The sequence below is a fragment of the Tsukamurella paurometabola DSM 20162 genome (assembly GCF_000092225.1).
GTDB lineage: Bacteria > Actinomycetota > Actinomycetes > Mycobacteriales > Mycobacteriaceae > Tsukamurella > Tsukamurella paurometabola.
This window is the reverse complement of the sequence record NC_014158.1, coordinates 400,885-515,491: the sequence shown is the minus strand read 5'-3', so window position 1 is coordinate 515,491 and position 114,607 is coordinate 400,885. Positions and strand designations below refer to the sequence as shown.

Sequence of the window (114,607 nt, the reverse complement as noted above, 5' to 3'; positions counted from 1 at the left end):
ACGGCAGGTTGATCGACGTGCTCTGACCCGAGCTCAGCTCGATCTTCGCCTTCTCCGCGGCCTCACGCAGACGCTGCATGGCCATCTTGTCCTTGGTCAGGTCGATGCCGTGCTGCGCCTTGAACTTCTCGACGAGCCAGTCGACGATGCGCTGATCCCAGTCGTCACCACCGAGGTTGTTGTCGCCCGAGGTCGCGCGGACCTCGACGACACCGTCGCCGATCTCCAGCAGCGAGACGTCGAAGGTACCGCCACCGAGGTCGAAGACCAGGATGGTCTGCTCCTTCTCGCCCTTGTCGAGGCCGTACGCCAGAGCGGCGGCGGTCGGCTCGTTGACGATGCGGAGCACGTTGAGGCCGGCGATCTGGCCGGCTTCCTTGGTGGCCTGGCGCTGCGCGTCGTTGAAGTACGCGGGGACGGTGACGACGGCGTCGGTCACGTCCTCACCGAGGTAGGCCTCGGCGTCGCGCTTGAGCTTCATCAGCGTGCGAGCGCTGATCTCCTGGCTGGTGTAATCCTTGTCGTCGATCTTCTGCGACCAGTCGGTGCCGATGTGGCGCTTGACCGAGCGGATGGTGCGGTCGACGTTGGTGACGGCCTGGTTCTTGGCGGGCTGGCCCACCAGGACCTCGCCGTTGCGTGCGAAGGCGACCACCGACGGGGTGGTCCGCGAGCCCTCGGCATTAGCGATCACGACCGGGTCGCCGCCCTCGAGGACTGCGACGCACGAGTTGGTGGTGCCGAGGTCGATGCCTACTGCACGTCCCATTCTTGCCTCCTAATTTCCGGCCGGTTCGCGGCCGATGGGTTTCGATTGCCTGCTCGTTAGACTTCAGCGCCCCCGGCTCAAGGGGCGAACTCTTCCGTTCTACCCCATTGAGCGCAGGCCGCTCAAGTCCTACGTGATGTCCAACGAGTGGCATCCGGATGTTGTTCCCGATTCGGGAAAAAAGTTGAGTCGAGTTCGCGCAAGTCTGTGTCGGTGACGTTTCCCCAGGCCAGCCGTGACCGACACCACTGGCAGCCGAGGCCGGAAACGCCAGCCGCGGCCGATGATGCGATCCGCGGCCGGATAACGGCAGCGGGTGGAGGTTCCGGCAGGGAGAACGGCGTCGGTCAGGTGCACCGTCGTCCCCCGCGCCGCACCGTCTCCCCTACTTGCCGTTTCCTCCCTTACGGCACGCACGTCCCCCGATGGGGGACGGAACGCGGCGGCCGCGGAAGGGCGCGGCGCGGGGGACGGGTGTAGAAGTCGGCAGAGCGATGTACCTGCACGCGCAGCTCACCTGAGCCCGGACGAACGTGATCCCCGATGCCCACAGACACCGGGGATCACGCTCCCTCACCGGATCAGGCGGCTGCGGGCACCTTCTCCGGACGCGCCTCGTGCTCGACGCCGTCATGCTCCTTGCCCACGTCGAAGCGGAGCAGCCGCAGTGCGTTGGCGACAACGATCAGGGTCGACCCCTCGTGGATGAACACCACCGGGCCCATCGGCATCCCGAGGAAGGTCACGATGATCAGGAAGACCACGATGCCCAGCGAGGCGATCAGGTTCTGCCGGATGATCCGGCTGGTCTGCCGGCTCAGCCGCACCGCGAAGGGCAGCCGACCCAGGTCGTCACTCATCAGCGCGACATCCGCGGTCTCCAGAGCGACGGCGGAACCGGCTGCGCCCATGGCGATCCCGACATCGGCCTGGGCCATCGCGGGCGCGTCGTTGACGCCGTCGCCCACCATGGCGCACCGTCGACCGCTGGTACCGGCGGGCTCCTCCTTGCTCCCCGACATGTCGCGGATCTGGGTGACCTTGTCCTCGGGCAGCAGTCCGCCAAGAGCACGGTCGACGCCCACCTCCTTGCCGACGGCGTCGGCCACCTGCTGGTGATCGCCGGAGATCATCACGATGTCGGTCATGCCCGATTCGCGCAGCCGATCGAGCACCTCGCCGGCCTCACGGCGCGGAGTGTCCATCACGCCGATGACGCCGAGGAAGCGGCCGCCGCGGCGCACGATCATCAGTGTGCGACCCGCCGCCTGCAGGCGGTCGATATCGGCGGCGACCTCGTCGAGGGCGATATCGGCGTCGGTGAACAGTCGCGCGTTGCCGATCTCCACCGCGTCACCATCGATGGTGGCGCGCACGCCGCGTCCGGTCACGGACTGCAGATCGGTCGCGGTGAGCACGGTCGAGGTGCGGTTCGCGATGCCATCGGTGACGGCGGCGGCGAGGGGGTGGTCGGAGAGCTTCTCGACGGCCAGGGTGGTGGCGAGCAGATCGTCGAGGTCGACGCCGGGTGCCGCGACGGTGTCGGTGACCTGCGGCTCGCCCCAGGTGAGCGTGCCGGTCTTGTCGAAGGCGATCGACGAGACCCGGCCCAGCGTCTCGAGCGGTGCACCGCCCTTGATCAGCACGCCGGCGCGGGCCGCGCGGGCCACTCCGGCGAGCACCGCCGACGGGGTGGCGAGCGCCAGGGCGCACGGGCTCGCGGCGACGAGTACGGCCATCGCGAGGTAGAAGGCGTCGGTGAACGGGTTACCCAGGGCGAAGTAGCCCACCAGGAAGACGCCGATCACGAAGGCGATCACGGCCGGCACGTAGATGCGCTGGAACTTGTCGAGGAAGCGCTGCGTGGGCGATTTCGCCTGGTCGGTGGAGGCGACCAGCTCGACCACCTTGCTCAGCGTGGAGTCCTTGGCGAGTGCGGTGGCCTGCACCACCAGGGCGCCGGAGCCGTTGACGGTGCCCGCGAAGACGCGGTGCTCGGCAGGCACATTGGTAGGGCGAGCGGCCGCGGCGGCGGGGCTGCCCACGGGCTCCTTCTCGACCGGCATCGATTCGCCGGTCACCGCGCTCTGGTCGATGGCGGAACGGCCGTCGACGACGAAGCCGTCGGCGCTGACCCGCGCGTTGGGCCGGATCAGCACGAGATCGCCGACCTCCAGATCGTCGACCGACTTCTCGGCGAACTCCCCGGACAGGTTCGACGGTCCGCCCGTATGCACGAGCGCGGTGCGCGGCGCGAGCTCAGCGAGAGCTTCGATCGACTTCGAGGCGCGCGCGAGGGCGTACTCCTCCAGCGCGTGACCGAGGCTGAACAGGAACAGCAGGACCGCGCCCTCGGCGAAGCGGCCGATGGAAGCGGCGCCGATCGCCGCGACCAGCATGAGGAAATCGACCTCGAACTTGCCGTTGAGGGTCGACTGGATGGCGGAACGGATGGTGAAGTAGCCGCCGAAGAAGTAGGTGGCGAGGAAGAAGAAGGTGGCGACGGACGGCTGGTCCAGTGCGTATTCGGCGATCATGCCGCTGACATAGGTGACGCCCGAGGCGATGGCGAAGCCGATCTCCCAGCGCGCCGAATGGCCGGAGTCGTGGTCGTGTTCTGCGCTCATGGGGATGAGCGTATGTTACATATGCATGAATTGCAATATGTCGTTGGATCCGGTCCGCGAGGAGCGTGTTCCTCGTCCCCGACCGCACGCCGTCCGAACGGCGCGCACTACCTAGACTCACCTGGTGCACATCGGGATCATCGGGGCGGGACTTGCGGGGCTCTCGGCGGCGCTGCATCTGACCGGCGCCGGGCATCGGGTCACCGTCGTCGAGCGCGACGAGCAGCCGGGCGGCCGGGCCGGGACCACGACCGCGCGAAGCGCGGACGGTCGCGCCCACCTCGTCGACCCCGGGGCCAGTGTGCTGACGATGCCCGAGCTGGTCTTCGACGCCCTCACCGCCGGCGGGCTGACCCGGGCAGACGCGGAGTCGGAACTCGACCTGCTGCCCGTGCGCCCCGCCTACGCGGGCCGCTTCCCCGCACTGCCCGGGCACGACAGACCGAGCGTGCTGCACGTACCCGATGACATCGACACACCGGAGCACTTCGCCTGGCAGCGAGCGATGTTCGACGCAGCCTATCCCCGGTTCATCGCGGGCGATGCGGCGCTGCGCTCCTATGCCAATCCGCGCGATCTCGCGGCGCTAGGCCGGATCATTCGCCTCGGCGCACTGAATTCGATGCAGCGCGAGGTGGATCGGCGAGTCGGAGACGAACGGGCGCGCCGCATGCTCACTTTCCAGGCGCTGTACGCCGGAGTCTCGCCCACCGCCGCACGCGCGGTATACGCGGTGATCTCACACATGGATGTGGGCCTGGGCGTCTGGTACCCGCGTGCCGGCATGGGCCGGATCACGGAGGTGATGGCGGAACAGGTGCGACGGGCGGGCGGCACGGTACTTCTCGGCCATGAGGTGCTCGGTCTGGACGGCCGACGGGGCCGGGTCACCGGTTTGCGGGCCCGCTCGGGCTCAGCGGGCGGGCCGGAACGAACCGAGCGCCTTGCCTTCGACGCCGTGGTCGTCACCGCCGACGCGCCCGTCGCGGACCGGTTACTGGCCCCGCTGGGCGCCCGACCCCCGCGCCGCCGGGTGCGACTGTCACCCTCGGCGGTGGTGGCACATCTGGTGGTGGATCCGGATCTGCAGCAGCACTGGCCGACACAAGCCCATCACACCCTGGACTTCGGAGCGGCATGGGAGCGGACCTTCGCGGAGATCACGGCGACGCGCGGTCGAGGCCGATTGATGAGCGATCCGTCGTTCCTGATCACCCGTCCGGCGATCACCACCGGCGAGTCCGGCCCCGTCTCCGTGCTCGCACCGTGTCCGAATCTCGAATCAGCACCGCTGGATTGGGATTCGATCGGTGACGAGTACGTGCACGGTGTCCTCGGCGCGCTCGCGGCGCGCGGCTACCGCGGGATCGACCGCGCCGAGGTGCTGCGCATCGATACCCCCGCCGACTGGGCCCGGCAGGGTCTTTCGGCGGGCACGCCGTTCGCGGCGGCGCACACGCTCACCCAGACCGGGCCGCTGCGGCGGCCGCAGCGGGTCCCGGGGATCGGCAACGCCGTGCTCGCCGGATCACTCACACATCCCGGCGTCGGCGTGCCGCCCGCACTGATCTCCGGGCGGCTCGCCGCCGAGGCGGTCACCGGATAGCGGCGGATCAGAGCCGGGGATCGACCGGCTCGGAGTCCTGCGCGAGCACCGCGAACACGGACTGGTGCACCCGCCACAACGGCTCCCCCGCAACGAACGACGCCAGCGCATCCATCCCGAGGGCGTGCTCCGCAAGGGCCATCTTCCGCTTGCGGCCCAGGTTCCGGTCCCGCAGCACATCGAGCGAGTCGACGTAGTCCGGACCGTAGATGATCCGCAGGTAGTCGCGACCACGGACCTTCAAACCCGGCTGCACCTTTCGCCCGGTCGCACCGAGGGGCTTGACCACCATTCCCTCTCCGCCTGCGTCGGTGAGCCCTGTCCACCACCGCTCCGCGGCGGCACGGTCGGCCTCCGACGAGAGATCCACGATGCGGTGCCGGGTATGAGTGAGGAACGGATCCTCCAGTGCGCCCATGAGATCCAGGTGCCATTCGTGTGATTCGGTCGCCAGGACCCGGCCTTCGGCGGCGAGTACCTGGAAGGGCGCCACCGTGACACCGTCGAGGCCATCGATCGGACGGCAGTACGCGGCGTAGGCGTCGCGGAAGGCCACCGCGTTCACCTGCCGGCGGACCGTTCGTGCGCGCAGTCCCGCAACGTCGAGCCCACGCGCCGCGGCGGCGTCGAGCCCCGCGAGCGCAACCGGCAACGCTTCTCGCGCAGCCGCGCCCACCGACGCGTACTGATCCACGATCAGTCCCTCCGCTTTGGCGGACCAGGGCAGGATCTCGCAGTCCAGTGCGAGCCATTCGGTGTCCAGCCGATCGAAGAGCGGTGCCACGGCGCCGCGGATGCGGTCGACGAGCGACGCGGAGTCTTCGACGAAAGACCGCCCGGTGCGGGTGTACACCGCCCCACTGCTCCCATCGGCCACACCGAAACGCCAGGCCGCGACGTCGGCGTCGCGAGCGATCACGGCGATCGCGCGGGATCCCATGTGCTTCTCCTCGCAGATCACCCGCTCCACACCCCAGCCCGCGAAGTCGTCGAACGCGCACACCGGGTGCTCCAGATAGTCCTCGTGGCGCGATACCGACGCCGGAGACATCGTGGGCGGCAGATAGATCAGCCAGCGCGGGTCGACTGCGAACCGGCTCATCACCTCCAGCGCCGCCGCAGCACCCTCCGCGTCGACCTTGACGCGACCGCCCGTGCGGGTCGACAGCCACCGGGTTCCGGCGACGTCGTCGTACCGGAGTACTGAGCCGGCACGGTCGTCGCTCTGCTCCACCTGCTCCGGGCGGGCCGGCTCGTACCACTGGGATTGCGCCGGAACCGAGACGATCTCGCGTTCGGGGTAGCGGAGCCCGGTCAGCGCACCACCGAATACCGCACCGGTGTCGATGCACAGGGTGTTGTTGAGCCACTGTGGCTCGGTGACCGGGGTGTGCCCGTACACCACCGCTGCGGAACCGCGATAGTCCCGCGCCCACGGATACCGGACCGGCAGCCCGAACTCGTCCGTTTCCCCGGTGGTGTCGCCGTAGAGCGCGAACGCACGGACCCGCCGCGAGGCGCGGCCCTGGTACTCCTGCTTCAGACCCGCGTGTGCCACGACGAGCCGCCCACGGTCGAGGACGTAGTGGCTGAGCAGACCGTCCATGAAGCGGGTGGCGGCGGTGCGGAACTCCTCGGTCTCGGCGGCCAGCTGGTCGAGTGATTCCTGGAGGCCGTGCGCCACGGTGACCCGGTTGCCCTTGAGCGCACGCACCAGCTTGGCCTCGTGATTACCACTGACGCACAAGGCAGTTCCCGCGTCGACCATGCCCATGACCAGGCGCAGCACCGCCGGGGTGTCCGGTCCGCGGTCCACGAGATCCCCCACGAAGACGGCGGTGCGGCCGTCCGGGTGCTCGGCGCCGTCTGCCCGCACCGTCCATCCGAGCTCGGTGAGCAGCGTGCGCAGCTCCGCGGCGCAGCCGTGGACGTCGCCGATCACGTCGAACGGTCCGGTGAGTTCGGTACGGTCGTTCCACGGCCGCTCGCGGGTGATCTCGACGGCGGCGACCTCGTCGGGCGTGTGCAGCGTGTGCACCCGTCGGAAGCCCTCCTTCTTGATCCCCCTGAGCGACTTGCGCATCTCGCGGCCCTGCCGGGTCACGACCTGCGAGCCGAAGTTCCGGTCCGGGCGCTGCCGGTTGCGCTCCACTGCGATCTCGTCGGGCAGGTCGAACACGATCGCGTCGACGAGGACATCATGGTCACGGGCCAACTGGACCAGCGACGCCCGGGCGGGGCGCTGCACATTCGTGGCGTCGACGACGGTGAGCAATCCCCGGCGCAACCGGATGCCGACCAGGTGGTGCAGCAGGTCGAAGGCGTCCGGGGTTGCCGACTGGTCGTTCTCATCGTCGGCCACGAGGCCTCGGCAGACATCACTGGAGACCACCTCGGTCGCGCGGAAGTGCTCGCGCGCGAACGTGGACTTGCCGCTGCCGGAGGCGCCGACCAGCAGGATGAGGCCACGCGCGGGCACCGCGACGGTGGTATCAGGCATCGGCGGACTCCTTCCTCGTGAAGATCGCCATCTGGGTGGGGGTTCCCCGGTCGGGATCGGCTTCACCGATCCCCTCGTGCCGCACGGCGTAGCCGTACCGTTCGGCTATTGCGGTGGACCATCGGATGAACTCGGTGCGGTCCCACTCGAACCGATGATCGGTGTGCCGCATCCCCACGAGATCCGGGTAGAGCACGTTGTACTCACTGTTGGGCGTGGTGACGATGACGGTGCCGGGGCGAGCACCACCGAAGACCACGTGTTCGAGCGCGCCGAGCCGCGACGGGTCGACGTGCTCGATGACCTCCATCAGCACGGCGGCGTCGTATCCCGACAGTCGCTCGTCCTCGTACGTGAGCGCGGCCTGGAACAGGTCGATGCGCTCGCGCTGCCGCTCCGTCATGTCGTCGAGATGCAGGCGCTGGGCGGCGCGCTGCAACGATCGGGTGGAGACATCGCAGCCCGCGACCCGTTCGATGCCGCGGGTGGCGAGCAGCCGCTCGACGAACTGGCCGGGCCCGCAGCCGAGATCGATCACCGTGCTCGCCCCGCTCTCGACGATCACCCGGTGCACCGCATCGTGCCGAAGTGCGTTGAGCGGCTTAGCCGGAGCGATGTCAACGGCCTCGTCGACCTCGGCCGCGGCGGGGCCGGCGTCGTCGAGCGCGGCGAGCCGGTCGAGCGCCTCGGCGGCGAGTCCGGGCCCTCGGCCGAGGTACCGGCGGGTGATCAGCTCGCGGTCCGGATGGGATGCCAGCCAGCCCTCGCCGGAGCGGAGCAACTTGTCGACCTCGTCGGGTCCCTGCCAGTAGTGCTTGGACTCATCGAGCACCGGGAGCAGCACGTACAGGTGATTGATCGCCTCCGCCAGGCGCATCCTGCCGGTGAGGCGCAACCGCACGTACCGCGACTGGCCCCACTCGGGGAAGCCCCCGTCGAGCTCGATCGGTGTCGCGTCGACATCCCAGCCGAGCGGGGCGAATACCCGCTCAGCGACCTCGGCGCCACCGCGGCAGGGCAGCACCGGAATCTCGATCTGCAGCGGAATCGCTGTGTCCGCCAGCTCCTGTCGGCTTCCGGCCCGCCCGTGTCGCGCGCTGCGGAAGACATCGGCGAGAGCCGCGGCGAGCAGTGAGGATGCGGCGTACGGCCGGTCGTTGACGTACTGCCCGAGGGAGAAATCGGGACTGGCGCGGCGCCGCTTGGCCAGCTGGATCGGATCGACCTCGAGCAGCAGCGCGGCCGTGCACCGGTCCGGGCCGGCCTCCGGGTAGAACACGGTGGCCACGCCGAAGGGCTGGCGGAACTCCTGCACCCGGTCGGGATGCTTGTGCAGGAGATACCCCAGTTCGGTCGCGGGCGCATACGTGGTCGAGATGGTCAGGTACACCCGGTCAGTCTGCACGACAGCGGACGACACTCCAATCGAAATTCAGTGGAGCGAACGCAACGGGGTGTCGTACTTTCCTCGGCATGTCTGATCGGAAGAACGTCGAATACGGCGACCGCGATGTGGCGCTGCGGGACGAGATCCTGCGCTCCGTCGTGGGTTCCGGCGTACACGGCATCGCGATCGCGGGCACGGACGACCACGACGAGCTGGGCGTGTACCTGGAGCCGCCGGCGTCGTTGCTCGGTGTGCGGCAGCCGCGCGCCGACTACATCTGGCGCACCCGGCCCGAGGGCGTGCGCAGCGGGCCGGGCGACACCGACCTGGTGCTGTACAGCCTGCGCAAGTATCTGCGGCTGGCCGTCAAGGGCAATCCGACGGTCCTGTTGCCGCTGTACGCACCGGACGAGTCGCTGGTGAAGGTCACCGAGCTCGGCCGGTCACTGCGGGAGTTGCGGTCGGCGTTCCTCTCACGGCAGTCGGTGGAGCGGTTCCTGGGGTACATGCACTCACAGCACCAGCGGATGCTCGGCCGCGCCAGCGGCGTGCCGAACCGGCCGGAGCTGGTGGCGCGATACGGCTGGGACGTCAAGTACGGCAGCCACGCGCTGCGCCTGGCCTACCAGGGGCATGAGATCGCGTCGGCGGGCACGCTCACGCTGCCGCTGGTTCCGCAGCAGCGTGAACGGGTGCTCGCCGTGAAGCGCGGCGAGGTTGCGCGCGAGGAGGTCTCGGCCGAGATCGCCGAGCTGGAAGGCGCGGTGCGTGCCGTGCTCGACGGCGACTGCCCACTGCCCGAGCACGCCGACATCGCGCGGATCGATGCCTGGGCGATCGCCGCGCAGCGCTCGTTCTGGGGCTGGTGAACGTCAGACAGCGGCGAGCAGGGCGTCGATCTGGTTCATCGCCTCGGTCATCCCCATCTCCAACACGCGATCCAGCTGTTCGAGTGACCGGTGGGCCGCAGTGAGGTTCATCCGCGTGACATCGCCCGTCCGGGTGAGCACGACCGTGTTCGTGGAGTAGTCCTCGGGATCGACGGGCTCGCCGTCCTCCCCCGCGAAGCCGTCCCGGAATACGAAGGTCGACGGGGCGTCGGTCGCGACCGTCTCCCACCAGCCTCCGGCCTTCGTGCCGTCCGGGCCGGTCATGTAGTACCGAGACTGGCCGCCCGGTGTGAGTTCGTGGCGGACGAATGTGGCCGGCCAGGTGGGCGGGCCCCACCACTTCTCCAATAGGCGCGGGTCCTCCCACAGCTGCCACACCCGCTCCGGGGAGGTGGCGAACTCGGCGACCAGGTCGAAGGTCAGCGCCTCACGATCACTCGTGGTGGACAGAACGGGCATCTCTCACTCCTTCATCGAGGGCTCGTCGAGCAACGCGTCCATGCGCGCGACCCGTCCGCGCCACAGGTCCTCATAGGCGCGCAGCAGGCGCTGCGCGCGCTGAACGGCCGTGATGTCCGGGCGGACCAGGGCTTCGCGGCCGCGTCGCAGCTTCGTGACCAGACCCGCCTTCTCCAGCGCGGCCACATGCTTCTGTACGGCGGCGAAGCTCATCTCGTATCCCCGAGCCAGCTCGGAGACCGATCGCTCCCGGTCGATCACCTGCGCCAGGATGTCGCGGCGCGTGCGGTCGGCGAGCGCGTGGAAGAGGCGGTCGACCTCGTCCGGTGCCAGTTCATCTACAACCATCAGGTTGTAGATTAGCGGTGCGCAGGGGTGTGTTCAAGGAAACATCCGGCAATGTCGGAATTGATAGATTCGCGGCTGGACTCTCTCACTCGAACTGGTACCGTTTTCTCGACAGTTGGGTGTTGAATGTCAAGACACCCGCGGAAGGAAGGCAGCGATGAGCTCCCGAGCAACGGCGCACGAGCACGAGCCCGCCGAGGTCGAGATCCACGCCCGGAACGTCACCTTCGACTGGGAGAACACCCCGCTCGAATGGATCCCCGGCGAGCCCGTGGCCAGCGACATCATCAGCAGCATCCTGCACTCCGTGCTCCCCGAGGGCGAGCGGTGGTTCTGCGAGGTCTACAACGAGGCGCTCCCGTACGTGAAGGACGAGAACCTCGCCCGCACCATGCGCGGCTTCATCGGCCAGGAGGCCATGCACGCCGAGTCGCACGACCGCGCGCTCAGCGAATACCTCGCGCGCTGCGGCATCGACACCACGCCCGTGGCCCGGCAGTTCGAGTACATCTTCCGCAAGATCCTCGCGCCGCGCACTTACCGCTCGGACCGCGCCCAGTACAACGACATGGTGCAGCGCCTGTGGCTGATCGCGGCCGTCGAGCACTACACCGCCATCCTCGGAGTGTTCGCGCTCAACAACGACTGGGACAAGTACGGCGTCGATCCCACGATGGCCGACATCTGTCGCTGGCACGGCGCAGAGGAGGTCGAGCACCGCAGCGTCGCGCACGATGTGGCGAACTACTTCGACCCCAGCTACTTCCACCGCTGCCGCGCCATGATCGTGGGCGTGGTGTTCCTGGTACTCGCGCTGCACCGCACGTCGGGTTACATGCTCCGCAAGGATCCGAACTTCAGCTACTCGTACCCGCGACTGTGGTGGGAGTACCTCAGGGGCTCGCGCAAGAACATCCTTCCCAAGCTCCGCGACGTCATCAAGTTCACGCTGATCTACTTCAAGCCCAGCTTCGACCCCGCCTCGATCGGCTCGACGGCGCAGGCCGTGGCCTACCTCGCCACGTCGCCGGCGGCCCGGGCGGCGAACGGATGACCGGCGCCGGCATCGATCCGACGAAGGGCCGCAAGTCCCCGTCGGTCTTCCGACCCTGGGGTGAGCCCGTCACCGAAGTTCCTCCCCATCTCTACGGCCGATGGAAGCGGGATCCCCTCCTGCGCTTCGCCAATGCGTTCTTCAGCACCACCATCCCCGCGTTCGCGCACCTGATGAAGCCGCGCGATCTCGCCGAGCCCGACACCTCGCGCCAGTTGCGGGTGATCGGCCGCGAGATCGTCGCGCACGATAAGGACGTCGTCGCGCTCACGCTGGAATCGGCCGACGGTACGCCTCTGCCCCGCTGGACGCCGGGAGCACACCTCGACCTCCTGCTCCCTTCCGGCCGCATGCGCGAGTACTCGCTGTGCGGCGATCCCGCGGACGCCGACACGTACCGGATCGCGGTGCGCCGCATACCGACCGGTGGCGGCGGCTCGGTGGAGGTGCACGAGACGCTGCACCTCGGTTCCACGGTCACCGTCAAGGGGCCGCGCAACGGCATGCCGATGGCCGTGCCCGGTCACGGCTCCGCGGCGCAGCATCTGCGATTCGTGGCCGGCGGCATCGGCATCACGCCCATCCTTCCGATGATGATCGCCGCCGAGCGGCTCGGTCTCGACTGGTCGATGCTGTACACCGGCCGATCGACCGACACCATCCCGTTCATCAGCGAGGTGGCGAAGTTCGGCGACAAGGTGGAGATCCGCACCGACGATGTGCACGGGATCCCCACCGCCGATGTCCTGATCGGCGACACCCCTGGACCCACCGCGCTGTACTCGTGCGGCCCGATCCCCATGCTCGAGGCGCTGCGCATCGGGCTGATCGGCCGCACCGATGTGGAGCTGCATTACGAGCGCTTCTCGGCTCCGCCCGTGGTCGATGGGAAGCCTTTCACCGCAACACTGTCCGAGACCGGCACCACCGTCGATGTGGGAGCCGAGGAGACGCTGCTCGCAGCGGTGCTCAAGGCCCGGCCCGATGCCCCGTACTCGTGCCGTCAGGGGTTCTGTGGAACCTGCCGGGTGACGGTGACCGAAGGCACCGTCGACCACCGGGACCAGACCTTGACACCGTACGAGCGGGAACAGGGGCAGATGCTCACCTGCGTCTCCCGCGCCGCCGGCGATCACCTCACCATCGACCTCTAGAAGGCACCCATGACTGATCAGACCCGCTTCGACGTGCCCACCTCGGATGGGCTCACGCTCGCCGGATTCCGTTACGGGGAGCACGATCCCGCGTTGCCCACGGTGCTGGCGATCCACGGCTACCCCGACAATCACCACGTCTGGGACGGCGTTGCGGCGGCCTTGGCCGGGCGCGCCAACGTGTACACCTACGACGTCCGCGGCGCGGGCGACTCCGAGGCGCCCGCGGGCAAGGCGGGCTACCGCTTCGACCGGCTCATCTCCGACGTCTCCAAGGTGATCGACGCCGTGCGCGAGCAATCCGGCGACCGGTCGAAGGTGCACCTGCTGGGCCACGACTGGGGCTCGATCCAGGGCTGGCACGCGGTGGTCGACCCCGCCGTGGCCGATAAGACGGCGAGCTACACCTCGATCTCCGGCCCCAACCTGAACCATGCGGGCGAATATCTCAAAGGTGCACGGCGATTCGCGGACGTGCCCGCGCGGCTGCGCCAGGCGGCGGGCTCCACCTACATCCCGTTCTTCCTCGCCCCCGGACTGGCAGATGCGCTCTACCGCCGCGGCTGGGGCCAGAAATTGATCGAGACGCTGGAGAAGCGCGGCACCGGCGGGCGCACCGCGGAGGGCTACGAGCGCTCGGACCGCGATTTCACCAATGGGTTGAACCTGTACCGGGCCAACATGCCCGGGCCTTTCCTCAAGCCCGCCGCCGCGGACACCACCGTGCCAGTGCAGGTGGTCACGCCCGAGGGCGATCTCTTCGTCACCCGCCCGGTGCAGCTGGCCGGCCTCACACACTCCCCGAAGTCGCGCGATGTCTCGGTGCCCGGCGGACACTGGGTGGTGGCACAGAACCCTTCTCCCGTCGCCGATGTGACCTTCGAGTGGATCGAGGCGAACCGATGATCTCCACCATCGCCGTCAACGGACGCTGGGCGCGGGTACGCGCCGAGGGCGACGAGTCCAAGCCGACCGTCCTCCTGCTGCACGGCATCACCCGCAGCCTGGAGGACTGGGATCCCCAGTTCGAGTCCCTGTCCGGGGATTTCCGTCTCATCGCCACCGACCTCCCCGGCTACGGCTGGTCGGCACCGCACCCCGACGGTGCGGGATTGCCGGCGCTGGCGCGCGGCGTGGGTGAGACGCTGGACGCGTTGAAAGTGACGGGACCCGTTCACGTGGTGGGTAACTCGCTCGGTGGGGCGGTGACCATGACACTGCTGACGCAGCGCCCGGAGCAGGTCGCGACGATCACCCTGGTCGATTCCGCGGGCTTCGGCAAGGAGGTCACTCCGCTGTTGCGCCTGCTGGGCCTGCCGCTGATCGGCAAGTTGATGGCGACCACCCCGAGTCGGCTGTCCGCGATCATCCAGGAACGACTGATCTTCGCGGACAAGTCCTTCGCGACCCGTGCTCGCATCGATCATGCGATGAAGATCGCACGGGAGACCGATGCCGGCCTCACCACGTGGCGCACCGCCGATTCACTCGGCTCCGTGCTCGGGGGCGTCCAGCAGGAGTGGCGCGACGAGCTCCAGGCCACGATCGCGAAGACACCGCGGCCCACGATGGTGCTCTGGGGCGATCGGGACAAGATCCTGCCGCCGAAGCACCTGAGCGCCGCTCGCGCCTTGATCCCGCACGCGGAGGGGCACCTCATCCCCGGCGTCGGTCACATGCCGCAGCTGGAGTGCGCTCCCGAATTCGACGCCCTGCTCACTGATTTCCTCGAGCGGAACGCGACCCCCGAGCTCCACCCCGCCGCCTCGCAGTAACGCCCCCTCCCGACTTAACAGCGTTAGCCCACATCGCTTCCTGGGCCGACGCCTGCGTCGAGTGCTTGCTACCTACGGGTAGACGGGGTGGTGGCCGCCGCACCGAGCTGCGCCGCCGCCGTGGTGAACGTGCGCCAGTCCTCCCGGAGGGTCGCGAGCTGCGTGCGACCGGTCGCGGTCAGCTCGTAGACCTTGCGGGCGGGGCCGGATTCGCTCTGCTCCCAGGTCGCGACGATCGCACCCTCATTCTCGAGTTTCACCAGGGCGGGATACAGCTGCGCGCCCTTGATCGGGTGCAGGCCGACGTCGACGAGCGCCGCGGAGATCCCGTAGCCGTGCCGCGGCGCCGACTCGAGGACGCCGAGGATCAACAGCGGGAGGGTCGCTCGCTGCCAGGCGGCGACGCTCATGCCCCGGCCTTCCGCGGCCGCGATCGCCAGGACTTCAGCGCCGTCGGCGCGTACAGGAACACCACCGCGATCGGCGCGAGCACGCCCCAGGACGGGCCGTCGCCGATCAGTGAAGTGATCGCACCGAACAGGACGAGGAAGGCGAACACCGCAAACGCCGCCGCCTTCCACGTCCACCGGCGGCGATCCGCTGCCGAGTCGTCGTTCGCGAGCCGCCGGGCGAGCGCGACGGGATCGCCGTACTCCTCGGTCGCGGTGCTCACATCGGGAAGGTCGGCACGTAGCGACCGCACGTGCTCGTCGATCACGTCGGCGGATACCCACCTGCTGCGCAACACATCTCGGAATCGCATGAACCATTGATCATCGGTGTACTCCTCCGCCTGCCGCGGTTCGTTCGACACGAATCGCGCAACCACCAGCGCGACGATTCCCGGTGCGAGTATCGCCGGGACCGCGATCCACGATGGGAGGCCGGCGACGAGCACATCCGCCCGATTCGGCCACGAGACCTGCGATGCGGCGAAGAGGGCTGCCGCCACCGCCGTCAGCCCCAGTGCCATAGCCCGGCGCGGATAGCCCTCGGCCGCCGCCGACCAGGCGGCGCCGCCCGCGAACAGGGCGATGACGATCCCGGCCATCAGCGCCACGGTGCCCACGGTGACGTCGACCCGCGCGCCACCGACCATCGGCACCAGGATCGCCGCGGGGACACCCACGGTCAGATAGGCCACCCCCATCGCGTCGATGCCGTCCTGTCGGCCGCCGCCCAGCAGCGGCGCGGGCGGTGGCTCCGAGGAGCGAATATCGGCGCCGTCGGCGGCCGCCGCTTCATCCGGATCACCGAACAGTTCGGCGGCGGGCAGTCCGGCCGATTCGACGGCGGCGATCAGTTCGGCCTGCCGCGCCTCGCTCGCCTCGTACGAGACGTCCTGCTTCACGGCGAGGCACAGGATGTAGCGCGCCGCCCACCGCCGGTCGCGCTCGGGCCAATCGTCCAGCGCCATTCCACCACCCTATCTAGATACGATTTGTATCTAGATATAGCAGGCGCGAACCTCCGGGACAAGAGGGGACCGCGGGTCAGCGGACGCCGCGGACCACCGCGAGCAGCTTCGAGGCCGCGGGGACGCGGACACGACCGGCGCGGGCACCGTCGAGCCCGGCGGCCTCCAGCCGGTGCAGCAGAGCGGAATACAGGTCGGCGGCGGCGCGCACGCCGCGCCGCACATCACCTGGGAGTCGGGCGATGCCCCGTCGGGCCTGTTCCAGGTCCTCGCGAGCGTCCGCGAGCGCGGCCGCATAGGCGTCGGGCGTCAGCTCGGGGAGGTAGGCGCGGCCCAGGCGCAGTTCGTCATCGGTGAGGTCACGCAGGAAGTTGATCTTCTGGAACGCCGCGCCCAGGCGTTTCGCGTCGGATGCGAGCGCTTCGTAGTCCGACGGCGCCGCCCCGTGGAGGTAGGCGCGCAGGCACATCAACCCGACTACTTCCGCGGAACCGTAGATGTATTGCGCCAGCGATTCGGCCGTATGCGGCGCGGGGGTGAGGTCGGCGCGCATCGAAGCGAAGAACGGGCGCGTGAGCTCGGTGCCGAATCCGGTTGCGCGCGCGGTATTCGCGAAGGCGTGCACCACCAGGTCGGTGCTGAAACCAGTCTCGATCGCGCGCTCCGTGGCCACCTCCAGTGCATCGAGATGTGCGCGCGGATCGACCGGACAGGCACCGTCGACCACCTCATCCGCGACGCGCACGAGCCCGTAGATCGATGTGATGTGCGAGCGTACACGGCGCGGCATCATCCGGCTGGCCAGCGAGAACGATGTCGAGTACTGGCGGATCACGACCGCGGAGGCCGCAACGGCCGCGGCCGTGTACCGCTCGGTGGAATCCATGCCTCCATCCTCCCCGATGCGTCCTTGACGTTCACGCCACGCCAACGATAGATTTGGCGAGATATCTATCAGATCAGGGGACTCGCACGTGCCGCACACGCTCTCCACCCTCGCTGCCACACTCGGCACCGCCCTGTTCTCAGCCACCGATTCCGGACGTCTCGCCGCCTCGCGAACGCCTTTCGCTCACCACGACGTGATGGTTCCGCACACCGATTCCCGGCTGTGGGGCACGACGCATTTCGGCGTTTTCGTTCCGGATCTGCCTGCGCCGCATCGGTACGTGAACACGATGACGCTGATCGGCGCCCCGGGAGCGGAGGTCTTCGATCAGGACTATCTCGCAGCGCCGGATGCCCGTAACACCACCACGGTGTTGTCGTCGACCGCCAAGGACGACCAGCACTTCTACCGGGCCTACGACGCGAGCACGGACTGCGACTTCGCGCCCGACGGCTCGTCGCTGCACTGGGGCGACGAGCTGACGATCACCGTCGACCTACCGACTGTAACGGTGCGCGGACGCTACCCGGGCTTCGACGTCGACCTCACCCTGCAGGTCACCGATCAGGTCTCCTACTTCGTGAAAACCCCTCTGTACGATCACTTCAGCCTCGCTGCGCCGTACACCGGCACCGTCGACGGGGTGCAGGTCTCCGGTCTCGGCACCTTCGAGTACGCCCGCATCCGCGGTATGGCGCAGGCACTCACACCGCGCCCCGTGCCCGCACCGCTGAAGCTGCCGATCGACTTCTTCACATACCAGATCATCGACGTCGACCCGTCGACGCAGCTGCTGCTCACCGACGTGCGCGCCCGCGAGAACGTGGCGTGCCGGCTGCTGCACGTGCGGCGCCTGGGCGAGCCGGCGCAGGTGTACGACGATGTGGCACTGCACGTGACCGAGTGGGAGTCCCGCGTCGACGAGCAAGGCCGCTCGATGCGGGTGCCGAACCGGTTCACCTGGGCCGTCTGCGAGGGCCGCGACCGGGTCCTGGAGATCGATTGCGTGGTCGACTCGCCGTGGCGCTACGGGCACGGCCCCGGTTACGTGGCGGCCTACAGCTACGCGGGCACGTTCGAGTCGAAGCCGGTGCGCGGCAGCGCCTACATCGAGTGGATCGACGTCCGCCCCTGACCTGTCGGCGGCGCCCGATACGGTGGAGTCATGCGCGTCGCCACCTGGAATGTGAACTCGGTCAAACAGCGGCACGGCCGCCTGCTGGAATGGCTCGATTCGCGGCAGCCCGATGTGGTGTGCCTGCAGGAACTCAAGCTCACCGATGACGCCTTCGCCACGCTGATCGGCCCCGACCTGACCGAGCGCGGGTACGAGTTCGCCACCGCGGGCCAGCCGCAGTGGAACGGCTCGGCGGTGTTGTCGCGGGTGGGGCTCGACGACGTGGTGGTCGGCATCCCGGGTGCACCCGCGTTCGACGGCACCGTCGAGGGACGGGCGATCTCGGCGGTCTGCGCCGGTATCCGCGTGCACTCGCTGTACACACCGAACGGTCGTGAGGTGGGCTCCGACCATTACGCGTACAAGTTGGAATGGTTGGCGGCACTGCGGGATCAGGTCAGCGCCGATTCGGTGCCGCAACTGGTGTGCGGCGATATGAACATCGCGCCCACCGATGAGGACGTCTTCGATCCGGCCGCCTTCGCCGGCCACACCCACGTCACCGAACCGGAGCGCGACGCGCTGCGCGCGCTCGAAGACCTCGGCCTGCGCGATGTGGTGCGCGAGCACTGGCCCACCGACCAAGTCTTCTCGTACTGGGACTACCGGGCCGGCATGTTCAACAAGAACCTCGGTATGCGGATCGACCTGATCCTCGCGAGTGGGCCGGTCGCAGACCGGACCGCGGCGGCATGGATCGATCGGCAGGCCCGCAAGGGTAAGGGCCCGAGTGACCACGCCCCTGTGATGCTCGATCTGGACACGGCGCCCGACGGTGACATCGGGCCGATGGTGCCGCCACCGTCGGCCGGCCGGGTCGCTCCCCGCGGTGCGAAACTGCCCCAGAGCAAGGACTGACGACCCGGCCGCTGCGGGTCACTCCTCGGTGCTGAGCACCTCGGCGACGAAACCGGTAACCCTGCGCCGCAACTCGGCGAGGTTCTGCTCGCGGATGGCATCGAGGTCGGTGGCCTTATGAAAGGCCGGCGGAAGCTTGCGTGCGTTCGCGGCGCAGCTGAAATCCTCGCAGACGAGAACGGCCATGGTATCGCCCTTACGCCCGGCCGGCCCGCCCCGGCGGACCGAGAAGAGGACCGCCTGGCTGGTGATGTTCACATCGCGGCACCACGTGCACATGGCCTTGGCCTTGGGCTTCGCCTCCGCCTGCGTGAACAACAGCGTCACCGGTCCCTCCTCCATCGGGACGCAGACGTAGGCCCGGCGCGCGATCTTGCGGTCGTGCCAGCCGAGGAATTCGAGGCGGTCGAAGCGGATCTCGTCGACATCCTGCGGGAACGTGACCCGCTTGACCTCGCTCTTGGTGGCGCCGCGGAAGGAGTCGAGGATCTGCTGCTGAGTCAGTGCATGCATAATTGAACCTTTGTTTCTAAAAGCCCCGGTCAGATTCGGGGCGGGAGAGTGTAGGCAGAACTGCGCAGCCGGTCCGGTGGATCGGCTGCGGGGCGGGGTCATCTGCCGTGGCGCAGGGCGCCGGACACTCCTCCTCGGTTCATGTCGGCCACTGTACCCGCGCAGCGCTTCGAGCTTCGACATGTTTTCCGGCGCGGCGACCGGTCGGGCTCAGCAGGATCGCACGCCTACCCGAATCGGCGGGCGAGGTCGTTCCAGGTCGCGTCGGGAGCGGTGCCGGTGGGAAACCTGCCGTCGATCTCCAAGATGGCCAGGCCGTGCGCGGCCGCCCACAGCGCCTGGGCGGCATGCGGATCACCTGTCACCTCCACGAACGGAGCACCCGACCAATCCTCGAGTCCCTCGGGAAGCGACGTCCGGTCGAGCGGCCCGACGGTGGCGAGGCGGTACAGGTTCGGATTGGCGCGGGCGACGGCGCGGTAGCGCCCGAGGAGTTCCGCAACGCCGGTCGTAGGCCGCAGTGCCGCACCGGATTCCGCCAGCGCAACCGCGACGAGCGCCGACTTGACCGCGTCCTTGTTGGCGAAGTGCTTGTACAGCGACGGTGCTCGGATGCCGATCTCGTCGGCGAGCACCCGCATCGTCACGGCGTCCCAGCCTTCGCGTTCGAGGAGGTCGCGGGCAGCCCCGGCGATCTGCCGCGCCCGCGGGGTGAGCGCGCTCAGTGGATCGAACTCGTCGGGGATCACCCGGCGATCGTAGCCAGCACCCGGTCGCGGAGCGCACGGTTGGACGCGCCGAAGGCCTCGCCCACATCGATCGACGCGCCGGCCACCGGGACCAGCACGCCACCGGAAGCGCTCCCCCTGCGTGAAGCGGGTACCCGTCGCGGTGGGTTCGAGCCGGAAGTAGTGCTCGCCGTCCAGCAGGCCCGGCACCATGACGCGGCCCACCCAGCGGAACTCGCGGTCCGGGTCGACCCCGAGCACCGTCGGGGAGAAGCGAATGGCGCTGCCGTTGTTGTTCACCTCGACGTCGAGGCGTTCGCCGACCCGGGGCGTGCCGGCGATGGTGCGGACCATCGGATTCCACTCGGGATAGGCGGAGAAGTCCATGAGCACCCGCCACACCGCTTCGGGCGGAGCCGCGATCTCGATGGAGCGCTCGTCCCCTCGCTCCCGGTACATCAGCACGCCGACCAGCGCGACGGTGGCGACGACCCCGATCATCCATTTCATGACAGCCTCCTGGCTAACGTTGTTAGCCATACGGTAGGCGAACACTGTTAGCCGCGCAAGGTCACGTCGCGAAACTGTCGCTCAGGGAGCGAACGCGGACATAGTGCACACGAAAGGCCTCACAGCGACAGTTTCGCGACGCACCAGAGCAGCAACCCCGTGCACGCGAGGATCAACGCCATCACGCCGATCCCAACCAGGCGCGCCCGCCGCGATTCGCCGTAGACGAGCAGATCCCCGGCGACACCCGCTGCCACCAGGCAGACCCCCGACCAGATGAGGCCGAGGAAACCGAGGGCGAGCCCGGCGCCCGGGTCGACCCCCATGCCGCGGGCGTCGGCCTGTACGAACATCAGAGCCCAGGAGCCGAACCCCACGACGCCGCCCGCCACGATGACCGCCAGAACCGCGATCGCACGCCCGACCTCACCCAGTACCCGTCGATTCACACCAGCAGTTTACTGTCGCGGATCAACGGTTGCGGGCGATGTCCAGGGCGGCTTTGGGGCGGGACAGCAGGTACTCCCGGGCCAGATTGCGCACCCAGGCCCGGCGACTGCAGCCGGCCTCGGCGCGCACGGCATCGGCATCGAGGCCGAGATGGCGGGCGAGCACGACAGCCCGCCGCGCATGGAAGAACTGCGAGACCAGCAGCACCCGGTCGATCCCGAATCGATCCCTCGCATGGACGCAGGAAAGGTACGTGTCGAGGGCGGCACCGTCGGTGAGGAGCGCCTCGTCGGGCACGCCGCGCTCGCGCAGCCAGCGAGTCATGACCTCGATCTCGTCGCCGGACAAACCGTTCGCGTTCCCCGAGACCAGGATCCGCTGAACCTTCCCGATCCGGTACAGCCGCAGCGCGGCCTCCAATCGCCCCTCGACGAACGACCCAGGACGGCCGCCTCGTACGGAGGCGCCGAACGCGATGGCGACGGGGGCGGGCGGCGCATCGTCGGGCGAATACAGCGGGCCGGAGCCCGCCAGGCCCGCCACCGCGCCACGCAGTCGGGTGACGTATGCCATATCCCCAGCCTACCGAGGGGCGAGTTAGGTGAACCTTCTAGCGGCACCCCGTATATCGCAATCTACCGTTGAGTCAGATGCTGGCTTGGTCCGGCGGTACTGACGAGTACCCGCAGGACAGAAAGGTGCACGAACGTGGACACCGACACATTGGCCGCCGGTGCGGCTGAGACCAACGCGTTGACCCTGACTCTGGGCACCATCGGCGCGATCGCTTTCGCTCTCGGGTGGGTGGTGTTCTTCCGCGGGGCACTGCGCATGGTGCGGATCATCGCCAAGGGGCAGCCCGCGCCCGACCGCTGGACGCCGTTCATCCCGCGCGCCGCGGAGGTGGTGGTCGAGTTCCTCGCCCACACCAAGATGATCAAGAACCGCACCGTGGGCATCGCCCACTGGCTGGTGATGATCGGCTTCCTCGCGGGCGCCATCCTGTGGTTCGAGGCCCTCCCGCAGACCTTCGACCCGTCGTTCCACTGGCCCGTCATCGGCTCGTGGCCGGTGTACCGCCTGATGGACGAGCTGCTCGGTATCGGCACCGTCGTCGGCATCGTCGTGCTGATCGTCATCCGCCAGATCAAGCACCCCCGCAACCCCGAGCTGTTCTCCCGGTTCGCCGGCAGCAAGTTCCTGCCCGCGTACACGATCGAGGCCATCGTCTTCGTCGAGGGCTTGGGCATGATCCTGGTGAAGTCGAGCAAGATCGCCACCTACGGCGATGCCGACCCGATCACCGACTTCTTCACCCGCCAGGTGGCCACGCTGCTGCCCGCCAGCCCGAACCTGATCACAGTCTTCGCCTTCATCAAGCTGATGTCCGGCGTGATGTTCCTGCTTCTGGTGGGGAGCAACCTCACCTGGGGCGTCGCATGGCACCGGTTCTCCGCGTTCTTCAACATCTACTTCAAGCGCGAGCTGGGCAGCCGCCGCGCGCTCGGTGCCGCGAAGCCGATGATGTCGGACGGCAAGGTGCTCGAGATGGAGACCGCCGACCCCGACACCGATGCCTTCGGCGCCGGCAAGATCGAGGACTTCTCCTGGAAGGGCTGGCTCGACTTCACGACCTGTACCGAGTGCGGTCGCTGCCAGAGTCAGTGCCCCGCCTGGAACACCGGAAAGCCGCTGAGCCCGAAGCTGCTCATCATGGGTCTGCGCGACCACGGCTTCGCCAAGGCTCCCTACCTCCTGGCCGGTGGCAGCACCGATATGGGAGGCGACGAGACCGGCCTCGTGGACGCCGACGGCAACCCGGACGAGACCAAGCTGGGCAAGATCCCCGCGGAGGCGCGCGCCGAGGCGGCCCGTCCGCTGGTCGGACCGGCCGGTGAGGGCGACGACCTCGGCGGCGTCATCGACCCCGAGGTGCTGTGGAGCTGCACCACCTGCGGCGCCTGCGTCGAGCAGTGCCCCGTGGACATCGAGCACGTGGACCACATCGTCGATATGCGCCGCTACCAGGTGCTCATCGAATCGGAGTTCCCGCACGAGCTGGCCGGCCTGTTCAAGAACCTCGAGAACAAGGGCAACCCCTGGGGCCAGAACTCCAGCCAGCGCACCGCGTGGATCGACGAGATGGACATCGACATCCCGGTCTACGGCGAGCACACCGATTCCTTCGACGGATACGAATACCTGTTCTGGGTCGGCTGCGCCGGTGCCTACGAAGACCGCGCCAAGAAGACCACCAAGGCCGTGGCCGAGCTGCTCGACGTGGCCGCGGTGAACTTCCTGGTCCTGGGCCAGGGCGAGACCTGCACCGGCGACTCGGCCCGCCGCGCGGGCAATGAGTTCCTGTTCCAGATGCTGGCGCAGCAGAACATCGAGCAGCTCAACGAGGTGTTCGACGGCCTGCCGGTGAACCAGCGCAAGATCGTGGTCACCTGCGCGCACTGCTTCAACGCCCTCGGAAACGAGTACCCACAGGTGGGCGGCCAGTACGAAGTGGTCCACCACACCCAGTTGTTGAACAAGCTGGTCCGCGAGAAGCGCCTCGTTCCGGTGGCGCCCCCGAGCGAGGACGTGACCTATCACGACCCGTGCTACCTGGGCCGCCACAACCAGGTCTACGAGGCTCCGCGCGAGCTGATCGGCGCCTCCGGCGCGACGCTGAAGGAGATGCCGCGGCACCTCGAACGGTCCATGTGCTGTGGCGCCGGCGGCGCGCGCATGTGGATGGAGGAGCAGCTCGGCAAGCGCATCAACATCGACCGGGTGGACGAGGCGCTCGAGACACTGTCCTCGACGCCCGAGGCGTCGCCGAAGAAGATCGCGACCGGCTGCCCCTTCTGCCGCGTGATGCTCTCCGACGGTGTGACCGCGCAGACCGCGGATTCGGACGCTCCGGCGCCCGAGGTGGTCGATGTGGCGCAGATGCTGCTCGAGTCGGTCAAGCGCGGTCTGCCGGACGGACTGGTGCGGGGGAACCCGAACCGCAAGACCGACGGTGCCGCCCCCGCGGAGGTGCCCACCGAGGCACCGGCCGAGGTCGAGGAGGCTCCGGCGGCGACCGCGGCGGCAACCACGGCCGAGCCTGCGGAGAAGAAGGACGCCAAGCCGACGGTGGGCCTGGGCCTGGCCGGGGGCGGCAAGCGCCCCGGAGCTCCGAAGAAGCCGGGCGGCGCCCCCAAGCCGGGCGGCGCGGCTCCCGCGGCGGAGGCGGCCGAACCCGCAGCGCCCGCCGCACCGGCCAAGCCGGCCGTCGGGCTCGGCCTCGCCGGTGGCGCCAAGCGCCCCGGTGCCCCGAAGCCGGGTGGCGCCAAGCCTGCGGCCGCGGCCCCCGCTGCGGAGACACCGGCCGAGACGGCCGCTGAGACCCCCGCGGCTCCCGCCGCACCGGCTAAGCCGGCCGTGGGCCTCGGGCTGGCCGGCGGCGCCAAGCGTCCGGGAGCGAAGAAGCCGGGAGCTCCTAAGTCCCCGGCAGCAGCGGCTCCGGCCGAGGCACCCGCAGCCGAGCCCACCGCGGCTCCGTCCGCCGCCCCCGCAGCGGATGCTCCCGCCGAGGACCGCACGCTGAGCACCGCCGGTGAGTCCAAGGCCGCGGGCTTCGGCATCGCCGCGGGCGCCAAGCGTCCGGGACCGAAGAAGCCGGGGGCGCCCAAGCCCGCGGCCGCGGCCCCGGCCGCACCGGAGACCGCAGCTCCTGAGGCAGCCGCACCCGAAGCTCCGGCTGCTCCCGCCGCCGAGGCTCCCGCTGCTCCCGCCGAGGACCGCACGGTGACCACCGCCGGTGAGTCCAAGGCCGCGGGCTTCGGCATCGCCGCGGGCGCCAAGCGCCCCGGAGTGAAGAAGCTGGGCGGCGAGATCAAGGAGAAGGTCGCCGAGGCACGTACCGAGGTGCGCGAGCACACCGAGCACAAGACCGAGCCCGAGGCACCGTCGGCCGCGGAGCCCGAGCAGCCTGAGGCACCGGAAACTCCCGCGGAGGCCCCGAAGGCCTCGTCGGGCGACGACCGGAGCCTGGCGGAAAAGGGTGAGTCGAAGGCGAAGGGCTTCGGCATCGCCGCGGGCGCCAAGCGCCCCGGCGGACGCAAGTGATCGAAGTTCCCCGATTCGCTATCGGTCGTACGGCAGGATGTACGCGTGCCTGAGTACGTGAGCTACGAGGAGTTCGGCCGGCGGTTCTTCGAGATCGCCGTCAACGAGGAGCGTGTGGGCTCCGCGTTCGCCGACATCGCCGGCGGCGACTTCACCGTGGGCCCGATCCCCTCGGGCCCCGGTGGTGTCGCCAAGGTGTGGGCGAAGGTCCAGATCGACGAACCGCAGCTCACCCGTCACGTGGGCGAGCTGATCACGTTCACCGTGAAGATCCCGCTGCGGATCGGCCTGCTGATCGACCTCAAGGTGGACCGCATCCGCTACGACGTGGCGGGCCTGATCACGCTGCCGCTCACCGTGCGCGCAGCCGCGCCGCTGGAACTGCGCATCGAGGTGGACGCACCCAAACCCAAGGACGTCTGGGTGGACGTGGAATCGCATTCGATCCGCGGGTCGATCGTGCGCGTCGTCGCGAGCGTGGACTCCGAGATCCGCCGCTTCATCGCGCAGTACGTCGCCGAAGAGATCGACAAGCCGGAGGTCAAGAAGGCGCGGATCATCGACGTCTCCGAGGAGTTGGGGCGCGCGTTCCACAATCTGGGCGACGAGGACGCGGCGGACTCGGCCTAACCCGGCGACGGGCTCCCGAATCCGGGCGACTTCCGGCGCACGAAGGCGCCTCTCGCTCGTAGGCCGGAAATCGGCCGGGTCCACGACGCGTCAGCCGGCGTCAGCGTCGATGATCCGCTGGACCGCCGCACCGTAGGTCGCGATCAATTCCTCGGTCGACGGCGCGACGAACAGCGGTGCCGCGATCAGGTACCGCAGGAAGGCCAGCCCGAACAGGTTGCTGGCGACCACGCGGGCCGTCTCGATACCTACGCCCGCGTGCGTGGTGAGCGTCGGGATCATCACCGACGACAGGAATTCGCCGAAGGTCCGCGCCGCGCCCTCGTCCGCGTCGGCGGCGGCACGGAGCAGCGCCCGGAAGGCCTCCGAGGTCTCCGGCCCTTCCCAGATGGTGAGCGCGGCCCGCAGTAGCCGCTCGCCCACCCCGTCGCGCGGACCGTCGAGCGCGGCGGTGAAGATCGCCTCCGGATCGACCGGCATGCTCATCACACCCCGGAACAGGCCCTTCTTGTTGCCGTAGTAGTACGAGACGAGCGCCACGTCGACGCCCGCACGGGCCGCGATGGCGCGGATGGTGGCTCGGTCGTATCCCACTTCGGCGAACAGCTCGCGCGCCGCCTCGAGGATGTCCGCCTTCGCGGTGCTGGCTCCCGCCCGCCTGCCTGTACCCATGCGTCGATCCTAGCAGTATTTCAACATGTGTTGACTTCTGTTCGCGCGCGGTCGTACCCTCTGATTCATCAAACGTTGAATTCTTTGGAGGGCTCCCATGAGCAAGAACCACGCCACGCTGGCCGCGGTCTTCGCCGGGCTGGCGATCGCTATCCCGCTGATCGTGCTGCTGTTCACCGCACCCGCCGCGAAGGGCGCACCGCACGACCTGCCGATCGGCGTCGTCGGACCGGAGGCCGCCGTCACGCAGGTCTCCGACCGGCTCGACGAACAGCAGCCGGGCGGATTCGACGTGAAGGCCTACGCCTCGGCCGACGAATTGATCGCCGCGGCCGAGAACCGTGAGGTGTACGGCGGCATCGTCCTCGGCGCGCAGCCCCGCGCGATCACCGCCACCGGAGCGTCCCCCGTGGTGGCTCCGCTCATCACCCAACTCGCCAACGCCGCCGCGCAGGGCCGCACCGTGCAGGTGACCGATGTCGCACCACCCTCGGTCGACGATCCGCGGGGAGCCGGTTTCGGTTCGATGGTGATGCCGGTGTTCCTCAGCGGCATGGTCCTGGCACTGTCCACCGTGATGATCGGAGGCCATCCGAAGATCGTCGCCGCCGCGTTGCCGATCGGTGCCGCAGTCGTGGGTGCCGCCGCGGTGGGCGCAGCGATGTGGATCGGTGTCCTGCCAGGCGGTTTCGGGGCGCAGTGGCTCGCGATGAGCGCCGGAATGCTGGCCATCGGTGCAACGGTGGCGGGACTGGTGCAACTGCTGGGAACCAAGGGAATCGCCCCTGCCGCTCTGCTTTTCATGCTCGTCGGAATGCCCCTCGCGGGTATCGCCGCGCCGCCGGAATTCCTGCCGCACGTGTGGGGTGTACTCGGCCAGAGCCTGCCGATCGGTGCCACCGGCACCGCGCTGCGCGGCGCCGCGTTCTTCGCACCCGACGCCCTGATCGGCGCGGGAGCCGGGGCCGCTTTCGCCGTCCTCGGCGCCTGGATCGTCGTGGGCTACGGCCTGTTGACGATCGGCGTGGCCCGGCACCGGGCTCAGCCGTCCGGCGCACCGTCGGGCGAGCGCACGCCGGACGCGGCGGTGGCCACCCCGGCCTGACGGTCCGCGGGAAAAGCGTTTGCCGCAACCTGCGACGATAGAGCCCATGAGCCGACCGCATGTGCCCCACATCCGCACCGAACTCAAGCCGCTCGAGCAGTCCGCCAAGCTGCAGAACGTGCTGTACGAGATCCGTGGACCCGTGGTGGCACAGGCGGCTCGGCTCGAGGCGCAGGGGCACCGCATCCTCAAGCTGAACATCGGCAACCCGGCGACCTTCGGCTTCGAAGCGCCCGACTCGATCGTCCGCGACATGATCCACGCGCTGCCCACCTCGCAGGGCTACAGCGAGTCGCAGGGCATCGCCTCCGCGCGGCGGGCCGTGGTGACCCGCTACGAGGAGGTCCCCGACTTCCCCTACTTCGACATCGGCGACGTCTACCTCGGTAACGGGGTCTCCGAGCTCATCACCATGACGCTGCAGGCGCTGCTCAACAACGGCGACGAGGTGCTCATCCCCGCGCCCGACTACCCCCTGTGGACCGCCATGACGTCGCTCTCCGGCGGCACCCCCGTGCACTACCTCTGCGACGAGGACAACGGCTGGAACCCGTCGGTCGAGGATATCGAGGCGAAGATCACTCCGCGCACCAAGGCGATCGTGGTGATCAACCCGAATAACCCGACGGGCGCGGTGTACTCGCGCGAGACGCTGCAGCAGATCGTCGAGGTGGCGCGCAAGCACTCGCTGCTCGTGCTCGCCGACGAGATCTACGACCGCATCCTCTACGACGACGCGCAGCACATCTCCATCGCCGAACTCGCGCCCGACCTGCTGGTCTGCACGTTCAACGGCCTGTCCAAGGCGTACCGCGTGTGCGGCTACCGCGCCGGCTGGATGGTGCTCACCGGGCCCAAGGACCACGCCTCCGGCTTCATCGAGGGCCTGACCCTCCTGGCGTCGACCCGCCTGTGCCCCAACGTCCCCGCGCAGCACGCGATCCAGGTGGCGCTCGGCGGTTACCAGTCGATCAACGACCTGATCCTCCCCGGCGGACGGCTGCTGGAGCAGCGCGACGTCGCGTTCGAGAAGTTGAACGCCATCGACGGGGTGAGCTGCGTCAAGCCCCAGGGCGCGCTGTACGCCTTCCCGAAGCTGGACCCGAACGTGCACGAGATCCGCGACGATGAGCAGCTGGTGCTCGATCTGCTCAACCAGGAGAAGATCCTGCTGGTCCAGGGCACCGGTTTCAATTGGCCCACGCCCGACCATCTGCGCGTGGTGACCCTCCCCTGGGCCCGTGACCTGTCCGAGGCGCTCGACCGCTTCGGCAACTTCCTGAGTTCTTATAAGCAGAAGTAGGGTTGCGGGCGTGACAGACACCGACGAGCACGCCGACCACGACCACGCCGCAGGGGTGCACAGCCACTCGCTGAGCACCATCTCGCTCGGCAAATGGGCATCACGCGTGGTCGTCGGCCTGCTCGCGGTGATCGGGGTGGCCGTGGTGATCGGCGTGATCGCACTGTGGCCTTCGCAGCTCCGGGTGAGCGTGCCGAACGCACCCGAATCGCCCACCCTGTACAAGGGCACCGTGTCCGAACAGGTGCTGGGCGAGTGCGATTTCAGCCCGCGCGGCAACGGTCAGGTCTCCGACACCGAGCCGCACCCGGTCTCCAATCCCGACGGTGGCTGCTTGAACAGTTCCGTGAAGATCACCAGCGGCCCCGACACGAACAGGTGGACCCAGTTCTCCATCGGGACGATGCGGGTCAATTTCAGCTCGCTTCCGGGACAGGGGCCCTCGAGCGGATCCAACGGCATCGACACTTCGCGCCCGGCCACGCCCGGCACGGGCCAGCCCGATCTGACCCCCGGCACCAAGATCATGATCGCCGAGAACGGCGGCGGGGTGGCCGGCGCCCCCAGCAATTATTCGTTCTACGACTACTCACGCGGCGTCTCGCTGTGGGTGTGGGGACTGATCTTCGCGGCCGTGATCGTCGCAGTGGCGCATTGGCGGGGTTTCCGGGCACTGGTCGGGTTGGCGCTCTCGGGTGTGGTGATCGTGCTGTTCGCGCTGCCCTCGATCCTGGATGGACATTCCGCCGTGTGGGTGGCTCTGGTCGCCTCGGCGGTGATCCTCTACGTGGTGCTGTACCTGGCGCACGGTGTCTCCCTGCGCACGTCCGCGGCGCTACTGGGGACCTTGTGCGCCTTGGCGGTGTGCGCCGCGCTGGCCTGGGCGGCCACGGTGACCACCCGGGTCACCGGCCTGAGCAGTGACGATGCCACGAATCTCCAGGCGCACGCCTCGCAACTGTCGATCTCGGGCGTGCTGCTCGCGGGCTTCGTGATCGGTGCGCTCGGTGTGCTCAACGATGTGACCATCACCCAGTCCTCGACCACGTTCGAGCTGGCCAAGCTCTCGCCGAAGGCCTCGCGCCGCCGCACGTTCCTCTCGTCCATGCGCGTGGGCCGCGACCACATCGCGTCGACCGTGTACACGCTGGTGTTCGCCTATGTGGGGTCGGCGCTGCCGCTGCTGCTGTTGTTCTCGATCGCCGGGCGGCCGCTGGGCCAGGTTCTCACCTCGGACTCCGTATCGGTGGAGCTGGTGCGGTCGTTCGTCGGCGGCATCGGCCTCGCGCTGTCTGTTCCGCTGACCACCGCGATCGCGACCCTGCTCGCCAAGCCCACCCGAGCATCCGTGAGCCCCGAGGCGGCGCAGCGGTACACGCACAGCCACCCCGATGCCGATCCTTCGGAGATCAAGGTCCGTCAGCGGCGTGCCGCGGCCCCGGCGGTGGCCGAGCCCGCGCTGTCCGCACCGGCACAGGCACCGGCACAGCAGGCACCGGCACCACCGGCGACGGAGAGCCCGGTCACCGGCCAGATGCCGGTGCAACGTCCCGTTCGGCCCGCACCGCCCCGTCCATCGGAACCGATTCCCGCGCCGCCGCGCCCACAGCCGAAACCCCCGGTCGTACCACCGGCCCCGCCCACGCAGGCGCCGTCCGAGCCCGAGCCGCGTCGGCGCGGCCGCCATGCGGCCCCGGACTGACCGTCAGTCCTGCTGGAAGTTCAGGTACGCCTTCGACGGGGTCGGGCCGCGCTGCCCCTGGTACTTCGAGCCGGTGGACGCGCTGCCGTAGGGGTTGTCGGCGGGGCTGGACAGCCGGAACAGGCACAACTGGCCGATCTTCATGCCAGGCCACAGCGTGATCGGCAGATTGGCGACGTTCGACAGCTCCAGCGTGATGTGCCCCGAGAATCCGGGATCGATGAAGCCCGCGGTCGAGTGCGTGAGCAGGCCGAGGCGGCCGAGTGAGGACTTGCCCTCCAGGCGGCCGGCCAGATCGTCGGGCAGGCTGCACACCTCCAGGGTGGAGCCGAGCACGAATTCACCGGGGTGCAGCACGAAGGGCTCACCCGGGTCGGGTTCGACGAGGCTGGTCAGCTCGTCCTGCCGCTGTGCCGGGTCGATGTGGGTGTAGCGGGTGTTGTTGAACACCCGGAACAGCCCATCGAGGCGCACGTCCACGCTGGACGGCTGCACCAGCTGCGTATCGAAGGGCTCGATGCCGAGGCGGCCGGAGTCCAGCTGGGCACGGATGTCGCGGTCGGAGAGCAGCACGGGTTCAGCCTAGGGCAGAGCCCGGCGCCGCGGGACGCACGGGTTTCTCGAAGGGGCGATCGGTGGTGGATACTGCTGATTCGTGACTGACGCACCCCTCCGTCGCGGACTCACCGCCCGGCACATCCGGTTCATCGCGCTGGGCTCGGCCATCGGCACCGGCCTGTTCTACGGGTCGGCGAAGGCCATCCAGGCGGCCGGGCCATCGGTACTGCTGGCCTATGTGATCGGCGGCCTGGTGATCTACCTGGTGCTGCGGGCGCTGGGCGAGATGGCGGTGCGCAATCCGCAGGGCTCGTTCGGCGACTACGCCTCGTCGAGCCTGGGGCCGCGGGCCGGGTTCATGACGGGGTGGATGTACGTCTTCGAGATGGTCTTCGTGTGCATCGCCGACGTCACCGCGTTCGGCACGTACATGGGGCTGTGGTTCCCGCACGTGCCGAAGTGGATCTGGGTACTCGCCGTGATCCTGTTCATCGGCGCACTGAACATGATGCGCGTCAAGGTGTTCGGCGAGGTCGAGTTCTGGCTGACGATGGTGAAGATCACCGCGATCGTCGCCATGATCTTCGGCGGCATCGCGGTGCTGATCTTCGGCTTCGGCATGCACGACACCAGCCGGGGCGTGAGCAATCTGTGGGGCGACGGCGGCTTCTTCGCCACCGGCTTCCTCGGCTTCCTGTCCTGCTTCGTGCTGGTGGTGTTCGCCTTCGGCGGCTCGGAGATCATCGGGCTCACCGCCGCGGAGGCAGAAGATCCCGAGCGCACGATCCCCAAGGCGATCAACACGGTGCCGGTGCGTATCGGCCTGTTCTACGTGCTGGCGCTGGCCGTCATCATGGCGGTGATCCCGTGGAACCAGATCAGCAGCGAGTCGAGCCCGTTCGTCCAGATCTTCCAGGCACTCGGCGTGGAGCCCGCCGCTCACGTGCTCAACGTCGTGGTGATCACCGCGGCGATCTCGGCCATCAACAGCGATATCTACGGCGCCGGCCGGATGATGTTCGGCATGGCTCAGCGCGGGCAGGCGCCCACAATCATGCAGAAGGTCTCCCGTAACGGCGTTCCCTGGATGACGGTGGTGATCATGGCCGCCGCGCTGCTGGTGGGCGTGGTGCTCAACGCCGCCATCCCGGAGAACGTGTTCGTGGTGATCGCGTCGATCGCCACCTTCGCGACGGTCTTCGTGTGGCTGATGATCCTGTTCTCGCAATACCGCCAGCGCACGGCGATGTCCGCCGATGAGCAGTCGGCGCTGACGTTCCCCGTGCCGCTGTGGCCCTACGGCCAGCTGATCGCCATCGCGTTCCTACTGTTCGTCACGGTGCTGATGGCGTTCCAGCCGGACACCCGGGTGGCGCTGATCGTCGGGTTCGTGTGGCTCGCCTTCCTCGCCGCCGCATACGCCGTGTGGGTGGCGCCGAAGGCCGCAGTGCGGTCCGGTTCGGAGCGTTAGGCACGCCCCGCGCTCGACGGTGCGCGTGCTAGTCTGGCCCGTACGCACGACATCGCTGGCCGATGCCGTCGTTGCCGATGTAGTTCAATGGCAGAACTCCTGCTTCCCAAGCAGGTAGCGCGGGTTCGATTCCCGTCATCGGCTCCACCTCACCGCGGTCCGGCGATCCGGTAGAACCGCTCCGCATTGGTCCGCAGCACCGCTTCGGCGTCGTCCTCCCCCACCTCGTCGATCAACAGATCGATGTCGGCGTCCTCGAACGGACGCCGGGCGCGGGTCGACGGCAGATCCGAGCCGAACATCAGCGCCGTCGGGTCGATGTCCATGATGCGCCGAACGGCCGCGCGCACGTCGAGCTCCACCCGGCCGAAACCGGTGGCCTTCACCCGGACTCCGCGCTCGACCAGGTCGAGCAGTACTGGGAGGCCGGCCTCCGACAGGCCCAAGTGGTCGACACTCACGGCCGGGAGTGCACCGATCACGTCGGTGAGTTCGCCGAGGTGAGCGGCATCGACGTACAACTCCGTATGCCAACCGGCCACATCGTGCACCCGGCGCGCGAAGGTCTCGAGGTTGCCGATGCTCTCCGATCCGCCGCGTTTGACGTTGAACCGCACGGCCCGGACCCCGACGCGGTCGAGGTCGATGATCTCCTCGTCGGTCACGGACGCGGGGAGCTGTGTCACTCCGACGAATCCCGGGCCGAGTCGCTGCAGAGCGTCGCGCAGGTAGCTCTGGTCGAACTCCTGGAAGGATCCCGAGACGATCGCACCACCGACCACCCTCAGCCGCTCGGCGTGCCCGCGGTAGGCGTCGACGTCGAAATGATCGGGCAGGAAGCGGTTGTTCTCCACCACGGGAAAGGTGTGATCGATGATGTGGAAGTGCGCGTCGAAGACGGTGTACTCATGCATTTGCATTCTCCCCCTGACGATTCCGCGCCCGGGTCGTGATCGCCACCGTCACGGCCAGGCAGAACAGGGGCAGCGCGATCGCGAGCGAGACGCTCAGCGAACCACGCAGGCGCAACCCCTCGACGATCACCGAGTACACCGCACCCGACGCCATTTGCAGGAAGAAGAACAGTCCCGCGCCCACGCCCTGCGCCGCGAGATCCAGCTCCAGCAAACCGGCCTGCGAGAACGGAATCGCTGCGCCCACACCGACGAACCCCACCGCCAGCGGCACCACGACCGCGGCCGGGTTGTGTACACCGACGGCCGCAAGGATGACCAACGCCGCCGCACCGAGAAGCGACGCCACCGCACCGAACCGCACGGCCCGCACTACAGCCGGAGCACGGCGAACCAGAACGCTGCCGGCGATGTACCCGATCGCGGGCACGACGAGGAGCAGACCGTACTGCAATTCCGTTGCGCCGTGGAGCTCTTGGAGCACGAACGAGGACTGCTCGATGAACAGGAAGTAGCCCATCCAGGCGAGCGAGATCACGAGCGCGTGGCGGCGGAAACCGCGCTCGCGCACCGCCTCGGCGATCCCCCGACCCACCATTCGCGGGGTCGGAGACACCGGAACCTCGGGCGGCGCCGCGGGGACCAGGAGGAGGAAGGCCACAGCGAGCATCACACCGACGACCGCGAGACCCAGGAACAACGCGCGCCAGGCCAGCACCTGCACGAGAGCGGAGCCCAGGAAGGGCGAGATCGCCGGTGTCGCCGCGATCACGATCGACAGCGAGGTCAGGAGCTGCATTCTGGTATCGGCCGGGTAGCGTCGCTGGATCACCAAGCGGCACAGCACCGTCGCTGACGTGCCGCCGATCGCCTGCACGAACCGGGCCGCGCCCAGCACCGCCACACTCGGTGCCGCGGCCGCGGCCACGCCACCCACGGCGAACAACAGCAGCCCCAGTGCCTGCACGGTGCGTGCGTCGAAACGGTCGGCCAGGATTCCCGCGGCGAACATCGATACCGCGTATCCGGCCATGTATCCCGACAGGGTGAGCTGCACCGCCGAGACCGTGGTGTGCAGATCCACCGCCATCTGCGGGATCGACGGGTTGAGCAGACTCAATCCGAGCTGCGGCGCCGTCACGGCTACGAGCAGCATGACAGTGGTCCATCGCCGCGGCGTCTCTGCCGCCGCCTTCGTATCGACGATCCCGATCGACACCACAGATCACGCCCCCTCATATCGACTATCCGACCCCCGCCGAACCGATCCGTTTTTCATACTGCCTGAAAGTAAACAAAGGGTGCTGCGGCTGTACGACGGCCACCGTGCTGCGCTCGACGGTCCGGCCGGCCCCGTCGGGACGTGATCAGGCTCCGGGCACCGGAGAGCGGGGGACCGCACCGTCGTCGGAAGCCCGGAACTCGGTCGCACTACGCAGTGCGGGAAGCAGAGCCCACAGCTCGTCACCGGGGCATTCGGTGGGTCCGGCGATCTTCGCCCAGTCTCGGTGACCGCTAATCGCCCATGAGGTCGCGCGCACGGCGTTGTTCGGATTCACGTACCGGACCGCGGCTTGCGGATTCAGTCCCAGCTGGCGACACAGGGCCGCGAGCACCTGGACCAGCGACGCCCGCGCTGCGGGCGTGGGCTGAGAGCCGGTGAAGTCCCCGATGACGCAGACACCGATGTTGCCACTGTTGGCCTGGTAGACGTGCCCGGCGGTTACGACCGGCGCACCCGGACGCAGCGTCGACGTTCCGGGCGCGAAGACCGGGGCGTCGGCACCGGTGTCGCGGCCCGCGTAGATCACGCCATTGGGATCGATGATCAGGTGGTAGCCGATGTCGCCCCATCCCCGGCCGCCATCGGAAGCCGGAGAGGCGTGGAAGCGGTAGATCGAGCGGACCGCATCGCGGTAGTCGAGGTATTCGTCGCCCCGCGGCTGCGCCGTATGGTGCACGGTGATCACCTGGGCAGGGGTGTACTCCGGATCGCCCCAGGTCTGGAGCGCCGGGTCCGCGCCCCAGCCGGTCCGCGTCACCACGGGAAAGCCCCAGCCGTAATGCGTGGCGACGGGCGTCTGGAAGTTCGGCGCGGTCGCGATCCGGTAGCGCGTCGGTGTCAGCGCGATGCCGGCGTCGGTGATCACCTCCAGATCGAGCGTGTCCGGAGGGAGGGCGATCAGCTCCGAGGTGTTCGGCAGCGGCCGGTCGTCACGGCCGTGCGTCGTTCGGCGGACGGCGATCTCGACGCTGCGTCCCCCGGGAAGAGTGACTCTGATGGCGACCCGCTGACCTCGGGTTCTGGTGAGGTCGATCGAGACGTACTCTGCCCCACCCGCGGCCTGTGCCGGTGCCGCTGCGGCTCTGCGCCCCGTTCCCGCCGTGATCGCCGCCGCCGTGGCACCCGCCAGCATCACCGAACGTCGGGAAATCCGCATACCGTCACGTCTCCACTTCGTGATCGCATCCAGCATCGAACGACACCGCGGATCTAACGGACAACTGCCCGAGCAGGTTTCGATCACCGCGGCATGCGCATGAAATCCCAGTCTGCGGGCGTTCGCGCTTCTCGTCACCCCCCGGTTTCACGAAGCCTCGCCGGCCGGTGGTGACCCCGCATCACACTGGTGAGCGGCGCATGCCCGGATCCGACTCGAAACACAAAGCGGCACTGCATAGTCGGCGGGCTGCGTCCGCCACCGTACGGACGCCAGACGCGACGACGGCCCAGCCAACGCTGTGACCAACAACATAATGTGCAGAGTCGGCCCGTCGGGCGTCAGCGCCGCTTATCCCGCGGGCTCGGACGTTCCGCGATCACCGGGAAGGTCCCGGTGTATCCGTCGCGCGCAGCCGCCGCCTCGGCGACCCTGCCGCGCACGGCGTACCAGCCGACGATGAGCATCGGGATCAGCACCAGCAGGCTGGCTACCGTCCAGGTGCCGATCGGGGTGTCGAATGCCATCAGTACCAGCACGATCGCCAAGAAGGCGAGGGTCACATAGCCGGTGTAGGGCGCGCCGAACAGCCGATACGCAGGCCGATCGATGCGACCGGCCTTGGCCTCGTAGTACAACTTGAGCTGGCACAACACGATCGTGGCCCAGGCGCCCAGGATGCCGAGCGCGGAGATATTGAGCACGATCTCGAATGCTTGACCCGGGTTGAACGCGTTGAGCAGGACGCCCCCCAATGTGAACACGCAGGTCAGCAGAATGCCGCCGTAGGGCACTCCGTTGCGCGACATCCGTGAGGTGAACTTCGGCGCGCTGCCGTTGACCGACATCGATCGCAGGATCCGCCCGGTCGAGTACAGACCCGCGTTGAGTGAGGACAGTGCGGCGGTGATCACGACCAGGTTCATGATCGATCCGGCCTCGCTGAAGCCGAGCTTGGAGAAGAAGGTGACGAACGGGCTCTCGCCGTCTTTGTACGACGACCACGGCAGCAGCAGCGCGAGCAACAACAGCGAACCGCAGTAGAAGATCGCGATGCGGAAGATCACCGTGTTGATGGCCTTGGGCATCACCTTGCGGGGATTCTCGGTCTCCCCCGCCGCGGTGCCCACCAGTTCGACCGCCGCATATGCGAAGACCACACCGGAGGTGACCACCGCCAACGGCAGGATGCCGTGCGGGAACCAGCCACCGTTATCGGAGATCACCGACAACCCGGTGCGCTGGCCCTCGATCGTGAACCGGCCGCTCAGGAAGATCGTGCCGACCACCAGGAACGCCGTCAGCGCGACCACCTTCACCAGCGCGGCCCAGAACTCGAGCTCACCGAAGAGCTTGACCGAGATGAGGTTCATGGTGAGCACCACGGCCAGCGCCAGCAAGGCGAAGGCCCACTGAGGGATCACCCGCATCGGCCCCCAGAAGTGGAGGTACAGGGCGATCGCGGTGGAGTCGACGATCGACGTCATCGCCCAGTTCAGGAAGTACATCCAGCCCGCGACATAGGCGGCCTTCTCGCCGTAGAACTCCCGCGCGTACGAGACGAACGATCCCGACGAGGGCCGGTGCAGTACCAACTCGCCCATCGCGCGCAGGATGAAGAAGACGAAGACTCCGCAGATCCCGTACACCAGGAACAGTCCCGGTCCAGCGGAATTGAGACGTCCGCCGGCCCCGAGGAACAGGCCGGTGCCGATGGCTCCACCAATGGCGATCATTTGCAGCTGTCGAGGGGTGAGCGACTTCTGATAACCCTCGTCCTCGGCGCCGAGTGCGTGATCGGCGCTCACATTCTGGTCGGTAGACACCGAGCTATTGTGCGTTACTGAGATTCACTACGCGTTCCGGGTGCCACATCGGCACCGGGGCGTGTGACCTGCCACACCATGGCGACGTCGGGGCTCGGCGCCTCATCGGCCACCCGCTGCAGCTCGGCTGCGACCTCTTCGAGACGAATCCTCTGGTCGGTGTACAGCAGCGTGTTCATCGCAGCCAGGAAGGGCAGGGTGACGGTCTGGCCGATCGCTGCGCCGACGACCAGGAACAAGGACGGCACCAGGCCGCGGTCCGCGTGAGAGAGCGCGCGCCCGAGCAGGATGAACGGGATCCAGATCAGCAGTCCCACCGCGTAGCTGGTCGCGGATACCAGGAGCAGCCGCCACAGCAGCCGCAGGTATCCGGGCCGGATCAGGTCGACCGCGCGGCTGAGAGCCGCGACGGGTCCGCACCGTTCGAGCACGACGGCGGGCGCCGCCATCGCGAACAGCGGCCACATCGCGAACACCGCGACCACGGTCAGCAGCCCGATGAGCATCACGTACCCCGCCACACCGGACGGACCGACTGCGATCGCGACCAGGATCGCGGCGGCGACGGCCGCCGTCAGCGGGGCCAGGATCATGCCGATCTCGATCACCCCGAGCAGGGCGAGCGCGGGCAGCCGGCGGCCCGCCACCGACCACGCCATCGCCGTGCGGGTGCGGTGCCGCAGCACGGACCGCGCCACGACCACCGTGACCATGCCGGTCACCAGGAGCGTGCCCACCATGCTCAACGCGGAGTTGGCGACCTGCACCCCCGACCCGACGCCGAGCGCGGCCAACACCTGCCGGGCATCCTCATCGGCCCGGGCCACGCCTGTCGCGCGCGCCCCCGGAACCAGCGAGAGCTGCGCGATCAGCGCGACCAGCCCCATCACACCGACCACCACGGCGGTGAGGCCGAACATGATCCTGGGGTTGGTGCGCAGCGCGCGAGCCGCACCCACGACGAGATCACGGAAGCCGAGTGGAGCGATCGGTATCAACTCCAACGGCACCGCTTGCTCATCGATCCGGCGGCGCAAGGCCTCCGCTTCGTCGCCGGTCACAGTGTCATAATGGTGGCGAACACAGCGCCGCACAAGCGTTCGGCCGCAGTCTCAGTCCTTGGGGTCCGGTTCCTCGCCCAGATTGCGGGCATCGAGCCCCTTGGCCTTCCGACGCTGCTCCTCGGCGCGTTCCCGGCACTGCCGCAGGAAGTCGTCGTCGTCATCGGGGTACTGGGCGATGTGCCGATGACGGCGCTCGTACTCCGGAAATCCGGTAGTCCTGGTCGGCGCGCTGTTCACCGCCCCGACAGGGCGCCCCAGCAGGAACCAGATCAGCGAGCCGGCGAGCGGGATCAGGATCACGACGATCAGCCAGCCGAACTTCGGGAGATGACGCACGCGGTATTCGTCCGCGACGATCACGTCGATGAGTGCGGCCACCCACAGCAACAGAATGATGGGCCCCAAGTACACCATCTCAACCCCCAAGATCACACGAACGGATAGCCGATGCTACCGCGCCGCTCCCTGTTCGATCCACCTATCCTGGCAGGATGAGCGACCTGAGCTGGCCCGCCGCCCGGATCGTGGGCCGCACGGCCATCCGCGGATACCTCGAACTGGGCGACAGTCACCTCAGGTTCCGGCCCGCGGGTCTCGCCGCGAAGATGCAGGGAGCGCCTTTCGCCGTGCAACTGCGCCATCTCGCCGGCGCGGGAGTCGTCGAGACCACGGGCCTATTGCGTCGCGGCAAGCACCGGCTATGCGTCACCCTGGGCGATGCGTCCGAGCAGGTATTCGACGTATCGCGGCCCGACGAGGTGGCCGCGGCCATCCGCGAGCGGATCCCGGGCGGAGCGGCGTGAGCGCGCCGATCGCCGTGATCGGCGGCACCGGACTCTACCGGTTCCTGGGCGGCGAGACGACCACGCGCACCGTCGACACCCCGTACGGGCCGACCAGCGCACCGATTACCCTGGGTGAGGCCGGGGGCCGCGAGGTCGCCTTCCTTCCGCGTCACGGTGCGCACCATGAGTACTCGCCACACACGGTGCCCTACCGCGCGAACCTGTGGGCCCTGCACAGTCTCGGCGTGCGGAAGGTCCTGGCACCGTGCGCCGTCGGAAGCCTCGATCCCGCGCTCGGACCGGGCACCATCGTCGTCCCGGACCAAGTGGTGGACCGAACGACCAGCCGCGCCTCCAGCTATTTCGACGGGGGCGGTGTGCACGTGAGTTTCGCCGACCCGTACTGCCCGGAGCTGCGCGCCGCGGCTCGCCCGCATGCGGACCACGACGGCGCGACGATGGTGGTGATCGAGGGGCCCAGGTTCTCCACCCGCGCCGAGAGCCGCTGGTACGCAGCGCAGGGCTGGGAGCTGGTGAACATGACCGGGCTGCCCGAGGCGGCCCTGGCCCGCGAGCTCAAGCTCTGTTACGCCTCGCTCGCCCTGGTCACCGACCTCGACGCCGGCATCGAGGCGGGCGACGGCGTGCACGCCGAAGACGTTCTGGAGCAATTCAAGGTCAATCTCCCGCGATTGACCACCGCGCTCACACACACGCTCACAGCGATCGAACCTGACGCCGAATGCTCATGCGCGGCCGGAGATCACGACCTTTCGCCACTGCGCTAACCGCGATCAGTCCGTGCCCGCCTCCGCGACCGCGCGCTCGATCCGGCCGCCGATCTCGGGATCGATGTTCGTCCAGTACTCGAAGGCGCGCTGGAGCACCGGAGGGCTCACACCGTCGAGCAGGTGACCGGCCACGTTATCGACGAGGCGCTCGCGGGCGGCCTCATCCATCACCTCGCGGATCAGGGTGCGGGGTTGGGAGACGTCATCGTCCTCGGCGTGGTCCACGTATGCCGTGCGCACGATCTCTCCGTCCGCGGCCCACTGCGGCTCCGCCTGGCCCGGGTAGTCGGCGCTGGGTCCGCCCTTCGAATTGGGGGCGTAGACCGGATCTCGCACCGGATCGATCCGCATGGCGCCGTCCTTGGAGTAGCTGCGCACCTCGTTACGGGGAGCATTCACCGGTATCTGCTTGTAGTTCGCCCCCAGGCGCGCACGGTGCGCATCGGCGTACGCGAAAACCCGCCCCAGCAGCATCCGGTCGGGACTGAGCCCGATACCCGGAACCAGGTTGTTCGGCTCGAACGCCGCCTGCTCGATCTGGGCGTGGTTGTCGGTCGGGTTGGTGTGCAACGTCATCGTCCCGACTTCGACCAACGGATAGTCGCTGTGCGGCCACACCTTGGTCAGATCGAACGGGTTGTAGCGGTAGGTGGCGGCGTCCTCGAAGGGCATGATCTGCACCTTGAGCGTCCAGCTCGGGTGCTCGCCGTCGCGGATCGCCTCGAACAGATCACGCACGTGATAGTCGCCGTCGGCGCCGGCCAGGCGGTCCGCCTCGTCCTGCGTGAGGTAGTCGATGCCCTGGTCCGAAATGAAGTGGTACTTCACCCAGTGCTTGACACCCGCATCGTTCACCCACAGGTACGTGTGCGAACCGTAGCCGTTCATGTGCCGCCAGCTCTTCGGGATGCCGCGGTCGCCCATGAGCCATGTGACCTGGTGGGACGACTCCGGAGACAGGGTCCAGAAGTCCCATTGCATATCGTGATCGCGCAGGTTGTTGTCAGCGCGCCGCTTCTGCGAGCGGATGAAGTGCTGAAACTTCAACGGGTCCTTGATGAAGAACACCGGCGTGTTGTTGCCCACCAGATCGTAGACACCCTCGTCGGTGTAGAACTTCAGCGCGAAGCCACGAGGATCTCGCCAGGTATCCGCGCTGCCGCGTTCACCGGCAACGGTCGAGAACCGAGCCACCATGTCAGTGGTGACGCCCGGTTGAAACAGCGCGGCGCACGTGTAATCCGAGACATCCGCGGTGGTTTCGAACGTTCCGAAGGCGCCGCTACCTTTCGCGTGCGGCTGCCGCTCGGGAATGCGCTCGCGGTTGAACTGCGCCATCTGCTCGATCAGATAGTGATCGTGCAGGACGATCGGCCCGCCGGCGCCGACGGTGAGCGAATGCTGGTCGCTGCCCGCCGGTGCCCCGGAGTCGGTGGTGGTGTAGTTGCGGTGATCCGTCATGGCTTCTCCTCCACTGATGAGCGGAACGGCCGATGGGCCGGAGGAAGCGCTGCAGTCCGGGCTGTCGGAGAGCTCAGCAGTGCGTCGAACGCCGGTCGGGCTGTGCCGTTCTCACAACGTGTTGTACTCCGACACTACCTGATCGAATGAATGCGCGCTTCCCGCAATGTGTTGCACACGTTGCGCGCTCACAACTTTCGAGCGGAACCGCGTTCCGGGACTACGCCGAACCCAGGTACTTCTCGGTGTCGCGCTGGAGCCACTTCACGATCAGCCCTACCGGCAGGCCGCTGAGGCCGATCACCTTGGCGCCGCCGACCGGCTCGATGAGCAGGGTCCAGGTGAACAGTGAGCCGCCCTCGGGGAGCGCCTCGACCCGGTACTTCTCGGCGAGCCGGGAGAGACCGGGTGCAGTGGCGGACTGAACGTAGAATGCCTTCTCGCACAGCTGTTCCGACTCTTCCCAGGAGTAGAAGATCTCGTCGGCGCTGATTCCGGGGCCCAGTGTCACGGTGCGGGTGGACCCGGCGGCGAAGGGCCGCGGGCTGGTCCACTCGATTTTCCGGATCCCGTTACACCAGTGCAGCGGGGTATCGGAGGTCAGCTCGCCCCAGACCCACTCGACGGGGCGCGCGGAGCGTACGGAGAACTCGTAGACACCCGGATTTCCCGGGGTCAGGTCGGCGGGCAGAACGGGCTTGAGAGCGGGCATTGCGCCTCCTGGGGCGGTCAGACGGTGTGCGCGTCCGCCACGTTCAGCGCCTCGTCGATGATCGCCAGGCCCTCACGGGCCTCCTCGACGGAGACGTTGCACGGCGGCACCACATGGATGCGGTTGTAGTTGGCGAAGGGCAGCAGGCCGCCCTTCTTCAGGGCCGCGACGGTCTCGTTCATCGCGGGGCTGCTGCCACCGTACGGCGCCAGAGGCTCGCGCGTCGCCCGATCGCGGACGAGTTCGATGGCGAAGAAGACACCCTCGCCGCGCACATCGCCGACCGACGGGTGCTTAGCCTTGAACTCCTCGAGCGTCGGCCGGATCACCTCGTCGCCGATCGTGGCGGCGTTGTCGACCATGCCCTCCTCGGCCATCGCGTTGATGGTGGCTACCGCCGAGGCGGTGGCCAGCGGGTGGCCCGAGTAGGTGAGACCGCCCGGGTAGGGCTTGTCATCGAAGGTCGCGGCGATCTCGTCACCGATGGTGACTCCACCCAGCGGCACGTACCCGCTGTTCACGCCCTTGGCGAAGGTCAGCAGGTCGGGGACGACAGGCCCCGCCTCCGTGGCACCGTGCTCGATCGCGAACCACTTACCGCTGCGACCGAAGCCGGACATCACCTCATCGGCGATCATGACGATCCCGTACCTGGTGCACAGCTCGCGAACACCGGCCAGGTAGCCGGGCGGTGGCACCATGATGCCCGGGGTGCCCGGGATCGACTCGAGGATGATCGCGGCGATGGTGTTCGGGCCCTCCAGCACGATGGTGCGTTCCAGGTGTTCCAGCGCGCGCTGCGACTCCTGCTCCTCGGTCTCGGCGTAGAACGAGCTGCGGTAGAGGAAGGGGCCGTCGAAATGGGCCACGGCCTGGGCACCGTGATCGTTGGCGAAGCGGCGGGTATCGCCGGTGACGTTGATCGACAGCTCGGTGCCGCCGTGGTAGCTGCGGTATCGGCTGAGCACCTTCGGCCGGCCGGTGTGCACGCGGGCCATCCGGATCGCGTGTTCGTTGGCGTCGGCGCCGCCGTTGGTGAAGAACACCTTGTTCAGGTCGCCCGGCGTGCGCTCGGCGATGAGCCGGGCGGCCTCACTGCGCGCCTCGTTCACGTGCTGCGGAGCGATGGTGCAGATCTTCGCGGCCTGCTCGGCGATCGCGGCGACCACCTTCGGGTGCTGGTGGCCGATGTTGGTGTTCACCATCTGCGAGCTGAAGTCGAGCAGCTTGCGGCCCTCTCCGTCCCACACGTACGAGCCCTCGCTGGCAACGATGGTCATAGGATTGATCTGGGCCTGGGCCGACCAGGAATGGAACACGTGCGCGCGGTCCAGCTCGTGAGCGCGGGCGCCGGCCGCGGTCGCCTCGTCGATGGTCCTGCCGTCGGGTAGCAGTTCGGTCATAACAAATCTCCAGTGTGTCTGACGGCGATATCGGCTGGTCTGCGCTGCTCACCTGGGTCACGTCGCGGTAGTTAGAACGATACTCAACTTTGTCGCAGTGCTATCGACCGGTCGGCACCGGCGGCTCCCGTTCGCTAGCGTCGACGCCATGACGGAGCAAACGATCGGCGATTCCATCAGCACGGACAACCCCGTCAACGCCGCAATGGCGCGGGTGCTCGACGATGTCCGCCGGGAGGATCATCCCGGTCACGTCGCGGACTACATACCGCAGTTGGCCAAGGTCGACCCGGATCAGTTCGGGATCGCCTCGGTCTCCGTGCGCGGGCACAGCTACGCGGCAGGCGACTACCGCGTGCAGTTCACCATCCAGTCGATGTCGAAGCCCTTCGTGTACGCGCTGGCGTTGCAGGAGCTGGGTACCACCGCGGTGTGCGAGCGGATCGGTGTCGAACCCAGCGGTGAGGCGTTCAACGCGATCAGTTTCGATCCGTCGGGTCGGCCGGAGAATCCCTTGATCAACGCCGGGGCGATCGTCTCGACCTCGTTGATCTCGGCCGAGACCGGCGACGAGCGGTTCGCGAAGATCCGTGCCGGTCTCTCGCGGTTCGCCGGCCGGGAGCTCGAGCTCGACGAATCGGTGTACAAGTCCGAGTCGGAGACCGGCTTCCGCAATCTGGCACTCGCGGCGCTCGCGAAATCGACCAATGCACTGCGTGTTCCGGTCGAGGACGCCCTGGATCCGTACTTCCGGCAGTGTTCACTGCTGGTGGACGCGCACGATATCGCCGTGATGGGCGCGACCCTGGCCAACTCGGGGGTGAATCCGTGTACCGGCGAGCGCGTGGTGGATACGGTGGTCGCGCGACACACCCTCTCGGTGATGACAGGATGCGGCATGTACGACCGGTCGGGCGCGTGGATGTGCTCGGTCGGCATTCCGGCGAAATCCGGTGTGGGCGGCGGCATCGTGGCCGCCGCGCCGGGCGAGTACGGCGTGGGCGTTTTCAGCCCGCCGCTCGACGAGGCCGGCAACTCGGCGCGCGGCGTCGCAGTACTGCAGAAGATGAGCAGCGAGTTCGGGCTGCACCTACTCGACCGACCGATGACGCCGGTGAGCGCGCTGGAGTCCATCACCACCGACCCGGCGACCGGCCACGTGACACTGCGACTGCGCGGCGAGGTCGACTTCGTCGCGGTCGAGGAGGTGGTACACGAGGCACTGAAGGCGGGCAGGCTGCGGCAGGGCACCACGGTGGTCCTCGACCTGACCAATGCGACGCGGGTCAGCGTCGTCGCGACGTACCTGATCAATCAGCTGATCTCGGACGTCGGCTACGGAGCGCGGGTCATCGTGGTCGATCCGTCGGGACTGCTCACCAACTGACCAACCGATCGCCAGGGGGAACGACATGGGTTGGAACGTATCGATACTGCACATCGCGGCACCGGGTCCGGACGCCGGCGGATCACTCATCTTGGGTGCCGACCGGCGGACCGATCCCGCGGGCGACGACGACGCCTGGGCGCGCGCCGTCGACGGGGGGACGGTGGTCGCGAGCGGCGATATCCTCGACCCGCACGCGGTCGAACGATTCGCGGCGCACACCGGCGTGCCGGTGACCAGCGTGATGATCGGAAGCACCGGAGGTGCCTACGGCATCGAGGTCTACCGCGACGGGGCGTTGGTGCGCCGGGTCGGCGAGACGGACGATGGGTTCTCCGATCAGGTCGGCCCTCCGCTCGCGGAGGAGTCATTGCCCGCCGTGCTGGCCGAGAAGCATTCCGAGGACCGATATTTCGCCTTGTTCGCCGCGGTCGCGGGCATCACGGATCTGAGCTTCCTCGCCGATGCCGAGTTCGCCCGGGTGATCACGCCCGAGCTCACTTTCGGTCCCGAGGGTCTCGACTGACGTCAGGCGACGAGCGGCTCGCCGTCGGCCGGGCCCCCGGGTAACGATCCCACTCCTAATACAGAAGGGCCGCGACGGTCAGGCGACCGCCGCGGCCCTTTCGGGCACGCTCAGGCGCGCGCGTCGACCACCGGGTAGGTGCCGTCGGCGTATTCGGCGCGGATGACCTTCTTGTCGAACTTGCCGACCGAGGTTTTCGGCACCTCGGTCACGAATGCCCAGCGCTCCGGGATCTGCCACTTGGGCAACAGGTCCGTGAGGTACGCACGCTGCTTCTCGATGTCGGCGTCGGCCGGGTCTTTGACCACGGCGAGCACGAACGGACGCTCGTCCCACTTCTCGTCGGGCACGCCCACGACGGCGGCCTCGGCGATCGTCGGGTTGCTCATCACGGTGTTCTCCAGCTCGACGGAGCTGATCCACTCGCCACCGGTCTTGATCATGTCCTTGGTGCGATCACGGATGGTCATGAAGCCGTCGGGGCTGATGCTTGCGACGTCACCGGTCCGCAACCAACCGTCGTGGAACTTGGACTCGTCCACCACATTTCCCTCGGGGGAATAGTAGGCGCCGGTGATCCAGGGACCGCGCGCCTCGAGCTCGCCGGAGGACTCGCCGTCCCAGGGCTGCTCATTGCCCTCGTCGTCGATCAGCCGGGCCTGCACCGAGGCCGGGAAGCGGCCCTGCGTCACCCGGTAGGCGAACTCCCTGTCGTCATCCTCGATGCCGAACGGCGGACGCGAGACCGAGCCCAGCGGCGATGTCTCGGTCATACCCCAGGCATGCACGATCCGGGTGCCCAGCTTATCGAAGGCCCGGATCATCGACGGCGGCACGGCGGCACCGCCCACAACCACCTCGCGCAGGTGCGAGATGTCCTGGGGCGTCACGGCGAGCTGCGCGGCCACGCCCTGCCAGATGGTGGGCACGGCCGCGGCGAAGGTGGGCTTCGCGGCGGCCATGATCTGCAGCAGCGGCTCGGGCTGCAGGAAGCGGTCGGGCATCACCAGGGTGATGCCGCCCATCATCGCGGCGTACGGCAGGCCCCACGACATCACGTGGAACATCGGGACGATGGCGAGCACCGAGTCCGCGTTGCCCAGGGACATGCCCGAGCTGGAGTTGACCTGCATCGAATGCAGCCAGATGCTGCGGTGGCTGTAGACCACGCCCTTGGGGTCGCCCGTGGTGCCCGAGGTGTAACACATGACCGCGGGGTCGCGCTCATCGATCTCGGGCCAGTCGAACGTGGTCGGCTCGCCGTCCAGCAGCTCGTCCAGGCTGTGCACGGTGATGCCCTCGGGCGCCTCCAGCGCCTCCTTCGGGCCGTTCGTCACGATCACGTGCTGCACGTTCGGGGTGGCGGCGATGTACTTCGAGAGCAACGGAGCGACGGAGGCATCCACCAGGATCACCTTGTCGTCGGCCTGCTTGATGATGAAGACGGCCTGCTCGGGCGAGAGGCGCAGGTTCAGCGTGTGCAACACCGCGCCCATCGCGGGTACGCCCGCGTACGCGACCTGGTGCTCATTGTTGTTCCACATGAACGTGGCCACGCGGTCGCCGCGCTGCACGCCCAGCTTGGTGAGCGCGTGCGCCAGCTGGGCCGCCCTGTCACCGATCTCGGCGAACGAGGCGTCGCGAAGCTCGGTGCCGGTCCACGTGGTGATCCTGGCCTCGGGGAAGACGCGGCGGCTGTACTCGACGAGCCGAGCGATGCTCAGCTCACCGTCCTGCATCGTGGTCGCAATCACGGTGGGGTGGACTCCTTCTCGGAAGAACTCTGCGAAATCTAATGCGAACCGGCCGGTCGCTACTGGCTGGTGAACCGGTTGATCAGGCGCACCACGGACCGCGGTGCGAATTTACTCGAATTGGACAGCAGGGTGGTGAGAGTTCCGACGGAATAGTGCACGCGCGGCAGGAAGGGCACCTGCACACCAGGGTGTACAGAGTTCCACACCTGCTCGGCCACCTCCTCGGGCGTGATGTTCACGCCGAGGGTGCGAGTGCTCTTCGCATCGGTCTCGGCGAGCGCGGTCTTGGCCCAGAGCGGCCAGATCGCGACGACCCGGATGCCGTGCTTCTCCCATTCGAGTTCGAGCGCCTCGGTGAAACCGGAGACGTAGAACTTCGCGGCGCTGTAGGTGGCGATACCCGGCTGGCCGTAGATGGCCGAGGCGGAGCTGATGTTCACCAGATGCGCACCCTCGACCCCCGTGAGGTAGGGCAGCGCGGCCTTGGCGCCGTACGTGACGCCCAACGCGTCGATGTCGATCTGCAGCTTGATCTGCTCGGGTGTGACCTCATCGAGGTCTCCGCTGAACAGCACCCCCGCATTGTTGTCGAGCACTGTGAGGGTGCCGCCGGTGTGCGTGGCGAAATCGGCGAGCGCGGCCTCCCACTGCCCGAAGTCGCGCACATCGAGGATGCCGGTGACGATCTGCGGATGCTCTGCCGTGAGCTCGTCGAGCGCGGCCTGATTGACGTCGTACACGCCCACGGTCCATCCCTCGGACAGGAAACGCAGGGCAGTGGCACGGCCGATGCCGGAAGCACCGCCGGAGATGAAGATCGATGGCATGCCATCAAACTACCTGCCGGTCAGGGCACGGTAAAGACCGTACTGAACTTCACTCAATTAGCGCCGGCGGCGGTCAAGGCGCCCAGCAGGTCCCAGGTGCGGAGGCGACGGCGTCTCACCGCACGTGCGGCCGACCTCGCTTCGCGCTTCGGTTGGGCTGTAACAGCACTGGACCGGTTTCGGCGCGAACACTAGTCGTCCAGGTCTTCGTCCGTGTCTACGTCGACGCGGGTCACACGAACGTGGGTCTGCCCTTTGTGAAGCCCGAACTCCACGACACCCACGTGCCCGAGGTCGCACTGAATCTCGAACACGAGCGAGTTATGCCGTATGCCCTCAATGGGCGGCACCGACTCCCCCGCCTCCGATGGCCCGCTGCCCCAGCCTTCGACTGGCTCGGTCGCCACGAGCATGTAGTTGTCCCTCTCAACGGTGCGGACGCCCCAGACCGTGACGAACGAGAAACCGCATGTTGGACAACGAAGTAGAGGTGGCTGCTCTCTCCCAAGCGTCTCAGTATCGCTGTACAGCACGGGTACGAACAACCGAGAGGACTCAGTGGCCGCGCCGGGAATATCCGGCAGCTCACCAGGGCGCGGTTTGACTGATCGATACGGCAGCGCTCCGCGCTTCGGGTCGGTCGGTTCTGGGGCCATACCTGCGAGGTTAGCTGCCCCCACCACCTAGGTAGTGAGCTTCCAGAAGCGGACGGATATCGTCGATCATCTTCACGCCGCGGCGGGCGACGGAGCGCTCTCGGTGGAGCTAAAAGAGGGGCGGTAGGACGACCCAGAGGTCAATCGGTCACACGAGAACGACGATTCTCGCGACGTCGAGAATTCCCCAAGGGTGACATGCACCGTTCTCGATAAGCGTTGGCCGAGAGGACAGTTTCACGGCGACCCGAAGTCAGTGAAGGAGCGAAAGCTCACGCTAGATCGGGCCGCGCAGGCTTTCTCTCTCGTCGATATCTCGTCTCCGGTTCAGGCTGAAATTCGGTACTCTCCGAGTACCGGCTACGAGCTGATTCACTGCGACGACAAGTCCCTTCCGACCGACAACCCGCCGCCTCCTGCCGTACGCCTACTCAGCCCAACCCAGCTCGACATCTGGGGGCGCGGAGCGGACCAGTGGAGGATTGCGAGTGCTGCGGTGCAGGACGGCGAGCTGCTCGTTCGCGCCGTACATAAGACCAGCTCTCACGCCCGTACGGAGATAGCGATCGATCCCGGCATTAGAGTTCCGGTGCGATGGGCTACCGAGTTTGAGGCGAGCGGGATCAAGTCCAAGATCGAGTTGACGGACATCGAGCTCGACGGGCAATGGCCTTCCACGTGGAAGCTCGGCTCTCAGGAGCGCGAGGGGCAACTTGGGGCCGACTCTCTCCGCTCTCCCAGCTAGCAGAGGCCCGCGCGCGCTCCCCGCCGACGGAGCGGGAGCGGGCCTGCCAGCAGGCGTCCAGAACGTGTCTTTTCGGGACGGCGCTAGTCACGGCCTCGCTGTTGAGAGGTCTCTGTATCTCGCAGAAGGTCTAAGCCAAGACGTGCCCCTGAACCGTTCGTTTCTGGGACAATCAGGGGCCGAGGGAGGAATCACACGTGACGCAATGGCAGCCGATACAGCGATCCGAGCAAGAGCGGGTGACACCGGAACAAGGCGGCCCGGCGATTACCTCATCCAACGTGAAGGTGCTGGTGATGTTGAAGCCCTTGCCCGACGGCGGGTGGTCGAGCATCTTCTACGAAGAGAGCAAGCGGCATCAGCTTGCGATTAGGCGATTCGCTGAATGGGAGGACAAGGTCGGGTACCACCTCGATACCGACCGTGAGCACATGTCGCCCGACATCGCGCGGTTCGATCGTGTGGTAGAGGCAACGAACGAGCGCTACCAGGCGGAAGTGCTTCCCGGAGTGCGCAGGGAGGCGGCAGCAGAGCAGCGGGCGCAGGATCGGGTTGCAGCGATCGAGGCCGAGTTGGCGAGTATCCCGATCCCCGGAGCGAAGCAGCTGCGTGCCACCAGGCCAGAAGCGTCAGGAGCCAAGCAAGCGCCGCCGCGTCGCCGGCGACGGTTTGGGATCTTCTAGCTCCACTGCGGAGCGTGCAGGGCCGTCACGATCCCACCGTTTGAAGAGCATGCGCACGGGCGCGGTTGGTACGGGAGTCAGTCCGTCTCCTGCCCACCACGGTTGCTCCGCCTCAGATCGTTCGACGTGGCGCATGAGCTTCTCTAGGACTTGCGCACGGTCGGCAGGCCCGACGACGTACTGACCTTCGGGTGACGACGGTTCGCGTGGTCGGTGACCCGCCTGCGAGGAGTATCGCGTCGAGGTCGGGCAGGCCGAGGGGAGGGCATCGCATCCTCGATGCCGAGCCAGCGTTGCGACGTCCTCAGCGACCTTCTCCCAGTCCCGAACCCACGGCCACATATTCCCGCCGTCCAGTTCGAACGTCAACGTCGTTATCGGAACTAGGCGCGGGCCGGGGTGTCCCGACGTGGGTGGTTGTCATTATGTCGCTGTTCGTCGCTATCGCGCTCGCCGCAGTTGTCGCGAACTACCTGCCACGCCGACTATCCGCAGGTAATCAGGTACAGTCGACAGACTATGACCACCGTTGAAGCACGCGGCGTCGACCAGGCCCTGGCAGGCATGGAGGCCGGTCATCTCATGGCCGGCATGCCGCTGACCGACACTGCCGAAGCAATGGTGCGCCGGATCGCAACGGGGGAGAGCACCGTCGAGCAGGAAGTCGAAGCCGCGCGACGCCGCGCGCTCGCGAGGATGGACCCGCAGCAGCGCAAGCCCCCTCACTCGCCCTGAAGTGCGCCCGGCGAAGGCGGCTCGTGCACTCGAACAGAAGATTCAGCACGAGAGCGTCCTATCCAGGTCGGCGCGGTGCGGGCGACTCGAATCGCCGCTAGCGATTCAGATGCCGCCCATCACTACACAGCGCGGGAACCGAAGGAGTTACCGCGGGGCGTCGAGCATGTGCCGCACCAGCGCAAGCAGCTCCTCGATCTGTTCGTCGGTGGCCACATGCCGGCCGCCGCTGAGGGCGGCGTTGTAGTACAGCCCGTCGCCCATGAGGATTACCGCGCGCGCGGCGGCCTCGTCGGGCACCTGCTCGACGAGCGTCTCCAGCCAGCGCTGCTGCATGGCCTGGATCGCCTCCTGGGCACGAGTGTTGGCCACCTGGCTCAGCCGCAGCACGGCGACGATGGTCCGATCGAGCGGCGTATCGGCGTAGTTCGAGGTGCGGACGTAGTAGTCCACGGCGCCCTCGGGAGCTGCGCGCATCAGCTCGACGTCCTGTTCGACCAGCTCGTTCAGCCGGCCGATCAGTCCCTCGACCAGGGCGTCCTTAGAACCGAAGTGGTACAGCAGACCGCCCTTACTGACGCCGGCCTCGGCGGCCACGGCCTCGAGGGTCGCGGCACGTTCGCCCTGTTCGATCAGGATGCGCACATAGGCATCGAGCAGTTTGGCGCGGGCGGCGGGAGGGGGCGGCACAGCACGAATGGTAACCGTGGTCACCGCACCTGGTTTCTATACCGTCTGGTTGGTACAGTAACGGTGCTGACAAACCGACCCGAACGACGGAAGTGCGACATGACCACCCTCACCACCCCGACCTCCAGGGCTCAGCCGCGCGCCACCGCGCGCGACTGGTGCGCGCTGGCCGTGCTCATGCTGCCGGTCCTCCTGGTCTCCGTGGACGGCACGGTCCTGGGTTTCGCACTCCCCTCGATCGCGGCGACGCTCGGCCCCACCGCCGCGCAACAGCTGTGGATCATCGATGTCTACCCACTGGTGCTCGCCGGGCTGCTGGTGTCGATGGGCAGCCTGGGCGACCGCTTCGGCCGGCGCCGCCTGCTGCTGATCGGCGCCACCGGTTTCGCTGCGATGTCGGTGGTCGCGGCGTACTCACCCACCGCGGCGGCGCTCATCGCCGCGCGCGCCGGCCTCGGCTTCTTCGGCGCGATGCTGATGCCCTCCACCCTGTCACTGCTGCGCAATATCTTCGCGGACCCGAATCAGCGCCGCCTCGCGATCGCGGTGTGGGCCTCGTGTTTCGCGGCCGGTGCCGCACTCGGACCGATCGTGGGCGGCTTACTGCTGGAGTACTTCTGGTGGGGATCGGTGTTCCTGCTCGCCGTGCCGGTGCTGATCCCGCTGCTGGCGCTCGCCCCGGCGTTCATCCCGGAATCGCGCGACCCCGCGCCCGGCCGGATCGACCCGACGAGCATCGCGCTCTCGCTGCTGGCCCTCACCCCGATCGTGTACGCCGTCAAGAGCATGGCCAAGGGCGGTGACCTGATGCACACGGTGGTACCTGCACTGATCGGCGTGATCGCCACGGTCGCCTTCGTGCGGCGGCAGCTGCGCCGGCCCGACCCCATGCTGGACGTGCGCCTGTTCCGTCACCGCCAGTTCTCCGGTTCGGTGGCGGTGAACCTGCTCGCCGTCTTCTCACTGATCGGCTTCATGTTCTTCATCAGCCAGCACCTGCAGCTGGTGATCGGCCAGAGCCCGATGCAGGCCGCGATCGCGCTCCTACCGGGGATGCTCGCGACGATGGTCGCGGGCCTGCTCGTTGTGCGACTCGTGCGGCACGTCGCGCCCGCGGTGGTGGTCGCCGGCGGTCTTACCCTGGCAGCCGCGGCCTACGTGCTCATCGCTCTGTTCGCATCGCCGGATTCGGTGACCGTGATCCTCGGCGCCTTCGCACTACTCGGCATGGGTGTCGGTGCCACGGAGACTATTTCGAACGACCTGATCGTCTCGTCCGTGCCGGCGGAGAAGGCCGGTGCCGCCTCGGCCGTCTCCGAGACCGCGTACGAGATGGGCACGGTGCTCGGTACCGCCGTGCTGGGTTCGATCCTGGCCGGGGCGTACACCGCGAACCTGGTGCTGCCCGCCGGGATGGACACCGGGCAGGCGTCCGCCGCCTCCGAGACCCTGGCGGGTGCACATCACGTGGCGGGACAGCTACCCGCCGAGACCGGGGCAGCGTTGATCACCGCCGCGGATCAGGCCTTCGAGACCGGTGTCGTGATCACCTCCTCGATCGGCGCGGTGCTCATGCTGGTGGCCGCCGCGATCGCCTGGTACACACTGCGTGCGCCCTCGGAGTCGACCGCGCGCACCGTGGCGCAGTAGTCCCGTAACCGCTGCGCCGCAGCACTCGCCGCCTCCGCGTGGGCGGTGAGTGCCGCGGTGGCGCGGGGCCCGAAATCGGTGGCATCCCCTCGCCCCGACCAGGCCGCCGCGCGCGCCCGCAGCTCCGCGGCAGCCCGCTCCCAGCGGTGCGCGAGCCGCTCCACCGCCGCGGAATCGAGCGCATCACCGGGCATCGTCGCGCACCCCGGCGAGGATCCTGCCGAACTCGGCCAGCGCCGGGGATGCGGCGTCGAGGTAACCGGAATGCGCGCCGAGCCTCCCGGTGGGACCATCGGCGGCAATCGCTGTTGCGCCGAAGGATTCGGCCGCGGGGTCGACGCCCAGACCGAGCCCCATCAGCCCCGGCACCATACCCAGCGCGCGCCCCGCGAGACCGCCGAGGAACGCACCGGGTGGCACCGGATCGTCGCGGTCGCGGGCCACGTACACGCCGTCGGCGAGCCCGAGTTCGGCGGCGCTCCGCACCGGCCCGGCACCGGGTGCGCCGAACAGGACCATCGCGTCGACGGTTCCGGCCAGTGCGCCGTGGCGGCCCGCCGTCGCCGCCGTCGTCGCGCCGTAGCTGTGGCCGAACACCACCGTCCGGGCATCGTCCGGCGCCATCGCGCTCACTTCCGCCAGATCGGCGCGCAACCGCTCGGCACCGCGGCTCGCGGCGTGCCCGGTGACCACCTGGGCCGCCGCTCCCCTCCCCGACGGCGCGTCGTACCCGATCCAGGCGATCGCCGCCACGCTGCCGTCGGGGTCGGCGCGCCGGGCGGCCGCGTACAGCCGCGCCGCACCGCCGCCGACGGCACCGAGCGAGGCCGCCGTGGTGCCCATCCCCGGCACCAGCACGCCGACCCGGTCCGCGGCTGCGAGGTCACCGATCGAGACCACCACGGCACCGTCGCCTCCGAAGGCCTCCGGCTCGTACGTGAGCAGTTGCACCGGCACTCGGGCTCCGGTGATCGGGTCGACGGCGCCGTCCAGTTCGGCGAGCCGGGCGGCGACAGTCTCGGCCATGGCGAGCCGCCGTCGCTGGGCCGCCGTGGGCCGCGCGATCGCGCGCAGCTCCCGCAGCTGCGCGGCCAAGCGGACCCGGTTCGCGCGGTGACGGGTCCACGCCGCCGGTTCGGGAGCGGAGGCGGGCGCCTCCCGCACGGGTACCGCGGCGGGAAGCTCGATCGCCGCGAGCCGCTCCGCGAGGCCCGGGCCGCCGCGGGCGATCTCCGCCTCCGCGCGCCGCAGCGCGGCGTCGAGCTCCGCGGTCGCCCGCACCGCGTATCCCGCCCAGCGGTCGTACGCCTCGGCGGTTCCGCCGGTCCACGATTGCGGCGCCCGCAGCGCCTCCCCCACCACCATGCGGTCACGCTAGGCCCGCGGGCGTGGCGGGCACCGTCGGACGGAGCTCGCGCGACGCCGGTTCTCCACAGGACCGTGGTCCTCCACAGGCGGTGCGCTCGGACGCTCGCCAGCGACGGTCCCGGGGCAATAGGCTGGAACCATGCGAATCGGTGCCCACGTCCGCAGCGACACCCACCCCGTCGAGACGGCGGAGAGCCTCGGCGTGGACGTGATCCAAATGTTCGTCGCGGACCCACAGAGCTGGAAGAAGCCGGAGCCGCACCCGCAAACACAGGCACTCAGGGACTCGCCGCTCGAGATCGTCGTGCACTCGGCGTACGTGATCAACGTGGCGAGTCTGAACAACCGCCTGCGCATGCCGAGCCGCAAGGCGGTCGAACAGCAGGCGGCCGCGGCCGCCGACCTCGGTGCCTTCGGGCTCGTGGTGCACGGCGGCCACCTGCGCGACGGCGAAGACCTGCAGGGCGGAATCGACAACTGGCGCAAGCTCTTTACCCGCCAGGAGGAGAAGGGCGGCTTCGGCGTGCCGATCCTCATCGAGAACACCGCGGGCGGCGACGGCGCCATCGCGCGGCAGTTGGAGACCATTGACCGGCTCTGGGATGCGGTGGGCGATCAGGGCGCCGGTTTCTGCCTGGACACCTGCCACGCCTGGGCGGGCGGCGAAGAGTTGCTGGGCATCGTCGAGCGAGTGCTGGCGATCACCGGCCGGATCGACCTGGTGCACCTGAACAACTCGCGCGACGAGTTCGATTCAGCACGGGACCGGCACGCCAACCTGCAGGACGGCACCATCGACCCCGACCTGCTGGCGGATGTGGCGCGGGCCGCCGATGCCCCGGTCATTCTGGAGACGCCGGCCGACGGCCTGGCCGACGATGTGGCCTATCTCAAGGAGGCACTGCTGTGAGCACCCCCGACGGTGCCGGTCCGAAGCACGCCGCCCCCGATACCGTCTCCCCCGACGGCATCGACCGCGCCGACCAGGAGCGGGAGGAGGGCACCCTCGGTCCGCTGTCGCCGGACGCGCTGGCCCGCGAGGAGCGGCAGATCCGCGACGCCGAGGCCTGGGACGCCCGTTACCGCTCCACCGATCTGGTGTGGGGCGCTCCGCCCGATCCGTGGATCGTCGAGCAGGTGACGATCCTGCCGCCCGGCCGCGCGCTCGATGTGGGTGCCGGTGAGGGCAGACACGCGCTGTGGCTGGCCACCCGCGCCTGGGACGTGACCGCGGTGGACTTCTCCCGCGTGGGTCTCGACAAGGCCGCGACGGTCGCGGCGCGGCAGCCGCGCACCGTCCGAGCCCGCCTGCACTGGACCCCGCTCGATGTGACCGTCGACGAGATTCCGAACTCCCCTTACGACCTGGCGATCTGGGCGTACGTGCACCCCGATGCGGAGCAACGGGCGGGCGCCATCGCGCGGGCGGCGCACGCGCTCGCACCGGGAGGGCTACTGCTGCTCCTGGCGCACGAGCGACTGGAGGGCCACGACGGATTGCCCACTTTCGGCGCGGCAGAGGTGTCCGCCGCGCTCCCGGAGGACATGGTGGTCGAGCACGTCGAGTGGCGAGAAAGTGATCCGCACCACGGAACGGGGGTTGACCTCGCGGTACGCGCGCGCCGCCGCTGGCAGTGACCTGAATCGCGCGCGAGTGCTTGCACTTGTTCGCACGCGGCGAGAGCGTTAATATTCACGTTATTACCGACTGGTAACTTACTGGCTGGTAACGACAGCTTGCAACACATCAGCTCGAATCACGAAGGTGGAACAGCCCCATGGGCCATTACAAGAGCAACGTGCGCGACATCGAGTTCAACCTCTTCGAGGACCTCGGCGTCGGTGAGGTGCTGGAGTCGGGCGCGTACGGCGACCTCGACACCGACACCGCCAAGGAGATGCTGCGCGAGGCGGCCCGTCAGGCCGAGGGCCCCATCGCCGAGTCCTTCGCCGAGGCCGACCGCAACCCGCCGGTCTTCGATCCGGAGACCCACGAGGCCAAGATCAACGAGGCCTTCAAGAAGTCGCAGGCCATCTTCGCCGACGGTGGGTGGGCCTACCTCGGCCTGAACGACGAGCTGGGTGGCACCGATGTGCCCCGCTCGCTGTACTGGGGCATCGGTGAACTGTTCCTGGGCGCCAACCCCCCGATCTTCATGTTCGCCGCCGGTCCCGGCTTCGCGCAGATCCTCTTCGACGAGGGCACCGACGAGCAGAAGAAGTGGGCGAAGATCGCCGCCGAGCGCAACTGGAACGCCACCATGGTGCTCACCGAGCCGGATGCCGGCTCGGACGTGGGCGCAGGCCGTACCAAGGCCATCAAGCAGGAGGACGGCTCCTGGCACATCGAGGGCGTGAAGCGTTTCATCACCTCGGCCACCGTGGACGACATGTTCGAGTCCACCTTCCACCTCGTGCTGGCTCGCCCCGAGGGCGGCGCCCCGGGCACCAAGGGCCTGGGCCTGTACTTCGTTCCGAAGTACCACTTCGACGAGGACGGCAACCTGGGCGAGCACAACGGCGCCTTCGTGACCAACGTCGAGCACAAGATGGGCATCAAGACCTCCACCACCTGTGAACTGACCTTCGGCGGCCACGGCATCCCGGCCAAGGGCTGGCTCGTGGGCGAGGAGATCAAGGGCATCGCGCAGATGTTCAAGGTGATCGAGCACGCTCGTATGATGGTGGGCACCAAGGCCATCGGCACCCTGTCGACCGGCTACCTCAACGCGCTGGACTACGCCAAGCAGCGCGTGCAGGGCGCCGATCTGACCCAGATGGCCGACAAGACCGCGCCGCGCGTGACCATCACGCACCACCCGGACGTGCGTCGCTCGCTGCTCACCCAGAAGGCGTACGCCGAGGGTCTGCGCGCCGTGTACCTGTACACCGCTGCGCACCAGGACGTCCGCACCGCGACCCCGGTCTCCGGCGCCGACGAGGAGATGGCCTACAAGGTCAACGATCTGCTGCTCCCGATCGTCAAGGGCGTGGGCTCCGAGCGGGCGTTCACCCTGCTGGGCACCGAGTCGCTGCAGACCTTCGGCGGATCGGGCTTCCTGCAGGACTACCCGATCGAGCAGTACGTCCGGGATTCGAAGATCGACTCGCTGTACGAGGGCACCACCGCCATCCAGGCGCAGGACTTCTTCTTCCGCAAGATCCTCCGCGATCGCGGTGCCGCCCTGGGCCACGTGGCCGGTGAGATCACCAAGTTCATCGAGGCCAACGCCGGTGGCGCCTTCGCCGCGGACATCGCCCTGCTGAAGACCGCCACCGAGGACGTGCAGGCGATGGCCGCCACGCTCACCGGTTTCGCGCTCGCCTCGCAGCAGGAGCCCAAGGAGCTGTACAAGGTGGGCCTCGGCTCGGTGCGCTTCCTGATGGCCTTCGGCGACCTCATGGTGGGCTGGCGCCTGCTGCACCAGGCCGTGATCGCGCAGGCCAAGCTCGACGGCGGCGCCTCCGGTGCCGACAAGTCCTTCTACGAGGGCAAGGTCGGCGTCGCGAAGTTCTTCGCCGCCAACATGCTGCCGCTGCTGACCTCGGTCAAGGACGTCGTCGCCGCGGTCGACAACGAGCCGATGGAGCTCGACGAGGCTGCGTTCTGATCGTCGTCTAGCGACACGAACCTCGAGGGCGCTCCGACCACCGGTCGGGGCGCCCTCGCCCGTTCCCGGGCCCGACGGTCCGCCCGACGTGCGCGCCGCACCGTCGGGCAGCCACCGTAGGATTGCTACCGACTTGCGCCGACGACCTCCGGAGTGCCCCGCATGGACGATGACCAGCCGAACGACGTGCAACTCACGGCGGTGAACATCGGGGTCGACGGAGAGCACGGCCCGTTGTTCCAGGGCATCGATCTGGAGTTCGGCCCCGGCCTGCACGCGGTGCAGATGCCCGCGGGGCGCGACCAGGACGCGCTGCTGCTCACGCTCGCCGGCCGGCTCAAGCCCACGCACGGCACCGTCGACGCCCTGGGCGCGACCAGCCCGGGCGAGATCCGCAAGAAGTGCGCCATCGCCGCTTTCGCGGACATCGACGAACTGGACGAGTCGGTCTCCGTCGAGACCGTGCTGTCGGAGCAGCGGCGCTGGCTGGCGCCGTGGTATTCGATGGTGCCGCTGAGCGCCGGCCGGCTGGAGATGGACCAGGTGTTCGGCGAGCTGGACCGCCCCGAACCGAAGACGCCCATCGTCGAGCTCACCGATTTGCAGCTGTTCCTGTTGCGGATCACCCTGGCCCTGTTGGGGAACCGGCCGATTCTCATCGTCGGTGATCTGGAACAGGTCCGCGACAATCCCGGTCGCGCCGACGCCGTGCAGCGCCTCGGCGCCATCGCGACCCGCTACACCGTGATCGTCGGGGTCACCAACCCCCTCGGCGGCACCGCACCGCAGCACACCCTGCACGACCGCCGCGCGCTCACCCGGAAGGACTGATCTCCATGTCCGACAAGAAGTCCCCGAAGCGGAGCAACACCGTTCCGATCGCCGCCGGCCTCGCCTTCGGCTCCGAGATCAAGCGCTTCGGCCGCAGCCGGATGACGCGCGCCGCGATCGTGGTGCTCATGCTGCTGCCGCTGGTGTACGGCGCGCTGTACCTGTGGGCCTTCTGGGACCCGTTCGGCAACGTCAACAAGATGCCGGTGGCGCTGGTGAACGCCGACAAGGGCACTATCGTCAAGGATCAGAAGATCAACGCGGGCGCCGAGGTCGAGAAGTCGCTCAAGGACGACAAGAGCCTGGACTGGAACATCGTCTCGCCGGCGGAGGCGCGGCAGGGAGTCAAGGACGGCACGTACTACTTCATGCTGGAGCTGCCGGAGAACTTCTCCTCGGCGATCGCCTCGCCGATGACGGGGAAGCCCGAGAAGGCGCAGCTGCGGGCCGTCTACAACGATGCCAACAACTACATCAGCTCGACCATCGGACAGACCGCGATGGCGCAGGTGCTCAACGCGGTCTCGACCAGGGTGTCCGGGCAGGCCGTCAACCAGGTGCTGTCCATGATGATCACGGCCGGAGCGGGGATCGAGCAGGCCGCCGACGGGGCGGGGAAGCTGGCCGACGGGCTGGTGACCGCGAACGACGGTGCCGCCAAGCTCGCCGACGGCCTGGCGACTGCGAAAACGGGATCGGCCCAGTTGAAGACGGGGTCGCAGCAGCTCTCGGACGGCATCAACCAGGCCACCGATCCGATCCTCGCGGTGACTCGTGCGCTCTCCGGCCTGGGTGGGAACACCGCCGAGTTGCAGCAGAGCGCTACGGCATTGGTCGAGGCCGCCGATAAGGCCGGGGTGTTCGTCAAGACGCAGGACACGGCGCTCGCCGGTATCGATGCCGCGATCCGTCAGCTCGCCGCGAGCCCCGACCCAGCTGCCCGACAGGCCGCGGACGGCCTACGCGCGATACGCGGGCAGCTGGCCCAGGCGTCGGTGACCGAGCAGACGAAACAGCAGATCATCGCCGCCCAGAACGGGGCGATCGCGCTCACCGAACAGCTGCGCACCCCGGGCAGCCCGCTCCAGACCGTACTGTCGAAGGTGGGCGGCACGGGCGACGATCTGACCGCCAAGCTCACCCAGTTGCGCGACGGTGCCGCCCAGGTGGCCGCCGGTAACGCCCAGCTGGACAACGGCATCACGCAGCTCTCGTCGGGCGCCGGCCAGCTCGCAACGGGCACCGTGCAACTGAAGGACGGCAGCCGGGAGCTCGCGACGAAGCTCGGGGAAGGGGCGCAGTCCGTCCCGAAGTGGTCGCAGGAGCAGACCTCCCAGGTGGCTTCGACCATCGGCGGCCCGGTGCAGCTCGACTCGACGCACGAGAACCGGGCCCCGAACTTCGGTACCGGTATGGCGCCGTTCTTCCTCACGCTCGCATTGTTCTTCGGGGCGCTCGTGCTGTGGATGGTGTTCCGGCCCTTGCAGAACCGCGCCATCGCGGCGGAGGTGCTGGCGATCCGGGTGGTGATGGCGAGCTATCTCCCGGCGGCGGCGATCGCGCTGTGCCAGGCCGTGATCCTGTACTGCGTGGTGCGGTTCGCCCTCGGACTGGAGGTCGCCCACCCGGTGGGCATGTTCTTGTTCATGTTGGGCGTCTCCCTCGCCTTCGTGGCGTTCACCCAGGCGGTGAACGCCCTCGTGGGGCCGGCGGTGGGCCGCGTGCTGATCATGGCGCTGCTCATGCTGCAACTGGTGAGTTCCGGCGGCATGTATCCGGTGGAGACCACCGCCCGACCCTTCCAGGTGCTGCACAAGTACGACCCGATGACCTATGGCGTGAATGGATTGCGCCAGTTGGTCTCCGGCGGAATCGACCACCGGCTCTGGCAGGCGGTCGCCGTGTTGGTGTTCCTGTGGGTCGTCTCCGTGACCGTCTCGTGCCTCTCCGCGAGACGGAACCGGTTGTGGAACCTCGACCGGTTGATGCCCGCGATCAAGATCTGACCCATCGTCGCCCCCACCGCTCCCGCCGAGCGCATCCCCGCACTGACGGGGTTGCGCGCGTCGGCCGCGTTCGCGGTGTGCGTCACGCACGCCGCCTTCTGGGCGGGCGATTTCACGCCCGACGCCTGGGGCGCCGCGTACGCCCGGCTGGAGACGGCGGTACCGGTGTTCTTCGCACTCTCCGGCTACCTGCTGGTGCGCCCCTGGCTCACCGGGACCGCCGATGTCCGAAGGTACTTCGCACATCGCGCGTGGCGCATCCTGCCCGCGTACTGGGCGGTGGTCACCGCGGTCTACCTGATCTACATGTGGCGATCCGACCCCTCGGATTCCGGTCATGGCTGGGGCGGCTACCTGCGGAACATGCTGTTCGTGCAGGTGTACGGGGTGGGACACGTGCACACCGGACTGGCGCAGATGTGGAGCATGTGCGTCGAGGTGGCCTTCTACCTGGTGCTCCCGCTGATCGGCATCGCTCTGGTGCGGCGGGCGCCGCGATCCTGGGTAGTACCGGCTGCAATGACGGCGCTGACCGCCGGCTGGGTCGCGCTGGTCACGGCCACCGAGCTGTTCGGGAAAACGGCGCGCACCTGGCCGCCGAGCTACGCCGCCGCGTTCGCCGCGGGAATCACTGTGGCGCTCTTCGCCGATCGGGTGCACTGGACCCCACTTCGCCGGCGGGCGCTGCTCGCCGCCGCGATGCTCTCGTACGCGGTGTTGCTCACGCCGTTGGCCGGTCCCATCGACCTCGCCCTACCGAATCCCGGTCAGGGCGTGTTGAAGTACCTGCTGGAGGCGCTGATCGGCGGCGTGCTGGTGGCGTGGGCGGCGAGTGGGCCGTCGCGCGTACTGGCGTCTCGGCCGATGGTGTGGCTGGGCGGGATCAGCTACGAGTTCTTCCTGATCCACGTGATGGTGATGGACGTGGTGGTGCTGGACCTGTTCGGCTGGTCGCTGTTCCAGGGCTCGACGGGGCCGATCGCGGTGGTGACCACCGTGCTCACCGTCCCGCTGGCGTGGTTGCTGCACACCGCGGTGGAACGGCTGCGGCGCGCTACCCGCGCAACCGGGAGATGACGGCGTCGATCAGTTCGTGCCGCCTGTGCGACGGCGCCTCCCACAGTCTGCCGGTGAGCCCCTCCAGTGAGGCCACCGCGGGTTCGAGCTCGGCGAGGGCTTTCGTCCGCTCCGCCGCGGGCAGCTGCGCCGCGGCGATGATCCGGTCGTCGAGCGCGAACACGGCATCGTCGAGATCGTCGAGATCGCCCGGCTTCCCCGTGACGGCGGAATCCGCGGGCGGTGGCACCGCGACCGGGTTGCCGTTGCCGTGCACATCGGCGATGGCGTAGCGGACCCGTTGGTGCAGCAGCGCTTCCGGCGCGCTGGAGGTGGACCACTCCGCGGGCGCACGCCCGGGACGCCCCGGCACCAGGTCGCTGGACTTGGCGAATTTCTGGATCCGCTTGTTGGAGTCGCGCAGGAACCAGCCCACGCTGATCAGCAGCGAGATCGCGACGATCGCGACCACCACGACGATGACGATTCCGGTGGTACCCATGTCAGTTCGCCTCCCGGGTGATGCCGGTACGACGTTGCTCGATGATCAGGCAGCGGTCCTCGACGTAGAGCAGACCGGCGGCTTCGGCGATATCGCGGGCCTCGGCGGAGCGGATGCCCAGTTGCAGCCACAGTGCGGTGGCGCCCGCGGCCACCGCCTGCCGCGCGATCTCGGGGGTCTGGTCGGACGGGCGGAAGACGTCGACGAGTCCCACCTGCTCGGGGATGTCGGCCAGCGTGCGGTAGACCTTCTCACCGACGATCTCGTCGGCCTTCGGATTGACCGGGATGATCCGCCAGCCGTGCTCACGCATGTACGCGGGAACCTCGTTCGCCGCCTTGGCCGGATCAGCACTGGCCCCGACCACCGTAATGGTGTCGTAGTCGCGCAGTATCCGCTCGATCGTCTGGTCCGTGGCGGTCATGGTGCCAGTGTAGGCCCGAGGGCAACGATGTCGGGCCGTCCAGGTGCTGTGGATGGCACCGGGACGGCCCGACATTCGTGCGGGATCAGCCCTCGATGATGGCGGTGATGCCCTGGCCGCCGGCGGCGCAGATCGACACCAGCGCGCGACCGCCGCCGTTCTCCTTGATCTGCTTGGCCGTCGAGGCCACGATCCGGCCGCCGGTCGCGGCGAACGGGTGGCCCGCGGCCAGCGACGAACCGTTGACGTTGAGCTTGCTGCGGTCGATCGAGCCGAGCGGCTTGTCCAGACCCAGCTTCTCTTTGCAGTACTCCGGCGACTCCCATGCCTGCAGGGTGGCCAGCACCACGGAGGCGAAGGCCTCGTGGATCTCGTAGAAGTCGAAGTCCTGCAGCGTGAGCCCGTTGCGCTCCAGCAGCTTCGGCACCGCATACGTGGGCGCCATCAGCAGGCCGTCCTTGCCACCGACGTAGTCGACGGCCGCGTACTCGACGTCCTTGAGGTACGCGAGCACCGGCAGGCCCTTCTCCTTGGCCCACTCGTCGCTCGAGAGCAGCACCGTCGAGGCACCGTCGGTCAGCGGGGTCGAGTTGCCGGCCGTCATGGTGGCGTCGCCGAGCGAGACGCCGAAGACGGGCTTGAGGGTCGAGAGCTGCTCGACCGACGAGTCGGGACGCAGGTTGTCGTCGCGGGTCAGGCCCAGGTACGGGGTGATCAGGTCCTCGAAGAAGCCGCGATCGTAGGCCGCCGCCATGTTCTTGTGGCTCAGCGCGGCCAGCTCGTCCTGCTCCGAGCGCGCGACGCCCATCTCCTTGGCGGTGATGGCGGCGTGCTCACCCATCGACATGCCGGTGCGCGGCTCGCCGTTGCGGGGGATGTCGATGCCCAGGTTGCCGGGGAGCTTGCCGACCAGCTTGAGACGGTCGACGTTGCCCTTGGCCCGGTTCAGGTCGAGGAGCACCTTGCGCAGGCCCTCGGAGACACCGATGGGGGCGTCGGAGGTGGTGTCGGTTCCGCCGCCGATACCGGCTTCGAAGCGGCCGGCCGCGATGCCCTGGGCGACGGTGTTGATCGCCTGCAGGCCGGTGGCGCAGGCCTGCTGCACGTCGAAGGCCGGGGTGTACGGGCTGAGCGGGCTGCCCAGTACGGATTCGCGGATCAGGTTGAAGTCGCGGCTGTGCTTGAGCACGGCACCGCCGACGACGGCGCCGAGCTGCTCGCCCTGCAGGTTGAAGCGGGACACGAGGCCGTTGAGCGCCGCGGTGAACATGTCCTGATTGCTGGCCTTCGCGTACGCCCGGTCGGAACGGGCGAACGGGATCCGGTTGCCGCCGAGAATCGCGACCGGTCGAATTTCGGAGTTTGCCACGGGTTTCTCCCAGTGATCGAGGGTTGCTACTACCGAGTATTCTTACTCTGGAGTAAGTTGCTTGTCGATAGCCTATCGGAACCCCACACGGATGAGGAACCTCACATGCCTGATGCACCCAGCACAGACTTCTACGCAGCGTTCGTGAAGTCGGGCCCCGGCTCCTTCCTGGCCAGCCGTCTCGGCCTCCCGCAGCCCCCGTCGCTGCGCCGCTACCAGCCCGGTAAGCCCGCCCTCGCCGGCCCCGTCCTGCTCGGCGGCAGCGGCCGCCTGGTCGAGCCGGTGCGCGAGCTGCTCGCCGACTACGACCTGGTGGTCAACAACGGCGGCGCCCGCGGCGCCGAGAAGCTCGGTGGCGCCGTCTTCGATGCCACCGGCATCACCTCCATCGACGATCTCAAGGGCTTGTACGAGTTCTTCGGCCCGCAGATCCGCTCGCTGGGCAACAGCGCCCGCATCGTGGTGCTGGGCACCACGCCCGAGCTGATCGAGGATATCGACGAGCACATCGTCCAGCGCGCCCTCGAGGGCTTCACCCGCTCGGTGGCCAAGGAGCTGCGTGACGGTGCCACCGCCCAGCTGGTGTACGTGCACCCGAAGGCCTCGACCGGCGCCTCCGGCCTGGCCTCGACGCTGCGTTTCCTGCTCTCGGGTAAGTCGGCGTACGTCGACGCGCAGGTCATCCGGATCACCGACAAGGACGCCGAAGCGCCCGCCGACTGGGACAAGCCGCTCGCCGGCAAGGTCGCCCTCGTGACCGGTGCCGCCCGAGGCATCGGCGCCACGATCGCCGAGGTGCTCTCGCGCGACGGTGCGCATGTGATCGCCGCCGATATCCCCGCCGCCGGCGAGGCCCTGTCCGAGGTCGCCAACAAGGTGGGCGGCACCGCGCTGCCGCTCGACGTGACCGCCCCCGATGCGGGCGCGAAGATCGCCGAGCTGGTCAAGTCCCGCCACAGCGGCCTCGACATCGTGGTCAACAACGCCGGCATCACCCGCGACAAGCTGCTGGCCAACATGGACGAGGGCAAGTGGAACTCGGTCATGGCCGTCAATCTCAAGGCCCCGAAGCAGCTGGTGGACGACCTGCTCGCCGCCGGTGCGCTGAACGAGGGCGGCTCCGTGGTCGATGTCTCGTCGATCGCCGGTATCGCCGGTAACCGCGGACAGACCAACTACGGCGCTACCAAGGCCGGCGTGATCGGCATCGTCGATGCGTACACCTCGGTGCTCGCGGAGAAGAACATCACCATCAACGCCGTGGCCCCCGGTTTCATCGAGACCGCGATGACCGCCGCGATCCCCCTGGCAACCCGCCAGGCCGGCCGACTGATGAACTCGCTGCAGCAGGGCGGCCAGACCGTCGACGTCGCGGAGACCATCTCGTACTTCGCCGCGCCCGCGTCGGCAGCCGTGACCGGCAACGTCGTGCGCGTGTGCGGTCAGAGCCTGCTGGGAGCCTGATATGGCGCAGAACGTGACCGTGCTGCAGGCGCCCCCGTCGAGCCTGTCCGTGCTCACTCGCGGACTCAAGGGCATTCTGCCCGTGGTCGGCAAGCACGGGAAGCTGACGCCGGAGACGCCGCTACCCGACCGGACGGTGGAGCTGACCGTCGATGTGGATCCGGCTCGCGTGGCCGAGTACTGCGATGTGGTCGGGCTGCAGAACACCGGCGAGGTGCCGGTGAACTACCTGTACGTGCTGTCCTTCCCCTTGATCATGGACCTGTTCCTGGCCGATGATTTCCCTGCCGCCGCAGTGGGTTCGGTGCACGTGGAGAACACCATCACCCGTCGTCGCCGCGTGGTTCCGGGCGAGAAGCTGACCCTGCGTACGTCCGCCGAGAATCTGCGTGAGCACCGCAAGGGGATGCTGATCGACTTCGTCACCGAGTTCACCGACGCCGACGGTGCGTCCGTGGCCTCCGAGGTCTCGACGATGATGATCCAGCAGAAGACCTCGCTGTCGGGCGAACCCGCCGGCCCCGCGCCGAAGGAGGGACGCCCCGGCGCCCCCGACGCGCTGCTGTCCGCCGACGGTGGCCTGATCCGGCGCTACGCCGGGGTCAGCGGCGACCGGAACCCGATCCACATGTCACCGTTGGGCGGCAAGGCTTTCGGTTTCCCGTCGTCGATCGCGCACGGCGCCTGGACGGCTGCGGCCATTCTGCGCGTGCTCGAGGGACATATCCCCGACGCGGTGGTCTACCACGTACGTTTCGGCCGTCCCGTGGTGCTGCCGGCGAAGATCGGACTGTTCGTCACCCGCACCGACGAGAGCACCGAGATCGTCGCGCGTGATCTCAAGAAGGGCTTCCCGCACGTGACCGCCACCGTCACCCCGCTGTAGCCCCATCGACTGTGCCCCGCTCCCGGATCCGGATGCGGGGCACATTCATGTTCATCGTGAAACTGTTCGGCCACTATCTCCACACGTCCTCGCTGAGCGACAGTCTCGCGAAGGAGTCGGGCCACGTGGCACGAGCGTGATGCGTGAGCGCTACTTGCCGTCTTCCGGGCGCTCGCCGCGGATGCCGCCCCACAGGAAGGAGGTCATGATCTCCACGGCGCGGTCGAGTTCGACCTTCCCGGTAGCGAGACGATCGGCGATGGCCTCGCCGGAGCCGACCAGGGCGACGGCGTAGAGCTCGAAATCGGTGTCCTCGGGCGCGTACTTCGCGGCCTCCCGCAGGAGAACCGCGGTCATCTCGACCACCCGCTCGCGATTGGCTTCGACGAGCGTGGCGAAGGACGCCTGGCCGCTCGCCTCGCGGTACATCACACGCCAGGCGTCGCGGTTCTGGTCCACGTACTTGAGGAAGCCTTCGATCACCGACCGTAAGCGCTGCGAAGGCGGAAGGGCGGGGGTGGCATCGAACTCGATGCTCCGCATGAAATGGCCCACCTCACGGGTGACACACGCGGCGAACAGCTCATCCTTGGACCCGTAGTACAGGTACAGCATCGGCTTGCTGATCTCCGCCTCGCGGGCCACGGCGTCCATCGACGTCTCGTAGAACCCGTTGCGGGAGAACACCTTGATAGCGGCGTCGAGCATCTGCTGCTCGCGCACCGCGCGCGGCAAACGCTTCGTTCCACCAGCCACCGACACACTCCTTACTCTTCGGTCAGATACTACGGCACCTGGTTACCGGTTAGTAAGTTCCGGCCAGATCCGCTTGTTTCAGCAGCGCACCGCATGCTTCGCGCGCGCCACCCGCAGCACTGAGGCGTCGAGCCGCTGCATCGGCAGCGTGCCCGCCCGCACCGCCGCCTCGACCTGCGCGACGGCCGCACCGAGTTGGTCGGTGGAGATCCAGAGGGCCACGTCAGCACCTGCCACCAGGGCCTTCGTCACGGCCTGCGGCACCGTGAAGGTGTCGGTGACGGCCTTCATCCCGGACAGATCGTCGGTGAAGATCGGGCCGGCGAACGGGGCGGCACCGTATCCGGCACCGTCGCGCAGCAACCGCATCGTGTTCGGGCTGAGGCTGGTGGGTGTGCCCTTCTCGGTGAGACCGGGCACCGTGAGGTGCCCCACCATGATTCCGGCGTCGTCGGTCGCGGCGGCGCGGAAGGGCACCAGGTCCTTCTTCTTCAGCTCCGCCAGCGGCGGCACACTCACCCCGCCCTGATGCGAATCCCCGGAGGAGTGTCCGTGGCCCGGGAAGTGCTTGTACACCGGGTAGACGCCGCCATCACGCAGCCCGGCCGCGAAGGCCTTGGCGTATTTGGTCACCACGGCGGGGTCGTCGGAGTAGGAGCGGTCGCCGATCACCGAATCAGCTAGCTGCGCAGAGACATCCGCATCGGGCGCGAAGTCGACGGTGATCCCCATCGACGCCATCAGGGCGCCCACTCGCTTGCCTTCGGCCCGCGCCTGCTCGACCGTCTTGGTCTTCGCGAGTTGGCGTGCGGAGACCAGGTTCGCGCCGGGCACCCGGGATACTCGGCCGCCCTCCTCGTCGACCGACACCATGAGCGGCACCTTGCCCGCGGCCGAGACTTGTTTGAGCGCACCACCGGCGAAGATCGACTTGTCCGTCCAGCTGCCCACGAAAATGCCGCCGACGCCGTACTGCTGTACCGCACGGCGAGCGTCGGCGGCATCCTTGACCCCCACCATGAGCAGCTGGGCCACCTTCTCCCGCACGCTGAGCTTGCTCAGGTAGTCGATCTCGCAGCTCACTGGGCGAGCTGCGGCCGAGGACGATGCCGTGGAGCTGTTCGGTGCGGGTACCGCGGACGTTACCGACGTGGGGGCGTCCGGTCCGGAGGATGTGCCGCACGCGGCGACACCCGCCGCGGCGATCACCATGACCGTGAGGTTTCGAAACAATCGCATCATGGCCAGTCTCGCAGATCGCCGGCTACGGGGTGAGCCGCAGCAGCTTTCCGCCGAGCGTGGTCGCGTAGAGCGACCGTGGGTCCCACCCCGTGCCCCGCCCGAACCGCACCGAGGTCACACCACGATGACCGGCATCGATGGTGCAGAGCGCACCCGTTTCCGGATCCAGCCGCACCACCTTCCCGGGAAGGTCGAGCGTGGCGTAGACGGCACCGTCGGGCCCCACGGTGAGATCGTCGGCGAAGTTGGCCGGCCCGAGCCCCGGGACGGCGTAGCGCCGCGGCGCGGCGGGGCGTGCGGGGTCGATCGCGTACAGCCCGGTCTGGGCGGAGGTCGCCGTCGACGCCCAGAGGCGACCCGAGGCACCGTCGAACCAGAGTCCGTTCACCGACTCGCCGCGCAGGGCGAACGAGGTGGGTACGCCGCCGCGAGCGGAAACGACGGTGCCCTGCTTTGGCCCGAGAACCGTACTGGTGACGAATCTTCCGTCAGGGAGCGCAGCCAGGCCGTTCGGCATCGTCAGTCCCGCCGCCCAGGTGCGCACGCTCGCCGTGCCGGGGTCGAGCTCGGCGACGGTGCCGTCCGTCGCGCCGAACAGACCCGACGGTGCGCTGTTGGCGGTCGTGACGAACACCCGGCCGTCGCGGATCACCAGGCCGCCCGGATTGGGCAGATCGGCCAGGCTCGCCAGCGTCGCCGGCGAACGACCCCGCAGCACTTGCCCGCGGCCGGTGACCGCGTTCTGCTTCGAGACGTACACCGCCCCGGCACCGTCGAAGGCGAGATTCTCCAGGGTTCCCATACCGGAACGCAGCACGCTGGAGGTCCAGCCGCCGCACACGGGAACAGGCGTCGCAGACGCCGCGGCCGGGACCACCAGCGCGGCAGCGGCGGCCAGGACGGTGGCGGTCACCGTAGCCGGGCGAATTCGATTCAGTAGCACGGGGAGCAGTCTTGCAGGCCCCGAATGATCAACCCTTGGCGACCTTGGCGACGGATGCGGTGAACAGCTTGTCGAACAGGGCCTGATCCGGCTCACCCGTCATACCCATGACCGTGACCGAGACCGCGTATCCCCGCACCACCGCGATGCCCATGAGCGTCTTCTGCGTCGACCGCTCACCTCCGGACATGGTGGCATCGGTGTCCTGCCGCAGGACGACGGCGTCCGAAGCCTCGCTGGTGGGCGCGTCCTGCACGGTCGTGCGGGTCTCGGTCGTGACCTGTTGCCCCTGCACCTGCATCCGGGCCGACATCGCATTGCACTTCCCCGAGAAGTTGGCGCGGAACTTGGCGAGATCGGGCTTCTCGGTGACGACCGTCTCCGTGGCGGCACCGGTATCGGTGCTGCCGGCCACCATCCCCAGTTGCGTGACGTCGAGCTTCTTCGTGGCATCCACAAGCGCGGTGGCGGAACCGCATTCGGCCGGCGTGATGGTCGACGTGGACGCGACGCCGGACATCTGATCGATGCTCGCCCTGATCTGATCATCGGTGACCGGGACCGCCGTGATACCCGGGGGCAGCTCGGATGCGGTGAGCACCAGCTCCTTGACCGGCGTGGTGATCGGCGCGGCCGCCGGAGTCGACGGCGACGCACTCGACGGCGATGCACCCCCGCCCGACGAACCGTTGCACGCGGCCACGAACACCCCCACCGTGACCAGTCCTACCGCCGCCCCGAACCGTCGCTGCCGCATCTCCATCATCCCCCGATAATTCGTGTCGAATAGTGAAATCCGAATCTACAGGGCGCTCCACCGGCCGCACCCCGAAACACCTTCTTGCACTGTGCAACAACAGGGTTTAGGCGTAGGCTCGGGGTATCAGGAAGCCGAGAACATCGAGGTGATCCGTATGACTGCCCCCGTGAAGGTTCTGATCGCGTACGACGGCACCGAGTCCGCGCAGCGCGCTGTGAAGTACGCCAGCAAGGTCCTCGCGCAGGGCCGCGAGACAGAGGCCGTCGTGGTCACCGCGTGGGAATCCACCATCCATCAGGCGGCCCGCTTGTCCGCCATGTCGGGCGTCGCCGGGGCCGGCGCGGCGGAGACCGCGCTCACCCGCGAGACCGATGTGGTGCACACCGAGGCCAAGCAGACCAACGCGGAGGGTGTCGAACTGGCCCGCGCCGCGGGATTCACCGCGCGCGGCGAACTCGTCGAAGTGGCGACCACGGTCTGGACCGCGATCATCGGCGCCTCGGACGCCGAGAACGTCGATGTGATCGTGACCGGCAGCCGGGGCACCACCGGTCTCAAGGCGCTGTGGCATTCATCGGTGTCCGAGCACGTACTCCGCGGCTGCAAGCGGCCGGTGATGATCGTGCCCTCGGGCGTCCCGGAGCTGTAGATCCGGGCACAACGCTCGGACCTGTAGACTGCCCTGCATGGACCGCACCACGATCATTGCCAGCGCCACCGCTGCGCTTGCCGGCATCGTCGTCGCCGTCGCTCTCGCACTGGTGAGCGGCGCGGCCGCCGGCCAGTCCACCCCGTCGACGGACATCAACACCGTCTCCAAGGACAAGGGCTTCATCGAGGGCTCGTCGAACTACGGCGCGCGCGACGACTCGGGTGCCAACAAGTAGCGCCCAGCTCCGCACCGAACCGCTCCCCCGCCGTGCCGGCGTGTGGGCGTTCGTCGCCCTTCTGGCGCTGAGCTTCCTCAGCTCACCCGGCAAGATCGTCGCCGATACCAAGCTCGACCTCACCGCGAATCCCCTCGGCTTCCTGGCCCGCGCCGCCAACGTCTGGTCCAGTCAGTCCCCGCTCGGCCAGGTCCAGAACCAGGCCTACGGCTACTTCTTCCCGCACGGGAGCTTCTTCGCCCTCGGGCAGGTGCTGCACGTCCCACCCTGGATCACACAGCGGCTGTGGTGGGCACTGCTGCTGTTCGCCGGATTCTGGGGCATCGTCCGGCTCGCGGAGGCCCTGAACACCGGGTCGCGCGGCTCGCGGATCGTCGCCGCGGCGGCCTTCGTCATCGCGCCGCACGTGCTCACCACGCTCGGCGCGATCAGCTCCGAGACCGCTCCGGTGATGCTCGCACCGTGGGTGCTCCTGCCGCTGGTCCAGATGGTGCAGGGCCACGATGCGCCGCTGCGGAACCTGGCGGCTCGCTCCGCCGTCGCGGTCGCTCTCATGGGTGCGGTCAACGCCGTCGCCACCGGCCTGGCCTGCGCCGTCGCCGCGCTGTGGTGGTTGCTGCATGTGCGCTTCGGGGCGGGAACCCGCAGGTTCTGGACGTTCAGCGCCTGGTGGACGGTGTGCGTGGCGCTCGCCACCACGTGGTGGATCGTGCCGTTGCTCATCATGGGCCGGGTCAGCCCACCGTTCCTGGAGTTCATCGAATCCTCGCGCGCCACCACGCAGTGGGCATCGCTACCGGAGGTGCTGCGCGGCACCACGTCGTGGAGCCCGTTCATCTCCGACGAGCGCGCCGCCGGCGCCATGCTCACCACCACGCCCGCCGCGGTGGTGGTCACCGGCCTGCTCGCCGCAGCTGGTATCGCGGGCCTGACGATGCGGCACACCCCCAAGCGCGGCGTATGGATCACGGTGTTGTTGGTGGGGCTCGCGGGGATCGGCGCCGGCTATGCCAGCGGCCTCGGCTCCCCGGTCGCCGAACCCGTGCGGGTGTTCCTCGACAGCGTGGGAGCCCCGCTCCGCAACGTCTACAAACTCGAGCCGTTCCTGCGGCTGCCGCTGGTCTTCGGTATCGCGCACCTCCTGGCCCGGGCGCCGCTGCCCGGCACCGTCGATCTCACGCGGGTTCGTGCGGCGATCGCGCATCCCGAGCGCGACCGGGTCGCCGCCGGTGCGCTCGCGGTGGTCGTGGTACTGACCCTGGCCGGGGGTATGGCCTGGGCGGGCAAACTCGCGCCGCGCGGTCCGTACCAGAAGATCCCCGATTACTGGGGCCAGGCCGCGGGCTGGCTCGCCGATCACGCCTCGGGCACCGCCCCCGGGCAGGCGCGTGCCGAACGGGCACTGGTGGTGCCGGGCGCACCGTTCGGCGCCCAGTTGTGGGGCCTCACCCGCGATGAGCCGATCCAACCGCTGGCCGAGACCCCCTGGGCTGTACGCGATGCGATCCCGCTCAATCCACCCGGCGCCATTCGGGCTCTCGACTCGGTGCAACGCTTGTTCAGCGCCGGCACCCCGTCGGCCGGTCTCGCCCCCACATTGCGGCGGCAGGGCATCGGCTACCTCGTGCTGCGCGCCGACCTCGATCCGGATACCTCACGATCGGCGCGGCCAGCGCTGGCGCGTGCCGCGATCCTCGGCTCCCCAGGCATCACCGAGGTGGCCCGCTTCGGCCCGGATACCGCGCCACCGACGGTGAAGAACGTGACCGTGGATTCCGGTCTGCGCCCACCACTTCCAGCGATCACCATCTACCAGGTCGACGACCGGGACGTACCGGCGGGGCCGTACTTGGCCGACCTTCCAGACATACCGCGCGTGGCCGGCGGCCCCGAATCTCTGCTCACGCTGCAGACCGATGCGGCTGCCGCGGGTCGCCGGGAGATCGGGCCCGCGTTGCTCTCCTCGGACGCCGCCGCGGCGGGACTGCCCGCCGGGCCGACCACCGTGACGGACACCCCCAAGAACCGCGAGACCGACTACGGCCGGGTCGATGACCACAGCTCGGCCATCCGCAGCGCGAGCGATCCGCGACGCACCCTCAACCGGCTACCCGACTATCCCGTGACCGGCGCCGGCCTGGTCGACGGAGAATGGGACGGCGCCACGGTGAGCGCATCGAGTTCGGCCAGCGACGCCACGCAGCTCGGCACCGTGCTTCCCGGCGCTTCGCCCGCCGCAGCGGTGGACGGCGACAAGGACACTTCGTGGGTGTCCTCCGGCCTGGATCATGCGGTGGGTCAATGGCTCCAGTTCGACCTGCCGCGCGCCCGCGAGGACCTCGCCGTCACGGTGACCGTGGGCCGCGCACTCGGCCCCGCGGTGACCCGGCTGATGATCTCCACCGAGGCCGGCACCGTGTACTCCGACCCGGTGACCGCCGGTACACCGATCACCCTGGTGGCACCCTCGGATTCCACCCGCTGGTTACGGATCACGGCCGCCGAGACCGCGAACCGCTCGTGGGGAAACCAGTTCGCGATCTCCGAGGCCCGCCTCACCGATGCCCGCACCGACACCACCATCCCGGCACGCCACGATGTCGTCGTGCCCGGCACCGGACTCCAGCCCACGCGTTGGGTGTTCGGTCAGGACACCATGGGGCGCTCGGGCTGCGTGGTGACGCCCGGCCCGGACGGCCGCGACGGCCCGGTGCAGTGCGCCGATATCGCGATCGGTCCCGAGGAGCCGGGCGCGCTGCGGCGCACCGTCAACGGTCCCGGCGCCCCGGCCGTGACGCCCACGATGACCCTGCGGGCCCGGCCCGGACAAGCACTGTCCACACTGCTCGGTGCGCCGTCGGCACCGTCGTCGTTCGCGGACGCCGCCGTGGGCGACGGCCGGGGCAATGGCGGCGCCGCCTCGGACGGCGACCCGAATACGGTGTGGACCGCCCCGCAATCGTCCACCGATGCGACCGCACCGAAACCCGTACTGCGACTGCGCCTGCCCGCACCACAGCTCGTCACCGGCCTGACGTTGGCGCTGCCTCGCGGCGAAGCGCCGGCACGACCGACGCAGGTGGGCGTCGATCTCGGCACCGGCCGACAGGTGCGAGACATCGAAACCGACGCCGATACCGCCACTATCGCGCTGGAACCCGCGATCACCGATTCGATCGCGATCTCCCTGCTCGATTGGGACGAGCGGATCAACGTGAACACGCTCGGCTTCCCGGAGAAGATGGCGGCCGGGCTGGCCGATGTCTCTGCCCTCGGTCCCGACGGTGCGCCCGTTCCCGGCTCGACGCCCGCCTCCCCGGACCGTCCGGTGACGGTGTCCTGCGAGAGCGGACCGTCGCTCCGGATCGGCGACCGCACAGTGCGTTTCCGGATCGAGAGCACCGCCCGGTCGCTCCGCGACGGTGCGCCGGTCCGCGCGGTGCCGTGCGAATCCGGACCGCTTCCACTGCCCGGTGGCCGGCAGCAAGTGGTGGCCACCCCCGGCGATGCCTTCAGCGTGGAGACGCTGACGCTGGACACCCCGGAGGCTGCGGCTGCGACCCCCGCCGCGACCACCTCACCGCGGATCCAGAGTTGGACCCCGGACCGGCGAATCATCGCGGTCACCCATTCCGAGGTGGAGCGGGTACTCGTGGTCCCGGAGAGCCGGAACTCCGGATGGGCCGCGACCGCACCCGACGGTACGCCGTTGCGCGCGGTCACCGTGAACGGATGGCAGCAGGGTTGGGTGGTGCCCCCGGGAGTCGACGGCAATGTGACACTGCGCTATTCACTCAACGCCACCTACCGGATCGGCCTGTTCGGCGGGCTGATGCTGCTCCTGATCCTGGCCTCGCTCGCGCTCACCCGCGGCGCCCCGGCCGGCCGCGCGGAGCCGGTACAGGCCTGGCAGCCGGCGTGGGCGATCGCCGGACTCGGGATCGGCGCAGTATCTTTCGTACTCAGCGGCTGGCCCGGTCTGGCGATCTGGGCCACCACGGGCGCGGCGACCGCCGTGATCTCGCGGCTACAGGTATCGGAGGACCGTCGCGCAGCGATCCGGGTGTTCTGCGCCGCCGGATTCACCGCGGCCGGGATGCTGTTGCTGGCGACGGGGCCGTGGCACGCGGAGAGCGGCTACGTGGGGCACGGTCCGTGGCCGCAGGGGCTGGCGCTGGCCGGCATCCTGATCATGGCGTGGTCCGCGGTGCCGCCGCGGATCAGGGAGCCGCTTCCTCCTCAGCCTCCTCGATGACGGCATCCTGCGGAGCGGGCGCGAACCGTCGATGCTCGTACCGGGCGAGGGCGCGCCGAGCGGGCTCCTCGATCCAGGCGTAGCTGAGTGCGGCAACGGCCGCGGAGAAGACGACCGTCAGCGCGGTGACCTGCATCATCTTCCCGTTGAAGGCGAGGATCCCGAACAGCGGGAAGACAGCGCTGAGCACCACCAGATGCCAGATGAAGATGCCGTACGACCAGCGCCCCAGCGCGAGCATCGGGCCCGACCCGAGCCGCCCGGGCGGCGTATCGGACGGCGCCAGGACGAGCGGGGCGAGCAGCAGCAGTGCCAGCACTCCGCCCAGGGCCATGCGGGTGGCGAACTGCCATGGCGCGGGGGTGTCGAGGGTGACCGGGCCGCCGAGCGGGGTGACCACGACGGCGAACACGGCGACGGCGGCGGGCCAGCAGATCCGCCGGGTCGCGATCCGGCGCAGCGCCCGGTACCGGTGCGCCGGGGCGTAGACCACCTCGGCGAGCACGATCCCGGCGGCGAACCAGGGCACGTACGCGGGTAGCCAGTTGTGATGGTTCACCCCACGCGGCAGCGGCAGCGTGTCCCCTACCCAGGCCCAGCTGAGCGACACGGCGGCGGCGGCGAGCACCGTCGGGATGCGCCAGCGCGCGCGGGCACCGCGCATCCGCAGCAGGACGAGCGCCGCGATCGGCATGAGCAGGTAGAAGGCCATCTCCACCGACAGACTCCACATCTGGGTGAGCCCGTCGGTGAGCGAGAACGGCACGAAGACCTGGGTGAGGGTGAGGTTGGCGAGCCAGGTGGAACCCGAGGGCGGATCCGAGCGCGGCAGCAGCGCCAAAGCGACCACGGCCACCACGAGATAGGCCGGCAGGATGCGCACGATCCGGGACCGGTAGTACCGGCCGGTGTCGGGCCGCGGGGTGTGCGTCCACGCCGCGCGGGCGTGCGCCCGCCACAACAGGAAACCGGACAAAGCGAAGAAGACGGCGACGGCCATATCGAAACGACCCCACACCCGGCCCATCACGGAACCATCCACCTGACCGGTCTGGAAGGCGGTGTGGGTGAGGAGCACGGTGACGGCGGCACAGGCCCGCATACCTTCGAGAGCAGGCACGAAACCGGCAGCACCGGCCGGTGCTGCGATCGTGAAGTCGCTGGTATCGGGTCTGGTCATCGCTCCCGCAATCTACCGGGGGCATGGCGTGAGAGACCGGTCACCGCCCTCACCCCTGTTACGCTCGGGTACTTGAAAGGGGCACGTCACCCTCGTGCCGCCGTGGGCGCATGCAACCCTGCCTGCTCCCGCGCAAAGACCGTGAGGAGACTTTTCGATGGCGGAAGGCCGCAGCCGGCTCGCACGCGTTATCGGTCCGATCCTGATCTTCCTGGGCGTGCTGCTGATCACCTCCGCGATCGCGGGACCGGCGTACGTGGCCGGCAAGCTGAAGACGATCCCGCTCGATCTGGACGTCACCACCGTTGCCCAGTCGGTCAAGCCCGCTGATTCGCAGGCCGACGCCGAGTTCCCGGCGAAGTCGCTGGACCTGTGCTCGATCGGCAAGCAGCGCGCCGTGGTCAACGAGGTCTCGGTGAAGACGCAGACTCGCACCCTGGTGCAGTCCCCGTCGGACAAGTCGACGATGACCGTGCAGTCGGGCAGCTCGATGGTGATTCCGTCGATCAAGACCAAGGGCGAGCCGCGTCATCCGGAGCTGACGAACGCGAACAAGGGCGAGCGCCCGTGCGACGACGGCCTGGTGCAGGCGTGGGTCGACCGCGTCTCGCTGGACCGCGAGACCGGCGCCCCCACCGGGAAGACCTCGGAGACCGTGTACAGCCCGGGTGAGAGCGCCCCGGCCGTCAAGGTGGCCGACCGCAAGGGCCTGCAGTACCGCTTCCCGGCGGACACCTCGAAGGAGAACGGCAAGTACTCCTTCTACGACCTGATCACCCGCAAGAACGTCGCGCTCGACTTCGTCGAGGAGAAGGAGGTCAGCGGGACCAACACGCTGCGCCTACGCGGCTCGCAGGACTGGGTGGACATGTCGACCGTCCGGGACGGCAACGATCCGACACTCGGCACCGTGCTCACCATGCCCGCCGGTTGGTGGGGTATCGGCGGCGTCGATCCCAAGGACGACATCACCCTCAATCGCTGGGCGAAGACCGACGTCGAGCTGTGGGTGGACCCGAAGACCGGCATCATCGTCGATCAGTCGCTGCACTACACGCAGCAGTTCCGGCTCCCGGCACAGGTGGTCCCGAACACCCCGAAGCCGGTCCGCGACTTCAAGATGGACGTCTTCGATGCGCAGCAGCGCTGGGTCGACGACACCGTGCGGTCGCAGGCCGAGGCCGCGAAGTCGGAGCAGAATAAGCTCGCCGTCGCGAAGACCGTGGTGCCGATCGCCGGTGGCGTACTGGGCCTGATCGCCCTGGGCCTGGGCGGCTTCGCGCTGTTCCAGGGCCGTACCGCACCGGGTGGCAACGGCGGCGGTCGCCGGTCCGACGACGGCGCAGCCCCCACGCTGCCGCTGGACGACGATGCGACGGCCGCGGCGCCGACCGACGACGAGCCGGTGACGGAGGCGTTCAACGCCCAGCCGAAGCCGGACGAGTCGCAGACCGAGGCGATCGATCTGAGGAATCGCGACCAGCACTGACGCCGGTCACCAGTCCGACCACCATCACCGCCGCGGCCGCACACAGCGCCGCGGCGGTGATCATTTCTCCGACGGTGTGCGGCACCGTCAGCAGTACCGCCGCCTCCACCGCGAGGATCACCCAGGCCAGCGCCGACATCCGCGTGCGCTCGGTGGCGATGCTGTAGAGCAGCAGGCCCTGCAGCAGCGCCAGCAGAGCGCCCTGCGCGGCGAACAGCCACAGCCAGCCCTGCACGGCGCGGTACTCCTCGCCAGCGAGAAGGGTGGCCAGCGGGGCGGCGATGGCGGCCGCGGCCACGCACAGCACGCCCAGGCCGGACAACAGCGCGATGACGATTCGCAGTGCCGATCGGGACCGCTCCGGTGTGGCGAGCTGCGGGAAGAAGACCACGCCCACGGCCTGCGGCAGCCAGAAGGCGATCTTCGCGGCGACCGCGCCGAGCGCGTACGTACCGGCCGCCGTAGCGCCGAGCACCGGGCGCGAGAGCAGCAGGTCGAGCGAGGCGAACACCACGAGCACCAATTGCACCGAACTGGCTCCCAGAACGGCGCGGACACCTGCGTCGGCCTCTGCGTCGTGTCCCGCCGGGTTGCCCGCCAGGGCGCGACCGAGTGCGGCGGCGACCAGCGCGCCGACCGTGGTGCCGAGTAGCGCCGGCCCCACTCCCCACAGCAGGCCGGGCACGGTGAAGACGAGTTTGCCGAGGCCGGCCACGCCGAGCAGCAGCGCGAGGCGGCGGAATCGTCGCTCACCCTGCAGTAGGCCCTGCTCGACGGCGAGCAGCACGAGCGCGGGAGCCGCCGCGAGCGCCGCCGCGGCGGTTCCCACCCTGGTGTGCAGCCCCGCGGCCGCGAGCGGGGCGGCCAGGGCGGCGAGAACCGCGCTCCCGATCGCGACCCGATACCCCAGGCGACGCATCTGCTCGGCCCCGGCGCCCCGGACCACCTGCCGTGCGACGACGGTTTGCAGCGCCAGGGCGGGCACGGCGAGGATGAGCGAGAGCTGCAGCAGTGAGGCGAACTCGCCGTAGGCGGCAGGGCCGAGCCAGCGGCTCGCGGGCAGGTGCACCAGATATGAGCACAGGTTGGCCAGCATCGAGCCCACAGTGACCAGTGCCAACCCACTCACCCGGCCATTGTGTCAGTAGGCTCTTCTCCGATGAGATCGCGCGACGCGGCGCTGGCCGCCTGGTCTGCGGTCCTGGCGTTCGTGATCCTGGGACCACTGGCGACAGCCGGCCGGTACCTGCTGCTGCGCGATGCCGTCTCTACGCCGCGGTCGTATGTCACCGATGCCGCACTCGGGCTCGGTGGGAACGCCGCTCGCGCCACCCCGCAGGACTGGCTGGTCGCGCTCGGCTCGCACGTGGTCGACGGTGGCGTGCTGGTCACCGTGTTGCTGTTCATGGCACTGGTGGCGGCGGGCTGGGGCTTCGGCCGCTGCGCCCTCGCCGTGCTGTCGGCGGTGGGCCGCCCCGCCGGCCTCGGCGGCGGGCTCGCGGCGGCGACGGTGGCGCTGTGGAATCCGTTCGTCGCCGAGCGGCTGTTGCAGGGGCACTGGAGCCTGTTGGCCGGTTACGCCGCGATCGGCTGGATGGTGGTGGCAGGCCTCCGGCTGACCGGATGGCGGCAGGCCGGAGGTTTCGCCGCGGCCCTCGCCGCCGGCGGCCTCACCCCCACGGGCGCGGTGTTCGCGGTGATCGCGGGACTGGTCGTGGCGCCGCGGCGATGGGCGGTTCTGTTGGGGCTGTTCGTGCTGGCGGCGGTGCCGTGGCTGTACCCGTCGCTGGTGTCGGGCACCGGGGTGCGGGCCGACCCCGCGAGCATCAGTGTGTTCGCGGCCCGGGCGGAGCCGGGACTCGGCACTTTCGGATCGCTGCTCGGGCTCGGGGGCATCTGGAACAGCCAGGCCGTGCCCGACGGTGCGCCGTGGCTCTGGACCGTGTTCTTCGTCGTCCTGCTGGCCGGTGGGGCGCTGGTGCTGCGGTCGGTACGCACACACCCGCCGCTCGGGCGCCTCGCGCTCCTCGCGCTGGCCGCGGTGGTGCTGCCGACGCTGGCGGCGACGGGTCCGGGAGTGGCGTTCCTCGAGCATCTGGTGCAGGCGATCCCCGGCAGCGGACTGCTGCGAGACGGGCAGAAGTGGGTGGCGCTGGCCGTGCCGCTGTACGCGACGTGCGCGGCGGCACTGGTCGGGGCGGTGCCCGCGGTGGCGCGGCCGGGTGCCACCGTCGCGGCTGTGGTGATCCCGGTGGCGGTGCTGCCCGGGCTGGTGTGGGGCGTGGGCGGCGCACTGACGCCCACGAGCTACCCGGCGTCGTGGCGCCAGATCGCCGCGGAGGTTCCCGCGGACCAGGGCGCCGTCGCGGTCCTACCGCCGGGGATGTTCCGCACCTTCGCCTACGGTCCGGCGGCGCCGGCTCTTGATCCGGCGCCGCGGATGCTGCGAGCACCGGTGTTGCAGACCGGCGAGCTGCGCGTCGGCGGGCGGGCGATCGATCGGGTGCCCGGGGCGGCGGCGGCGGCCGAGGATGCGCTGGCCGCGGGCGGACCGGAGTTGGCCGGGCGGCTGGCCGTTCTCGGTGTGGGGTGGGTCCTGGTGGAGGCGGTGGTCATCGATGGTGCACAGGCCTTCCCTGCGGTGCCGCTGCCCGGATTGTCGCCGGTTGCGCAGACGCCGGCATTGCGGTTGTACCGGGTACCGGGTCGGATCGCCACGGTGGATGCACCGTCGCGGCTCCAACGCGGTGGCGCCTGGACGGCGCACATCGTGTGGCTGGGGCTGATGGTCGGTGGCGCAGGCCTTCTCGTCGCCCGACGGGGTCGCGAGCTCACCTGAGCATCCCCCTTGCCCGATTCGTCCCACACCACACGCCGACTCCCCTGCTGCGCGTTTCCTCCCCCATCGGAGTTTGCGCCTGCCAAGGGGGACGAAGCGCATTGTGGGGGAATCGGTGCGGCGCGGGGGACGAGCGGTCACATCGCGCGGGGGCGGTACTTCGACAGCGGGTCAGGCTTCGCCAGCGGCAGGATATCGGCGGGGCAGCCACCCACCTGGTCGACGAGTTGCCGCTGGAGGTCATCGCGGTCGAGGTCCGCGGAGAGCCGATCCGGTTCGGTGACACCGAAGGTCATGATCCCCTCGCGATCGTCGACCACCACGCCGGTCACGATCAACGACGGTGACTGTAGGTCGATGTCCGCGGCGGGAACGGCGACCAGGGTCGGTTCCTCCAGGCCGTGCGGCGCACGATCATCGTCGAATCCGATGCGGCCCTTCGCCTCCGCCACCGTGAGGCCGACGAGGTCCTCAGAAGGGAAGGCGGATCGGTTCGCGCCACTCTGCCTGATCAACGCCAACCTCCCCCAGAGCAGGAGCGAGACAGCAGCGCCGAACACGAAGATTCGACTTCCGTTCGCCATCATGAGTGCGGCTCCCGCGATGCCCGACACAACCGCGGTCCATCGCAGCACGTGCCACCGCATCGCCGACCGAACGTCCGCCAGCAGGAGGGCCAAGGCAGCGCCCAAGGTCAGCAACATGAGGTCCCAGTTTCCGGCTGCCGCCTGCAGCGCGATCGCCGGAAGCATCATGAGCGCGGCCAGGCTCATCCCCCGCCCACTGGGTGTTCCGACCGTGCTCCGTCCCGGTGTCACGGCTGCAGCTCGGGACGGGAGCCGTCCGCCACACCGCCGACAGTCGACATCGATCGTGCGCCGGTTGATCCGGGCCAGCGGAGGGGACGGATATCGGCAGGAAAGCCGCCGACTCGCGCGCTGAGTTCGCGCTGGTACTCGCCGCGCGCGGCGCGCCCGAGCGCGAGGCCGGCACCGTCGGCGACCCCGAAGGTGAGCGCGGGCCCGGTCGGGTCGACCACCACGGAGGTCACGATCAGAGACGGTTCGGAGAGGTCCAATTCGGCTGCGGGGACGGCGACGAGCTCCGGATCGCGAAGCCCGTCGGGCTGCCGTCCGGCCGCGAATCCGAGAAGACCGCTCGCCTGCGTCACCGTGAGCCCGACGAGTTCCTCGGTGCGCACCCGGCAGTCCGCCGCCTTCCAGCGGCGATGCCAGCAGGTGAGCGATACGACCACCGCGAGCACGGAGCCGATGATCACGCTGAATGTCTGCCCGCGGGAGAAGCCGCTCGCGGCCATTGCTGCGAAGCCGATGACCATCGCGCAGGTCAGCGTGGTCTCCCACCGGCGCGACGGTGCGCCGAACGCGGCGATACCCGCCGACACGGCGAGGACGAAAGCGGCGAGGGTCCAGTTCCCGGCATAGGCCTGCACGGCGGCGCTCCCCGGGCCGTAAGCGATCGCGAGGACGGCGCCCCACCGATTCGGCGGCGGTCCCATCTCGATCCTGGTCACGGCACGAATTCTACAACGTGAATTGTGACTTTTCCGAGTCGAGTTGGTGTCAAGAACCTGGGAACCGTCGCGGCCTGATGTCCGCGGGCCCGCCGCCGACGATGCCGACCAGCCGATCCTGCGCCTCGCTCTTGGTGAGCGCGAGGCTCGTCGCGCTCCCCGCCGCGGGGATGGCGGGATCGTCCGAATCGGCGACGCCGAACGTGATGGTCGCGGCGTCGATCTGCGCCTGCGTCCCGGCATCGACCACGACCGTCACGGCAGTCACGATGAGCTCCGGGTCGCCCAGGTCCTGCTCGCCCGGCGGCATCGGAACCAACTCCGGGCCGGACAGCCCCGCCGGCTGGCGCCGGTCATCGAAGCCCAACAGATGGGTGGCGTCGGCGACGGTCCGCCCGACCAGTTCTTCGGTACGGACGCGACATGTGGGGACATCGTGACGGATCTTCGGCAGGAAGGCGACCAGGACGACGGCGATCATCGCGCCCAGTCCGACCGCGAGCCAATCGCGCTCGGCGTACCCGAGAAGGGCCGCCACAACGCCCAGAATCCCAGCGATTCCGAAGGCGAGATTCCGCTGACGCAGCGATCTGGCGATCTCCGATGTCGCGGCCGCCAGGATCGCGAGCCACAGCACGGCCGTGGCCCATCGACGATCCTGCACGCTGCTCACCATCATCACGGCCACTACCGCGAACCACGCGTACCACCAGCGACTGAAGGGCGCACCCAGCTTCGGCCTGCTCACGCCTTCATTCTAAGCATGCAAAATTCCGACATTCGGCAAACCACTGCGACAGATCGTTTCTTTTGCGAATTCAACGCCCGAACACTGCCGGTTCAAGATATTTTCGTTGACTAATGTGCATGATAGCCGCCGAACCTGAAAACACCACCCCGAGAATTGTCGAATTTCTCACTGCGCAAACGTCTTTTGCTGGGCTACGCTTTTAGGGATAGTGGTCTGCATGATTTCGGGATTCGCGGAACACTGGCAGTGCCCCACCGGCGAGTGGGTCGTCTGGGCCCCTGATGCGAACACGTGCGAGGCCATGCGCAACGCTCCCGACCTGGGCGTTGAGACCTCCTTCATCCAGGCCGATCACCTTCGCAGCGGCATCGAGGGTGAGTCCTGCGTACGACGCCTGGTATTCACTTCTTTTACCGTGCACGATAAATTCGATGCAGAAACAATTGCGAAGGTCTTCACTGATTTCGTGCGCGCACATGAAACTTTTCATACGGCGTTCCCGGTGTCGACCGATCTTCGACCACGCGGCCGGACGCTGCGGCCCGAGCAAATCTCGCTCGCCGTCACAGCGCGTTCGCAGGATCATCCGGAGCGCACCGTCAAGGACCATCTGATCGAGTCGGTGCCCACGCTGCACGAGTGGGCAGCCTTCGCGTTCGCCGTGAACGGCATCGAGAACGCGGGCCCGGATGCGGTCGATCCGCACTTCCAGGTGGTGGTCGGCTCCGACCACATGTTCACCGACGGGGTATCGCAGGCGATCAGCTTCTTCGAGATCCTCTCCCGCTACACGGCGGCCCGCACCGGCACGCCGTACGAGCCGGTGCCCGTGCGGCCGTATCCGCAGTTCTGCGCCGAGCAGCGGGCCCTCGCGGCGACGCTCACCCCCACCCACCCCGACGTGGAGCAGTGGCGCGACACGCTCGCCCGCGCTGGCGGTATGCCCAAGTTCCCGCTCCCGCTGGGCCTGGGGCCCGGTGAAGCCGCTCCCGGCAAGATCGCGGTGCACGCTTCGTTCGTGGATGCCGCCCAGGCAGCCCGCTTCGGTGCCGCCGCAAAACAGGCGGGCGGCAACACGAGCAGCGCGCTACTGGCCGTCTTGGGCCAGGTGCATCACGCCCTGACCGGGGAGCGCCTGTTCACCATGCTGATCCCGCGGGCGGACCGCTCCGCGACCGGTGATGCAATGGCGGTCGGCTGGTACGTGACGCTGGTGCCGGTGCAGTTCGACGCCAGCGGCACCTTCGCCGAGGCGACGCGCAACGCCCAGGAGGCGCTCGGCGTGGCCCGGCAGCTCGACCGCACACCGGTGTTCCCCGTGATCGACATGCTGGCCAACGATCCCGGTTTCCCGGTGCAGCACGGCTTCACCTCGCCGATGCTCTCCTACATCGACGTCACCCGGGTGCCGGGCGCCGAACTGGCCCGGCAGCACGACTTCTCGGTGTTCGCCAATGCCACTCCCTCGCGGGAGGTGTTCATGTGGATCAACCGCGACGAGTCGGGTCTCGACTTCAACGCACAGCATCCGGAGACGGTGGAGGCGACCCGCGCCGTGGACACCGTGTTCCGACTCCTGCGCGATCGGATCATCGAGGTGGCCGACGGAGTCCGCCCTCATCTGGTGGCCACCGCCAGCTGACCAGCGGGCGGTGACATGGCGCCGCGGTCAGTGCCCGCGGCGGATCCACTCCTCCAGGTGCGGGGACTCGGTGCCGAGCGTGGTGCCGTCACCGTGTCCGGTGTTCACCCGGGTCTGCGGAGGAAGGGCGAACAGCCGGTCCCGGATCGAGTCGATGATCACCGAGAAGTCGCTGTACGAACGACCGGTGGCGCCCGGACCGCCCGCGAACAGGGTGTCGCCGCTGAACAGTTCGTCCGCCTCGGGCAGGTACAGACATACCGATCCAGGCGAATGCCCGGGTGCGTGGATCACCTGGATGTCAGTGCCCGCCACCGCGATCCGCTGATCATCTGCGAGGTCTTCATGTGCTATGCCGGCATGCGTCATATCCCAGAGGACATCGTCTCCGGGATGCAGCAGGATCGGGGCGTCGAGGCGCTCGGACAGTTGCGGCGCTACCGTCACGTGATCGTTGTGTCCGTGCGTGCACACGATCGCGCGCACCGTACGCCCACCCACCGCCGCCACGATCGGGTCGGCGGAATGTGCGGCATCGACCACCACGACCTCCGCGTCGTCACCGATCAGCCAGACATTGTTGTCTACATCCCAGGTGCCGCCGTCGAGGCTGAACTGTCCACTGGTGATGACTCTTTCGGTCCGCAGGCTCACAGCACGACCACCGAGCGCAGCACCTCACCGCGGTGCATGGTCTCGAACGCCGCCTCCACCTCGTCGAGCGAGATCCGCTCGGTGACGAACTTGTCCAGCGGCAGCCGGCCCTGCTGGTACAGGTCGACGAGCTGCGGGAAGTCGCGCTCGGGCAGGCAGTCGCCGTACCAGGACGACTTGAGTGAGCCGCCGTGGGAGAAGAAGTCGATGAGCGGCATGTCCAGCGTCATATCCGGTGTCGGCACGCCCACCAGAACCACGGTGCCGGCCAGATCGCGCGCGTAGAAGGCCTGCTTCCAGGTCTCGGGGCGGCCCACGGCGTCGATCACCACATCGGCGCCGAACCCACCGGTCAACTCCTGGATCGCCTCCACCGCATCGGTTTCCGCGGCGTTGATCGCGTGAGTGGCGCCGAGGTCGCGGGCCCAATCGAGTTTCTTCGGGTCACGGTCGACCGCGATGATGGTGCGCGCCCCCACCAGACGAGCACCCGCGATGGCCGCGTCTCCCACACCGCCGCAACCGATCACCGCGACGGTATCGCCGCGGGAGACACCGCCGGTGTTGACCGCGGCGCCGAGTCCGGCCATCACACCGCAGCCGAGCAGACCCACCACCGCCGGATCCGCGGTGGCGTCGACGCGGGTGCACTGCCCCTGGTGCACCAGGGTCTTCTCGGCGAAAGCGCCGATTCCGAGGGCCGGCGAGAGCTCGGTACCGTCTTCGAGGGTCATCTTCTGGGTGGCGTTGAACGTGTCGAAGCAGTATTGCGGCTTACCCCGCTTGCAGGCGCGGCACTGACCGCACACGGCGCGCCAGTTGAGCACCACGAAGTCGCCGGGCGCCACGTGATCCACCCCCTCGCCGACGGACTCGACGACGCCGGCGGCCTCGTGCCCCAACAAGAACGGGAACTCGTCGTTGATGCCGCCCTCGCGGTAATGCAGATCGGTGTGGCACACACCGCAGGCCTGCACCGAGACGACCACCTCACCCGGTCCAGGATCGGGGATCACGATGGGCACCACCGAGGTGGGCTCGCCCTTCGCTCGCGCGACGACTCCTCGAACGACCTGTGGCATGACTGACCCCTTCAACCGACGGCAACGTATGCACCCCGGTTTATCACACCCCCGTGTCCAGCTCCTCGGCCTCATCGGGCTCGCGGGGCGGGCCCGCGATGGGGAGCTTGACCCGGAACCAGGTGGAGCCGGGTTCGGATTTCACCGACAGATCACCGTGATGCTTGTTGACCACGATGCGCCATGAAATGTCGAGGCCGAGACCGGTGCCTTCACCGACCGGCTTCGTGGTGAAGAAGGGCTCGAAGATCCGGTTGACGACACCGTCGGGTATGCCGGGTCCGGTGTCGCCCACCTCGACCAGCACGTGCTCGTCGTCGTGCGAGGTGCGCAGGGTGAGAGTGCCGGCTCCCTGCATCGCGCCGAGCGCATTGTCGATCAGGTTGGTCCACACCTGATTCAGCTCGGCACCGAATCCGCGGATCTCCGGCAGCGCACCGTCGTATTCCTTGCTGACCGTCACGTCGCCGAACTTCTGGCTCAGCATGACCAGGGTGCTGTCGATCAGCTCGTGCACGTCCAAGGTCTGGAACGGGGCACGGTCCATCTGCGAGTACTGCTTCGCCGCGGAGACGAGCGTGGAGATACGGGTGGTGGAGTCGGTGATCTCGTTGAGCAGCAGCTCCGTCTCTACCGTGTAATACAGCCACGCGACGGCCTTGGGCAGCATGTCGCCGCCGACCTGCTCCAGCACCGCCTCGAACCACTCCAGATCGAGGCCCGCCGCAACGAATCCCGGCGCCAGCTCGTAGCCGTTCTGCACACCGTGATCGTCGAGCCAATCAGCGATCTCATCCTCGCGGTCGGAGGCCTCCAGCGGGCCCAGAGTGGGGGCGGTCGCCACGCGGTCCACGGCGTCGGCCTGCAGGTCGACCAGCTGTACGAGCAGGTCGTGGTGCCATGCGCCATTGGCGATCACGGCCAGCTTGTGCCGCATACCGCTGACCCGGGTGCGCAGGGTGGACGCGGCGCGCACCGCCGCACCCGCGGGATTGTTGAGCTCGTGAGTGAGGCCGGCGGACAGTGAGCCCAGTGCCAGCAGCCGCTCCCGCTCGCCGATCATCCGCTGGGTGCGCTTGCTGCCGTAGAAGACGCCCTCCAGCAGGTGCACGGCCATGGGGAACCACTGCTGCATCAGCTCCCCGAAATCGCGCGACGGCAGGATGTAGAACCGGCAATCGGTGACCGCCCGCATCGACGAGTTGTAGGTGGTGCCCATGCCCTCGCCGAGGAAGCTGCGCCAGGCACCCGCGTAGACGCCGCGGTGATCGGTGCGGTTGGTCTCCACCTCGGAGTCGCCCACTCGCATCGACAGCGAGACGGTGCCGTCGAGCAGCACGAACAGCGATTCCGCGGGGTCGTCCTCGCGGTACACCGGCCCCGCGGGAAACTCCTCGATTCGCCCCCGCTCGCACAGCCACTCCAACTGTTCGTCGGTCAGCTTCTCGAACAGGAAGAGGGTACGCAGCTCATCCTTGAGGCATTCGTGCGGCGCGCTCATCAGTCCTGCCCCGCCAAGTACCTGTGTACGAACATCACTGCCATCGCTCCTTCTCCCACGGCCGAGGCCACGCGTTTCGCGGACTCGGACCGGACGTCGCCGGCCACGAACACTCCGGGCACGCTCGACTCCAAGTGGAACGGCGGACGGTCCAGTGGCCATTCCCGCCGCGTGCCCTCGATTCCGCCGATATCGGGTCCGGTGATCACGAACCCGTGCTCGTCCCGCACTACTACACCGTCGAGCCACTCCGTCCGCGGCGCGGCGCCGATGAAGACGAACAGGTAGTCGGCGGGCACGGTCTCCTGCTCGCCGGTGCTGCGGTTGCGCAGCGTGAGCTTGTCCAGGTGTTCCTCACCGTGCGCCTCGACCACCTCGGTACCGGTGCGGACGTGCACGTTGTCGATCGCAGCGAGCTGCTGGATGAGGTAGTACGACATCGACGCTTCGAGCGATTCGCCACGCACCAGCAAGGTGACCGACTTCGCGCCCTTCGCGAGGTAGACGGCGGCCTGGCCCGCGGAATTGGCGCCGCCCACGATGTAGACGTCGAGATCTTTGCAGTTCGGGGCCTCCGTGAGTGCGGAACCGTAGTACACGCCGGCACCGGTGAGCCGCTCGACGCCCGGAGAGTCGAGCTGCCGGTAGGCGACGCCGGTCGCGAGGATCACGGTGTGCGCGCCCACGGACGTGCCGTCGGCGAACTTCACGGTGCGCGACGATCCGGTGACATCGAGTTCGACCACGTCGGAGGTGGTGATCACCTCGGCGCCGAACTTCCCGGCCTGGCGGCGCGCGCGGTCGGTGAGCTGCGTGCCGGACACCCCGTCGGGAAAGCCGAGGTAGTTCTCGATCCGGGAGCTCTGCCCGGCCTGGCCGCCGGTGGAATGCCGCTCCACGAGCACGGTGCGCAGGCCCTCCGAGGCGCCGTAGACCGCCGCACCGAGGCCGGCGGGGCCACCGCCCACCACCACCAGGTCGTAGAACTCCTCCGACGGTGCGGTGGTCATGCCGATGTGGTTGGCCAGTTCCTGGTCCGACGGTGCGCACAGCGCCGCGCCGTCCTCGGCGACGACCAGCGGGAGTTCGAGGCCGTCACTGCCCGCCGCCGCCAGGAAGCGCTGGCCCTCCGGAGATTCCGAGGAGAACCAGCGGTACGGGATCTGATTGCGGGCCAAGAACTCCCGCACCTCCGACGAGCGGGCGGACCAGCGGTGGCCCACCACCTTCACCTCGGGGATGTGCCGGTGGTCGGTGCACTCCCACGCCTCGATCTGGGCGTCGATCACCGGATAGAGCTTCTCCTCCGGCGGATCCCACGGCTTGAGCAGGTAGTAGTCGAGATCAACCACGTTGATGGCATCGATCGCGGCCCCGGTGTCCGCGTACGCGGTCAGCAGCAGGCGGCGCGCGGTGGGGAACAGGTCCATGGCGGATTCGAGGAAGTCGAGGCCGCTCATCTCCGGCATACGGTAGTCGGCCAGCAGCACCGCGACGGTGTCACCGCGCAGCTTCAGTTCACGCAGCGCCTCCAGCGCCTGCTGGCCGCTTTCGGCACGAACGATACGGTGCGTCTCGCCGTACCGTCGCCGCAGGTCGCGGGCGACGGAGCGGGACACGCTCGGGTCATCATCGACGGTGAGGATCGCGGGGCGACTCTGGGTCTCTGCCACCCCTCCACATTACGACGGTGCGCCGCTCCCCGCCGTTGATGTCGCCGCGGTCTCCGCCGCGCTCAGTGCCCGTGCGAGGGCGGTCGCCGAATCGGGGCCGAACGCCGGGTGCACGAGGTACCCCGCGGGCAGTCCGGCGACCGACCACCATGCGACCCAGTAGCCGTCGTCCGCCGGCATCGGCAGCCCGACCTTGATCGTCCGCTCTCCCGACGCGGTGGCGACGGTGCGGTGGGCGATCGGCGCCTCGATCTCGGCGGGCTCGTTCTTCTTCCGCTTCCGCTCCCGGATCCACAGCCCGCCCGCCGCGGCGAGCAGCACTGCGCCCACGAGCAGCAGCGCCCGGCCCTCGCGCGGCCGATCCCACGGCAGTCCCGACCAGATCGCAGCGAGCAGGCAGAAGTTCGCGGCGAGGTACACGGTGAACATCAGCGTGTCCGTGCGAGACGGAAGCGGGCGAGCGCCCCGCGTGAACCGGAAGACCTGACCGGCGACCATCGCTGAGAGGAAGGCGATGGCAAAGAGGAGACCCCTCGCGATCTTCGTCGAGAATGGCGCTTCGACCGACCATCCCATCGCGCCGACCGCCACCAGCCCCAGGATCCACACCGCCATCACGATCGTCGCCGCCCACCGCAGCAGCCACACGGGGAGGGCGAACACGGTCGGGGCTTCGCGCTCCCGTTTCCCACTCCCGCTCCCGTCGTAACCGGAGCGGGATGATGAAACGGGAGCGGGAACCGCCCCGGGGTGCGGGTTACTCATCCGACTTCCTTTTCCATGGCGCTCGCACCAGGGCGAAGACACCGGTGCCCAGGATCGCGGCACCGAAGACCGCGATGACCGCGGCGAGCACCGTGCGGAAATCGGGCCACTGCGACCAGTCTCTGGCCAGCGCTACCGCCACGTTCACGATCCCGAGCACGACGAGAAGCCACGCTCGCCGCGCCGTCAGACCACTCTCCTCCACCATGATTTCACGATAACGAAGACTGAAGTGCGCGGCCAGCGCCTCGATCGGGGCACAGCCGGGACGTTCCCGTGACCCTCGCGGGGCTCCGGCGCGACAACCGCCGCCGAGGATCGAAGACATCGATCGCCCGTCCCGGAAAGGAACGAGTCATGACAACGCCACACACCCTCACCGCGAACGCCCCCTACCGGACCGGCGCGCTCCCCCTCCCAGGGGCCGATCCCACCCGGTGGCTCAAGGCCTCATTGCACCGAGCCCTCGATCGCCTCGCCCCGCGTGTCGAGGACGGCGAGGTGCTCGTACGGATGGGCTGCGGGCGGGCGAACATCATCGGCGTCCCCTCACAGGACAATCGCATCGTCGAAGTTGCCGGGCATACCCGGCGCTGACCGGCCATCCGTCGGGCGAGGCCGTCGGCTCAGACCAGGCCGCCCACGCGGTCACCCGTCACCGACGACGCCAGCACCCGGCCGACACCGTCGGCGGTGGCCTGCCAGGAGAACTCTCCGGCACGCTGGCGCGCCTTCTCCCCCAGCTCGGCACGCAGCAGCGGATCGGCGAGCACACCGGCCACGGCCTCGGTGAGCCCGGCGAGATCGCGCACCAACAGACCGGTCGCGCCGTCGACCACGGAATCGGTGAGGCCCTTGGACGAGACGTACCCGACCGTCGGCACACCGTGCTGCGCGGCCTCGATCACGGTGATACCCCAGCCCTCCTTGCGGGACGGCATCACGTGCACCCAGGCGCGGGAGAGCAGCCGGTGTTTGCGCTGTTCGGTCACGTGGCCGTGGAAGGTCACCCGGTCGAGCACGCCGAGGCGCAGCGCATGTCGGTACAGCTCGTCGTCCCACCAGCCGCTGCCGATCACGTCCAGATGCAGGTCGGGCACGCGGTGGCGCAGTCGCGCGAGTACGAAAAGGGCGTCCTCGATCTGCTTGTGTGGCACGAGGCGCGAGAGCACCACCATCCTCGGGGTCTCAGATCGCACATCCGCGACACCGGGCTCCAGCGCGTCGATGCCGTTGCGCACCACGGCCACCCGCTCCGGTCCCACACCGAGGAGGCCGAGTTCCTCGGCCGAGGGCAGCGAGACGGTGAGGTACTGCGAGCGGCGGTGCACCCACGGCGAGAGCTTCGATTCGATGAACCAGCCGATCCGCGCCACGAGGCGCCCCGCCACGGGCCACTGCTCACGGTGGCAGTGGTGCACCAGCACCGTGACGGGAACGCCCGCCACGAGCCGGGCGAAGAACGGGATGCCGTTCTGGGTGTCGATCACCGCATCGGGACGGATGCCGCGCAGCGGGCCGCGGCCGAACCGGGCCGCGACGATCGCGAGCAGGGCCAGCGGGTACACCGTGAAGCGGCCCCCGCCGCGGGAGACCCGCACCCCGTCGACGGTCTCGGAGCGCGCGGCACCGGGATACATCGCGGTGCGCAGGGTCACCGCCACACCGCGGCGGGCCAGTTCCTCGCCGACCCGTTCCAGGTACAGCTCGCTACCGCCGCCCTGCGGGTGGCGGGTGTCTCGCCAACACAGCAGAAGGACTTCACGCACGCGTACTAGGGTACCGTCCGGTGGTGTGGACCCCGTGAGCTGGAAAGACGCGACCTCGAAGCACGCCACCTCGAGGTTGCGCCGCAGGGCGACCCTGCGCCGTTCGGTGCGGTTGCTCTCGGACTTCCGGTTCGAGCAGTCCGAGCCGGCGCGCTTCTACGGCTCGCTCGCTCGCGACACCGTCGATCTGACGGCCGACCTGTTCTGGGAGCCGCTCGACGGCGCGCTGGTGCTGGATGTCGGTGGCGGGCCCGGCTACTTCGAGGACGCGTTCGCCGAGCACGGCGCCGTATACGTTCCCATCGAGCCCGATCCGTCCGAGGCGCATGCCGCTGGGATCACGGCCTCACGAGGCGTGCGGGGCTCGGGCCTCGCCCTGCCGATCGCCGACGGCGCCGTGGACGTCTGCCTGTCATCGAACGTCGCCGAGCATGTGCGGGACTGGCGGGCGATGGGTGCGGAGATGCTGCGCGTGACCCGCCCCGGAGGCCTGGTGATCCTGAGCTACACCTGTTGGTTCGGCCCGTTCGGTGGACATGAGATGGGCCTGAGTCACTACCTCGGCGGCGAACGCGCGGCCCGGAGGTACACCACCAAACACGGGCATCCGCCGAAGAACCTGTACGGGACGTCATTGTTCAAAGTGGGTGCGAACGACGGATTGGATTGGGCCGCAACCGTCGACGGTGCCGATCTGGTGGCCGCGTTCCCGCGGTATCACCCGTCGTGGGCGTGGTGGATCGTGCGCGTGCCGGGCGTGCGCGAGGTGTTCACCTCGAATCTCGTGCTGGCCTTCCGGAAGCACTGATACGGCGAACGCCCCTCCGCCACAGCGGAGGAGCGTTCACCGATTCGACTGACCGAACCGCGGATCAGATCACGCGGCGGCTCCGTCGGCGCCGGAGGCACCCGACTCCGTGGTGTCGGAGGACGTCGACGGTGTCTGTGCGGGCGCCTCGTTCGCCGTCGCCTTCTCCTCCGCCGCTTCGGTCTTCACCGGAGCCTCGGTCGGCGTGGAGGCCTGCTCCCGCACCGGCGACTCGGACGGCGAGTCCGAGGACGCGGTCGCGCCGGCGCCGGACGACGCCGCGGAGTCAGTGGGCGTCGCGGAGCCAGTGGGCGGAGTCGACGGGGTGGTGGTCGAAGCGTCGTCGTCCTTGGCGTGCCGACCACCGGACCGCGCGGTGTCCAGCGCTGCGAGCGCCGCCGCCTCGGTAGCCGGATCCTCGGCGCTGGACAGGGCGTGCCTACCGCCGGTCTCGACCGGCGCGGCCTGGGTGACGGCAACCGCACCGTCGTCCTGCTTCGCATGCTTGCCGCCCGAGACCACCGACGTCACAGCGTCGGTGAGCTGCGTACCGATCGCGTTGGAGGCGAACAGGTTACCGACTCCACCACCGTTCAGGAAGGGCCCGACGAGCTGAACCGGCAGTGCGATGATCGTGCCGATGAGCTCGGCGATCGGGCGGGCCAGCGCCGCCGCGGCGTTGATGCCGGTGCTCAGAGCGCCGGTCGCCAGTGAAACCGGCACGGAGAGCACGGGACCGACCACCGGGATTCCCTGCACGACCTGACCGGGGATACCCAAGATGCCCGTCGCGCTGTACTGCACGGCGTCGACCAGTAGCGGCGGCACGGTCCGCCAGCCCTGCGCGGTGAGCAGGCTGCCGGCGAGCGAGGTGACCACACGACCGATCAGCTTGCCGTCCATGATCGCCAGCAGCTTGTCGTCGGGCAGACCACCGACGACCTCCTTGAGCTTGTCGTTCGGGATGGCGGCGACGAGCTTGATCAGGGTCTCCGAGGGCAGGCCGGCCACCACGGGACCGAGCTTTTCGACCGGGATGCCGGCGACGATCTTGCCGAGTGTGTCGTCCGGGAGGTTCGAGACCACGGTGGTGAGCTTGTCGATCGGGATCGAACCGACGAGGGCGCTCAACTTGTCCGCGGGCAGGCTCGCGACCACCGGAGCCAGTTTCTCAACGGGGATCCCGCCGACCAGCTCCTTGAGGGTGTCGTCGGGAAGGTTCGAGACCACCTCGGTCAACTTGGCCACCGGGATCTTGCTGACCAGCTGGGTGAGCTTGTCGGCGGGCAGGCTGGCCACCACGGGACCCAGTTTCTCGACCGGGATGTCGCCGACGATCTGCTTGAGTGTCTCGTCGGGCAGACCCGAGACCAGCTGCGTGAGAGTCGAAGCCGGCAGGCTCGCGACCACGGGACCGAGCTTCTCGACCGGGATGCTGGCGACCAGGCCGGAGAGCGTCTCGGTGGGCAGACTCGCCACCACCGGCCCCAGCTTCTCGACGGGGATACCACCGACCACCTGGGTCAGGGTCTCGCTCGGCAGCGTGGCGACGACCTGCGCCAACTTGTCGGTGGGGATGGAACCGACGAGCTTGGAGAGGGTATCGGCGGGAAGGCTCGCCACCACCGGACCGAGTTTGTCGACGGGGATGCCGCCGACCAGCGCGGAGAGCTTGTCATTCGACAGCCCCGCCACCACCTCCGACAGCTTCGCGGTGGGCAGGCCGCCGACGATGTTGGTGAGCGCACCGGTGTCCATCTCGTTCATGATCGCGACCACCGACTCGGTGGGCATCTGCCCCATGATCGCGGCGACCTTCGACGGCGGGATCTGCGCCATGATGCGCGCGATGCGAGCCGGGTCGGCATTCGAGAGTTCCCGTACCAGAGTCGAATCCGGGAGCAGATCGATCAGACCCACCGGGACGAAGTCGGCCTTGAGCGCGGCGGGCGGCTGCGCGAGGACCTGTGCCGGCGTCGGTATCGCGGTGATACTCGTGGCCGGGAGGGCGGCGAGCGCCACCGACGAGACGAGGACGGTTGCGGCGGCGGCCTGGGTCACCACCCCGAGCCTGTCCCACTGCCCCTTGGCCGCACCGAATTGCACTGCTGCGCGCATGTCTTCTCCTGAATTGAGCTCTCCGACGGGATGACCGCGCGCAGGCCTGCGGCGCGGTCGGGTGACTGAAGATGCGCGATCCCTGAGAACACCGATTCATATTCAGTCCGCGACATAGTTAACGGTACAGATCCGATGTCTATCAGTGATATATAGATCAGTTATCTAAACGTTATGAAATTGTGATTCACAAACGAGGGATCGAGAGCCTCGGGAATGCGACTTCCAGCAGCGGAAACAAGACCCGTTGTCACCACTGTGACCTGTGAAGTTTGTCCGAGTTGGTTGTTTCATACATCTCGCTACTCACGCTAGAGACTTTTCCACTCTTTGCGATGCCACGGATTAATGCCTGCTCAGACAGCCGATCTTTATCGGATTCGATAGGGAATCTTCTTTCACTTCGTACGGCCTCGCCGTCGCTTCCGAGGCCGTCCGTCACCCCATCGATACGCTCCGGAGCTTCGCCGGGTTCCGCACGCAGTAGACACCTGTGACGATCGCACCGTCGACCTCGATACAGGTGACCTGATCGACGACCCCGTCGAAGGAGACGACCATCGCCGGCATGCCGTTGTACACCGCGAAACGCAATCCCATCTCGCCCATCGCGGCGCCCTTGCGGAACAACCCGATCAGCATGCGCGCCACCTTGTCCGCGCCGTGTACCGGACGCCGGGCCGCCGAGACCACGCCGCCACCGTCCCCCAGGTACACCGCGTCGGGCGCCAGCACATCCATGAGCGCCTGAACATCGCCGGTAGCCGCCGCGGTCAGGAACCGCTCCGCCGCGCCCTGCGCCACCGCGGGGTCGACGACGGTGCGCGGTCGTCGCGCCTGGACATGACCGCGGGCGCGGTGCGCGGTCTGGCGCACCGTCGCTTCACTCTTCCCCACCGCTTCGGCGATTTCCGGATAGCCGAAGCCGAACACCTCGCGGAGCACGAAAACCGCGCGTTCGGTAGGGGTCAGGGATTCCAACACCAACAGCATCGCGGTCGTCACCGCCTCACCCGTGAGCACGTGTTCGGTCGGCGCATCACCCGACGGCGTCTCCAGCGGTTCCGGTAGCCACGGTCCCACGTACTGCTCGCGCCGGCGCGCCGCACCGCGCAGCGCGTTCAGCGCCTGCCGGGTCACGATGCGCGCCAGGTACGCCCGCGGATTCTCGACCACGGCGAGATCCACATCGCTCCACCGCAGGTAGCTCTCCTGGAGCACATCCTCGGTATCGGCGACACTGCCCAGGATCTCGTATCCGATCGAGAACAACAGCGGTCGATACTCGGTGAACACTTCTGCTGCGGTGGTCATTTCGGTGCCGGAAGCCAGGCGTAGTTCGCGGTGCGGGCGGCGCCCCTGGCCATGGTGCACACCTGCTCCTTGACGAACGCAGCGGGCCGGCCACCGAACCAGATCCGCGTCGGGGTGTCATCGCGGCGAGCTGTCTGGATCACCGCGCTGCGCCGCCCGATCGAGACGTTCTGCCCGGTGTACCCCATCGAGAACCGCTTCGGCTCCGCGCCGGCGATGATCCGGGCCAGGTTGTCCGCGCCGTGCGCCCCCTGCGGCAACGCCGTCTGGCAACTCAGCCGCGCATCCGGCACGGCGGCACCGTCACCCACCGCCACGATCCGCGGATCGCTGACGCTGCGCAAGAATTCGTCCACCAGAACCCGGCCGGAGTCGTCGACGGCCAGCCCGCTGCGCGCCGCCAGATCGCTGACCTGCGTGGCGATCGCCCACAGCACCAGACCGGCACCGTCGGGTTCCTCGTACCGGCCGCGCCGCAACTGCACTCCGAGCCGCTCCAGCTCCCGGTGTACCCGACGCCGCGCACCGACACCGAGCGAGGCGCCGATCTCGCCCTCGCTGAGCAGCCGCACCCGCAGCGCGGGCCACGATTCCGCGATCTCCGCGGCGGTCTCGATACCGGTGAGACCGCCACCGACCACGGTGACCAGGGCACCGTCGGGCAGTGCGGCGAGCGCCGTGCGCGCCCGGCCGGCCGATTCGAATCCGCCCACCGCCACGGTGCCCGCCGGTGCCGTGATCGCCCCACCCGCCGCGTACACCAGGTGATCGAAGGGCAGCACAGTGCCGTCGGCCAGGGTCACCGAACCATCACCGATGGTCTCGACCGAGCCGACCACCAGCCGGATCGCCGGATTGAGCATGTCGGCCAGCGGCGTGGTCGCCGAGCCGCTGCCTGCGATGTACTCGTGCAGCCGCACCCGCTCGACGAACTCGCCGCGCGGGTTCACCACCGTGACGTCCGCGCCGCCGGCCTTCTTCATCAGCCGGTTCGCGGCGATCGTCCCCGCATATCCGGCACCGATCACGACGACCTTCATCTCTGCCTCCTTCAGGCGGAACCCAGTGTTCCGCACTCAGGACACCGACCGCCCGCGATCTGTGACAGCTAGCCCTCCGCGATCGCGGCGAGTGGCGGCGTGCGGGAGGCACGGATGGCCGGAAGGATCGCCGCACCCACGCCGACGAAGGCCGAGGCGACCAGCATCACCAACACCGTCGACCACGGGACGACCACGGAGCCGAGCCCCTCATCACGCAGCGCGTACACCAGCGACGTGCCCAGTAGCACGCCGAGCACCAGGCCGAGTACGGCGCCGAACAGCGCGATCAGCATCGATTCGAGATAGATCGACTTGCGCACCTGGGAGCGGATCATGCCGATCGCGCGGAGCATGCCGATCTCGCGGCGCCGCTCCACCACCGACAGCGCCAGTGTGTTGATGATGCCCAGGATCGCGATGATCACCGCCAAGCCGAGCAGCCCGTAGAGCACGCCCATCAGGGCGGTGATCGCCTGGCCTGCTTGGTCCTTGAGGTCTTGCTGATCGTCGACATTGACCACCAGCAACGGTTTGACCGCCTCGCGCAGCCGGTCCTTGAGGTCCTCGACGGAGGTGCCGTCGGCGGCGCCGATGAAGACCGATTGCGGCGTGACGATCGGGCTGGTCGCCCCCTGCGCGGGCGGATACAGCGTGTTCACCTCACCGACGGTGACCACCGGCCCGGACAGGCCACCGGCTTTGGCATAGATCCCGGTGACCGTCGTCTCGGCCTGCTCCCGGCCGGTGGCCGAGCCCAGGGCGACCTTCGAGCCGACCTCCCAGCCCTCTGCCCGCGCCTTGTCCTCGTCGATCAGGAGGCCACCGGATTTCAGGTCCAGCGTGCCGGCGACCCGGGTCAGATTGAACACCGCGTTCACATCGCCGTCGACGGCGAGCAGGTTCTGCCGGTCACCGTCGATCCGCGTGGGCACCGCGTACAGCGTTGTCTTGGTGCCGATGCCGGGGACGTCCTTGATCGCGGTGAGCGCCGCGGGCGGCATCCCGAACTGCGGCGCCTGCAGCACCAGATCGGACCTGATACCCGTGTCGACCTGCGAGTCGATCGACTTCTGCATGGACGCCCCCAGGGTGCCGATCACACCCACCAGCGCCACGCCGATCACCAGGGCGAACGCGGTCGCGGTGGTGCGCTGAGGATTACGCATCACGTTGGTACGGCCCAATCGGCCGGCCGGGCCGAAGGGTTTGGCGAGCACCGTGCCGACGCCGCCGAGCACGGGGCCGACGAGAGCCGGGCCGCCGATCACCACGGCGAGCACCAGTCCGAAGCCGGCGACGCCCACCATGATCGCTGCACCGGAACCGGACTCGGTGGTCGCCACGAACAGCAGCGCGAGCGCACTGAGGAAAAGGGCCGCACCGATCGCGCCGCGCACCAGGACCGATGCGGCGGATCCGCCGTCCTGCGCTCGCATCGCTGCCACGGGTGGGACTTTCGACGCCCGGACCGCGGGAATCAACGCGGAGATCACCGTGACCACGGTGCCCACGAGCATCACGGTGATCGCGACCGAGGGCGCGACCACGATGCCCGTATCGGGGAAGCCCGCACCCGCGGCCTTCACCACGGCCTGCAACAGCCAGGCCAGACCGATGCCGGTCGCGAGTCCGGCAGCACTGCCGAGCACGCCGACGACGAGCGCCTCGAGCACCACGGAGTTGCGTACCTGTGGACGGCTGGCGCCGATCGCGCGCAGCAGCGCGAGCTCCTTGAGGCGCTGTGCGACGAGCATCGAGAACGTGTTGTAGATGATGAAAACGCCTACCAGCAAACCGATCAGACCGAAGGCGACGAGGAAGTAATTGAGGAAGCTGAGCCCCTGGTTCACCTGGTCGGTGAACTCGGTGCGCACCTCGTCACCGGTCTTGACGTCGAGTTCGGGTAGCGCCTGCGCGAGACGGTCGCGCAGTTGCTCGGGGCTGGTTCCCGGCGCCGCGGCCACGTCGATGTTCGGTGTGGTCGCGCCGTCGCCGAACAGCTTCTGCGCCTCGTCCTTCGCGAACAGGGCGCCGATGTACCCGCCCGTGTCGACCGACGCGGTGTACGTGCCGACGATGGTCGCCTCGATCGGCCCCGGCGACCGCGGCGTCACCACGGTGGTCTTGGACCCCACCGGTAGATCGAGCCGGTCGGCCGCGGAGTCGTTGAGCACCATCTCGTTCGGGCCCGACGGTGCGCGGCCCTCGGTGATCTTCAGGCCATCGGACTCGAAGCTCTCCCCCGGCGGCAGGTAGGCACCGCCGGTCTGCGGCGCGCCGGTGGGCGAGACCACATCGCCCTTGCCGTCGCGGAGCGCGATGGAACCGGTGACGGCGGGCTGCGCGATCCGCACACCCGGCACGGCGCGGACCCGGTCGAGCGCGCTGAGCGGGACACCGGGTCCCTGTGGCCCGAAACCGCCCTGCCCCTGCGCATCCTTCGGCGCGACTCGCGCGTCGACCCCCACCGCGATCCGGTCCGAGATCCCGTCGAAAGCCTTCGACAGCGTTCCGGTGAAGACCATCGATCCGGCGATGAACGAGGTGCCGAGGAGCACCGAGAGGACCGTCAGGAACAGCCGGCCCTTGTGCGCCATCAGATTGCGCAAGGCCACCTTGCGCATGGGTGAGGCCATCTCAGCCGCCCACGAGCTCGTCGAGATGGATCATCTTGTCCATCACCGTTTCGGCGGTCGGTCCGCGCATCTCGTCGACGATCCGCCCGTCCGCCAGGAACACCACCCGGTCGGCATAGGACGCGGCGCGCGGATCGTGCGTCACGATCACCACGGTCTGCCGGAAGTCGTTCACCGCGGACCGCAGAATCGACAGCACCTCGGCGCCGGATCGCGAGTCCAGGTTGCCGGTGGGCTCATCGCCGAAGATGATGTCCGGCCTGCCGACCAGAGCGCGGGCACAGGCCACGCGCTGCTGCTGGCCTCCGGAGAGCTCGGTGGGCCGGTGGTCCAGGCGCGGGCGCAGGCCGAGTCGGTCGACGACGGTATCGAGCCACTGCTGGTCGGGTTTGCGGCCGGCGATGTCGAGCGGCAGGGTGATGTTCTCCAGCGCGGTGAGCGTGGGCACCAGGTTGAACGCCTGGAAGACGAAACCGATCCGGTCGCGCCGCAGCTCCGTGATCTGCTTATCGCTGAGTGAAGTGAGCTCGGTGCCGCCCACCTGCACTGATCCACTGCTGGCCGTGTCCAGGCCGGCCAGACAGTGCATCAACGTGGACTTGCCGGAGCCCGAGGGCCCCATGATCGCGGTGAACTCGCCCGTGAGGAAGTCGACGGAGACTCCGGCCAACGCGTGCACCACGTTGTCGCCCTCGCCGTAGACCTTGGTCAGATCGACGGCTCGGGCGGCCACCGCGAAAGTAGATTCGGACATGTCATCGAGCTTGCCAGACGCACCGGGTTGCGGCATCGGGGACAATACTGATCCATGCACCTCGAACCCCGCGTCCTCATGCAGCTCTCCGGTCTGCTGGACCTGCGCGAGGGCAAGTTCTTCGCGAGCTGTTTCGGCAACCGCGTCCCCGACGATCTGCTCGCGGCGGTCACCGTGCACGGCGCGGCCACCAACAAGGCGACCGCGGGATTCGCGTCACCGTCGCGGGCACAGTCGGCGATGCCGGTGGAGATCGAGCACTGGGACGACGTGCCACCGCACGATGGCGACTGGGACACCGTGTTGAGCACCACCCTGTGCGTGGACACATCCGGCACCGTCGAGTTGTTCTCGCCCGCCGACGGCGCGGTCGGAGAGATCGTGGAGTTCCCGATGGCCCGCGGCTACTACGTGGTCGAGGCCTGTGCCCGGCATGCCGGCGACGGCGCCGACGAGTGGCGTCTTCGGCTGTGGCACTCCGACGAGGTGGGCCCCGATCTCAAGGAGATCCGGGAGATCGCGCTCCTGGCGCGCTAGACGCCGCTAGGCTCGGGGGCGAATCGGGGTCTGGGGGGACACCATGACTGCTTCTGCATCAGCGCTGTCGGCGTTCCGGGCGGGCGTCGCCGCTCTCGGTATCCAGGTGGGTGAGTTCGAGGCCACACCGCGAGATGCCGCACTGGCTCGACGGGCCTTCGCCGCGGCTACCGCGGCCGATCCGGGAATGGCCGATGCCTGGTTGGGTCGCGCCGCCGCGGGCGAGACCACCGCCGAGGTGCTCGCGGCGCTGCACCGCACCGCCGACGCATTGGGGTCCGCGGCGCGCCGCGCCGGGCTCTCACCGGGTGATCTGGCGGGCACCTTCGCCACCGGGATGTACGTGGACTACCCGCTCCGGGACGCGGCCACCGCGCACGTCGCGTACGCCGCCCGGCTGCTCGCCGACGGTGCGCCCGACGATGCCGAACGTGCCCTCGACGCCGCGGTGAGCTGCCCCATCGAGCGGTATCAGCGCGCGGTCGTCTGTGCCACCGGCCGCCGGTGGGGCGAGGTCCTGACCGCACTGGACGGACTCGGTGGCTGGGACGACGAGGCGCTGGCCGCGGCCGGCCACGCCATCGCCGGCGCCGCGGCGGCGCAGCTCGGCCGGTTCGCCGAGGCGGCGCGGCACCTCACCGCGGCGGCGGCGGGACCGGTGCCGGGCGCCGCGGCGGCGGCGCGGTACTGCCACGGGCTGGTGCTCCGCGAGCAGGGCGACGAGGACGGCGCCCGCGCACTGCTGGAACGAGCGGCACCGTCGTACCCTCCGGCCGAGGCGGCGCTGCGCGACCCGAACCACCGCCTGGTACTCGCTTCCCCCGACGAACCCGTGGCCGAGGACGCGCAGGCCGAGGACTCCGCGGACCTGCTCGCCGAGGCCGCCGCCGAACTCGACCGGCAGGTCGGGCTGCGCGAGGTGAAGGAACAGGTGGCACGGCTGCGCACCACCATGCAGCTGGCCCAGGTGCGCGCCGATCGCGGGCTGTCCAGTGGCGCCCGATCGCTCCACCTGGCATTCACCGGGCCACCGGGCACGGGCAAGACCACGGTGGCCCGGATCGTGGCCCGGATGTATCGCGGGCTGGGGCTGCTGCAGACCGAGAACGTGGTCGAGTGCTCCCGGCGCGATCTGGTGGGGCAGTACCTGGGCGCCACGGCGATCAAGACCAGCGCGGTGATCGACTCCGCGCTCGACGGTGTGCTCTTCATCGACGAGGCGTACACCCTGGTGCAGGACGGGCTGTCGGGCGGTGACGCGTTCGGCCGGGAAGCCGTCGACACGCTTCTGGCCCGCATGGAGAACGACCGCGATCGCCTGGTGGTGATCATCGCCGGATACGACGGCGAGATCGACCGGTTCCTCGGATCGAACGAGGGCCTGGCGTCGCGGTTCGCGCGACGGATCCGGTTCCCCGGCTACTCCCCGGGCGAACTCGCGGAGATCGGCGAGGCCATGGCCAGGGCCCGCGATGCGGTGCTCACGGGCGAGGCCGCAGCCGTTCTGGAGGCTTGCTGTGCGGGCATCACCGACCGGCTCGACCAACTGGGTAACGGCCGCTTCGTGCGCAACGTGATCGAGGCCGCGGAAGAGGAGCGCGAAATGCGGCTCGCGGAGTCCGGGGCAGATCTGGCCGGCCTCGACGAGGCGCAGCTCATGCGGATCGAGGGCGCCGATATGGCGAGAGCCCTCGAAGCGCTGGTAGGTGTGGCGGTCTAGATCGAGGAGGCGACGTTGGCCGCGTACTCGTCGCTGTTCGACGGACCGGTGCCGGTCATCATGACCTCGTCTGCGAGCCGATCCGCGGCCTCGAGGTCGATACCGGTCTCACGCTGGCTGTGGGCGATGAAGATCTCGGCGGAGACGCACGGCTCATCGGCCACGTACACCATGCAGTCGACCGTGATGAGGTCGGTGTCTGCCTTGACGATGTGCGAGCCGAGCCGGGTGCCCACACTCACGATGTCGCCGATCTGCAACGCCCGCAGGTAGTGGAAGGTCTGGCCGGCGTGCAGGATCGCGGACAGGTTGCAGCCCGGGATCGCCTTGCCGACCAGCGCGGACGCGGCCTGCAGCAGCGGCGCACCGAGCATCGTGGCGGGCACGGCGGAGTCTGCGGGAACCACCCGGCTGGCCGCGTAGGGCACGTGCCAGTTACGGGTCGCGCGGGCGAACGAACGCACCGACTCCGAGCCGATCTCATAGGCGTCGGGGAACCAGATCTCCCACTCGTCGGCGATCGACACGGGCATACTCCTCAGTCTTCACCCCCGTCGGCCATACGAGAGGGACGGTACAGATTAACCGCACATCCCGTGCGATCCCAAACTTGAGCCACCCACGTGACAGCAAACACTGTCAGCGAGGTACGTGGGATGTCCGGTTCGGTGACAGCGGGACGACGGCGCATTACCGTCGAAGACATGTGGAGGACGAACTCACTCCGGGTCGCGGTGGTGGGCGCGGGCATCGGCGGGCTCGCCGCCGCCGCGGGCCTGCAGCGCGCCGGTGCCGAGGTGATCGTCCTGGAGCAGGCCGCGCGCTTCCTCCCCCGCGGTTCGGGATTGTCGCTGTTCGACAATGGTTTCACCGCGCTGCGATCGCTGGGGTTGGAGGAACGGGTACGGGCCGTGACGGCGGACGGTCCGCCCGAGATCCCCGTGGGCACGCGGACGGTCGACGGTACGCGGGTGAGCACCTTCCGCCCCGAGACCGCGGCCGGATTGCGGGTGATCGACCGCACCGAGCTCCACCAGGCGCTGCTGGGCGCGCTGGTACCGGACACCGTGCGTCCCGGTATCCGGGTCGAGGGCGTCAACCGGGACACCGTCGACCTCGGACCGAGCGGCCTGCTGTCGTACGCACATGTGATCGTGGGCGCCGACGGCATCCGGAGCCGGGTCCGGGGCAGCTATGCGGGTGACCCGGGTGCGGCGTACTGCGGGTACGGGGCATGGCGGGGCATCACCGCCGCACCGGTGGCGCTCGAGGACGCGGGTGAGACCTTCGGCCGGGGCGAGCGCTTCGGTTACGTGCCTCTGCGGGACGGGCGGGTGTACTGGTTCGCGGTGCGTCCCTCCACCGCGGACGACGAGCCGGAGCCCGGCGAGCTGCTGGAGCGGTTCGGGCAGTGGCACGATCCGATACCGGAGCTGATCACGGCCACCGAAACGAAGCGGATCGGTTATCAACCCATCGAGCGACTCGCGCGCCCGCTGCGCACCTTCTCTCGCGGGCAGGCGGCGCTGGTGGGTGATGCAGCGCACGCCATGCCTCCGACCCTGGGGCAGGGCGCGAACCTGGCGCTGGAGGATGCGGCCGTCCTGGTGTCGGTGCTGAGGCCGCTGGCGACGGATCCGGACCCGCGGGCGGTGCCTGCGGCGTTGACCAGCTATGACAAGCAGCGCAGGCGGCGCACCCAGCGGATCGCGCGGCAGGCTCATCTGCTCGGTGCCGCGGGGCAGTGGCCCAACCCGCTGGTCGCCTTCGGCCGCGATCTGGCCTTCCGGTTCGCCCCGGACGGGCTCATGGACTGGGGTATGCGCCGGGTCCAGCAGTGGACGCCGCCCACGTGAGGCAGTGGGCCGATTCCACCGCCGGCCTGGTACGGCTACCGTCGGGCACCCTGGTGCGCGGTCGTAGCCTGCGCGCCGGTGCACCCGCGGACGCAGCGACCGTGACCCTCGCTCTTACCTGGCTGCCTCCCGAGTCCGCACCGGGCAGGATCCTGTGGGTGCGCACCCCGGATTTCGGGGTACCGCTGGCTCCGGGCGCCGCGAGGCGCCGGATCGCGCAGGCACACGAGTTGCTCTCCACCGAGCGGGTCGAGGTGGTGTGCGGAGGCGGGATCGGCAGAACGGGAACGGGTCTCGCCGCGCTCGCGATTCTCGACGGACTCTCACCTGCCGATGCCGTGGAGTTCGTTCGTGCGGAGTACCACCCGCGTGCGGTCGAGACACCGTGGCAGCGGTGGTTCCTCCGCACTTTTCGGCGCTGATTCGCGGTCGAGCACGTGGCCTTCTCCCGCCAGAAGCGGCCCACGACTCCGTGGATTCGCATATACGGGCGGTGGGGCGTCGAGGGTGGATGCGATACCCCGAGACTACCCAAATATACCTATTCACTTGACCTTTCAAATCGAAAACTTGTCAGTGGGTGGTCGTAGTGTTCGAGTATGGAAGAGGAAGATATCGGCACGGCTTCGGGGGCTGGCGGTGAGGTGATCGCCGGACTGTCCGCGTTGGAGCGGTTACGGGCGCGGGTGGTGTTCGATCAGTACCGGCTGATCGTCGAGCTGCTGCGGGCGCGGGTGTGTGAGCGGATCGCCGCCGGTGCGGCGCAGGATCGCTGGGAGGCCGGCGTAGCGTCGGAGGTGGCGCTCGCGTTGCGAGTCTCGACCAACCGGGCCACGGCGATGCTGTCCCGGGCGAAAGTCTTGGCGCGGGATCTGCCCGCCACCTTCGCGCGGCTGCGCGAGGGTGATGTGTCACCGGAAGCGGTGGAGGTGATCGTCGCCGGTGTCTCCCATCTGGAACCCCGCCTGAAGACCGAGGCCGATACCGCACTGTGCGGCGAGAACTTCGCCGCGGGTGGCCTGGGCCTGAAGCGCTTGCAGGACACGGTCAAGCAGGTCGCATACCGGCTGGATGCACAAGCCACGGTAGACCGAGTCGCTTTGGCCGCCAAGGATCGTCGGGTCACGGTCCGTCCGGCGCCGGATTGCATGGCGCGGGTATCGATCCTGCTACCGGTCGCACAGGCCGTCGGCGTGTACGCCGCACTGAAGACGGCGGCCGATGCCGTGTTCGGTGTGCCGGGTGAGCCGCGCAGTCGTGGGCAGATCATGGCTGATACCGCGTTCGCGCGGATCACCGGCCGCGAGGCGGCAGAAGGGCAACCGGTGACGGTGAACCTGACCGTCCCTGCCTCTGTTCTGCTGGGCGATCAGCCTGGCGCCGCGCACCTCTCCGGCGGTGGAACGCTGCCGGGGGAGATCGCCCGCCATCTGGTGGGGCGGGCGGCCGAGCAGGCGATCGCGTGGGTCAAACGCCTCTACGTGCAGCCGGAATCGGGTGCTGTGGTCGGGTTGGATTCGCGGTCGCGGTTGTTTCCTCGCGGGTTGGCGGAGGTGATCGCGGCGCGGGATCGGTACTGCCGCACCCCGTACTGCGACGCCCCGATCGCACACACCGACCACATCGCCCCGCACGCGCACGGCGGCCCCACCAGCCTGGCGAACGGGCAGGGGCTGTGCGCGGCGTGCAACTACGCCAAGGAAGCAGCGGGGTGGTCCAGCCGCACCGTCGACGACGAGACCGGCCGGCACACCGTCGAAACTCATACCCCGACAGGGCATGTGCACCGTTCCACTGCACCGCCCCAGGCGGCGTGAGGTCAGGGCCGGGGATGCAACCCGCCCGCGATAGCGATCGAGGTGCCGGTGCTGTACGAGGAACGCGGGGAGAGCAGGAAGGCGACGGTATCGGCCACCTCTGCCGTGGTACCGGCGCGGCCCCAGGGGATTCCGCGGCGCTCGGCCTCTCCGGCGAGCCAATCCTGATAGTCGAGTCCACTCCCGGACGCGGCATGGCGTTCGCGCTGCCGAGGGGTGTCGATCATCCCGATATCGACGGAGACCACGCGGATCCGGTCGCCGGCGAGGTGCCGGCTCAGCGTGGTGGCGTACGAGGCGAGGGCCGCCCGGGCGGCGCTCACGGGCGCCATCATCGGGTCCGGGTGGTGCGCGCTCACCGCGTTGAGGAGCACGATCGCGGGCGCGTCCGTGCGCCGCATGTGTGGCAGTGCGGCATCGATCAGGTTCTTGGCGTGCGTGATCCGCTGGTCGAACTGATCGTGCCACACGTCGAGCGGAGCGTCGGGACCGGCGATGAGTCCCTGTCCCGCGTTCGCGACCACTCCGTCGACCCGGCCGAACCGCTCCGCGCAGCGATCGACGAAGGCGCGCACCTGCCCGGCGTCGGCGGCCTCGGCCGCCCCGATCAGCTGCCGCGAATCGTCCACCTCGTCGGCGACGCGGCGCGCATAGCCACCGACGCACGCACCTTCGGCGAGCAGCGTCTGCACCACCGCCGCTCCGATGCCGCGGGTAGCGCCGGAGACCAGGAACACCCTGCCGTCGATCCGGAGGTCCATACCTCCATAGTGCACCTCGCCTCGATGACACGCTCGGACCCTCGTTGATCGCGACGCTCGAAGCCGGCCGCGACCTGCGGTGATAGCGAACGGGTATCACCATCTCGCCGCACCACACCTCGACGGCGTACTCGACACATGATCTTCTCGATCCATGCCTTCCATTCCGATGCGCTCCCTGATCGCGGCAGTACTGACCGCCGCGGTTATGACCGGCTGTTCTGCACAGCCGGCGGAACACCCGAATCAGTCACCTAGCGCAGCCCCCGATCAGGTGAGCACCACCGCGCGCTCTGTGATCACGGAACTACGTCGGGCACATGCTATTCCAGGCATCGCCGTCGCGGTGGTCCTGGGTGCGCGGACCACCGTCGTCACGGACGGCACGCTCGGCGCGGAGGATTCCCGTGCCGTCGGACCGGACACCCTGTTCGAGATCGGCTCGGTGAGCAAGATCTACACCGCGCTGTTGGGTGCTACCGCCGAAGCCGACGGGCGGATATCACTGCAGGACAGCCCCGCCCGGTTCCTACCCTGGCTGCGCGGAACTCCGCTAGCCGGCGTGACACTCGATCAGCTCGGCACGTATACCGCAGGCGAGTTCCCACTTCAGTTTCCACCGTCGGTGACCGACGAGACTTCGATGCGCGACTATTTCACTACCTGGCGCCCGACCGCACCGGCGGGCACCACTCGCCGGTACGCCAATCCCAGCATCGGGCTGTTCGGCCTGTCCGCCGCCGCTGCGTACGGGATGGACTACCCGGTTGCGCTGCGAGAGCGAGTACTCACACCACTGGACCTGCGCGACACCTACATCTCCATCCCCGACTCAGCGGCCGATCGGTACGCATGGGGCCGCACTTCCGATTCGCCGCGGGTCCGGCTCTCCCCCCGTCCACTCGACGCCGAGGCCTACGGCGTCAAGACCACGCCGAGCGACCTCGCGGCGTTCACCGCCGCGTTCATGAATCCGACCACACCCCCGGCGATCCGGTCGGCCATGCAACCGCGATACGAGGTGTCGCCGATGCGACAGTCACTCGGATGGGAGGGCATCGCGAGCCCTGCGACCCGGAAACGAGTGCAGGACGCCAACGCCGCTGGCATCACGGGCGCGAGTAGGCCCGTCACCCCGACTGGCCCCGAGCCCTCGTGTCTGCTCAACAAGACGGGTTCCACCAAGGGATTCGGCACCTACGTGCTACTGCACCCGGGATCGCGAACCGGCGTCGCGCTTCTCGCGAACCGCAACATCCCGATTCCCGACCGGATCGACGCCGCCTTCGACATCCTGTCCGCTGCCGTACCGAACCTGTCCTGTTCGCCACAGCGCACGCCTCGCTGACGGCCCCCGCCTTCCTCGCGCGCGAGGGATGTCGGCGACCTCCGTCGGGTACCCGCACGCCCCCAGGGGATTCCACGCCGCACGGCTTCGTCCACGAGCCACTCGTCGTACTCGATCGGGCTCTGCGAAGCGGTATGGCGTGCGCGTTGCCTGTCGGTGTCGATCATTCCGAGGTCGACGGACACCACCCGGATCCGGTCCGGAGCGAGGTGATGACTCAGCGTGGCCGCATACGACGCGAGTGCGGCGCGGGCCGCGCTGACCGGCGCCATCTCCGGATCAGGGTGATGTGCACTCACTGCATTGAGCAGCACGATCACGGGCGCGTCCGTGCGCCGCATGTGTGGCAGTGCGGCATCGATCAGGTTCTTGGCGTGCGTGATCCGCTGGTCGAACTGATCGTGCCACACGTCGAGCGGAGCGTCGGGACCGGCGATGAGTCCCTGTCCCGCGTTCGCGACCACTCCGTCGACCCGGCCGAACCGCTCCGCGCAGCGATCGACGAAGGCGCGCACCTGCCCGGCATCGGCGGCCTCGGCCGCCCCGATCAGCTGCCGCGAATCGTCCACCTCGTCGGCGACGCGGCGCGCATAGCCACCGACGCACGCACCTTCGGCGAGCAGCGTTCGCACCACCGCCGCCCCGATGCCGCGGGTAGCGCCGGAGACCAGGAACACCCTGCCGTCGATCCGGAGGTCCATACCTCCATAGTGCACCTCGACGTTCCTGTTCCGTCCGGTGTTCGCGCATCGGGAACGTTGATCCCGAGCATCCATTATTCGGGAGCAGTGGGTGCACTGTTCCGGCTCATCGTCAATCACGATGGACGTATGCCCGAACCTTCCGACGTCACCTCCATCAACTGGCACGAGCGAGCCTCAACGATCAAACTTCCGACCACCTCCTTCATCGACGGTCGTAGTACTCCAGCACTGTCGCGGGAGAGCTTCGATGTCGTCAACCCGGCCACTGACCAGGTGCTCACCGCCGTATCGGCGGGCGGCGCAGACGACATCGACGCGGCCGTGAAAGCCGCGCGGCGGGCGTTCGACGACGGGCGGTGGAATGGACTGAGCCCCACCGAACGCGGAGAGCGTCTCATCCGCTTCGCCGATCTCCTCCTCGAGAACATCGAAGAGCTTGCGCTCCTTGTCACATTGGAGATGGGGAAGGTCATCCGCGATTCCTACACGGTGGAGGTCCCCGGGGCGGCTGCCGTGTTCCGGTACTACGGCGAAGTGATCGACAAGATTCCAGGTGAGCTCCCACCCACGGCAGACGGTAGCGTCGCCATGGTTCGACGGATCCCGGTGGGTGTCGTCGGCGCCGTCGTGCCGTGGAACTTCCCGCTCGACATCGCTGCCTGGAAAGTCGCGCCGGCCCTGGCGGCCGGGAACTCGGTAGTGCTCAAACCGGCCGAGGAGTCGCCGTTGTCGGCACTGCGGATGGCCGAAATCGCCACGGAAGCAGGTATCCCCGACGGGGTCTTCAACGTGGTGCCCGGGCTGGGGACGACCGCGGGTCGCGCCCTCGGCGTGCATCCCGGCGTTCAGTGCTTGGCGTTCACCGGATCCACCGAAGTGGGAAAGAAGTTCCTCGCCTACAGCGCGGAATCCAACATGAAGCAGGTGTGGCTCGAATGCGGCGGCAAGAGCCCTAACATCGTCTTCGCCGATTACGACGATCTCGATCGAGCAGCGGAGATGACTTGCTTCGGCATCTTCGGCAATCAGGGAGAGGTGTGCTCCGCCAACAGTCGCCTGCTGGTCCAGCGCACTATCGCCGAGGAATTCCTCACGAAGGTGGTCGAGCAAGCCGCCACGTACCGCCCCGGCGATCCGCTTGATCCCGATTCGATCACCGGCGCCATGGTCTCCGAAAAGCACCTTGACCGTGTCCTCGCCGCCTGCTCGCAAGCAGGTTCCGATGGTCGAACACTACTGGGCGGGAAACGAATCGAAGGTCCAGGATACTTCATGGAGCCAACCGTGGTGGTCGATCTTCCCCTCGATGCAGCCGCCATGACCGATGAGATCTTCGGCCCGGTGCTATCGGTCGCAGTGTTCGACGACGAAGCAGAGGCGGTCGCGATCGCCAATGACACCGCGTACGGACTCGCTGGTTCGGTATGGACGTCGAGCCTCGATCGCGCGCTGAGAGTGTCGGATGCGCTCCACGCCGGCACGGTTTCGGTGAACACGGTCGATGCACTGTCCCCCGGCACCCCGTTCGGCGGATTCGGGGAGTCGGGATTCGGATCCGATCTCTCGGTGCACGCGCTCGACAAGTTCACCGGCCTGAAGACCACCTGGATCGCGCGGCACGCGCGCTAGGTGCCCGAGGATCGTTCCCGAGAATGTTCCCAGCACTGCGGTATCGCCCCGGATTCAGGAACGATCGGTCGCGATCGACCCGCCGCGGACGGCGCGGTCACGACGACCCACGAGGTATCCAGCGACCGCGATGACTGTCAGGATTCCCAGCGTGCCGATGGCGAAGGCCTCGAACCGCGTTCGCGATACACCCCACTGCGCCAGGAAGTCGTAGTCAAGGCCGAGCACGACTTCGAGTGTGCCCGGGAAGACCGCGACCCACGCACCGAGAGCGGCCCAGAAGGTGGCCACTCCCGTCGCCAGTGCCATCGCGACTCTCCCGCCAGGGACGGCGTACGGACGTGGTACTTCGGCATGCGAGAAACGCAGTCGGAATGCCGCTGGAAAGACGAACAGGTACGCGATCAGGGAGGTCGAGATGGTGATACTCAGGACTACTCCGAACGTGGCGGCGCTGTCGCCGCTGGAGAAGACCACACTCGCGGACATGAACACCAGAGCGATCGCGCCGGTGAAGCCCCCGACTCTCCGTGGCGTATCCGTGGATTGGTCGAATTTGCCGAAGTACGGGAAGAACGCGCCGTCGCGAGCAGCCACGGCGAGCGCACGATTCGCCGCAGTTGCCCATGTGGCACCGGTGATCCCGAGACTGAGGATGAAGGCGATAACCGCCATCTTCACCAAAATCGGTGCCACGGGACCATATACGGCGAAGACGGTGTGCACTGCGGCCATGAACCCGCCGATTCCGGTGATCTGGTCGGGGGGAAGAACCAGCAGCAGAGCGAAGACCGGTAGTGCGTAGACCAGCACCCCGACGATCCCACCGGTCGCGATTCCGCGCGGAACATCGCGCTGGGGGTTCTGCAACTCGCCGCCCGCCTGGCTCGGCACCTCGAACCCGACCAGCGAGAACAGCAACAAGGGGACCAAACCCAGAAAACCCATGAGGGTCGGAGACCAACTGACTGATCCGAATCCGTTGAATCCGTCGCTAATTCCGTAGATGACCGTGGTCAGGAGGAAGAGGGCCGCCAGACTGAGCTTGAGATACGTCCCCACTCTGAACACCAACCGAGCACGCCGCATGGACAATAGCGTCACCCACACCGAAGAGCAGACGAACAGAGTCTTGAACGCGAAGTCGCCGATCGTCCCCACCGTCAGTGGTGAAATGAACGTGTTCCATGCTTCCGCGCTGATGAAGGCGAGTGATCCACCGATCCACAGCGGGTTGATCGACCAGTACAAGACGGTGGCGATAGAGCCGGAGAGCCTGCCGAAGGCCCGCCGAACCCACTCGTACAATCCACCCTCGTCCGGAAATGCGCTCCCGAGTTCGGCTGTCACCAGCCCGTACGGCACCATCCACAGCACCGCGAGAACCATCAGCCGGGCCTGCTGCACGGGTAGGTGACATCTGATCTGTGGTGCCGAGGGGTGCCGCTGGAAGGATGTGCACTGTGCCTAAGCCGTATCCGAAGGAGTTCCGCGACGATGTGGTCCGTGTCGCGCGTAATCGTGAGCCGGGAGTCCGTCTCAAGCAGATCGCTGCCGACTTCGGCATTAGCGAGTCGTGCCTGATGAACTGGGTGAAGACCGCCGATGTCGAGGCCGGCTCCAAGTCCGGGAGCAGTGCGGCGCAGTCGGCGACCGAGAGGCAAATGCGTAAGCGGATTCGGCTCCTTGAGCAGGAGAATGAGGTCCTGCGTCGTGCGGCTGCGTATCTGTCGCAGGCGAACCTGCCGGGAAAATGATGTACCCGCTCGTGAAAGAGCTCGCCGACGACGGTGTTCCCGTCACGGTGTCGTGCCGGGTTTTGAAGCTCTCCCGTCAGCCTTACTACCGTTGGCTCGCCGCCCCGGTCCCCGCGACGGAGCTGGTCGAGGCGTATCGCGCGAACGCCCTGTTCGACGCCAGCGTTGATGATCCGGAGTTCGGTCACCGGTTACTCGCAGACGAGGCCCGCGCTGCCGGTGAGCCTATGGCGGACCGCACTGCGTGGCGGATCTGCCGCGACAACCGGTGGTGGAGCGTCTTCGGAAAGAAACGCTCGAGCAAGGGCGGCAAACCCGGGCCCGCGGTCCACGACGATCTATGCACCGTCACCGACGAGCACGGCAGGACTCGTCACCGGTTCACCGCAGATGCACCGAATCGGTTGTGGCTCACAGATATCACTGAACACAGGGCTCGGGAAGGGAAGCTGTATCTGTGTGCGATCAAAGATGCCTACTCCGGGCGGATCGTCGGCTACTCCGTCGACTCGAGGATGAAGGCCCGGCTCGCCGTCAACGCCCTCAACAACGCTGTCGCGATGCGCGGTGATGTCACCGGATGCATAGTTCATAGTGACAGAGGATCGCAATTCCGGAGCCGAAAATTCCGACGTGCCTTGGAATATCACGGACTACGCGGATCAATGGGCCGAGTCGCCTCCTGCGGCGACAATGCCGCGATGGAGTCGTTCTTCAGCCTGCTGCAGAACAACGTCCTCGACCGCCACTGCTGGGCCACCCGGCAGGAACTGCGGACCGCGATCATCACCTGGATCGAACGGACCTACCACCGCCGGCGCCGACAACGCCGCCTTGGACGATTGACACCCATCGCA

The 114,607-nt window shown here is 68.5% G+C and carries 101 protein-coding genes, 1 tRNA gene and 1 pseudogene (2 of these 103 running past the window's edge); 46 read left to right on the top strand and 57 right to left on the bottom strand.

The genetic code is table 11. From position 1 onward, the window contains the following. Window positions 1–769, bottom strand: partial view of a molecular chaperone DnaK gene (gene dnaK, locus TPAU_RS02390; protein WP_013125169.1) — the 5' end (the start) only. 1,073 nt of this gene lie to the left of the window's left edge; only the first 769 of its 1,842 coding nucleotides appear in the window; its start codon is at window positions 767–769; its stop codon lies beyond the left edge, outside the window. Window positions 770–1,350: 581 nt separating this feature from the next. Beyond that, entirely contained in the window at window positions 1,351–3,396 is a 2,046-nt protein-coding gene (locus tag TPAU_RS02385; protein WP_013125168.1) for a heavy metal translocating P-type ATPase, read from the bottom strand. Between the two features lie 124 nt (window positions 3,397–3,520). Between TPAU_RS02385 and crtI the strand changes: the two genes are divergently transcribed. Then, window positions 3,521–5,002, top strand: coding sequence for a phytoene desaturase family protein (crtI, locus tag TPAU_RS02380; protein WP_013125167.1), 1,482 nt, complete (start codon window positions 3,521–3,523; stop codon window positions 5,000–5,002). Window positions 5,003–5,009: 7 nt separating this feature from the next. On the opposite strand, the gene TPAU_RS02375 is transcribed toward crtI, so the two are convergent. Both TPAU_RS02375 and TPAU_RS02370 read right to left on the bottom strand, forming a co-directional pair. Further along, window positions 5,010–7,502 carry a polynucleotide kinase-phosphatase gene (locus TPAU_RS02375; protein WP_013125166.1) on the bottom strand — a complete coding sequence of 831 codons (2,493 nt, stop codon included), beginning with the start codon at window positions 7,500–7,502 and terminating at the stop codon, window positions 5,010–5,012. After that, window positions 7,495–8,892 (bottom strand): 3' terminal RNA ribose 2'-O-methyltransferase Hen1, encoded by a 1,398-nt coding sequence (locus tag TPAU_RS02370; RefSeq protein WP_041944627.1) that lies wholly within the window; start codon window positions 8,890–8,892, stop codon window positions 7,495–7,497. The genes TPAU_RS02375 and TPAU_RS02370 overlap by 8 nt, the downstream gene beginning before the upstream one ends. 83 nt (window positions 8,893–8,975) lie before the next feature. On the opposite strand from TPAU_RS02370, the gene TPAU_RS02365 reads away from it, so the two are divergent. Continuing rightward, window positions 8,976–9,758, top strand: coding sequence for a nucleotidyltransferase domain-containing protein (locus TPAU_RS02365; protein WP_013125164.1), 783 nt, complete (start codon window positions 8,976–8,978; stop codon window positions 9,756–9,758). A gap of 3 nt (window positions 9,759–9,761) precedes the next feature. Here the strand turns inward: TPAU_RS02365 and TPAU_RS02360 are convergent, their stop codons facing one another. Both TPAU_RS02360 and TPAU_RS02355 read right to left on the bottom strand, forming a co-directional pair. Then, window positions 9,762–10,238 (bottom strand): SRPBCC family protein, encoded by a 477-nt coding sequence (locus TPAU_RS02360; RefSeq protein WP_013125163.1) that lies wholly within the window; start codon window positions 10,236–10,238, stop codon window positions 9,762–9,764. Between the two features lie 3 nt (window positions 10,239–10,241). Then, entirely contained in the window at window positions 10,242–10,586 is a 345-nt protein-coding gene (locus TPAU_RS02355; RefSeq protein WP_013125162.1) for an ArsR/SmtB family transcription factor, read from the bottom strand. A gap of 157 nt (window positions 10,587–10,743) precedes the next feature. Between TPAU_RS02355 and TPAU_RS02350 the strand changes: the two genes are divergently transcribed. The 4 genes from TPAU_RS02350 to TPAU_RS02335 are packed head-to-tail and all read left to right on the top strand — an operon-like array spanning window position 10,744 to window position 14,569. Beyond that, window positions 10,744–11,640, top strand: a complete 897-nt coding sequence (locus TPAU_RS02350) for a metal-dependent hydrolase (protein ID WP_013125161.1) — start codon at window positions 10,744–10,746, stop codon at window positions 11,638–11,640. Continuing rightward, window positions 11,637–12,794 (top strand): PDR/VanB family oxidoreductase, encoded by a 1,158-nt coding sequence (locus tag TPAU_RS02345; protein WP_013125160.1) that lies wholly within the window; start codon window positions 11,637–11,639, stop codon window positions 12,792–12,794. The genes TPAU_RS02350 and TPAU_RS02345 overlap by 4 nt, the downstream gene beginning before the upstream one ends. 9 nt (window positions 12,795–12,803) lie before the next feature. Then, window positions 12,804–13,700, top strand: a complete 897-nt coding sequence (locus tag TPAU_RS02340) for an alpha/beta fold hydrolase (protein ID WP_013125159.1) — start codon at window positions 12,804–12,806, stop codon at window positions 13,698–13,700. Continuing rightward, complete coding sequence (locus tag TPAU_RS02335; RefSeq protein ID WP_013125158.1) at window positions 13,697–14,569, top strand: alpha/beta fold hydrolase; 873 nt, start codon at window positions 13,697–13,699, stop codon at window positions 14,567–14,569. The genes TPAU_RS02340 and TPAU_RS02335 overlap by 4 nt, the downstream gene beginning before the upstream one ends. Window positions 14,570–14,637: 68 nt before the next feature. Here the strand turns inward: TPAU_RS02335 and TPAU_RS02330 are convergent, their stop codons facing one another. The 3 genes from TPAU_RS02330 to TPAU_RS02315 all read right to left on the bottom strand — a co-directional run bounded on the left by TPAU_RS02330 (window position 14,638) and on the right by TPAU_RS02315 (window position 16,872). Next, the gene (locus tag TPAU_RS02330; RefSeq protein WP_013125157.1) at window positions 14,638–14,979 is read right to left on the bottom strand and encodes a PadR family transcriptional regulator; all 342 of its coding nucleotides are present in this window, start codon (window positions 14,977–14,979) and stop codon (window positions 14,638–14,640) included. Then, window positions 14,976–15,986: a hypothetical protein gene (locus TPAU_RS02325; RefSeq protein WP_013125156.1), complete on the bottom strand. Its 1,011-nt coding sequence runs from the start codon at window positions 15,984–15,986 to the stop codon at window positions 14,976–14,978. The genes TPAU_RS02330 and TPAU_RS02325 overlap by 4 nt, the downstream gene beginning before the upstream one ends. A gap of 76 nt (window positions 15,987–16,062) precedes the next feature. Further along, window positions 16,063–16,872, bottom strand: a complete 810-nt coding sequence (locus TPAU_RS02315; protein ID WP_013125155.1) for a phytoene/squalene synthase family protein — start codon at window positions 16,870–16,872, stop codon at window positions 16,063–16,065. Between the two features lie 133 nt (window positions 16,873–17,005). On the opposite strand from TPAU_RS02315, the gene TPAU_RS02310 reads away from it, so the two are divergent. Then, the gene (locus TPAU_RS02310; RefSeq protein WP_115330003.1) at window positions 17,006–18,010 is read left to right on the top strand and encodes a DUF6670 family protein; all 1,005 of its coding nucleotides are present in this window, start codon (window positions 17,006–17,008) and stop codon (window positions 18,008–18,010) included. 30 nt (window positions 18,011–18,040) lie between these two features. Then, on the top strand, window positions 18,041–18,910 hold the full coding sequence (locus tag TPAU_RS02305; protein WP_013125153.1) for an exodeoxyribonuclease III: 870 nt from the start codon (window positions 18,041–18,043) through the stop codon (window positions 18,908–18,910). An 18-nt stretch (window positions 18,911–18,928) separates the two neighbouring features. Here TPAU_RS02305 and TPAU_RS02300 read toward each other — a convergent pair whose 3' ends face one another. The 4 genes from TPAU_RS02300 to TPAU_RS02285 form a co-directional block, all read right to left on the bottom strand. After that, window positions 18,929–19,423, bottom strand: a complete 495-nt coding sequence (locus TPAU_RS02300; protein WP_013125152.1) for an FBP domain-containing protein — start codon at window positions 19,421–19,423, stop codon at window positions 18,929–18,931. A gap of 227 nt (window positions 19,424–19,650) precedes the next feature. After that, window positions 19,651–20,661 carry an SRPBCC family protein gene (locus TPAU_RS22215; protein WP_160160292.1) on the bottom strand — a complete coding sequence of 337 codons (1,011 nt, stop codon included), beginning with the start codon at window positions 20,659–20,661 and terminating at the stop codon, window positions 19,651–19,653. Window positions 20,662–20,780: 119 nt separating this feature from the next. Then, window positions 20,781–21,110, bottom strand: coding sequence for a hypothetical protein (locus tag TPAU_RS02290; RefSeq protein WP_013125150.1), 330 nt, complete (start codon window positions 21,108–21,110; stop codon window positions 20,781–20,783). Window positions 21,111–21,132: 22 nt separating this feature from the next. Next, entirely contained in the window at window positions 21,133–21,684 is a 552-nt protein-coding gene (locus TPAU_RS02285; RefSeq protein WP_013125149.1) for a SanA/YdcF family protein, read from the bottom strand. 135 nt (window positions 21,685–21,819) lie between these two features. Here TPAU_RS02285 and TPAU_RS02280 point away from each other — a divergent pair, with 135 nt between their 5' ends. Then, window positions 21,820–25,215: a (Fe-S)-binding protein gene (locus TPAU_RS02280; protein WP_013125148.1), complete on the top strand. Its 3,396-nt coding sequence runs from the start codon at window positions 21,820–21,822 to the stop codon at window positions 25,213–25,215. 45 nt (window positions 25,216–25,260) lie between these two features. Next, window positions 25,261–25,845 (top strand): hypothetical protein, encoded by a 585-nt coding sequence (locus TPAU_RS02275; protein ID WP_013125147.1) that lies wholly within the window; start codon window positions 25,261–25,263, stop codon window positions 25,843–25,845. 90 nt (window positions 25,846–25,935) lie between these two features. Here the strand turns inward: TPAU_RS02275 and TPAU_RS02270 are convergent, their stop codons facing one another. Further along, a complete protein-coding gene (locus tag TPAU_RS02270; protein WP_013125146.1) occupies window positions 25,936–26,517 on the bottom strand; it encodes a TetR/AcrR family transcriptional regulator in 582 nt (193 codons plus the stop codon). A 97-nt stretch (window positions 26,518–26,614) separates the two neighbouring features. On the opposite strand from TPAU_RS02270, the gene TPAU_RS02265 reads away from it, so the two are divergent. The 3 genes from TPAU_RS02265 to TPAU_RS02255 are packed head-to-tail and all read left to right on the top strand — an operon-like array spanning window position 26,615 to window position 30,627. Then, window positions 26,615–27,622, top strand: coding sequence for a hypothetical protein (locus TPAU_RS02265; RefSeq protein WP_013125145.1), 1,008 nt, complete (start codon window positions 26,615–26,617; stop codon window positions 27,620–27,622). Window positions 27,623–27,668: 46 nt separating this feature from the next. Continuing rightward, window positions 27,669–28,925 carry a pyridoxal phosphate-dependent aminotransferase gene (locus TPAU_RS02260; RefSeq protein ID WP_013125144.1) on the top strand — a complete coding sequence of 419 codons (1,257 nt, stop codon included), beginning with the start codon at window positions 27,669–27,671 and terminating at the stop codon, window positions 28,923–28,925. A 10-nt stretch (window positions 28,926–28,935) separates the two neighbouring features. Beyond that, on the top strand, window positions 28,936–30,627 hold the full coding sequence (locus TPAU_RS02255) for a YibE/F family protein (protein WP_013125143.1): 1,692 nt from the start codon (window positions 28,936–28,938) through the stop codon (window positions 30,625–30,627). Window positions 30,628–30,630: 3 nt separating this feature from the next. On the opposite strand, the gene dcd is transcribed toward TPAU_RS02255, so the two are convergent. Beyond that, window positions 30,631–31,200: a dCTP deaminase gene (gene dcd / locus TPAU_RS02250; RefSeq protein WP_013125142.1), complete on the bottom strand. Its 570-nt coding sequence runs from the start codon at window positions 31,198–31,200 to the stop codon at window positions 30,631–30,633. Between the two features lie 82 nt (window positions 31,201–31,282). Between dcd and TPAU_RS02245 the strand changes: the two genes are divergently transcribed. Continuing rightward, a complete protein-coding gene (locus TPAU_RS02245) occupies window positions 31,283–32,656 on the top strand; it encodes an amino acid permease (protein ID WP_013125141.1) in 1,374 nt (457 codons plus the stop codon). A 73-nt stretch (window positions 32,657–32,729) separates the two neighbouring features. Then, a tRNA-Gly gene (locus tag TPAU_RS02240) sits at window positions 32,730–32,803 on the top strand. Window positions 32,804–32,805: 2 nt separating this feature from the next. Here the strand turns inward: TPAU_RS02240 and TPAU_RS02235 are convergent. From TPAU_RS02235 to TPAU_RS02205, 6 genes are all read right to left on the bottom strand, one after another. Further along, window positions 32,806–33,570 carry an amidohydrolase family protein gene (locus TPAU_RS02235; RefSeq protein ID WP_013125140.1) on the bottom strand — a complete coding sequence of 255 codons (765 nt, stop codon included), beginning with the start codon at window positions 33,568–33,570 and terminating at the stop codon, window positions 32,806–32,808. Beyond that, the gene (locus TPAU_RS02230) at window positions 33,563–34,792 is read right to left on the bottom strand and encodes an MFS transporter (RefSeq protein WP_013125139.1); all 1,230 of its coding nucleotides are present in this window, start codon (window positions 34,790–34,792) and stop codon (window positions 33,563–33,565) included. Before TPAU_RS02230 ends, TPAU_RS02235 begins: the two co-directional genes overlap by 8 nt. Before the next feature lie 145 nt (window positions 34,793–34,937). Continuing rightward, window positions 34,938–36,011, bottom strand: a complete 1,074-nt coding sequence (locus TPAU_RS21715; RefSeq protein WP_013125138.1) for a peptidoglycan recognition protein family protein — start codon at window positions 36,009–36,011, stop codon at window positions 34,938–34,940. A gap of 341 nt (window positions 36,012–36,352) precedes the next feature. Further along, entirely contained in the window at window positions 36,353–37,837 is a 1,485-nt protein-coding gene (locus tag TPAU_RS02215) for an amino acid permease (protein ID WP_013125137.1), read from the bottom strand. A gap of 14 nt (window positions 37,838–37,851) precedes the next feature. After that, on the bottom strand, window positions 37,852–38,898 hold the full coding sequence (locus tag TPAU_RS02210; RefSeq protein ID WP_013125136.1) for a hypothetical protein: 1,047 nt from the start codon (window positions 38,896–38,898) through the stop codon (window positions 37,852–37,854). A gap of 51 nt (window positions 38,899–38,949) precedes the next feature. Further along, the gene (locus tag TPAU_RS02205; protein ID WP_013125135.1) at window positions 38,950–39,315 is read right to left on the bottom strand and encodes a PLD nuclease N-terminal domain-containing protein; all 366 of its coding nucleotides are present in this window, start codon (window positions 39,313–39,315) and stop codon (window positions 38,950–38,952) included. 77 nt (window positions 39,316–39,392) lie between these two features. Between TPAU_RS02205 and TPAU_RS02200 the strand changes: the two genes are divergently transcribed. Then, window positions 39,393–39,704: a hypothetical protein gene (locus tag TPAU_RS02200; RefSeq protein ID WP_013125134.1), complete on the top strand. Its 312-nt coding sequence runs from the start codon at window positions 39,393–39,395 to the stop codon at window positions 39,702–39,704. Beyond that, complete coding sequence (locus tag TPAU_RS02195; protein ID WP_013125133.1) at window positions 39,701–40,474, top strand: S-methyl-5'-thioadenosine phosphorylase; 774 nt, start codon at window positions 39,701–39,703, stop codon at window positions 40,472–40,474. Before TPAU_RS02200 ends, TPAU_RS02195 begins: the two co-directional genes overlap by 4 nt. Window positions 40,475–40,480: 6 nt before the next feature. On the opposite strand, the gene TPAU_RS02190 is transcribed toward TPAU_RS02195, so the two are convergent. From TPAU_RS02190 to TPAU_RS02180, 3 genes are all read right to left on the bottom strand, one after another. After that, window positions 40,481–41,938 (bottom strand): catalase, encoded by a 1,458-nt coding sequence (locus TPAU_RS02190; protein WP_013125132.1) that lies wholly within the window; start codon window positions 41,936–41,938, stop codon window positions 40,481–40,483. Window positions 41,939–42,158: 220 nt separating this feature from the next. Beyond that, complete coding sequence (locus TPAU_RS02185) at window positions 42,159–42,650, bottom strand: SRPBCC family protein (RefSeq protein WP_013125131.1); 492 nt, start codon at window positions 42,648–42,650, stop codon at window positions 42,159–42,161. A 17-nt stretch (window positions 42,651–42,667) separates the two neighbouring features. After that, window positions 42,668–44,053, bottom strand: a complete 1,386-nt coding sequence (locus TPAU_RS02180) for an aspartate aminotransferase family protein (protein ID WP_013125130.1) — start codon at window positions 44,051–44,053, stop codon at window positions 42,668–42,670. 148 nt (window positions 44,054–44,201) lie between these two features. On the opposite strand from TPAU_RS02180, the gene glsA reads away from it, so the two are divergent. Then, complete coding sequence (gene glsA, locus TPAU_RS02175) at window positions 44,202–45,440, top strand: glutaminase A (protein ID WP_013125129.1); 1,239 nt, start codon at window positions 44,202–44,204, stop codon at window positions 45,438–45,440. Window positions 45,441–45,465: 25 nt separating this feature from the next. Beyond that, complete coding sequence (locus TPAU_RS02170; protein ID WP_013125128.1) at window positions 45,466–45,966, top strand: hypothetical protein; 501 nt, start codon at window positions 45,466–45,468, stop codon at window positions 45,964–45,966. Between the two features lie 110 nt (window positions 45,967–46,076). Here the strand turns inward: TPAU_RS02170 and TPAU_RS02165 are convergent, their stop codons facing one another. The 3 genes from TPAU_RS02165 to TPAU_RS02155 form a co-directional block, all read right to left on the bottom strand. Then, window positions 46,077–47,720 carry a long-chain fatty acid--CoA ligase gene (locus tag TPAU_RS02165; RefSeq protein WP_115329760.1) on the bottom strand — a complete coding sequence of 548 codons (1,644 nt, stop codon included), beginning with the start codon at window positions 47,718–47,720 and terminating at the stop codon, window positions 46,077–46,079. Between the two features lie 59 nt (window positions 47,721–47,779). Further along, entirely contained in the window at window positions 47,780–48,550 is a 771-nt protein-coding gene (locus TPAU_RS02160; protein ID WP_013125126.1) for an SDR family oxidoreductase, read from the bottom strand. A 191-nt stretch (window positions 48,551–48,741) separates the two neighbouring features. Beyond that, a complete protein-coding gene (locus tag TPAU_RS02155; RefSeq protein ID WP_147291138.1) occupies window positions 48,742–49,206 on the bottom strand; it encodes a hypothetical protein in 465 nt (154 codons plus the stop codon). 942 nt (window positions 49,207–50,148) lie between these two features. Between TPAU_RS02155 and TPAU_RS02145 the strand changes: the two genes are divergently transcribed. After that, window positions 50,149–50,634 carry a hypothetical protein gene (locus tag TPAU_RS02145; RefSeq protein WP_013125124.1) on the top strand — a complete coding sequence of 162 codons (486 nt, stop codon included), beginning with the start codon at window positions 50,149–50,151 and terminating at the stop codon, window positions 50,632–50,634. A gap of 519 nt (window positions 50,635–51,153) precedes the next feature. After that, complete coding sequence (locus tag TPAU_RS02140) at window positions 51,154–51,369, top strand: hypothetical protein (RefSeq protein WP_013125123.1); 216 nt, start codon at window positions 51,154–51,156, stop codon at window positions 51,367–51,369. Window positions 51,370–51,516: 147 nt separating this feature from the next. Here the strand turns inward: TPAU_RS02140 and TPAU_RS02135 are convergent, their stop codons facing one another. Next, on the bottom strand, window positions 51,517–52,059 hold the full coding sequence (locus tag TPAU_RS02135) for a TetR/AcrR family transcriptional regulator (protein ID WP_013125122.1): 543 nt from the start codon (window positions 52,057–52,059) through the stop codon (window positions 51,517–51,519). A 99-nt stretch (window positions 52,060–52,158) separates the two neighbouring features. Between TPAU_RS02135 and TPAU_RS02130 the strand changes: the two genes are divergently transcribed. After that, a complete protein-coding gene (locus TPAU_RS02130; RefSeq protein ID WP_013125121.1) occupies window positions 52,159–53,709 on the top strand; it encodes an MFS transporter in 1,551 nt (516 codons plus the stop codon). Between the two features lie 183 nt (window positions 53,710–53,892). Here the strand turns inward: TPAU_RS02130 and TPAU_RS21710 are convergent, their stop codons facing one another. Then, a complete protein-coding gene (locus TPAU_RS21710; RefSeq protein WP_013125120.1) occupies window positions 53,893–55,074 on the bottom strand; it encodes an alpha/beta hydrolase in 1,182 nt (393 codons plus the stop codon). 142 nt (window positions 55,075–55,216) lie between these two features. Here TPAU_RS21710 and TPAU_RS02120 point away from each other — a divergent pair, with 142 nt between their 5' ends. From TPAU_RS02120 to TPAU_RS02095, 6 genes are all read left to right on the top strand, one after another. Then, the gene (locus tag TPAU_RS02120) at window positions 55,217–55,987 is read left to right on the top strand and encodes a deoxyribonuclease IV (RefSeq protein ID WP_013125119.1); all 771 of its coding nucleotides are present in this window, start codon (window positions 55,217–55,219) and stop codon (window positions 55,985–55,987) included. Next, the gene (locus tag TPAU_RS02115; protein WP_013125118.1) at window positions 55,984–56,715 is read left to right on the top strand and encodes a class I SAM-dependent methyltransferase; all 732 of its coding nucleotides are present in this window, start codon (window positions 55,984–55,986) and stop codon (window positions 56,713–56,715) included. The genes TPAU_RS02120 and TPAU_RS02115 overlap by 4 nt, the downstream gene beginning before the upstream one ends. Window positions 56,716–56,855: 140 nt before the next feature. Continuing rightward, the gene (locus TPAU_RS02110) at window positions 56,856–58,688 is read left to right on the top strand and encodes an acyl-CoA dehydrogenase (RefSeq protein WP_013125117.1); all 1,833 of its coding nucleotides are present in this window, start codon (window positions 56,856–56,858) and stop codon (window positions 58,686–58,688) included. Window positions 58,689–58,850: 162 nt separating this feature from the next. Next, entirely contained in the window at window positions 58,851–59,519 is a 669-nt protein-coding gene (locus TPAU_RS02105; protein ID WP_013125116.1) for a hypothetical protein, read from the top strand. A gap of 47 nt (window positions 59,520–59,566) precedes the next feature. Then, window positions 59,567–61,525, top strand: a complete 1,959-nt coding sequence (locus TPAU_RS02100; protein WP_041944615.1) for a YhgE/Pip domain-containing protein — start codon at window positions 59,567–59,569, stop codon at window positions 61,523–61,525. Between the two features lie 51 nt (window positions 61,526–61,576). Continuing rightward, window positions 61,577–62,602: an acyltransferase family protein gene (locus TPAU_RS02095; RefSeq protein ID WP_049825751.1), complete on the top strand. Its 1,026-nt coding sequence runs from the start codon at window positions 61,577–61,579 to the stop codon at window positions 62,600–62,602. Here the strand turns inward: TPAU_RS02095 and TPAU_RS02090 are convergent. The 3 genes from TPAU_RS02090 to TPAU_RS02080 all read right to left on the bottom strand — a co-directional run bounded on the left by TPAU_RS02090 (window position 62,580) and on the right by TPAU_RS02080 (window position 64,876). After that, entirely contained in the window at window positions 62,580–63,083 is a 504-nt protein-coding gene (locus tag TPAU_RS02090) for a hypothetical protein (protein ID WP_013125113.1), read from the bottom strand. The two genes, TPAU_RS02095 and TPAU_RS02090, sit on opposite strands and share 23 nt — an antisense overlap. A 1-nt stretch (window position 63,084) precedes the next feature. Then, window positions 63,085–63,507 (bottom strand): CoA-binding protein, encoded by a 423-nt coding sequence (locus tag TPAU_RS02085; RefSeq protein WP_013125112.1) that lies wholly within the window; start codon window positions 63,505–63,507, stop codon window positions 63,085–63,087. An 85-nt stretch (window positions 63,508–63,592) separates the two neighbouring features. Beyond that, a complete protein-coding gene (locus TPAU_RS02080) occupies window positions 63,593–64,876 on the bottom strand; it encodes an acetyl-CoA C-acetyltransferase (RefSeq protein ID WP_013125111.1) in 1,284 nt (427 codons plus the stop codon). A gap of 105 nt (window positions 64,877–64,981) precedes the next feature. On the opposite strand from TPAU_RS02080, the gene TPAU_RS02075 reads away from it, so the two are divergent. Together TPAU_RS02075 and TPAU_RS02070 are read left to right on the top strand one after the other, a co-directional pair. Next, complete coding sequence (locus TPAU_RS02075) at window positions 64,982–66,340, top strand: 3-oxoacyl-ACP reductase (protein ID WP_013125110.1); 1,359 nt, start codon at window positions 64,982–64,984, stop codon at window positions 66,338–66,340. Window position 66,341: 1 nt separating this feature from the next. Next, window positions 66,342–67,226 (top strand): MaoC/PaaZ C-terminal domain-containing protein, encoded by an 885-nt coding sequence (locus tag TPAU_RS02070; protein WP_013125109.1) that lies wholly within the window; start codon window positions 66,342–66,344, stop codon window positions 67,224–67,226. A gap of 150 nt (window positions 67,227–67,376) precedes the next feature. Here the strand turns inward: TPAU_RS02070 and TPAU_RS02065 are convergent, their stop codons facing one another. The 4 genes from TPAU_RS02065 to TPAU_RS02050 form a co-directional block, all read right to left on the bottom strand. Beyond that, entirely contained in the window at window positions 67,377–67,982 is a 606-nt protein-coding gene (locus tag TPAU_RS02065; protein WP_013125107.1) for a TetR/AcrR family transcriptional regulator, read from the bottom strand. Window positions 67,983–68,060: 78 nt separating this feature from the next. Next, window positions 68,061–69,224, bottom strand: coding sequence for a glycoside hydrolase family 3 N-terminal domain-containing protein (locus tag TPAU_RS02060; RefSeq protein WP_013125106.1), 1,164 nt, complete (start codon window positions 69,222–69,224; stop codon window positions 68,061–68,063). 22 nt (window positions 69,225–69,246) lie between these two features. Further along, window positions 69,247–70,137: an SMP-30/gluconolactonase/LRE family protein gene (locus tag TPAU_RS02055; protein ID WP_013125105.1), complete on the bottom strand. Its 891-nt coding sequence runs from the start codon at window positions 70,135–70,137 to the stop codon at window positions 69,247–69,249. A gap of 58 nt (window positions 70,138–70,195) precedes the next feature. Beyond that, window positions 70,196–70,933: a hypothetical protein gene (locus TPAU_RS02050; protein ID WP_041944250.1), complete on the bottom strand. Its 738-nt coding sequence runs from the start codon at window positions 70,931–70,933 to the stop codon at window positions 70,196–70,198. 148 nt (window positions 70,934–71,081) lie between these two features. Between TPAU_RS02050 and TPAU_RS02045 the strand changes: the two genes are divergently transcribed. From TPAU_RS02045 to TPAU_RS02035, 3 genes are read left to right on the top strand one after another with little or no spacing between them, the layout of a single operon-like run. Beyond that, a complete protein-coding gene (locus TPAU_RS02045; protein ID WP_013125103.1) occupies window positions 71,082–71,576 on the top strand; it encodes a universal stress protein in 495 nt (164 codons plus the stop codon). 37 nt (window positions 71,577–71,613) lie between these two features. Next, window positions 71,614–71,814 carry a DUF2613 family protein gene (locus tag TPAU_RS02040; RefSeq protein ID WP_013125102.1) on the top strand — a complete coding sequence of 67 codons (201 nt, stop codon included), beginning with the start codon at window positions 71,614–71,616 and terminating at the stop codon, window positions 71,812–71,814. Continuing rightward, the gene (locus tag TPAU_RS02035; RefSeq protein ID WP_083773748.1) at window positions 71,801–76,069 is read left to right on the top strand and encodes an alpha-(1->3)-arabinofuranosyltransferase; all 4,269 of its coding nucleotides are present in this window, start codon (window positions 71,801–71,803) and stop codon (window positions 76,067–76,069) included. The genes TPAU_RS02040 and TPAU_RS02035 overlap by 14 nt, the downstream gene beginning before the upstream one ends. Here the strand turns inward: TPAU_RS02035 and TPAU_RS02030 are convergent. Continuing rightward, window positions 76,035–77,249 (bottom strand): acyltransferase family protein, encoded by a 1,215-nt coding sequence (locus TPAU_RS02030; RefSeq protein ID WP_013125100.1) that lies wholly within the window; start codon window positions 77,247–77,249, stop codon window positions 76,035–76,037. The genes TPAU_RS02035 and TPAU_RS02030 overlap by 35 nt on opposite strands. 157 nt (window positions 77,250–77,406) lie before the next feature. On the opposite strand from TPAU_RS02030, the gene pgfA reads away from it, so the two are divergent. Beyond that, the gene (gene pgfA, locus TPAU_RS02025) at window positions 77,407–78,738 is read left to right on the top strand and encodes a cell envelope lipid trafficking protein PgfA (RefSeq protein WP_013125099.1); all 1,332 of its coding nucleotides are present in this window, start codon (window positions 77,407–77,409) and stop codon (window positions 78,736–78,738) included. Here pgfA and TPAU_RS02020 read toward each other — a convergent pair. Beyond that, entirely contained in the window at window positions 78,668–79,867 is a 1,200-nt protein-coding gene (locus tag TPAU_RS02020) for a hypothetical protein (protein ID WP_013125098.1), read from the bottom strand. The two genes, pgfA and TPAU_RS02020, sit on opposite strands and share 71 nt — an antisense overlap. Before the next feature lie 30 nt (window positions 79,868–79,897). On the opposite strand from TPAU_RS02020, the gene TPAU_RS23680 reads away from it, so the two are divergent. After that, window positions 79,898–81,577: an MmpA family trehalose lipid delivery protein gene (locus TPAU_RS23680; RefSeq protein ID WP_013125097.1), complete on the top strand. Its 1,680-nt coding sequence runs from the start codon at window positions 79,898–79,900 to the stop codon at window positions 81,575–81,577. 137 nt (window positions 81,578–81,714) lie between these two features. On the opposite strand, the gene TPAU_RS02010 is transcribed toward TPAU_RS23680, so the two are convergent. From TPAU_RS02010 to TPAU_RS02000, 3 genes are read right to left on the bottom strand one after another with little or no spacing between them, the layout of a single operon-like run. Further along, window positions 81,715–82,350 carry a hypothetical protein gene (locus tag TPAU_RS02010; RefSeq protein ID WP_013125096.1) on the bottom strand — a complete coding sequence of 212 codons (636 nt, stop codon included), beginning with the start codon at window positions 82,348–82,350 and terminating at the stop codon, window positions 81,715–81,717. Between the two features lie 41 nt (window positions 82,351–82,391). Then, window positions 82,392–83,111: a hypothetical protein gene (locus tag TPAU_RS02005; protein WP_041944249.1), complete on the bottom strand. Its 720-nt coding sequence runs from the start codon at window positions 83,109–83,111 to the stop codon at window positions 82,392–82,394. 49 nt (window positions 83,112–83,160) lie between these two features. Next, entirely contained in the window at window positions 83,161–83,859 is a 699-nt protein-coding gene (locus TPAU_RS02000) for a hypothetical protein (protein WP_013125094.1), read from the bottom strand. Window positions 83,860–84,079: 220 nt separating this feature from the next. Between TPAU_RS02000 and TPAU_RS01995 the strand changes: the two genes are divergently transcribed. Then, window positions 84,080–85,504 carry a condensation domain-containing protein gene (locus tag TPAU_RS01995; protein ID WP_013125093.1) on the top strand — a complete coding sequence of 475 codons (1,425 nt, stop codon included), beginning with the start codon at window positions 84,080–84,082 and terminating at the stop codon, window positions 85,502–85,504. 27 nt (window positions 85,505–85,531) lie between these two features. Here the strand turns inward: TPAU_RS01995 and TPAU_RS01990 are convergent, their stop codons facing one another. The 6 genes from TPAU_RS01990 to TPAU_RS01965 form a co-directional block, all read right to left on the bottom strand. Further along, the gene (locus TPAU_RS01990) at window positions 85,532–86,158 is read right to left on the bottom strand and encodes an MBL fold metallo-hydrolase (RefSeq protein ID WP_013125092.1); all 627 of its coding nucleotides are present in this window, start codon (window positions 86,156–86,158) and stop codon (window positions 85,532–85,534) included. After that, complete coding sequence (locus TPAU_RS01985; RefSeq protein WP_013125091.1) at window positions 86,155–87,240, bottom strand: S-(hydroxymethyl)mycothiol dehydrogenase; 1,086 nt, start codon at window positions 87,238–87,240, stop codon at window positions 86,155–86,157. The genes TPAU_RS01990 and TPAU_RS01985 overlap by 4 nt, the downstream gene beginning before the upstream one ends. 43 nt (window positions 87,241–87,283) lie before the next feature. Then, window positions 87,284–88,741: an ATP-binding protein gene (locus tag TPAU_RS01980; protein ID WP_013125090.1), complete on the bottom strand. Its 1,458-nt coding sequence runs from the start codon at window positions 88,739–88,741 to the stop codon at window positions 87,284–87,286. After that, entirely contained in the window at window positions 88,741–90,414 is a 1,674-nt protein-coding gene (locus TPAU_RS01975) for an NAD(P)/FAD-dependent oxidoreductase (RefSeq protein WP_013125089.1), read from the bottom strand. Before TPAU_RS01975 ends, TPAU_RS01980 begins: the two co-directional genes overlap by 1 nt. 9 nt (window positions 90,415–90,423) lie before the next feature. Beyond that, the gene (locus tag TPAU_RS01970) at window positions 90,424–91,077 is read right to left on the bottom strand and encodes a hypothetical protein (RefSeq protein ID WP_041944248.1); all 654 of its coding nucleotides are present in this window, start codon (window positions 91,075–91,077) and stop codon (window positions 90,424–90,426) included. A 94-nt stretch (window positions 91,078–91,171) separates the two neighbouring features. Continuing rightward, window positions 91,172–91,387 carry a hypothetical protein gene (locus TPAU_RS01965; protein ID WP_013125087.1) on the bottom strand — a complete coding sequence of 72 codons (216 nt, stop codon included), beginning with the start codon at window positions 91,385–91,387 and terminating at the stop codon, window positions 91,172–91,174. 149 nt (window positions 91,388–91,536) lie between these two features. On the opposite strand from TPAU_RS01965, the gene TPAU_RS01960 reads away from it, so the two are divergent. Beyond that, entirely contained in the window at window positions 91,537–91,776 is a 240-nt protein-coding gene (locus TPAU_RS01960) for a hypothetical protein (protein ID WP_013125086.1), read from the top strand. A 29-nt stretch (window positions 91,777–91,805) separates the two neighbouring features. Here TPAU_RS01960 and TPAU_RS01955 read toward each other — a convergent pair whose 3' ends face one another. Continuing rightward, window positions 91,806–92,948 carry a glycosyltransferase family 4 protein gene (locus TPAU_RS01955; RefSeq protein ID WP_013125085.1) on the bottom strand — a complete coding sequence of 381 codons (1,143 nt, stop codon included), beginning with the start codon at window positions 92,946–92,948 and terminating at the stop codon, window positions 91,806–91,808. A 34-nt stretch (window positions 92,949–92,982) separates the two neighbouring features. Between TPAU_RS01955 and TPAU_RS01950 the strand changes: the two genes are divergently transcribed. Next, window positions 92,983–93,756 (top strand): class I SAM-dependent methyltransferase, encoded by a 774-nt coding sequence (locus tag TPAU_RS01950; protein WP_013125084.1) that lies wholly within the window; start codon window positions 92,983–92,985, stop codon window positions 93,754–93,756. A gap of 69 nt (window positions 93,757–93,825) precedes the next feature. On the opposite strand, the gene TPAU_RS01945 is transcribed toward TPAU_RS01950, so the two are convergent. The 5 genes from TPAU_RS01945 to TPAU_RS01925 all read right to left on the bottom strand — a co-directional run bounded on the left by TPAU_RS01945 (window position 93,826) and on the right by TPAU_RS01925 (window position 101,621). After that, on the bottom strand, window positions 93,826–95,874 hold the full coding sequence (locus TPAU_RS01945; protein WP_013125083.1) for a magnesium transporter MgtE N-terminal domain-containing protein: 2,049 nt from the start codon (window positions 95,872–95,874) through the stop codon (window positions 93,826–93,828). A gap of 438 nt (window positions 95,875–96,312) precedes the next feature. Then, the gene (locus TPAU_RS01940; RefSeq protein ID WP_013125082.1) at window positions 96,313–97,188 is read right to left on the bottom strand and encodes an RNA polymerase sigma-70 factor; all 876 of its coding nucleotides are present in this window, start codon (window positions 97,186–97,188) and stop codon (window positions 96,313–96,315) included. Then, window positions 97,185–98,228, bottom strand: coding sequence for an NAD(P)/FAD-dependent oxidoreductase (locus TPAU_RS01935; protein ID WP_013125081.1), 1,044 nt, complete (start codon window positions 98,226–98,228; stop codon window positions 97,185–97,187). The genes TPAU_RS01940 and TPAU_RS01935 overlap by 4 nt, the downstream gene beginning before the upstream one ends. Before the next feature lie 68 nt (window positions 98,229–98,296). Then, on the bottom strand, window positions 98,297–100,867 hold the full coding sequence (locus tag TPAU_RS01930) for an ABC transporter permease (RefSeq protein WP_013125080.1): 2,571 nt from the start codon (window positions 100,865–100,867) through the stop codon (window positions 98,297–98,299). Window position 100,868: 1 nt separating this feature from the next. Then, on the bottom strand, window positions 100,869–101,621 hold the full coding sequence (locus TPAU_RS01925; RefSeq protein ID WP_041944247.1) for an ABC transporter ATP-binding protein: 753 nt from the start codon (window positions 101,619–101,621) through the stop codon (window positions 100,869–100,871). 54 nt (window positions 101,622–101,675) lie between these two features. On the opposite strand from TPAU_RS01925, the gene TPAU_RS01920 reads away from it, so the two are divergent. Then, on the top strand, window positions 101,676–102,158 hold the full coding sequence (locus TPAU_RS01920; RefSeq protein ID WP_013125078.1) for a hypothetical protein: 483 nt from the start codon (window positions 101,676–101,678) through the stop codon (window positions 102,156–102,158). Between the two features lie 43 nt (window positions 102,159–102,201). Continuing rightward, window positions 102,202–103,878 carry a type VII secretion AAA-ATPase EccA gene (eccA, locus tag TPAU_RS01915; RefSeq protein WP_013125077.1) on the top strand — a complete coding sequence of 559 codons (1,677 nt, stop codon included), beginning with the start codon at window positions 102,202–102,204 and terminating at the stop codon, window positions 103,876–103,878. Here the strand turns inward: eccA and TPAU_RS01910 are convergent. Next, the gene (locus tag TPAU_RS01910) at window positions 103,875–104,411 is read right to left on the bottom strand and encodes an FAS1-like dehydratase domain-containing protein (protein WP_041944246.1); all 537 of its coding nucleotides are present in this window, start codon (window positions 104,409–104,411) and stop codon (window positions 103,875–103,877) included. The genes eccA and TPAU_RS01910 overlap by 4 nt on opposite strands. A 171-nt stretch (window positions 104,412–104,582) precedes the next feature. Between TPAU_RS01910 and TPAU_RS01905 the strand changes: the two genes are divergently transcribed. The 3 genes from TPAU_RS01905 to TPAU_RS01895 all read left to right on the top strand — a co-directional run bounded on the left by TPAU_RS01905 (window position 104,583) and on the right by TPAU_RS01895 (window position 107,551). Next, on the top strand, window positions 104,583–105,734 hold the full coding sequence (locus tag TPAU_RS01905; protein WP_013125075.1) for an FAD-dependent monooxygenase: 1,152 nt from the start codon (window positions 104,583–104,585) through the stop codon (window positions 105,732–105,734). After that, window positions 105,731–106,156: a hypothetical protein gene (locus TPAU_RS01900; RefSeq protein ID WP_013125074.1), complete on the top strand. Its 426-nt coding sequence runs from the start codon at window positions 105,731–105,733 to the stop codon at window positions 106,154–106,156. Before TPAU_RS01905 ends, TPAU_RS01900 begins: the two co-directional genes overlap by 4 nt. A 177-nt stretch (window positions 106,157–106,333) precedes the next feature. Next, complete coding sequence (locus TPAU_RS01895; protein ID WP_013125073.1) at window positions 106,334–107,551, top strand: HNH endonuclease; 1,218 nt, start codon at window positions 106,334–106,336, stop codon at window positions 107,549–107,551. A gap of 2 nt (window positions 107,552–107,553) precedes the next feature. Here TPAU_RS01895 and TPAU_RS01890 read toward each other — a convergent pair whose 3' ends face one another. After that, the gene (locus TPAU_RS01890; protein WP_013125072.1) at window positions 107,554–108,312 is read right to left on the bottom strand and encodes an SDR family oxidoreductase; all 759 of its coding nucleotides are present in this window, start codon (window positions 108,310–108,312) and stop codon (window positions 107,554–107,556) included. 154 nt (window positions 108,313–108,466) lie between these two features. Between TPAU_RS01890 and TPAU_RS01885 the strand changes: the two are divergent. Next, a pseudogene (locus TPAU_RS01885) lies at window positions 108,467–109,558 on the top strand (serine hydrolase); the annotation flags it as partial. On the opposite strand, the gene TPAU_RS22210 reads toward TPAU_RS01885, so the two are convergent. Then, the gene (locus TPAU_RS22210; RefSeq protein WP_013125070.1) at window positions 109,510–110,361 is read right to left on the bottom strand and encodes an SDR family NAD(P)-dependent oxidoreductase; all 852 of its coding nucleotides are present in this window, start codon (window positions 110,359–110,361) and stop codon (window positions 109,510–109,512) included. The pseudogene TPAU_RS01885 and the gene TPAU_RS22210 overlap by 49 nt on opposite strands. A gap of 129 nt (window positions 110,362–110,490) precedes the next feature. On the opposite strand from TPAU_RS22210, the gene TPAU_RS01875 reads away from it, so the two are divergent. Further along, complete coding sequence (locus TPAU_RS01875) at window positions 110,491–111,993, top strand: aldehyde dehydrogenase family protein (protein WP_013125069.1); 1,503 nt, start codon at window positions 110,491–110,493, stop codon at window positions 111,991–111,993. A 54-nt stretch (window positions 111,994–112,047) separates the two neighbouring features. On the opposite strand, the gene TPAU_RS01870 is transcribed toward TPAU_RS01875, so the two are convergent. Continuing rightward, window positions 112,048–113,400 (bottom strand): APC family permease, encoded by a 1,353-nt coding sequence (locus TPAU_RS01870; protein ID WP_245537830.1) that lies wholly within the window; start codon window positions 113,398–113,400, stop codon window positions 112,048–112,050. 56 nt (window positions 113,401–113,456) lie between these two features. Between TPAU_RS01870 and TPAU_RS01860 the strand changes: the two genes are divergently transcribed. Next, window positions 113,457–114,607, top strand: a protein-coding gene (locus TPAU_RS01860) for an IS3 family transposase (protein ID WP_245537794.1) whose coding sequence is annotated in 2 segments (ribosomal slippage) — window positions 113,457–113,741 and window positions 113,744–114,607 — 1,191 coding nt in all; it runs 42 nt beyond the window's last position. Because the reading frame shifts where the segments join, the coding sequence is not laid out codon by codon here.

What these genes read in the sequence shown, in the direction of transcription:
- TPAU_RS02385 (WP_013125168.1), bottom strand. Translation starts at nt 3,396, where the DNA reads ATGAGCGCAGAACACGACCACGACTCCGGCCATTCGGCGCGCTGGGAG.
- TPAU_RS02375 (WP_013125166.1), bottom strand. Translation starts at nt 7,502, where the DNA reads ATGCCTGATACCACCGTCGCGGTGCCCGCGCGTGGCCTCATCCTGCTG.
- TPAU_RS02365 (WP_013125164.1), top strand. Translation starts at nt 8,976, where the DNA reads ATGTCTGATCGGAAGAACGTCGAATACGGCGACCGCGATGTGGCGCTG.
- TPAU_RS02360 (WP_013125163.1), bottom strand. Translation starts at nt 10,238, where the DNA reads ATGCCCGTTCTGTCCACCACGAGTGATCGTGAGGCGCTGACCTTCGAC.
- TPAU_RS02355 (WP_013125162.1), bottom strand. Translation starts at nt 10,586, where the DNA reads ATGGTTGTAGATGAACTGGCACCGGACGAGGTCGACCGCCTCTTCCAC.
- TPAU_RS02350 (WP_013125161.1), top strand. Translation starts at nt 10,744, where the DNA reads ATGAGCTCCCGAGCAACGGCGCACGAGCACGAGCCCGCCGAGGTCGAG.
- TPAU_RS02345 (WP_013125160.1), top strand. Translation starts at nt 11,637, where the DNA reads ATGACCGGCGCCGGCATCGATCCGACGAAGGGCCGCAAGTCCCCGTCG.
- TPAU_RS02340 (WP_013125159.1), top strand. Translation starts at nt 12,804, where the DNA reads ATGACTGATCAGACCCGCTTCGACGTGCCCACCTCGGATGGGCTCACG.
- TPAU_RS02335 (WP_013125158.1), top strand. Translation starts at nt 13,697, where the DNA reads ATGATCTCCACCATCGCCGTCAACGGACGCTGGGCGCGGGTACGCGCC.
- TPAU_RS02330 (WP_013125157.1), bottom strand. Translation starts at nt 14,979, where the DNA reads ATGAGCGTCGCCGCCTGGCAGCGAGCGACCCTCCCGCTGTTGATCCTC.
- TPAU_RS02325 (WP_013125156.1), bottom strand. Translation starts at nt 15,986, where the DNA reads ATGGCGCTGGACGATTGGCCCGAGCGCGACCGGCGGTGGGCGGCGCGC.
- TPAU_RS02315 (WP_013125155.1), bottom strand. Translation starts at nt 16,872, where the DNA reads ATGGATTCCACCGAGCGGTACACGGCCGCGGCCGTTGCGGCCTCCGCG.
- TPAU_RS02305 (WP_013125153.1), top strand. Translation starts at nt 18,041, where the DNA reads ATGCGCGTCGCCACCTGGAATGTGAACTCGGTCAAACAGCGGCACGGC.
- TPAU_RS02300 (WP_013125152.1), bottom strand. Translation starts at nt 19,423, where the DNA reads ATGCATGCACTGACTCAGCAGCAGATCCTCGACTCCTTCCGCGGCGCC.
- TPAU_RS22215 (WP_160160292.1), bottom strand. Translation starts at nt 20,661, where the DNA reads ATGAAATGGATGATCGGGGTCGTCGCCACCGTCGCGCTGGTCGGCGTG.
- TPAU_RS02285 (WP_013125149.1), bottom strand. Translation starts at nt 21,684, where the DNA reads ATGGCATACGTCACCCGACTGCGTGGCGCGGTGGCGGGCCTGGCGGGC.
- TPAU_RS02270 (WP_013125146.1), bottom strand. Translation starts at nt 26,517, where the DNA reads ATGGGTACAGGCAGGCGGGCGGGAGCCAGCACCGCGAAGGCGGACATC.
- TPAU_RS02265 (WP_013125145.1), top strand. Translation starts at nt 26,615, where the DNA reads ATGAGCAAGAACCACGCCACGCTGGCCGCGGTCTTCGCCGGGCTGGCG.
- TPAU_RS02260 (WP_013125144.1), top strand. Translation starts at nt 27,669, where the DNA reads ATGAGCCGACCGCATGTGCCCCACATCCGCACCGAACTCAAGCCGCTC.
- TPAU_RS02235 (WP_013125140.1), bottom strand. Translation starts at nt 33,570, where the DNA reads ATGCATGAGTACACCGTCTTCGACGCGCACTTCCACATCATCGATCAC.
- TPAU_RS21715 (WP_013125138.1), bottom strand. Translation starts at nt 36,011, where the DNA reads ATGCGGATTTCCCGACGTTCGGTGATGCTGGCGGGTGCCACGGCGGCG.
- TPAU_RS02205 (WP_013125135.1), bottom strand. Translation starts at nt 39,315, where the DNA reads ATGGTGTACTTGGGGCCCATCATTCTGTTGCTGTGGGTGGCCGCACTC.
- TPAU_RS02200 (WP_013125134.1), top strand. Translation starts at nt 39,393, where the DNA reads ATGAGCGACCTGAGCTGGCCCGCCGCCCGGATCGTGGGCCGCACGGCC.
- TPAU_RS02190 (WP_013125132.1), bottom strand. Translation starts at nt 41,938, where the DNA reads ATGACGGATCACCGCAACTACACCACCACCGACTCCGGGGCACCGGCG.
- TPAU_RS02185 (WP_013125131.1), bottom strand. Translation starts at nt 42,650, where the DNA reads ATGCCCGCTCTCAAGCCCGTTCTGCCCGCCGACCTGACCCCGGGAAAT.
- TPAU_RS02180 (WP_013125130.1), bottom strand. Translation starts at nt 44,053, where the DNA reads ATGACCGAACTGCTACCCGACGGCAGGACCATCGACGAGGCGACCGCG.
- glsA (WP_013125129.1), top strand. Translation starts at nt 44,202, where the DNA reads ATGACGGAGCAAACGATCGGCGATTCCATCAGCACGGACAACCCCGTC.
- TPAU_RS02170 (WP_013125128.1), top strand. Translation starts at nt 45,466, where the DNA reads ATGGGTTGGAACGTATCGATACTGCACATCGCGGCACCGGGTCCGGAC.
- TPAU_RS02160 (WP_013125126.1), bottom strand. Translation starts at nt 48,550, where the DNA reads ATGCCATCGATCTTCATCTCCGGCGGTGCTTCCGGCATCGGCCGTGCC.
- TPAU_RS02155 (WP_147291138.1), bottom strand. Translation starts at nt 49,206, where the DNA reads ATGGCCCCAGAACCGACCGACCCGAAGCGCGGAGCGCTGCCGTATCGA.
- TPAU_RS02140 (WP_013125123.1), top strand. Translation starts at nt 51,154, where the DNA reads ATGACCACCGTTGAAGCACGCGGCGTCGACCAGGCCCTGGCAGGCATG.
- TPAU_RS02130 (WP_013125121.1), top strand. Translation starts at nt 52,159, where the DNA reads ATGACCACCCTCACCACCCCGACCTCCAGGGCTCAGCCGCGCGCCACC.
- TPAU_RS21710 (WP_013125120.1), bottom strand. Translation starts at nt 55,074, where the DNA reads ATGGTGGTGGGGGAGGCGCTGCGGGCGCCGCAATCGTGGACCGGCGGA.
- TPAU_RS02120 (WP_013125119.1), top strand. Translation starts at nt 55,217, where the DNA reads ATGCGAATCGGTGCCCACGTCCGCAGCGACACCCACCCCGTCGAGACG.
- TPAU_RS02110 (WP_013125117.1), top strand. Translation starts at nt 56,856, where the DNA reads ATGGGCCATTACAAGAGCAACGTGCGCGACATCGAGTTCAACCTCTTC.
- TPAU_RS02105 (WP_013125116.1), top strand. Translation starts at nt 58,851, where the DNA reads ATGGACGATGACCAGCCGAACGACGTGCAACTCACGGCGGTGAACATC.
- TPAU_RS02090 (WP_013125113.1), bottom strand. Translation starts at nt 63,083, where the DNA reads ATGGGTACCACCGGAATCGTCATCGTCGTGGTGGTCGCGATCGTCGCG.
- TPAU_RS02085 (WP_013125112.1), bottom strand. Translation starts at nt 63,507, where the DNA reads ATGACCGCCACGGACCAGACGATCGAGCGGATACTGCGCGACTACGAC.
- TPAU_RS02075 (WP_013125110.1), top strand. Translation starts at nt 64,982, where the DNA reads ATGCCTGATGCACCCAGCACAGACTTCTACGCAGCGTTCGTGAAGTCG.
- TPAU_RS02070 (WP_013125109.1), top strand. Translation starts at nt 66,342, where the DNA reads ATGGCGCAGAACGTGACCGTGCTGCAGGCGCCCCCGTCGAGCCTGTCC.
- TPAU_RS02060 (WP_013125106.1), bottom strand. Translation starts at nt 69,224, where the DNA reads ATGATGCGATTGTTTCGAAACCTCACGGTCATGGTGATCGCCGCGGCG.
- TPAU_RS02050 (WP_041944250.1), bottom strand. Translation starts at nt 70,933, where the DNA reads ATGATGGAGATGCGGCAGCGACGGTTCGGGGCGGCGGTAGGACTGGTC.
- TPAU_RS02045 (WP_013125103.1), top strand. Translation starts at nt 71,082, where the DNA reads ATGACTGCCCCCGTGAAGGTTCTGATCGCGTACGACGGCACCGAGTCC.
- TPAU_RS02040 (WP_013125102.1), top strand. Translation starts at nt 71,614, where the DNA reads ATGGACCGCACCACGATCATTGCCAGCGCCACCGCTGCGCTTGCCGGC.
- TPAU_RS02030 (WP_013125100.1), bottom strand. Translation starts at nt 77,249, where the DNA reads ATGACCAGACCCGATACCAGCGACTTCACGATCGCAGCACCGGCCGGT.
- pgfA (WP_013125099.1), top strand. Translation starts at nt 77,407, where the DNA reads ATGGCGGAAGGCCGCAGCCGGCTCGCACGCGTTATCGGTCCGATCCTG.
- TPAU_RS23680 (WP_013125097.1), top strand. Translation starts at nt 79,898, where the DNA reads ATGAGATCGCGCGACGCGGCGCTGGCCGCCTGGTCTGCGGTCCTGGCG.
- TPAU_RS02010 (WP_013125096.1), bottom strand. Translation starts at nt 82,350, where the DNA reads ATGAGCCTGGCCGCGCTCATGATGCTTCCGGCGATCGCGCTGCAGGCG.
- TPAU_RS01995 (WP_013125093.1), top strand. Translation starts at nt 84,080, where the DNA reads ATGATTTCGGGATTCGCGGAACACTGGCAGTGCCCCACCGGCGAGTGG.
- TPAU_RS01985 (WP_013125091.1), bottom strand. Translation starts at nt 87,240, where the DNA reads ATGCCACAGGTCGTTCGAGGAGTCGTCGCGCGAGCGAAGGGCGAGCCC.
- TPAU_RS01980 (WP_013125090.1), bottom strand. Translation starts at nt 88,741, where the DNA reads ATGAGCGCGCCGCACGAATGCCTCAAGGATGAGCTGCGTACCCTCTTC.
- TPAU_RS01965 (WP_013125087.1), bottom strand. Translation starts at nt 91,387, where the DNA reads ATGGTGGAGGAGAGTGGTCTGACGGCGCGGCGAGCGTGGCTTCTCGTC.
- TPAU_RS01960 (WP_013125086.1), top strand. Translation starts at nt 91,537, where the DNA reads ATGACAACGCCACACACCCTCACCGCGAACGCCCCCTACCGGACCGGC.
- TPAU_RS01945 (WP_013125083.1), bottom strand. Translation starts at nt 95,874, where the DNA reads ATGCGCGCAGCAGTGCAATTCGGTGCGGCCAAGGGGCAGTGGGACAGG.
- TPAU_RS01940 (WP_013125082.1), bottom strand. Translation starts at nt 97,188, where the DNA reads ATGACCACCGCAGCAGAAGTGTTCACCGAGTATCGACCGCTGTTGTTC.
- TPAU_RS01935 (WP_013125081.1), bottom strand. Translation starts at nt 98,228, where the DNA reads ATGAAGGTCGTCGTGATCGGTGCCGGATATGCGGGGACGATCGCCGCG.
- TPAU_RS01930 (WP_013125080.1), bottom strand. Translation starts at nt 100,867, where the DNA reads ATGGCCTCACCCATGCGCAAGGTGGCCTTGCGCAATCTGATGGCGCAC.
- TPAU_RS01925 (WP_041944247.1), bottom strand. Translation starts at nt 101,621, where the DNA reads ATGTCCGAATCTACTTTCGCGGTGGCCGCCCGAGCCGTCGATCTGACC.
- TPAU_RS01920 (WP_013125078.1), top strand. Translation starts at nt 101,676, where the DNA reads ATGCACCTCGAACCCCGCGTCCTCATGCAGCTCTCCGGTCTGCTGGAC.
- eccA (WP_013125077.1), top strand. Translation starts at nt 102,202, where the DNA reads ATGACTGCTTCTGCATCAGCGCTGTCGGCGTTCCGGGCGGGCGTCGCC.
- TPAU_RS01910 (WP_041944246.1), bottom strand. Translation starts at nt 104,411, where the DNA reads ATGCCCGTGTCGATCGCCGACGAGTGGGAGATCTGGTTCCCCGACGCC.
- TPAU_RS01905 (WP_013125075.1), top strand. Translation starts at nt 104,583, where the DNA reads ATGTGGAGGACGAACTCACTCCGGGTCGCGGTGGTGGGCGCGGGCATC.
- TPAU_RS01895 (WP_013125073.1), top strand. Translation starts at nt 106,334, where the DNA reads ATGGAAGAGGAAGATATCGGCACGGCTTCGGGGGCTGGCGGTGAGGTG.
- TPAU_RS01890 (WP_013125072.1), bottom strand. Translation starts at nt 108,312, where the DNA reads ATGGACCTCCGGATCGACGGCAGGGTGTTCCTGGTCTCCGGCGCTACC.
- TPAU_RS22210 (WP_013125070.1), bottom strand. Translation starts at nt 110,361, where the DNA reads ATGGACCTCCGGATCGACGGCAGGGTGTTCCTGGTCTCCGGCGCTACC.
- TPAU_RS01875 (WP_013125069.1), top strand. Translation starts at nt 110,491, where the DNA reads ATGCCCGAACCTTCCGACGTCACCTCCATCAACTGGCACGAGCGAGCC.